The 115343-nt window shown below is 53.2% G+C and carries 88 protein-coding genes and 6 pseudogenes (1 of these 94 running past the window's edge); 72 read left to right on the top strand and 22 right to left on the bottom strand.

Annotated features, from left to right (window positions below; translation table 11 throughout):
* Positions 1-391: 391 nt before the first annotated feature.
* Entirely contained in the window at positions 392-1132 is a 741-nt protein-coding gene (locus N0M98_RS11725; RefSeq protein WP_259617960.1) for a hypothetical protein, read from the bottom strand.
* Between the two features lie 43 nt (positions 1133-1175).
* Positions 1176-1625 (bottom strand): C40 family peptidase, encoded by a 450-nt coding sequence (locus N0M98_RS11730; RefSeq protein ID WP_259617961.1) that lies wholly within the window; start codon positions 1623-1625, stop codon positions 1176-1178.
* A gap of 262 nt (positions 1626-1887) precedes the next feature.
* Here N0M98_RS11730 and N0M98_RS11735 point away from each other — a divergent pair, with 262 nt between their 5' ends.
* Positions 1888-2232: a helix-turn-helix domain-containing protein gene (locus N0M98_RS11735; protein WP_259617962.1), complete on the top strand. Its 345-nt coding sequence runs from the start codon at positions 1888-1890 to the stop codon at positions 2230-2232.
* 26 nt (positions 2233-2258) lie between these two features.
* Here the strand turns inward: N0M98_RS11735 and radC are convergent, their stop codons facing one another.
* Positions 2259-2867, bottom strand: coding sequence for a RadC family protein (gene radC / locus N0M98_RS11740; protein ID WP_259617963.1), 609 nt, complete (start codon positions 2865-2867; stop codon positions 2259-2261).
* A gap of 21 nt (positions 2868-2888) precedes the next feature.
* On the bottom strand, positions 2889-3182 hold the full coding sequence (locus tag N0M98_RS11745) for a DUF960 family protein (protein ID WP_259617964.1): 294 nt from the start codon (positions 3180-3182) through the stop codon (positions 2889-2891).
* Between the two features lie 401 nt (positions 3183-3583).
* On the opposite strand from N0M98_RS11745, the gene N0M98_RS11750 reads away from it, so the two are divergent.
* From N0M98_RS11750 to N0M98_RS11780, 7 genes and pseudogenes are all read left to right on the top strand, one after another.
* Entirely contained in the window at positions 3584-4831 is a 1248-nt protein-coding gene (locus N0M98_RS11750) for a DNA cytosine methyltransferase (protein WP_259617965.1), read from the top strand.
* Between the two features lie 118 nt (positions 4832-4949).
* Positions 4950-6244 (top strand): annotated as a pseudogene (locus tag N0M98_RS11755) (IS110 family RNA-guided transposase).
* Between the two features lie 406 nt (positions 6245-6650).
* On the top strand, positions 6651-8810 hold the full coding sequence (locus tag N0M98_RS11760) for an ATP-binding protein (protein ID WP_259617966.1): 2160 nt from the start codon (positions 6651-6653) through the stop codon (positions 8808-8810).
* 5 nt (positions 8811-8815) lie between these two features.
* Positions 8816-9448 carry a hypothetical protein gene (locus N0M98_RS11765; protein WP_259617967.1) on the top strand — a complete coding sequence of 211 codons (633 nt, stop codon included), beginning with the start codon at positions 8816-8818 and terminating at the stop codon, positions 9446-9448.
* A 16-nt stretch (positions 9449-9464) separates the two neighbouring features.
* Complete coding sequence (locus tag N0M98_RS11770) at positions 9465-10178, top strand: hypothetical protein (protein ID WP_259617968.1); 714 nt, start codon at positions 9465-9467, stop codon at positions 10176-10178.
* Positions 10179-10605: 427 nt separating this feature from the next.
* Positions 10606-11664: an ABC transporter substrate-binding protein gene (locus N0M98_RS11775; protein ID WP_259617969.1), complete on the top strand. Its 1059-nt coding sequence runs from the start codon at positions 10606-10608 to the stop codon at positions 11662-11664.
* A gap of 241 nt (positions 11665-11905) precedes the next feature.
* Positions 11906-13018, top strand: coding sequence for a GGDEF domain-containing protein (locus N0M98_RS11780; RefSeq protein ID WP_259617970.1), 1113 nt, complete (start codon positions 11906-11908; stop codon positions 13016-13018).
* 163 nt (positions 13019-13181) lie between these two features.
* Here N0M98_RS11780 and N0M98_RS11785 read toward each other — a convergent pair whose 3' ends face one another.
* From N0M98_RS11785 to N0M98_RS11815, 7 genes are all read right to left on the bottom strand, one after another.
* Complete coding sequence (locus N0M98_RS11785; protein ID WP_259617971.1) at positions 13182-13400, bottom strand: hypothetical protein; 219 nt, start codon at positions 13398-13400, stop codon at positions 13182-13184.
* Positions 13401-13583: 183 nt separating this feature from the next.
* On the bottom strand, positions 13584-15284 hold the full coding sequence (locus tag N0M98_RS11790) for a phospho-sugar mutase (RefSeq protein WP_259617972.1): 1701 nt from the start codon (positions 15282-15284) through the stop codon (positions 13584-13586).
* Positions 15285-15313: 29 nt separating this feature from the next.
* Positions 15314-17317: a glycoside hydrolase family 15 protein gene (locus N0M98_RS11795; RefSeq protein WP_259617973.1), complete on the bottom strand. Its 2004-nt coding sequence runs from the start codon at positions 17315-17317 to the stop codon at positions 15314-15316.
* A 28-nt stretch (positions 17318-17345) separates the two neighbouring features.
* Positions 17346-18464 (bottom strand): glucose-1-phosphate adenylyltransferase subunit GlgD, encoded by a 1119-nt coding sequence (glgD, locus tag N0M98_RS11800; RefSeq protein WP_375295475.1) that lies wholly within the window; start codon positions 18462-18464, stop codon positions 17346-17348.
* On the bottom strand, positions 18452-19621 hold the full coding sequence (locus N0M98_RS11805; protein ID WP_259617974.1) for a glucose-1-phosphate adenylyltransferase: 1170 nt from the start codon (positions 19619-19621) through the stop codon (positions 18452-18454). Before N0M98_RS11805 ends, glgD begins: the two co-directional genes overlap by 13 nt.
* Before the next feature lie 416 nt (positions 19622-20037).
* Complete coding sequence (locus N0M98_RS11810; protein ID WP_249861811.1) at positions 20038-20844, bottom strand: DUF6492 family protein; 807 nt, start codon at positions 20842-20844, stop codon at positions 20038-20040.
* A 20-nt stretch (positions 20845-20864) separates the two neighbouring features.
* Positions 20865-21887, bottom strand: a complete 1023-nt coding sequence (locus tag N0M98_RS11815) for a mannose-1-phosphate guanylyltransferase (protein ID WP_259617975.1) — start codon at positions 21885-21887, stop codon at positions 20865-20867.
* 97 nt (positions 21888-21984) lie between these two features.
* On the opposite strand from N0M98_RS11815, the gene N0M98_RS11820 reads away from it, so the two are divergent.
* The 13 genes and pseudogenes from N0M98_RS11820 to N0M98_RS11875 all read left to right on the top strand — a co-directional run bounded on the left by N0M98_RS11820 (position 21985) and on the right by N0M98_RS11875 (position 41832).
* Positions 21985-23394: a helix-turn-helix domain-containing protein gene (locus tag N0M98_RS11820; protein WP_259617976.1), complete on the top strand. Its 1410-nt coding sequence runs from the start codon at positions 21985-21987 to the stop codon at positions 23392-23394.
* Between the two features lie 101 nt (positions 23395-23495).
* Entirely contained in the window at positions 23496-25769 is a 2274-nt protein-coding gene (locus N0M98_RS11825; protein ID WP_259617977.1) for a beta-glucosidase, read from the top strand.
* Positions 25770-25967: 198 nt separating this feature from the next.
* Positions 25968-26429, top strand: coding sequence for a hypothetical protein (locus N0M98_RS11830; RefSeq protein WP_259617978.1), 462 nt, complete (start codon positions 25968-25970; stop codon positions 26427-26429).
* A 232-nt stretch (positions 26430-26661) separates the two neighbouring features.
* The gene (locus N0M98_RS11835; RefSeq protein WP_249861816.1) at positions 26662-28602 is read left to right on the top strand and encodes a heavy metal translocating P-type ATPase; all 1941 of its coding nucleotides are present in this window, start codon (positions 26662-26664) and stop codon (positions 28600-28602) included.
* A 365-nt stretch (positions 28603-28967) separates the two neighbouring features.
* The gene (locus tag N0M98_RS11840) at positions 28968-29135 is read left to right on the top strand and encodes a hypothetical protein (protein ID WP_249861817.1); all 168 of its coding nucleotides are present in this window, start codon (positions 28968-28970) and stop codon (positions 29133-29135) included.
* A 161-nt stretch (positions 29136-29296) separates the two neighbouring features.
* Positions 29297-31678 carry a helix-turn-helix domain-containing protein gene (locus N0M98_RS11845; RefSeq protein ID WP_249861818.1) on the top strand — a complete coding sequence of 794 codons (2382 nt, stop codon included), beginning with the start codon at positions 29297-29299 and terminating at the stop codon, positions 31676-31678.
* Between the two features lie 2 nt (positions 31679-31680).
* The gene (locus N0M98_RS11850) at positions 31681-33225 is read left to right on the top strand and encodes an extracellular solute-binding protein (RefSeq protein WP_249861819.1); all 1545 of its coding nucleotides are present in this window, start codon (positions 31681-31683) and stop codon (positions 33223-33225) included.
* A 3129-nt stretch (positions 33226-36354) separates the two neighbouring features.
* Positions 36355-37842: pseudogene (locus N0M98_RS11855) on the top strand (pectinesterase family protein); the annotation flags it as partial.
* An 18-nt stretch (positions 37843-37860) separates the two neighbouring features.
* Positions 37861-39102, top strand: a pseudogene (locus N0M98_RS11860) (pectate lyase family protein); the annotation flags it as partial.
* A gap of 51 nt (positions 39103-39153) precedes the next feature.
* Positions 39154-39666, top strand: a pseudogene (locus tag N0M98_RS33870) (fibronectin type III domain-containing protein); the annotation flags it as partial.
* A 783-nt stretch (positions 39667-40449) separates the two neighbouring features.
* Complete coding sequence (locus N0M98_RS33875) at positions 40450-41019, top strand: S-layer homology domain-containing protein (RefSeq protein WP_375295476.1); 570 nt, start codon at positions 40450-40452, stop codon at positions 41017-41019.
* Positions 41020-41207: 188 nt separating this feature from the next.
* The gene (locus N0M98_RS11870) at positions 41208-41459 is read left to right on the top strand and encodes a hypothetical protein (protein WP_259617979.1); all 252 of its coding nucleotides are present in this window, start codon (positions 41208-41210) and stop codon (positions 41457-41459) included.
* 10 nt (positions 41460-41469) lie between these two features.
* Complete coding sequence (locus tag N0M98_RS11875; RefSeq protein WP_259617980.1) at positions 41470-41832, top strand: phage holin family protein; 363 nt, start codon at positions 41470-41472, stop codon at positions 41830-41832.
* A 208-nt stretch (positions 41833-42040) separates the two neighbouring features.
* Here N0M98_RS11875 and N0M98_RS11880 read toward each other — a convergent pair whose 3' ends face one another.
* Complete coding sequence (locus N0M98_RS11880; protein WP_259617981.1) at positions 42041-43132, bottom strand: urea transporter; 1092 nt, start codon at positions 43130-43132, stop codon at positions 42041-42043.
* A 36-nt stretch (positions 43133-43168) separates the two neighbouring features.
* Here N0M98_RS11880 and N0M98_RS11885 point away from each other — a divergent pair, with 36 nt between their 5' ends.
* From N0M98_RS11885 to N0M98_RS12015, 27 genes are all read left to right on the top strand, one after another.
* Complete coding sequence (locus N0M98_RS11885) at positions 43169-43384, top strand: DUF5342 family protein (protein ID WP_249861828.1); 216 nt, start codon at positions 43169-43171, stop codon at positions 43382-43384.
* Between the two features lie 70 nt (positions 43385-43454).
* On the top strand, positions 43455-43757 hold the full coding sequence (locus tag N0M98_RS11890; protein WP_249861829.1) for an urease subunit gamma: 303 nt from the start codon (positions 43455-43457) through the stop codon (positions 43755-43757).
* 18 nt (positions 43758-43775) lie between these two features.
* Positions 43776-44099, top strand: a complete 324-nt coding sequence (locus N0M98_RS11895; protein ID WP_249861830.1) for an urease subunit beta — start codon at positions 43776-43778, stop codon at positions 44097-44099.
* Entirely contained in the window at positions 44096-45808 is a 1713-nt protein-coding gene (gene ureC / locus N0M98_RS11900) for an urease subunit alpha (protein ID WP_283942788.1), read from the top strand. The genes N0M98_RS11895 and ureC overlap by 4 nt, the downstream gene beginning before the upstream one ends.
* An 11-nt stretch (positions 45809-45819) precedes the next feature.
* Complete coding sequence (gene ureE / locus N0M98_RS11905; protein WP_249866465.1) at positions 45820-46275, top strand: urease accessory protein UreE; 456 nt, start codon at positions 45820-45822, stop codon at positions 46273-46275.
* Entirely contained in the window at positions 46268-46957 is a 690-nt protein-coding gene (locus tag N0M98_RS11910) for an urease accessory protein UreF (RefSeq protein ID WP_249861831.1), read from the top strand. The genes ureE and N0M98_RS11910 overlap by 8 nt, the downstream gene beginning before the upstream one ends.
* Positions 46958-46985: 28 nt before the next feature.
* Entirely contained in the window at positions 46986-47597 is a 612-nt protein-coding gene (gene ureG / locus N0M98_RS11915) for an urease accessory protein UreG (RefSeq protein WP_249861832.1), read from the top strand.
* Between the two features lies 1 nt (position 47598).
* Complete coding sequence (locus N0M98_RS11920; RefSeq protein ID WP_259617982.1) at positions 47599-48423, top strand: urease accessory protein UreD; 825 nt, start codon at positions 47599-47601, stop codon at positions 48421-48423.
* A gap of 240 nt (positions 48424-48663) precedes the next feature.
* On the top strand, positions 48664-49983 hold the full coding sequence (locus tag N0M98_RS11925) for an ABC transporter substrate-binding protein (RefSeq protein ID WP_259617983.1): 1320 nt from the start codon (positions 48664-48666) through the stop codon (positions 49981-49983).
* A 9-nt stretch (positions 49984-49992) separates the two neighbouring features.
* A complete protein-coding gene (locus tag N0M98_RS11930) occupies positions 49993-51699 on the top strand; it encodes a sensor histidine kinase (protein WP_259617984.1) in 1707 nt (568 codons plus the stop codon).
* A gap of 8 nt (positions 51700-51707) precedes the next feature.
* Positions 51708-53348 (top strand): response regulator, encoded by a 1641-nt coding sequence (locus N0M98_RS11935; RefSeq protein WP_259617985.1) that lies wholly within the window; start codon positions 51708-51710, stop codon positions 53346-53348.
* Between the two features lie 192 nt (positions 53349-53540).
* Positions 53541-54875 (top strand): ABC transporter substrate-binding protein, encoded by a 1335-nt coding sequence (locus N0M98_RS11940; RefSeq protein ID WP_259617986.1) that lies wholly within the window; start codon positions 53541-53543, stop codon positions 54873-54875.
* Between the two features lie 72 nt (positions 54876-54947).
* Positions 54948-55817: a carbohydrate ABC transporter permease gene (locus N0M98_RS11945; RefSeq protein WP_249861838.1), complete on the top strand. Its 870-nt coding sequence runs from the start codon at positions 54948-54950 to the stop codon at positions 55815-55817.
* 12 nt (positions 55818-55829) lie between these two features.
* On the top strand, positions 55830-56660 hold the full coding sequence (locus N0M98_RS11950; protein ID WP_249861839.1) for a carbohydrate ABC transporter permease: 831 nt from the start codon (positions 55830-55832) through the stop codon (positions 56658-56660).
* On the top strand, positions 56660-57631 hold the full coding sequence (locus N0M98_RS11955; protein ID WP_259617987.1) for a phosphoglycerate dehydrogenase: 972 nt from the start codon (positions 56660-56662) through the stop codon (positions 57629-57631). The genes N0M98_RS11950 and N0M98_RS11955 overlap by 1 nt, the downstream gene beginning before the upstream one ends.
* 18 nt (positions 57632-57649) lie before the next feature.
* Positions 57650-57772 carry a hypothetical protein gene (locus N0M98_RS11960; protein WP_259617988.1) on the top strand — a complete coding sequence of 41 codons (123 nt, stop codon included), beginning with the start codon at positions 57650-57652 and terminating at the stop codon, positions 57770-57772.
* A gap of 64 nt (positions 57773-57836) precedes the next feature.
* The gene (locus N0M98_RS11965; protein WP_249861841.1) at positions 57837-58742 is read left to right on the top strand and encodes a dihydrodipicolinate synthase family protein; all 906 of its coding nucleotides are present in this window, start codon (positions 57837-57839) and stop codon (positions 58740-58742) included.
* A 49-nt stretch (positions 58743-58791) separates the two neighbouring features.
* Entirely contained in the window at positions 58792-60585 is a 1794-nt protein-coding gene (locus tag N0M98_RS11970; RefSeq protein ID WP_259617989.1) for an L-fucose isomerase, read from the top strand.
* Positions 60586-60607: 22 nt separating this feature from the next.
* A complete protein-coding gene (locus N0M98_RS11975; protein WP_259617990.1) occupies positions 60608-62305 on the top strand; it encodes a ribulokinase in 1698 nt (565 codons plus the stop codon).
* A gap of 322 nt (positions 62306-62627) precedes the next feature.
* A complete protein-coding gene (locus N0M98_RS11980; RefSeq protein ID WP_259617991.1) occupies positions 62628-68285 on the top strand; it encodes an S-layer homology domain-containing protein in 5658 nt (1885 codons plus the stop codon).
* A gap of 206 nt (positions 68286-68491) precedes the next feature.
* On the top strand, positions 68492-70804 hold the full coding sequence (locus N0M98_RS11985; protein ID WP_259617992.1) for a helix-turn-helix domain-containing protein: 2313 nt from the start codon (positions 68492-68494) through the stop codon (positions 70802-70804).
* 179 nt (positions 70805-70983) lie between these two features.
* Entirely contained in the window at positions 70984-72612 is a 1629-nt protein-coding gene (locus tag N0M98_RS11990; protein WP_259617993.1) for a type 2 periplasmic-binding domain-containing protein, read from the top strand.
* Between the two features lie 93 nt (positions 72613-72705).
* Positions 72706-73662 (top strand): ABC transporter permease, encoded by a 957-nt coding sequence (locus N0M98_RS11995; RefSeq protein WP_249861847.1) that lies wholly within the window; start codon positions 72706-72708, stop codon positions 73660-73662.
* Positions 73663-73678: 16 nt separating this feature from the next.
* Positions 73679-74551 (top strand): carbohydrate ABC transporter permease, encoded by an 873-nt coding sequence (locus N0M98_RS12000; RefSeq protein WP_249861848.1) that lies wholly within the window; start codon positions 73679-73681, stop codon positions 74549-74551.
* A 14-nt stretch (positions 74552-74565) separates the two neighbouring features.
* The gene (locus tag N0M98_RS12005) at positions 74566-76806 is read left to right on the top strand and encodes a glycosyl hydrolase family 95 catalytic domain-containing protein (RefSeq protein WP_259617994.1); all 2241 of its coding nucleotides are present in this window, start codon (positions 74566-74568) and stop codon (positions 76804-76806) included.
* A 16-nt stretch (positions 76807-76822) separates the two neighbouring features.
* A complete protein-coding gene (locus tag N0M98_RS12010; RefSeq protein WP_259617995.1) occupies positions 76823-77461 on the top strand; it encodes an SGNH/GDSL hydrolase family protein in 639 nt (212 codons plus the stop codon).
* Positions 77462-77637: 176 nt separating this feature from the next.
* Complete coding sequence (locus N0M98_RS12015) at positions 77638-79182, top strand: FAD-dependent oxidoreductase (RefSeq protein ID WP_259617996.1); 1545 nt, start codon at positions 77638-77640, stop codon at positions 79180-79182.
* A 104-nt stretch (positions 79183-79286) separates the two neighbouring features.
* Here the strand turns inward: N0M98_RS12015 and N0M98_RS12020 are convergent, their stop codons facing one another.
* On the bottom strand, positions 79287-80627 hold the full coding sequence (locus N0M98_RS12020; protein ID WP_259617997.1) for an ABC transporter substrate-binding protein: 1341 nt from the start codon (positions 80625-80627) through the stop codon (positions 79287-79289).
* Positions 80628-81050: 423 nt separating this feature from the next.
* Between N0M98_RS12020 and N0M98_RS12025 the strand changes: the two genes are divergently transcribed.
* The 10 genes from N0M98_RS12025 (at position 81051) to N0M98_RS12070 (ending at position 95513) form a co-directional block, all read left to right on the top strand.
* On the top strand, positions 81051-82916 hold the full coding sequence (locus N0M98_RS12025) for a chondroitinase-B domain-containing protein (RefSeq protein ID WP_259617998.1): 1866 nt from the start codon (positions 81051-81053) through the stop codon (positions 82914-82916).
* A gap of 195 nt (positions 82917-83111) precedes the next feature.
* Entirely contained in the window at positions 83112-85421 is a 2310-nt protein-coding gene (locus tag N0M98_RS12030) for a glycoside hydrolase family 95 protein (RefSeq protein WP_259617999.1), read from the top strand.
* A gap of 215 nt (positions 85422-85636) precedes the next feature.
* Positions 85637-87898, top strand: coding sequence for a helix-turn-helix domain-containing protein (locus N0M98_RS12035; RefSeq protein ID WP_259618000.1), 2262 nt, complete (start codon positions 85637-85639; stop codon positions 87896-87898).
* Positions 87899-88050: 152 nt separating this feature from the next.
* A complete protein-coding gene (locus N0M98_RS12040; RefSeq protein ID WP_259618001.1) occupies positions 88051-88995 on the top strand; it encodes an ABC transporter permease in 945 nt (314 codons plus the stop codon).
* A 7-nt stretch (positions 88996-89002) separates the two neighbouring features.
* Positions 89003-89863: a carbohydrate ABC transporter permease gene (locus tag N0M98_RS12045; RefSeq protein WP_249861858.1), complete on the top strand. Its 861-nt coding sequence runs from the start codon at positions 89003-89005 to the stop codon at positions 89861-89863.
* Between the two features lie 47 nt (positions 89864-89910).
* Complete coding sequence (locus N0M98_RS12050; protein WP_259618002.1) at positions 89911-91476, top strand: extracellular solute-binding protein; 1566 nt, start codon at positions 89911-89913, stop codon at positions 91474-91476.
* 65 nt (positions 91477-91541) lie between these two features.
* Complete coding sequence (locus N0M98_RS12055) at positions 91542-92963, top strand: arylsulfatase (protein ID WP_375295477.1); 1422 nt, start codon at positions 91542-91544, stop codon at positions 92961-92963.
* A 243-nt stretch (positions 92964-93206) separates the two neighbouring features.
* Positions 93207-94880 carry a ribonuclease J gene (locus N0M98_RS12060; RefSeq protein WP_259618004.1) on the top strand — a complete coding sequence of 558 codons (1674 nt, stop codon included), beginning with the start codon at positions 93207-93209 and terminating at the stop codon, positions 94878-94880.
* Positions 94881-94973: 93 nt separating this feature from the next.
* A complete protein-coding gene (locus tag N0M98_RS12065; protein ID WP_259618005.1) occupies positions 94974-95288 on the top strand; it encodes a metal-sulfur cluster assembly factor in 315 nt (104 codons plus the stop codon).
* An 84-nt stretch (positions 95289-95372) separates the two neighbouring features.
* Positions 95373-95513, top strand: a complete 141-nt coding sequence (locus N0M98_RS12070) for a hypothetical protein (protein WP_249861862.1) — start codon at positions 95373-95375, stop codon at positions 95511-95513.
* 167 nt (positions 95514-95680) lie between these two features.
* On the opposite strand, the gene N0M98_RS12075 is transcribed toward N0M98_RS12070, so the two are convergent.
* Positions 95681-96013, bottom strand: coding sequence for a hypothetical protein (locus N0M98_RS12075; protein WP_249861863.1), 333 nt, complete (start codon positions 96011-96013; stop codon positions 95681-95683).
* Between the two features lie 135 nt (positions 96014-96148).
* A complete protein-coding gene (locus N0M98_RS12080) occupies positions 96149-96754 on the bottom strand; it encodes a pentapeptide repeat-containing protein (RefSeq protein ID WP_259618006.1) in 606 nt (201 codons plus the stop codon).
* 224 nt (positions 96755-96978) lie between these two features.
* Here N0M98_RS12080 and N0M98_RS12085 point away from each other — a divergent pair, with 224 nt between their 5' ends.
* Positions 96979-97710 (top strand): DUF1906 domain-containing protein, encoded by a 732-nt coding sequence (locus N0M98_RS12085; RefSeq protein WP_259618007.1) that lies wholly within the window; start codon positions 96979-96981, stop codon positions 97708-97710.
* Between the two features lie 165 nt (positions 97711-97875).
* Here N0M98_RS12085 and N0M98_RS12090 read toward each other — a convergent pair whose 3' ends face one another.
* Positions 97876-98076, bottom strand: a complete 201-nt coding sequence (locus tag N0M98_RS12090) for a hypothetical protein (RefSeq protein WP_249861866.1) — start codon at positions 98074-98076, stop codon at positions 97876-97878.
* A 352-nt stretch (positions 98077-98428) separates the two neighbouring features.
* Between N0M98_RS12090 and N0M98_RS12095 the strand changes: the two genes are divergently transcribed.
* Complete coding sequence (locus tag N0M98_RS12095; RefSeq protein ID WP_249861867.1) at positions 98429-99613, top strand: MFS transporter; 1185 nt, start codon at positions 98429-98431, stop codon at positions 99611-99613.
* 70 nt (positions 99614-99683) lie between these two features.
* Here N0M98_RS12095 and N0M98_RS12100 read toward each other — a convergent pair whose 3' ends face one another.
* Complete coding sequence (locus N0M98_RS12100) at positions 99684-99839, bottom strand: hypothetical protein (protein ID WP_259618008.1); 156 nt, start codon at positions 99837-99839, stop codon at positions 99684-99686.
* 79 nt (positions 99840-99918) lie between these two features.
* On the opposite strand from N0M98_RS12100, the gene N0M98_RS12105 reads away from it, so the two are divergent.
* Together N0M98_RS12105 and N0M98_RS12110 are read left to right on the top strand one after the other, a co-directional pair.
* Entirely contained in the window at positions 99919-101145 is a 1227-nt protein-coding gene (locus tag N0M98_RS12105) for an RtcB family protein (RefSeq protein ID WP_259618009.1), read from the top strand.
* A 71-nt stretch (positions 101146-101216) separates the two neighbouring features.
* Positions 101217-101570 (top strand): hypothetical protein, encoded by a 354-nt coding sequence (locus tag N0M98_RS12110; protein WP_259618010.1) that lies wholly within the window; start codon positions 101217-101219, stop codon positions 101568-101570.
* Between the two features lie 250 nt (positions 101571-101820).
* Here the strand turns inward: N0M98_RS12110 and pdxK are convergent, their stop codons facing one another.
* Positions 101821-102630, bottom strand: coding sequence for a pyridoxine/pyridoxal/pyridoxamine kinase (gene pdxK, locus N0M98_RS12115; RefSeq protein WP_259618040.1), 810 nt, complete (start codon positions 102628-102630; stop codon positions 101821-101823).
* Positions 102631-103113: 483 nt separating this feature from the next.
* On the opposite strand from pdxK, the gene N0M98_RS12120 reads away from it, so the two are divergent.
* The 3 genes from N0M98_RS12120 to N0M98_RS12130 are packed head-to-tail and all read left to right on the top strand — an operon-like array spanning position 103114 to position 105002.
* Positions 103114-103845 carry an EAL domain-containing protein gene (locus N0M98_RS12120; RefSeq protein WP_259618041.1) on the top strand — a complete coding sequence of 244 codons (732 nt, stop codon included), beginning with the start codon at positions 103114-103116 and terminating at the stop codon, positions 103843-103845.
* Positions 103846-103854: 9 nt separating this feature from the next.
* On the top strand, positions 103855-104208 hold the full coding sequence (locus N0M98_RS12125) for a hypothetical protein (protein WP_259618011.1): 354 nt from the start codon (positions 103855-103857) through the stop codon (positions 104206-104208).
* Positions 104205-105002 (top strand): GGDEF domain-containing protein, encoded by a 798-nt coding sequence (locus N0M98_RS12130; RefSeq protein ID WP_259618012.1) that lies wholly within the window; start codon positions 104205-104207, stop codon positions 105000-105002. Before N0M98_RS12125 ends, N0M98_RS12130 begins: the two co-directional genes overlap by 4 nt.
* Positions 105003-105427: 425 nt before the next feature.
* Here the strand turns inward: N0M98_RS12130 and N0M98_RS12135 are convergent, their stop codons facing one another.
* The 4 genes and pseudogenes from N0M98_RS12135 to N0M98_RS12145 all read right to left on the bottom strand — a co-directional run bounded on the left by N0M98_RS12135 (position 105428) and on the right by N0M98_RS12145 (position 108464).
* A complete protein-coding gene (locus N0M98_RS12135; RefSeq protein ID WP_259618013.1) occupies positions 105428-105619 on the bottom strand; it encodes an S-layer homology domain-containing protein in 192 nt (63 codons plus the stop codon).
* Positions 105620-105646: 27 nt separating this feature from the next.
* Positions 105647-105730 (bottom strand): annotated as a pseudogene (locus N0M98_RS33880) (hypothetical protein); the annotation flags it as partial.
* Positions 105721-106008, bottom strand: a pseudogene (locus tag N0M98_RS12140) (cadherin-like beta sandwich domain-containing protein); the annotation flags it as partial. The pseudogenes N0M98_RS12140 and N0M98_RS33880, both read right to left, overlap by 10 nt.
* Before the next feature lie 5 nt (positions 106009-106013).
* Entirely contained in the window at positions 106014-108464 is a 2451-nt protein-coding gene (locus N0M98_RS12145; RefSeq protein WP_259618014.1) for a fibronectin type III domain-containing protein, read from the bottom strand.
* 415 nt (positions 108465-108879) lie between these two features.
* On the opposite strand from N0M98_RS12145, the gene N0M98_RS12150 reads away from it, so the two are divergent.
* The 7 genes from N0M98_RS12150 to N0M98_RS12180 all read left to right on the top strand — a co-directional run.
* Entirely contained in the window at positions 108880-109128 is a 249-nt protein-coding gene (locus N0M98_RS12150) for an Lrp/AsnC ligand binding domain-containing protein (protein WP_259618015.1), read from the top strand.
* A gap of 46 nt (positions 109129-109174) precedes the next feature.
* Positions 109175-109594 (top strand): BlaI/MecI/CopY family transcriptional regulator, encoded by a 420-nt coding sequence (locus tag N0M98_RS12155; RefSeq protein WP_259618016.1) that lies wholly within the window; start codon positions 109175-109177, stop codon positions 109592-109594.
* Positions 109595-109597: 3 nt separating this feature from the next.
* Positions 109598-110446, top strand: a complete 849-nt coding sequence (locus tag N0M98_RS12160; protein ID WP_259618017.1) for a M56 family metallopeptidase — start codon at positions 109598-109600, stop codon at positions 110444-110446.
* Between the two features lie 938 nt (positions 110447-111384).
* Complete coding sequence (locus N0M98_RS12165) at positions 111385-111792, top strand: DoxX family protein (protein WP_259618018.1); 408 nt, start codon at positions 111385-111387, stop codon at positions 111790-111792.
* Between the two features lie 120 nt (positions 111793-111912).
* Positions 111913-112617: a DsbA family protein gene (locus N0M98_RS12170; protein ID WP_259618019.1), complete on the top strand. Its 705-nt coding sequence runs from the start codon at positions 111913-111915 to the stop codon at positions 112615-112617.
* 8 nt (positions 112618-112625) lie between these two features.
* Positions 112626-113054, top strand: a complete 429-nt coding sequence (locus tag N0M98_RS12175) for a disulfide oxidoreductase (RefSeq protein WP_259618043.1) — start codon at positions 112626-112628, stop codon at positions 113052-113054.
* Positions 113055-113488: 434 nt separating this feature from the next.
* On the top strand, positions 113489-115343 hold the 5' portion of the coding sequence (locus tag N0M98_RS12180) for a heavy metal translocating P-type ATPase (RefSeq protein ID WP_259618020.1). It continues 395 nt past the right edge of the window; 1855 of the gene's 2250 nt are visible here — the first part of the coding sequence; the start codon lies at positions 113489-113491; its stop codon lies beyond the right edge, outside the window.

Here is a 115343-nt window from a genome sequence, read left to right on the forward strand (position 1 = left end):
TCTCCACAGCAGGGAGATGGGACCACTTCTGCACATCTAACGAAAAACGCCGGGTGACTTCTCATCCAGCTCATACTTTGATACAATGACCATGTTGGGTAGGGGATGCATCCCGTGAGCCTGTTGCAGCAGGCCCACATACATGGGGGCATCCTTTTCCTTTTCTGTGATATGGTCATTATATTCAGCAACTCGCGGACAGGCAATCCCGTCAGCAATTGGACGTTATCTTTCAGCAGCAACACCCTATCTTCCGAACCTTATACATGAAATCGAAAAAGAATTTATACCAGAATAAAATATGCTTATAATATTGTTCACCGAGTAATTTGGGATATTGCTAATATTAAAGGAGAGCCGTGTAATACTAGCTCTCCTACCGTTTTAAACATTAAATTAGCTTGTTAGCTACCGCGGCCAGAACTTGTGTTTTCCCGCCTAATTTATTGTCATTATCAAATATACCAACCGGAACCGCGAGTATTGAAATCTTATCCCCAACCTTTAAACTGCCGCTAGGGATAGTTAATAGGAGGTCGACAGGAGTTCCATCCTCTGCTCCAATGACAATTTGGGAGAGAATGCCCATCTTTTCAAAATTACTTCCAGGCGGATAATCTTGAACAAAACCAATTTCACCACTAAATGACATAGCCTTGCCGTAATAGTTCCAAGGAGTTTTCATTACAGTTGCGGGTGAGGCTGTCTCCTTTTCGAGATTTGTTGAAATATCCTCGACAGCTTTAAGCAATTTCACAGCTAAATCAACGTTCCCGTTTTTATCTGCGTATATCTCTTTTGTATTCCATTGAGGATTCTTTGCTTTTTCTTCTTCTGCTTTTTTCTTAGCTTCTGCATCCGCCTTGGCTTTCGCTTCTTTGTCAGCTTTAGCCGCTGATTCTTGAGCGGTATTGTCGGCTTTAACATCTTCCTTTTGATTTACAGTAGCGGTTGTCGTTACGGTATCCGGAGAGTTTTCTCCTCCTGAAGACATAGCAGATAATAAAACAATGAGGGAGATGATTGCCCATGGAATTGAAAATATCTTCCCTATATTTCCCATATTCTTCCAACGTATAAAGAGCATTATGTAAGGTACGACAAGCCAACCAATAAATTTAATAAAGCCCATTTTACTTCATCCTCCGTATTCTTCTGATTGCTTACTTGTTGATTTATGATGCGTTCTTCCAATCCCATTTTCTCCAAGTGACTGAACTACCGTGTTTCTCGCGTACTAAATCTTTTAGCATCCACAAAAAATTGCATGAGTTATTAAAGTCGTCTGTGACACATCCTGCGCAAAACTGATGACAATTATCTAATATGACATTGTAATCTCTCGTTGATCCTATCTTGTCAATCGCGCGTCCTGCTGCCGATGGAAAGCTAACAGCCAAATCCATATCTGAGTAGCAGGGAACATAAATTTCATGATTAAAGGTAGTGATATGGCCTGTAAACTCATGGAGAGATACTTCCTCAATATATCCTTGCCCATTCAGATGAATGACTCGATTGTAGCCCAGATATATCCCAGAATGCTCGGCAGCCCCGAACGCTAGTTCTGTATAAATAATCGAACCAGTCTCGGGTGGTATGCTTTTTTTTGATCCCCAGAACATGTAAAAGACCTCCTAATGAACTAAGATTTTCTTGGGAAATGTGGATTGGAATCACCCCTAGGTCGAGTGTCCTTAAACAAATACCTCCTTAAATTAGTCTCGAAATAATAGGTGAGTGGTCCTATATTTTCCAAAGCACAAGAAGATTATATAAAATGCGACAAATTCAGTCAATGACTATAGTCATTATTAAAAATAACTACTATAGTGATTTGTCGATTGACTCTTTAACCTCTAAGTTTTTCATATGAGGTGAATAATAGTGAGCAAAATAGCCGAATTGGTTGGAGCGAAAATTAGAGATTTTCGATTAGAACGGGGATTTAGCCAAGAGAGATTAGCCTTTAAAGCAGGGCTTAATACATCATATATAGGACAACTAGAGAGAGGAGAAAAGAGCCCGACATTAGACTCCTTAGAAAAGGTAGCTACTGCACTGGATGTTTCATTAGAAGAACTGTTCCGCTTCTCTAATAGCGTAGAGATAGAGGCAGATTATTCGATAGCTCAAAAAATTGCTTTTCAATTGCATGGAAGGTCTGAAATGGAACAGGAAGCAGTGTATAATTTTGTAAAGCAACTACTCTGGTTTAGGGATAGAAAGTGAGTAAGGAGTAGGCATTTAGCGTCTTCTCAAATGTGTCCGTGCTCTTTTAGGCTATAGAATTGATGCCCCCCTATAATGACATGGTCAATAACCTCAATTCCGATAATTGATCCAGCTTCAACCAAACGCTTCGTTAGTTGAATGTCCTCCTGAGAGGGTGTTGGATCACCGCTCGGGTGGGGATGAGCGCAGATAATGGAAGCGCTGCAACGTTTAATGGCTGAGCGAAATACTTCGCGAGGATGGACGATAGCCGCGTTTAATGAGCCAATGGATATAACTTCTTTAAAGATTAGATGATTTTTAGTATTCAAAAATAGACATACAAAATGCTCTTTTTGGAGATGCCTAAAATCAGGAGCCAAAAGGTCAAATACATCTTTTGGACTTTTAATAATGTGAGGGGTTGGCGCGGCAGCAGAAATAGCTTTGGCAAGCCTCAACATAGCTGTGATTTGCCGAGCTTTCCCTATGCCGATGCCCTTGATTCTTGTAAGTTCCTGTTCAGTTGCGTCAACTAGCTCCGAGATCACGGGAAAGCGTGTTAAGATTTCTTCGACCATATAACTTCCTTGTTTCTCGCAAAGAGATTGAGCGAGTAAAGATTTTAATTCGGCATTGTGATAAGTTTGCATGAATTTGGCCTCCTTGTATAATTAACACATAATCATTACGCTATGACTCTGACAATCTACAGCAAGTACTTTAGCAGTTATTATTGTTGATGCTGAAATTGTATGCTCCATGAAATATGGAGGCTGTTGCTGCGAGTGAATAATTTGTTGCTTTTGTTCACCGTCTACCGTGATGCTGCTGAGTACAAATAGTTGGATTTCATCTTTTTGATTAACTTCCATGGACTCAATTAGATACCATAGTAGATTTTGAGTCCATTCAGGAATTTCGAATTGGATTCTCTGTGATACAATTTTCGGGTTAGTAAATAGCATGAGTGTGTTCACCTCCCTTGAGAAAATGTAAAATGCCAAGCACGATAGCTGTGCTTGGCATTTTTGTTTGCGATAGGGAGGATATACCTATCGCATAGGTATTCAGGATTATAATATAGAATTTGTTTTTAGATGTTTACGATTTTTGTGGAATAACTTAGGAAAAATGGAATTTGGTAACAAATATAGATTTATAATCTAAAATGAGTTTGGCTGATACATTTCACAATATTTGTGTTGAAATTTCTTATAAGTATTAGCAAAGGATTTACAAAATCTAGTTTAGATGTAAAATTAGTTTGAAGAGTATTGAGAAAACATAAAGAAAAGGATATGTGCTTTTGTTTGTCGAATAGTATAAATTTAGCCCTCATATTAATCTACACATCAAGGAGACAGTAATGAGTTTTTCAACTAAGTATAAAGTCCTAGATTTATTTTCAGGTGCAGGCGGAATGGCTGAGGGGTTCTTACAAGCTGGTTTCTCAATACCTGCCGCTACTGATTATAGTAAAGAAGCTTCTTTAACTTATATAAATAGACATAAACAGCTCGAATTGAACTTTAACTATTATCAAGGGGATATAGCAGACCTAACCAAAAAGAGCAAGCTTAATGACTTACTCGATGGTAATTCAGTTGATGTAGTAGTTGGTGGTCCTCCTTGTCAGGGGTTTAGCTTAACTGGTAAGAGACTTAGCGATGATCCAAGAAATATTCTTTTTATTAAATATCTCAAAATAATACAGATGTCCAACCCCAGATATTTTGTTATGGAGAATGTACTAGGAATTCTCTCTTTTAGAATTAATAAAATTAAAGGGGTTTCCGGCAAAGAATATAATAACGAATTGGTCACAAAAATATTAGAATCTGAAGCACTACTTTTAGGTTATAAAGTAAGATGGAAAGTATTAAACGCTAAAGATTTTGGTGTGCCACAGAATAGGCCAAGGGTAATATTTTTTGGTCACAAAATTCGAAAGAGACTCGGTAAAATATATGATTATGTTGTTCCTGCGCAATTTCCTTGCCCGATTGAAAGTAATGTTTCTGTTTATGAGGCTCTATCTGATTTGAGCTTTTTAAAAAATGGAGAAAAGTCTAATTTATATTTAAACATGTTGCCTTTGTCTGATTATCAAAAAAAGCTAAGAATTGGACAAACCCCTAATAAAAATGGAATTCCAATTACTTCTCTTGAATTACACAATCATGAGGCTTCAAAACATAATCCGAACACAATTAGACGCTTCAGTTTACTTAGCAATGGAGAAAAAATCAGTGATTTATTAAAACGCTTAAGTAAGTCTAATGTGCTTCCAGATGAATATGAAAAGATGGCTACTAAAAAGAGGTCTTGCATAAAGCTAATAAGAGAAGGGATTTCTCCGACAATATTGACTCTACCTGATGATATTATTCATTACGATCCGAAAAATCCTAGAATACTTACTGTACGCGAACTAGCAAGGCTTCAATCATTTGATGATAGTTTTATATTTTTGGGTAAACGAACTACTGGTGGAGATAGAAGGCGTGTCGAGACGCCGCAATATACTCAAGTCGGAAATGCGGTTCCTCCGTTTTTCTCAAGGTCAATTGCCTTAAAAATTAAAGAAGCTTTACTTGAGACGGATAAGAAATAAAAAAGGAGCCATTCCTGTAATGAAATAATTTGAGGTTTGAACAAAAAGAGCGCCTCCTGTATGCTGGGTCTCGAATGCGGAACACATTCATGCCCTAATTAAAAGGAGGACGCTCAACATGAAGTATAAGCTGAAGCAAAAGAAAAATCAACGAATTGAAAGAATTACCGAAGCGACCTTGGTCGTAGGTGCAGACATTGCAAAAAAGACACATGTCGCCCGCGCCATAGATTATCGAGGTATTGAGTTAGGTAGGGATTGCTGGTTTCACAACGACCGTGAGGGCTTAACGAAATTAGCAACGTGGATGAAGGAGCTGCAGCGGGTTCATCACAAAACAGATATTGTTTTAGGAATCGAACCTACCGGACACTACTGGTTTCCACTAGCCCAATTCCTTCAAGAAGTAGGCGTAAAAGTTGTCATTGTGAATCCGCATCATGTGAACAAAAGCAAAGAACTTGAAGACAATTCTCCGACGAAAAACGACTACAAGGATGCTAAGGTTATAGCTGACCTTGTTCGGAATGGCCATTACAGTGAGCCGAAATTGCCTGAGCAAGTGTATGCCGACCTGCGGATTCTAATGAATCTGCGAGAGAAAGTGATGGATGCGCTAGGGCAAGCACAGCGACGTGTTCAGAACTGGCTGGATCGCTTTTTTCCGGAGTACACGGAAGTGTTTAGAGCATGGGACGGAGCGGCTTCGCTTATTGCGCTTAGAGAGTTCCCAACACCCGAAGAGATTGTTTCCTTAGGATCGCAATGCATTGCCCAGCGCTGGAAGAAAGATATTAAACGAGCGGTCGGAGTGAAACGCGCAGCGAAGCTTGTTGCTGCGGCGAAAATATCGATTGGCTTACGCCAAGGGCTTGTCGCGGCACGAGTGGAACTGAAGACTCTACTAGAGCAGTACGACATGTATGTGCGTCAAGAAAAAGACATTATGGGGCAAGTTGCGGAGCGATTAGAGAGCATACCAGGAACCACAGAGATGCTTACGATTCCTGGCTAGGCATCGTTACTTTAGCGGGATTCCTCGCTGAAGTAGGCGATCTTTCCGGCTATGAACACAGCCAACAAATCGTTAGGCTAGCTGGCCTCAATCTAAAAGAAAATAGTTCAGGCAAACGAAAAGGACTACCCGGAATAACCAAAAGGGGACGTTCAAGATTAAGGGCACTATTGTTCCGCTGCGTCATGCCCATGGTAGCTAAAAATCAAGAATTTAAGGCGTTACATCGGCACTATACGAAACGGAATGAGAATCCGCTAAAGAAGAAGCAGTCGATCATTGCACTATGTTGCAAGCTCATACGAGTTTTACACACGCTAGGAACGAAGATAAAACCCTATAACGCAGTCGATGTACTCGGTCCTCAAATGATCGCTCAGTTACAAATGGTTGCATAACAAGTTCAACATCGTTTACTTCTTGAATGCAGCAAAGAAAGCCAAGAGACAATTGAAGCACGGAGAAGCCGTAGTTCATTCACCATAAGGGCAAACGACCCCGTAAAGGAGCAAGAAACGGCCTCCACCCCTTGAGAGGAAGAACGAAGGAATGTAAGGGCATTGACCCGGTGTGACATGGGAGGGTAATCCCCAAGGGTGATTCGTGGAGATCTAAAGTGCGATCATACTCGCACCCAAGTATTGGAAATTAACTTCCAAGCTCTGCTCCCCCACCGGCACCTCTAGGTAAATTATGGTCCATTTACATGACTTCGCCATTCCCTCAAATGTTAAAGGCTGAAATCGTGAGATTCAGTGAGCTAAACGTAGAAAATCTTATTTTATAGTGGGAGGTGCTCATTGTATGATTCAGTCTAACAGCAAAATTTCATTCAGAACAAATTCAAAGTTGGAGAAACTGATTGGACGTGAATTGATTACCAACAATACCATTGCTTTTTTTGAATTGATAAAAAATTCGTATGACGCCGGGGCCAAAAAAGTTGAGGTTCAATTTCTAAATATTACTGATTACGACATAGAGCAAAAAAGCACAGGTAGAGATAATTATTATATTAAGGGGCAGAAAGTATCAGCAGATACAATAATATCATCAAAGAACTCATACATTATTGTTTCTGATAATGGAATTGGAATGTCGTTTGATGAAGTTAATAAATATTGGATGGAGATTGGGGTAGTACATAAAGAATTGGTGAAGCAGGTTGAAGTAAAAACTTCATCTATAGATAAAATGTATAATAGAGTTTTAAATGGCGAGAAGGGGATAGGGAGGTTTAGTTCAGATAAGCTAGGAGCACGATTAAAACTAGTCACCATCGATAAAAGTGGGAAAGAGAAGACAACGGTTGAATTTGACTGGGATAGATATAATGATCATTCACTGATGCTTCAGGAGGTAAACCATGAATGTACTAGAGAAATGTTAAGCACTCCTTTGAAGTCTGGAGTGGCATTAGAAATAAGCAGTCTAAGAGATGATTGGAGTATAAAAGACGTTGAGGATATAAAGAAACAGCTTAAGAAATTTATTTCTCCATTTACCCAAGAGCAGGATAACTTTTCTATTACTTTTTCGAAAAATAACGTTAAAGAAAAAATAGTCAATGATGCTTTTGACTATTCATTAACATATATTGATGCAAAATTAGATCCTTTTGGAGATTTAACTTATACAATTGTAGATGATGTCCCTAAGGAACCTAGATCAATAAATTTACCTCCTCCAATTTTTGGTCCTGTCAAGTTAAAAGTGATCTATATGGATTCCGCGGCAAAAAGAGCCTTTACAAAAAGAACTGGCTTAAGTACTAGACAATATGGGAATATCAAGGTTTTTAGAGATAATTTTAGAATATTTCCTTATGGTGAACCAGAGAATGACTGGTTAAACATTGATAATAAACATGCTCAGGCAGTTTTTCGTTCTCTTGGGACAAGGGATATCATTGGATATGTTCAAATTTCCAACATGGATAATTATGGGCTAAAAGATGCTACAAATCGATTGGGATTAGTTGAAGATACATTGGAATTTAATCAATTTAAAGAATTTATTTGGAAATGTATTGATTTACTTCAGGAGTATATTTTCAATAAGATAAAAGAAGAAGCAGAGCAAAAAGGGCAGTTAATTGATTTTAAAGTTGAAGTAAGTAAGAAAGAAGAAGATTTGTTTAAAAGAGAAGTTATAGATGTAATTAATAATACTAATATTCCCAAAAATGATGCTGACAAAATAATCAACTTAATTGAACTGAATAGCAAGCGCTTAAAAAAAGATTTAGATGAAGTGAAGAAGGCGAATAATGAGTTATCGAAAAAAATGAAGATTTTTCAAAGAATTAGTGGAAGTGAAGGAATATTGTACGAGTTATTACATACAGTGAAGAATAAGACTGCAATTTTGGACTCCAAAATAAATAAAATATTAGTACAAGCCGAAGCAAACAACATTAACATTGAACATAGTATCGTTCAAACTATCATTAATTCGATAAATAAATTAATCGATAGTGCTTTGAGAAAGGCATCTTCATCGAGTTTAACAAAAAAATCAGAAATTTTAAGTGACATTATCCAAGAGTCTGTAGACGAGAATTTTATTTTATGTGATAGCAATAACATTTCAATTAGCTATAATTTTAATGATAATTACAAGCGAGTCTTTTGTAATAAAGAATCTATAAAAATTGTATTAGATAATTTATTTAGTAATTCAAGAAAAGCACTTGCTAATACAATTGATAGGAAGATTAATATTACAACGTCTGTGGATAATAATTTTGTAGATATAATTTTTAGTGATAGTGGGCCGGGGATTAAAGAAGAGGATGCACCCTTTATTTTTAATGTTGCATATTCGAGAACCAATGGGAACGGAATAGGACTTGCAACATCACTGGATATAGTACAGGATCATAATGGTGATATGCATTGTATAACTAATCCAGATGAAAATATTGGAGCCTCCTTTTTGATAAAACTTCCAATTAGGATGTGAAATGAATGGAACAGTATAAAATATTGGTTATTGATGATATGACTGAAATTGTGGAGTATTTCGAGGATATTAAAGAGATTCTAGCATACGAAAATATTAAAGTAGAATTCGAGTATATGCATAATGTAAACGATTTTTCTGTAGAAAAACCTTATGATATTTTAATGTTTGACTGTAATTTTAATGCTGCTAGATACGATGCTGATATAAGGAATAAAGTTGGATTTAATCTGATTAAGCAGTACAGACAAAATAATACCAGAACCAAAATAATTTTTTACTCCAGTTCCTTCAATATAGACGAACCCCACCAAATTCCGTTTAATCACAAGCACTACTTTGAAATAATAAACGAACTTAATGTTTATCGATTAGTGTACAAAAACGATTCGAGAGCTACGGTAAAAGCTATTAAAGAAGCTATTAATGATCTAGATATAATAATGATCTCACTTGAGAAGATGGCAAGTGACTATGATGAGTTAAATATGAAGTTTGAGCTTAATGACGGAGATATTACATTAAATGACCTTATATACGAAATGAGAATGGATGGAGAAAATGCGGAGAAATTCCGTAGGGATGTTGTAGATCTAATCACCAACTACATGTCTAAATTTGATTTAAATACAAACTAGAGGAGCAGGCTTAAAAATGAAAGTAGCTTTTTATCGCAGCCAAGATTCAAACATTCTAAGAAATTCAATTTTTACTGAGATGCTTTCAAGTCATTTAAATGGAGAGCATTCAGTCGATATGATTATGGACGACAATAAATCTGTTTGTTTAAGTAGGATTGCACAAGCAGATATAGTTTTTATTTTTGCTCATGGAAGTCATTGGGGTGTTTTCCACAAATTCGAGGATGCTACGGGAGAGGAAAGAGCAAAGCTTGATTGGCTTTTTAAAGCATCAGAGGAGAATGTAAAGTTGTTAAATGGTAAGAAAGTACTTGCATTCACATGCTTTTCTGCAATGCCTAATGTCGATGGCCTTGGAGAGGTTGCAGTAAAAAAACATGATTGCAAAGTATATTTCGGTTTTCAAGATAAAATTAATAGAACTTTCCCACAAGAATTTTTAGAAAATCTTCCTCCTAATGACCAAAGAGCAAAAAATTTTATATCATTAGTTTATTCTAACGTATTTGATTATTGCATCAGGGAAGCCTTTTCAAAGAATTTAACCTTTAAACAGTTTGCTCAATTGACAAAGCATTTACTAAATAAAGAAATCGTTAGAAGGATTACTCATGAATATGGCCGCACTGTTCATTTAAGTTTACATGATAAAGGGGCTAGACCTGTAAAAATTACAGCGGACTCTATACTTGTACATGGTCTTGAGAATGAAAAATTTTGTTCTTAAAGCCTGACTAAACTTTATGAAAGTTTATCAAAGGAATTAACATTTGAAATGATTTTTGAAATGATTTGAGCGATTAGGTATTCCGCGGCGCATTGAAAATAAAATGTCGTCTTTTTCATAAAAACGTTCAAACCCTTGCTACACAAGGCTTTAGACTCTAGTTTTCCCTATCGCTGAAACCGCAAAAAATTACTGAAAAATGGAGACCCACGCCCCGTTGGCCGGGTCTCTTTTTTTGCCGTTAGGGAGATACTGCGTTTTTGCAAAGGAAAAAAGCATTGTCGCTGTTCCGGGGGTGTGGAAGGGAAAGTGATTCCGTTCCGGCAAATATCGTCCAATTTAAGCATCTTTGCCTATTCCCATCGTTGCGAATCATCTTTATAATTATATGATAATGATTTTCAATATCAATGATGGAGGAGAAGCAATGTTTTACAGATTAAGAGACGCTTCGGCCGATCATGACGTACGGGGAAGGCAGTTTCGGGCTGCGGCGGGGATGATCGTTCTCCTGCTTTTCGTAATAATGACAAGCGCCTGCGGTAACAACGACAACGCGAAAGGAACGAGTACAGGCTCGGAAGCGGCAGGTTTCCCATCGGGGAACGGTTCGTCCACATCGGCGACGCAAACCATCGAGCACTTCTTCGGCAAGACGGAGGTGCCCGTGCATCCGCAGCGCGTTGCCGTGTTCGGACTGGAGGATCTCGCGCTGTCGCTTGGGGTTCCGATGGTATACGGGTACGATTTTGACGGCTATTATTTGGACGACCAGCTCAAAGCGCTTCACATCCCGCTGTCGGGCAGCGCGGATTTCAAGCCGAACCTGGAAGCGGTTCTGTCGGCGCAGCCGGATCTCATCATCGTTCAAAAAAATGCAATCGACCAAAGCGGCTACGACGAGCTGAGCAAGATCGCGCCGACGATCGCGTTCGGGCCTGAGGATTGGAAGTCGTCGATCGTCGCGATCGGCAAGGCAACCGGCTCGGAAGACAAGGCGAAGGCTGTCATCCAAAGCTACGACGACAAGCTGAAGAAGGCCAAGGACGCCATCGTCTCGGCGGCAGGCCCCGATAAAACAATTTTGTTCATGCGTCCGTCGGAAAAAGACCTTCAGGTGTTCTTTCCCAGCTTTAATCATCTGATCTACGACAATCTGGGTCTGAAGCCCGACACCAGTATCGCCGCATTTCAGAAGGCGTCGCCCGACGAATGGGGAATCAACACTTCGCTCGAGAAGCTGCCTTCGATCACCGCGGATTATGTGTTTGCCATCTACGGCGGATCGATCAGCTCGGCAAAGGATTTCGCCGAAGCGAGCGAAGCCTCGAAGGAAGTCGAGAAGCTGCAGGTTTGGAAGGCGATGCCGGCGGTCAAGCAAAATCATGTGTTCAAGGTGTCCGCCAGACACTGGATGTCCTCCGGTCCGATCGCCGAAGGCAGGGTAGTGGATGACGTAGTGGCGGCCGTTACCGGCAAGAAATAGCGGATTTGCAGCGCATGCAGCGACGCCGGGCCGTTTTCGAGGAAGCGGTCCGATATAAAATATTAATAAATGATCATAAGGGTATAACTCTAAGTTATATCCTTATTTAATTTGCTATTTTTATGGTAATTATGCTCGACCTGCAAGCAGGAAACAATTCTCTTATCCCGAATTTGAATATATAAAAACTCTGGAGGATCGTATCCCGAGACAACCAAACTACAAAAAAGGGTGAGAGTAAATGAGCTTCGTTGAAACGGTTCCTCCACTAATGGCTAATTTCGCTACTGTCACCGCTTACCTGTTATTGACAAACCGATTTTTGCTCAAGAAAAGCGCTGTTGAAACCGCATCTTCACTGTTCACCAAGTTCAAAATAGGATTTATGCACGGGATACTCGGTATCGTGCTGATGATTTTTACTGTGCATGTTCATGGAGCTACACTTGATTTTAGGCAGCTTGCGGTCATCTTATCGGGGGTGTACGGCGGACTGGCATCCTCGCTGATTACTGGAGTTATGATGTTTGCCGTAAAATTAATTGCCTTCGGTTCCTTGATCGCACCATCCGAGCCTGCCGCCATAAATATTATTTTCATCGCTGCAGGCGTCGGAATGATTTGCGAAAAGGTTAAAGGCTATTGGCCCAAATGGATATACTCGCTGCTGCTCAGTGTTCTGCTGACAGGTTTTTTTTATAGCGGTAAGCTTGTCGGCAGCAGAAATGATCTTGCCCTTATTTATTTCCCGATGATGGTGTTCGGCGGGGCCGTTACCGCCTACTTCACGGAGCTGCAAATGAAAGTGAGAACGCATGTTCATCGATTGGAACTTGAGTCCAGTGTGGATTTCCTCACGGGGCTGCATAATCATCGTATGTTCGATTCGATCTATCATCAAAAACAAAGACAAGCTGTGGAAAAAGGGGCTAGTTTGTCGATAGCTATCATTGACGTCGACTATTTCAAGAAAGTCAACGATTCATATGGTCATGCGAACGGGGATGCAGTGCTGGTGCAGTTGGGCGCGATTTTGAAAGCATCCTCCCGTTCGGACGATACGATATCAAGGCTGGGCGGAGAAGAGTTTTCCGTATTGATGTACGACACGCCGAACAAGGACGCGCTGCGCATTGCGGAGAGAATAAGAGTTACCGTCAAAAATCATTTGTTTGTGTTAAACGATGGAGAGAAGATCCATATTACGGTTTCGATCGGCGTTGCAACCTATCCGGATACAAGCCATGAGAAGTTGGCCAAGGAAGCGGATAAAGCGCTCTATCGAGCCAAAGAACAGGGTAGAGATAGGGTTTGTTCGAACCTGTCGGAGAGCGGTGAAGTAAACCATGCATAAAATTACGCATAAGCTTAGGCTTAGGCAACAGAAGGCGGATAGTTGGGAGGAGCTGTCCAGGGGATGAAGCCTGTCAGCGGGGAAGATTCATTGCGGCGGCTGCTGCGGCATAGCGGATGACATTCGGTATATCGTCGCAAGGAATGGAATGGAAGCCGGGATCTTACTGCTGCTTCGAACCGCTTACGGTTCCATTCGGCGTCATGACGACAATCGTCCCGTCGGCGACTTGAATGACTTCCCCGCCGATGTTTCCGGCAATTTGCATGGCAAGGAGATACTCCTGATAAACCTGATACACTATGACGAAGTCGACGCCCTCAACCATATGGACGCCCAGGGTGCAGGGGAGCTCAGCGGCTTTCGTGTAAACGGTTATCATACGCCACCTCCAATATTGACCTCATGTAGAAATAGAGTCATCCTTGAGCAGCGCTTAAACACATCCTACTTAAGTTATGTTCATCGGTGACACCGCAGCACGATCCCTCTGATTCTGATTCAGAGGGGGAACGAGCCTGGCGCGAATGGCCAGGCTCGTTGTTTTGAACGATTCGGAACGGGATTAATCGATTTGTTTCATCACGGCATGGGCAAGCCGGTCGACGGAAGCGGCGGCCAATGCGTCCGTCTGACCGCGAACGGCGAAATAAACTTTCAGCTTCGGTTCCGTACCCGAGGGACGAAGGCAGAACCAAGAATCGTCCTCCAATGTATATTTCAGCACATTTTCTGCAGGCAATCCGTACAGGCCTTGCGCAAAATCTTCGATCTTATCGACGCGCAGCCCGTTCAGCCTTTGCGGCGGAGCGGAACGCCAGTCGGTCATGATTCGCCGGATTTGTTCCACTCCGTCTTTCCCCTTCAAAGTACGGGATTCGAGCTTTTCAAGGAAATATCCGTGACGTTCATAAAGCTCCTGCAGCACATCATGCAGCGTTTTGCCTTGAAGCTTGTAATAAGCCGCCGCTTCGCATATGAGCATGGACGCGACAACGGCGTCCTTGTCCCGGGCATAGGTGCCGGCCAGGAACCCGTAGCTTTCCTCATACCCGAATAAAAAACGGTCGGTTCCCGAGCGTTCATATTGAGTCATTTTTTCGCCGATGTATTTGAACCCTGTCAGCGTATTGACGACCTTGATGCCGTAAGCTCCGGCGATAGCGGTGCCTAGTTCGCTCGTGACGATGGATTTGACGATAACGCCGTTGCGGGGAAGCTGCCCGCGTTCTTTTAAATTGGATAATAAATAATGGATCATGATGGCGCCGGTCTGGTTTCCGGTAAGGACGCAGTAATCGCCGTTTGCATGTTTCACTACGGCGCCCATACGATCGCAATCGGGATCGGTGCCGATGATGATATCGGCCTCTGCAGCTTCCGCTTTACGAATGGCAAGCGCAAAAGCCTCCTTTTCTTCGGGGTTCGGCGACTTGACCGTTGAGAAGTTGGCATCGGGATGTTCCTGTTCGGGAACGACCTGTACCTGCTCGAAGCCAACGGCGGAAAGGGCGGCCCGCACTAACCGATTTCCGGCGCCGTGCAGAGGGGTATAAACAATGCGGAAATCTCTGCAGGCGCTTCGGATCAGCTCGGAATGAAGGCTCACGGAGGATACTTCTTGAATATAGGCGCGATCCAGTTCCTGACCGATCCACTCCAGCAGACCGCTTTCTTCCGCATCAAGGCGCGAGCATCTATGGATATCCGAGAACGATCGGACTCCGCGAATTTCTTCAATCACTTGATCCGCTTGATCGGGGACCAGTTGGCCGCCGTCTTGTCCATAGACCTTGTAGCCGTTATATTCCGGCGGATTATGGCTCGCGGTAATCACTACGCCCGCATCGGCATTCAAATGCCGGACGGCGTACGACAGCTCCGGCGTGGGACGAAGGGAATCGAACACATAGGCTTTGATCCCGTTGCCGGCCAAGACGGATGCCGTTTCCAATGCAAACTCGGGCGATTGGTTACGCGAGTCGTAGGCGATGACGGCCGATAGCGGGGGAGTTCCGGATTTCAATAGAAACCGGGCGAGCCCTTGCGTAACGCGCGCCACAGTATAGGCATTCATCCGGTTGGTCCCCGCTCCGACGATTCCGCGAATTCCTCCGGTACCGAACTCCAAATCGCAATAAAAACGATCTTCGATTTCGCCGGGCCGTTCGGAAATAGATAGCAGCTCGGAGCGGGTTGCCGCATCCATAGCCGGATCGTTCAACCACAGCTCGAACCTTTCCCGAGCGTTTGTTGGACCGCTCATTCAAACCAGCTCCTTGTACATCGTTATTTTTATATGGCCGTTCCGCCTGAAGCGTATAATGTTTCCTGAACGTGCTGCAGCTGGCGATATTTTTCCGTATATTTGACCACGGTCATCACCAACGTGGAATGAGACCAAGTTAGGGGGGCTACCGAAAGAGGTTCTCCTGATAACGGGTGGATCTGTTCGGGGAGCACGCCGCTCTCCATCGCTTGTTGACAAACCCAAAGCAGCGTTGCTAACGGTTCCCTCAGATCGTGAAGCGACTGCGCCTTGGCGATGTTCCATTCCGCTATCCAAAGCGTGCTGATGAGCCACGGGTTGCCGGGAATTTGCTCAAGATCGTCGGAAATTTTAAAATAATAATCTCCTTCATAACGGGCATATCCGCCCACGTTTGTGCGTACACATAACTTTTGCTGAATCGCCTCCATCGTGCGGATAACTCTCGGGTCGTCGGCGGGAAGCACTCCGAAGGCGAAGAGCGAATACATGCTGCTTTCCACAGTGTAATCTTTTTCTATTTCACCGTTATTCCGTACGTATATTCCCCGCAAAAAGCGTCCGGACGCTTCGTCGTACAAATGGCGCAGCATCGCTTCCTTGATTTGATTGGCCGACGTATGATACCGCGTATAGCGCTTCTCATCTCCGAATAATTTGGCAAAATGGGCCGCCGCCTGCAACCCGGCGAATACGGCTGAACAAGTGAAGGTGAAGATGCCGCAGCGCTCTTCCCATAAATCATAGCTGGGCAAAGGCAGGTTAAGCTCGTGATGAACATATTTTTGCATGAAGCTTGCAGCCGGGCGGATCAAGGAGGCGTACAGCTCCTGGCAGTACTCGATTTGCCCGCTTTTCGTATAAAATTCCCATAACGAATATAAAACAAGGGCGGTTTCATCCTCCTGGATCGGCAGCTGCAGCTCCCCGCTGTAAATAAAAGGATGCCAGCTTGAACCCGTAGAGCCGTCCGGGTTATACTTGTGCAGCAAATACCCGTCTTTGGTTAATACGTCGCTGCAAAATTTGTAGAAGCTGGCTACGGTTCCGTCATAACCGGCCATCGACATGGCCAGAGCGACAAGAGCGCCGTCACGCGGCCACATGTAGCTGTAGTGATCGCGGTTAAACTGCAAAATATCGGTATCGTTGGCGGCGATAATGGCGCCTTGCCGGTCCATTTGCGTTTTGACGATCAGCAAGCTTTTTTTGTACAGGTCGATCACTTCCGATGGAAGATCGGCGAAATCTTGCCGCTCCTTGTTGACCCAGCCTTGCCAGTATACTTCAACCCGCTTCAATAATTGCTCCGCATCGTTCTCTACGACGTAATGGTTCAGCTTGCGTACCTCCGAATACTTCTCGCCCACGCACAGCCAGTAATACATCGTCTGCTCTTCGTCAGGCTGAAGCAGCAGCCGGAAGGAGATCGTGCTATCCACCGACCCTTGAGCAATGGCATTGCCGCCAAGCACTCCATCCTCGGCGTCTCTCCACGTTCCTTCGGCATGGTTGAACCGTTTGATGCCGATGCTGTATTGATAAATTCCTTGTTCGGGCGTTTTACCGTTCGCCAGAATGTATACGTTTCGCTTATAATGGTACACAGCGTTCAGTCTGGGATCGTACACGGCGGTGTCGCCGACTTCCGTTTCATTGATTGTAAAGTCATGATGGAAAAACAGACGGACCTCGCGAGCTTCCGAATGCCGGTTTCGGACGGACACTTTCTTTAAATAAATGTTGTCCCGCTGATGGATGCCGTCTGCGATCCGCACCTCCACCCGCAGCCTGTCGTTGTTGGCAAAAATATCGGTGACCAGAGACTCGGGGCGATAACGCAGCCGGCGCTGCCATACATCTTCGTCCAGCCAGTTAAACAACCCGCTTGCCCATACGCCCATTTTGCAAAAATGACCGCCTACATGATTGAGCTGCCCTACGAACGGGTAATAGAGGTCTCTTAAGCGCAGCTTGTCGTCAAAGTTGATCAAGATTTTTCCGTTGCCGATCACTAATGGTCTGGGCATTTCTCCACGTTCCTTTGCTATATCAAGTTTATATGATGCTCTTTTTTGAGAAAACCGTGGGCGACATCTCATCGCCTTCGAGCCGGTTCCCGCTTGTCACATGCACTTCTTTATCGAGAATGACGTGATCCAAATATGTATGAGGTTCGACGACGCATTTCTGCATCAGGATGCTGTTTTTGACAACCGCTCCTTTGGCGATTTTCACCCCCCGAAATAAAATGCTGTTTTCCACGGTTCCCTCAATGATGCATCCGTTCGCTATCAGCGAATTGGTTGCGGAAGCGTCTGCGGTATAGATGGCCGGCGGTTCGTCCTTGACTTTGGTGTAAATCAATCCCGGCTGGAGAAAAAGCGATTTCCATACTTCCGGTTTCAGCAGTTCCTTGCTGTACTTGTAATAATTTTGCACGGAATTGATAATGGCCAAATACCCTTTGTACTCGTAGCCGTAAACTTTTAACGTGTCCAGATTGCGGATGATGACATGACGCACCAGATCGTAGTAATTATGGTGAACGCTTTGTTTGACCAAATCGACGAGAAGGTCTTTTTTGATCACGATCATTCGCATATATACTTTATTGCTTCGAGCCGCCGTTTGGTTCTCCGTCATGCGTTGGACCCGGCCGTCTTCGGCCAAATCCACCGTAATCAGGTTGGTGAAATCCTCGCTGCCCTCATTCATTTCCTTGTAAATGACGGTGATGTCCGCACCGGTCCTTTGATGGCTCTCCACCGCATCGGCATAGTTGATGTTGCAGAGCATATGGCTGCTTGAGACGACGACGAATTCCTCGCTGCTGTAGGCAAAATAGTCGAGGGAGCTGTAAAAATTTTGCAAGTCGCCGTTAAAACCGGGAAATTGATTGTTGGAAGGCAAAATGAAAAGTCCCCGGTGTCTGCGATCCAAATCCCATTCTTTTCCCGAGCCGAGATGGTCGTTGATAGACCGGTAACTATTGTGGGCGAGAACGGCCACATTGCTAATTCCCGAATTCACCAGGTTCGATAACACAAAATCAATCAGTCGGTATCGGCCTCCGAACGGGACGGTCGCCGTTGCGCGCGAGTAGGTAAGCTCATGCAAGAGAGGCTGATTGATGCTTAGATTGATGACTCCTAACACATTGTTCAATTGAAACACTCCTTCCCCTGGTCTTCATAAGAGGTAACGATCATGTTCTCTCCGATTAAAGTAATAGGGGTCGAATCATCCGGGTCTCCGACATGCGCGCCGTCTTCGATGACGGTGCCCGAGCCGATGATAGATCGATGGATCGTGACATTTTCCCCGATTCGTGTATGGGGCATGATGACCGAGTCTTTGATGATGCTGCCTTTGCCGACATGAACGCCGTAAAACAGGACGGAATGATCGACATTCCCGTAAACCGTGCAGCCTTCATTGACCAAAGTGCGGGTGACTTTGGCGGCGGATGCGATATATTGCGGAGGCTGGTGCGGGTTTTGGGCGTAAATCCGCCACTTGTGATCGTGAAGCGAAAACGGAGCATTTTCCGATAAGAGATCCATATGCGCTTCCCACAGGCTGTTGACGGTTCCGACGTCTTTCCAGTATCCGTTGAACCGGTAGGCGAAAATCCGCAAACCGTCGTCCAGCATCGAAGGGATGATGTCTTTGCCGAAATCGTTATGGGAAGCGGGATTTTGCTCGTCGGAGATTAAGTACTGCTTCAGAACATCCCAGGAAAAAATATATATTCCCATGGAAGCAAGATTGCTTTTCGGCTGTTGAGGCTTTTCCTCAAACTCGGTGATCAGGCCGTTTTCGTCCACTCTCGTGATGCCGAACCGGCTTGCCTCCTTCATCGGCACTTCCAATACCGCAATGGTGGCGTCCGCTTTCGTTTCCTTGTGACGCTGCAGCATCATGGCATAATTCATTTTATAGATGTGATCGCCGGATATGACCAGCACGTACTCGGGATTATATTGCTCGAGAAAATGAATGTTTTGGTAAATGGCATGGGCCGTTCCTTTATACCAGCTGCCGCCTTTTTGCTCCATGAACGGGGGGAGCACGGTGACGCCTCCGTTTTTGCGATCCAAATCCCAGCAGCTTCCGATGCCGATATACGCATTCAGTACTGTCGGCTGATACTGCGTCAGGACTCCAACCGTATCAATCCCTGAGTTGCTGCAATTGCTTAATGAAAAATCGATAATGCGGTACTTGCCGCCGAAGGGAACGGCAGGTTTCGCCAGATTTGTGGTCAGATGACCGAGTCTTTTTCCCTCGCCGCCCGCGAGCAGCATCGCTACGCACTCTTTCTTTGGCATAGGCTCACTCCCTTAAATTTGACATTGCCGATAAGAATTGTTTTATTTATCTGAATTTTCAGTTAATTTAATCGACACTCACCTCCTTTATTGCAGACCATAGGAAATAACCGCATTTGTCAACCAAGCCAGCCGCTGCATTTCCCCTATAACGGGGGCCAAAGGATTAGGTGAAACTTGTATTGAAAACGCATTCATGTCTGTGATGTAAAAACATAATACCTTGGTTAAGCAGCACTGTCAATATTTGTATCGATTTTCAAAACTTTCGAGCCTCCGGCCGTGCAAAGCGACCGGGTACGCTCGTAATGGACGACATGCCTGCGCGGTTGCCGGTATGTAAATAACGGATTTCAATCGTATGTAAGCGAAGCAAGGACCGCTCGGGAGGAAGCGGTCCTTGTCCTGTATGCCCGTTATGAACGCCGTTTCGGCAGCCGCAGCGAATATCCCTTTCGCTTGTGAAACGAAAGCGAGCGGTAGCGGGACGCAAGCCGCCCGAGTTTGGCCTTGGAAAGGGCCGAAGGGGAAGAGGACAGGCTTTTGTTCAGCGCGGGCAGCATGCGCACGCGATTCGACTCGTTCGTATAGACGTAGTTGCCGTAGGTCTCGAATTCGGAAAAGCCAAACTGCTTGGTGCGGTCGACGGATTTTAAAATCGCTTTGTACCATGCGGTACCGTGCCTGCTCTGAATGGTATTTTTGAGCGATTGCAGCTTCACTTTATCGAACATCATATAGTGGGCTACGAACGAACGGGGGCGGGGGGCTTTCTTGCCGAGCAGCCTCCGGTAGGAAGCGAAATATTCAGGCTGGCTCCAGCCTCGGCAGTAAAATACGGACTTTCCGCCGACCCGGAACCGATGCGGCCGGATCATGACGGTATCGGCATCGATAACCAGATAGTAGCGCTGCTCCGTCACTGAACTGCTTCCGAGCTTAAGCAGCTGTTGATACAGCCAGCCGGATCTTTCCCAACGTTTGGACCGGTAGGCAATCTGATCTTTTCGCAGCGGCAGTACGCTGTTCTCATGCACGAAGCGGCAGTGTTTGCGCCGGCATACATCCTTGATTCGGGGACTGTCCGGCGAAACGACGAAGATGTTTCCGATGGGATGCTTCACATGCTTGCGGACGCTGTCGATCACATAGGGAAGCGTGGCCAGATCTTTAGGGATGGCGGGAATGACGATGTCTATTTTTATGTCACGGTTTGCGGACAAATAAATGCACTCCTTTGTGTTTATTTACGGGAGGACAACCAGCTCTTCAGCCGAGGCTCCTCGGATTTGGGACATATGAGCAACCCGCTGGAGGTAGAGGCCACGATCAGATCGTTGACCCCGATAATAAGGGCGGGCCCCCCCTCTACGTAGACGATATTGCCGGCCGAGCGGATGAGTTCGGCGTCGCCCCGGATCGCGTTACCGTCGTTGTCAAGCGCCGTATGGCGCGGCAGTGAGGTCCAGGAACCGACATCGTCCCAGCCGCATTCAACCGGAATGCAGTAGATCTTCTCCGCTCGTTCCATCACGGCGTGATCGATGGACAGCTTCGGCATGCCGGCATAAGCGGCAGCAGGATCATGCGGATGGAGGGTCAGACAGTCCCAGATTGCCGGTTCGTGCAGTTCGATGGAGCGCCTCAGCGTCGCAGGGCGAGCGACGATAATCCCGCTGTTCCAGTACACGTTCGGATCGGAGATCAATTCCCGGGCCCGTTCCGCGGAAGGCTTCTCCACAAACCGGGCGACTTGGCGCGTTTCAGCCGGAACTGCATCCGCCGCCGCTGCTGCAGAAGTGAGCAGATAGCCGTAGCTGCTATCGGGTCTGGTCGGCATGATGCCAAGCGTGACGATCGCGTCAAGCGTCATGGCGGTTTTCTCCGCCGCCGTCAATGACGTTAGCAGCGCCTCCTTGTCCCCTACATACTGGTCGGAAGGGATGAAGGCAACGGGTTCGTCGTCTCCGGCTTGTAGAAACCGGAAAGCGGCCAACGCAACGCAGGCGGCGGTATCCTTCTGCTCCGGCTCGACGATCAGCATATGCGGCGGGATGTCCGGAAGCTGCTGCCTAGCTATCGGCAAATAGCGCTGCGGCAGGGCGATAAACAGGCGGGATGAAGGCACAAAGCCGCGGAAACGATCTACGGTTTCTTGGATCAAAGACTGTTCCGACAGGAAAGGCAGAAATTGCTTGGGCAAATCATCCGCGCTGCGCGGCCAAATGCGCGTTCCTTTTCCGCCGGCCATAATGACAATTTTCAATTGAAGTGCACCCCCCGCTTACGTTTACTATCCGATACGGAAACATATGGAATCGAATTGATTTATTTATGCTATGTTATTCGCTAAGGAGAAGCGGGTGTGGACGTATCACCGGCATCATCGGCTCAATAGACATAAGCCTTTAACGAACCGCCAAGCCTCGGGCCGGGGCCGTGTACAGAACGGAGACGCTTATGTTAAAATGCGGGGGAAAGGCCATGACAACGACGGACCGAAGGTCGAGGTAAACCGAATGGAACCGCTATGGGATATGAACAAGCTTTCTAACGTTTGCAGCCTATTGAACGATAATTTCGAGTTTCCCGTTTATTATCTAAGTCCGAGCCCTCGAATCGAGCTCGCTTACGGGCAGGGACAGGCGAATCCGATGTTTCGCGGCAAGCATGAAGAGCTTCTCGGCAGCTTGACCGCCGGCGGAGGCTCGGCGGAAGCGCCTTTACTGCGGGAGACCGGGACGCTGGAGCATTATATCGAAGTCCGGTTGACGGACAAGGACGAATATGCGGGCAGCCTTATGGCCGGGCCGATTCTAACCGCTCCCGTGCCGGAGGATGTCATCAACGGATTGATGCAGGATTACGGCTGGCCGGATGCCGACTCCTTACGGCAGCATTATCGGCGGATTGCCGTGATGAGCAGAATGAAGCTGCTTCATGCGGGAGCGCTTATTTATTATTTCGTGTACGGCCGCAAGGTAGATACCGCCGACATCGTGCGGGTGAATCATGCGCTGCAAATGCGGGCGGCGCTGGCCGGGAACATCGATTTGCATGTGTCGCATCGTTTGTTCAACAGGACGTTTCATCACGACACGATTTTCGAAAAACGGATGCTGCAGTTGATTAAGGACGGCCGCACCGATGAGCTTATGGTTGAATTTTCCAGCATCTTGACCGAGGAAGGGCTCGGCATTTTGGCGAAAAAAAGCTACGTCCGAAACGAGAAAAATTTAAGCATAGCCGCGATTGCGCTTGCTACCCGGGCGGCGATGGAAGGAGGCCTTCAACCGGAGGTCGCCTATACGATGAGCGATTTGTACATTCAGCATATCGAGGAGCTGACGGGCGCCAGGGAAGTTCGGAACGCGCTGCAGGAGGCATTGCTCGATTTCGCCGCCAAAGTGAAGGAGAACCGGGAAGATCATGTCTCAAGCACGATAGCCCGATGCAAGCATTACATCTTTATGCACTTGTACGAGGGCATTTCGCTGCGGGAGCTGTCCCGGTGGGCGGATCGGAGTCCGGGTTATGTGTCGAAGCTGTTTAAACAAGAAACCGGACTGGCCGTGAGCGAATATATTCAAATGAAACGCATTGAGGAAGCCAAAAAGCTGCTGACGTTAACGGAATATTCCTTGTCCGATATTTGTGCGAGGCTCAATTTTAACGATCAGAGCTACTTTACGAAGGTGTTCAAAAAAGTGACAGGGGTTACGCCTCTGCAATTTAGAAAAGACCCGAAGGCCGCAAAAGAAGCTAAGCGATAAAAGTACCAAAAATAACGTTATTGTACAATAAAATCCCGAAACCGCTTTCTATAATGGAACTATGAAAGCGGTTATTTTTTTTGCGGGAGGAGAACGATTGTATGGAACGCGATTGGAAGGAACTTATCGCCCGGATGACGCTGGAGGAGAAAGCCGGCATGTGCTCGGGGCTTGATTTTTGGCACTTGAAGGGCGTGGAGCGCCTCGGCATCCCTTCGATTATGATTACGGACGGCCCGCACGGCCTGCGCAAGCAGCGTGAAGGGGCGGATCATCTCGGGCTGTTGGACAGCGTGCCCGCCACTTGCTTCCCGTCGGCCGCCGGTCTGGCCAGCTCCTGGGATCAAGATTTGGTTCGCCGCGTCGGCGTGGCGCTGGGCGAGGAATGTCAAGCGGAGCAGGTTGCGGTGCTGCTCGGACCCGGGGCCAATATTAAGCGTTCTCCGCTATGCGGCAGAAACTTCGAATATTTCTCCGAGGACCCGTATTTATCGTCGGAGATGGCGGCCGGCCATATTCGAGGCGTGCAGAGCCAAGGCGTCGGCACGTCGCTGAAGCATTTTGCCGTCAACAATCAGGAGCACCGGAGAATGACGACGAACGCGGTGGTCGACGAGCGGACGCTGCGCGAAATTTATTTGGCCAGCTTCGAAGGGGCCGTGAAGAAGGCGCAGCCTTGGACCGTGATGTGCTCGTACAATCAGGTGAACGGCACGTTCGCTTCGGAGAATGTCAAGCTGCTGACGGATATTTTGAAGGACGAGTGGGGGCATGAAGGCTTCGTCGTATCGGATTGGGGCGCGGTCAACCGGCGCGACGATGCGCTGGCTGCCGGTCTGGAGCTGGAAATGCCGGCCAGCAACGGCGTGGGAGAACGCAGGATCGTCGAGGCGGTCGCAAGCGGCAAGCTGTCCGAAGAAGCGCTGGATCGGGCCGTGGAGCGGCTGCTACGGATTATTTTCATGGCTGTCGATCAGCAGAAAGAGAATGCGGCTTACGATCAGGCGGCTCATCATGCCTTGGCCCGAGAAGTGGCGAGCGAGAGCATGGTGCTGCTGAAAAACGACGGGCCTCTGCTGCCGCTGTCCGCATCATCCAGTGTGGCCGTCATCGGGGCGTTCGCGCAGTCGCCGAGATATCAGGGCGGGGGAAGCTCTCACATCGTGCCGACGATGCTCGACAATCCGGTAGAGGAAATGAAGAAGCTCGCCGGTCATCCGTCGCATATATCGTATGCGCAGGGGTACCGTCTGGACAGCGATGCGCTCGACGAGGAGCTGATCGCCGAAGCGCAGCGGGCGGCAAGCGCAGCGCAGGCCGCGGTCGTGTTCGCCGGGCTGCCGGACCGGTATGAATCGGAAGCGTACGACCGCAGTCATCTGAATTTGCCGGAGAACCAGATCAGGCTGATTGAAGCCGTCGCGCAGGTGCAGAGCAATATCGTCGTCGTTCTCCTTAACGGGGCTCCCGTCGTCATGCCTTGGATCGATAAGGTTAAGGCGGTGCTGGAGGGTTATCTCGGCGGGCAAGCGGCCGGCGGCGCTATCGCGGACCTTATATACGGGGTGGCCAACCCTTCCGGCAAATTGGCCGAAACGTTCCCTGTCAAATTAAGCGACAATCCGTCTTATTTGAACTTCCCGGGCGAAGGCGACCGGGTCGAATACCGGGAAGGCATCTTCGTCGGCTACCGTTATTACGACAAAAAACAAATTCAGCCGTTATTCCCGTTCGGCTACGGGCTGAGCTACACTTCGTTCGAATACGGCGAGCTTACGCTCGGCAGCCGAGAGATGAAGGATACGGAGACGCTGGATGTCGCCGTCGCGGTTACGAATACCGGGAGCCGCCCGGGGAAAGAAATTGTGCAGCTGTATGTCCGGGATGTCGAGAGCACGGTCATTCGCCCCGACAAAGAGCTGAAGGCTTTTGCCAAGATCGAGCTGCAGCCGGGAGAACAAGGAACCGTATCGTTCACGCTGGATAAACGCGCCTTTGCCTATTACAACGTCGAGCTCGGCGATTGGCATGTGGAAAGCGGGCAGTTCATGATATTGATCGGTACATCCTCGCAAAATATCGTTCTGGAAGAGCAGCTTACGGTTCACTCGACCGTGACGCTCAAGAAGACGTATACGCTCAATTCAACCGTAGGAGACCTTATGCAAGATCCGGCAAGCTCGCAGAAGATCGGCGCGCTTCTGCAGCAATTCGGCCAAGCGAGCGGCCTGATGAGCATGGCGCAGGATGAGAGCCATTCGGAAATGCTGATGGCGATGATGAGATATATGCCGCTGAGAAGCTTGCTGGCGTTCGGCGGCGGAGCCGTCGGCGAAGAACAGCTGGAGCGGCTGCTGGCGGACATTAACGGCTGAAGCGGCAGGTGAGCGGTCCAACGTCGAATACAAGCGGGAAAAGCCTGAGCAATCGGGCTTTTTCTTGTTGGCGGCCGAAGCGAAAGCGGATGAGCAAGAGCTCCTTGAGTAACCCGATCAAAGGATCATGCGCTTGCCGGCTCTGCCGTTATCGATTGTTTTCATGAGAAGCTTCATAAAGAAAACTCGCATACGGCGATGATCGAACGTTATCCTCTTCCCAAGCAAGGAAAATTTTTGTACGATGTTGAAGGCTTTCATTTTAAAAATTATGAGGAATATGTAGCGTATAATGAGAAGCCCGAGGCGCTGCGTACGCAAATTCTTTGCTCCTTATACGATAAATTTGATTTTCCTATTACTATAGGATATGCGGGAATTAAAGACAGCCAGTTTAAACTGCTTCCTTTTTTTAATCATCTGTTAAATTTTAGTTTTACTGCGCACAGCACTTCTGAGGTTAAGCCTGTTACCGGCCTGATTAAGGGCGTCCCGAAGGAAAAAGCGAAAGATTTTCTTGTCGGTCATCGCGTACGGCAAGATGGAAAGGAACAATACGTTATTCTGACTCCCTTTTTTGGAAATGGGCAAATCAGCAATAATGACCTTAATGTCATAGCGACTTGGGTTGACTTTCTAAGTAAGAAGCTGCAACTGTAATGGAAGCGGTCTGCAGATGAACTGCCAGAACATGACAGGAGCCCATTTACTTTTTTCTCATTGTAGATTATAATAATTCTAAAGAAGAACTTTCCTTACGGCAACTTAATTGAATAAGGTCAAAACGAGAATCATTCTCGATTATACATGCTGCTCCCTAACAAGGAGCAGCATGTGGCATTTTAAGGGAAGTAATAATGGGATTCATTCTCAATGAGAAGGAGTGATAGCAATGATTTCATCCGTACAATCTGCAGAACACGCTAAAGAACAAAAGCTGCAATCACAGCAAGCCCGGCCGACCGGAGAATTAATCGCCTGGATTCAAAGATACGGGGAAGGCATGGCGGCGTTAGCCAGCGGGATTTTTATCGCGGCCGCATGGGGGATCTCGGGTACTTCACATACATGGGAGGTTATTCTTTATTTGACCGCCTTTATCGTCGGCGGCTTCGTCAAAGCGAAGGAAGGGCTGCAAACGCTGATCGAAGAGCGGGATCTCGACGTCAACCTGCTGATGATCGTAGCGGCGATCGGGGCCGCCAGCATCGGTTATTGGGCGGAGGGAGCGGTGCTTATCTTTATATTCTCCCTTAGCGGAGTGCTGGAAAGCTATACGATGGAACGGAGCCGCCGCGACATTTCATCGCTGATGGAGCTGAAGCCTGAGATGGCGGTGCTGTACCATGACGGAGAGGAACGGGCGGTTTCGATCGAGGAGCTGAAGCTCGGAGACATCGTCCTGGTCAAACCGGGGGAACGCATCCCGGCCGACGGCCTCATTACCGAAGGAGCCTCCGCCGTGAACCAAGCTGCAATTACCGGTGAATCGATTCCGGTGGATAAAGCGGCGGGAGACGAAGTGTTCGCCGGAACGCTGAACGGGGAAGGGGCGCTGTTCATTGAGGTGAGCCAGCCGAGCGAATCGACGCTGTTCGCCAAAATCATTCGCCTCGTGCAGGAAGCGCAAAGCGAAAAACCGGCCACGCAGCGGTTCATCGAACGGTTCGAGCGGATTTATGCGAGAGTGATTATTGTGCTGTCGTTTCTGCTGATCGTCGTTCCGCCGTTCCTGCTTGCCTGGACATGGCAGCAGTCGTTTTACAAAGCGATGGTGTTTCTGGTCGTCGCCTCGCCTTGCGCATTGGTCGCTTCGATCATGCCGGCTATGCTATCGGCCGTCTCGAACAGCGCCAGAAAAGGCGTATTGTTCAAAGGCGGCGCGCATTTGGAAAATCTCGCCCGCACCAAAGTCGTAGCCTTCGATAAAACCGGGACGTTGACGACCGGAACTCCGGTTGTAACGGATTTGATCCCGTTTCAAGGATATGATAAGAACGAGATGCTGCAGGCTGCCGCGTCGCTGGAAAGCTTGTCGGAGCATCCGCTGGCCAAAGCGATCGTGCTGCGCGCGCAGGAGGAAGGGCTGACGCTGCAGCGTCCGACGGAATTTACGACCCGCACCGGCTGGGGGGTTCAAGCGCAGTGGAAAGGGGATACTTGGAAGATAGGGAAACCCGCCTTCCTGGAGGAGCAGCTTGCTACGGAACAAGTAACGGAGACTATCGGACGGCTGGAACGCGAAGGCAAAACCGTCACCGTCATTCACAATTCGCGCGGCGCCGTCGGCGTCATCGCGCTGCGGGACCGGCTTCGCCCCGAGGCGGTGCTGACGATTGCCGCGCTGAAGAAGCAGGGCGTCAAGGTCGCCATGCTGACGGGCGATCAGCGGCAAACCGCCGAGACGATCGCCAAGGAAGCGGGAATCGATATCGTGTACGCCGAGCTGCTGCCCGAAGACAAGGTAGCCCGGGTCAAAGAACTTAGAGAAGCCTACGGCTTTGTCGCTATGGTCGGGGACGGAGTGAATGACGCTCCTGCATTGGCTACGGCTACTGTCGGAATCGCGATGGGAACGGCGGGTAGCGATGCGGCGCTCGAAACGGCGAATGTGGTGCTGTTGAGCGACGATATGGAGAAAATTCCGGAGGCGATTTTGCTCGGCAGACGGACGGCGTCCATCGTCAAACAAAATATGATTTTTGCGCTGTCGGTGATTCTGCTGCTGATTACGGCTAATTTTATTCAAGGGATTCCGCTTCCGCTGGGCGTGGTCGGACACGAGGGAAGCACGATTCTTGTTATTGTTAACGGATTGCGTCTATTGAGATAAATGACGAACCAGTGAACCCGGACCCTGCGCTTAAGCGACGGCGGGGTCTGATCATTGGTCCGATCGGTTCGTATAGGACATAGCCGGGCGGGCAAGAGGGCGCAAGGACATGTCTGCTGCTTTCGTCCTATTCCGGATTCTTCGATCATAGTCCATGGAGGTGAAAATGCAGAAGGCTCCGAGCCCTACGAGAAGCAAAGTGGTAACAGGAAGCAGTAAACTCATTGTCGCAACTCCTCGGTCATAATAATGAGAACAATTATCATTATTATAACCGATTTTGGCGAATGAGCAACTCTTTTTCGCAACAAACAAGGAAAGATACATATTCTACTAAAACCTAAAGAAAGCGGAGGTACGAACGTATGGATACGGTGAATCATATTTTGGAAGAGATCGATCGGAGGATCAAGGAGCTGCAAGAGATGGAGGACGAGCATCGAAGAAAGCATAATACGAACGAGCGGATTCACGCCAAGACGAGACGCGAGGAGCTGGAGAGGCTGAGGAGCGTTATTCTCGGCGAGGCATAGACTGCGGACGCCGGGCGGTTGACGCTCTCCGGCAGTCCGCTTTTTTTCGTGCCGTTTCGGTTCGGTGCCTTCCGATCGCCCGGTTTATGTTATAATGTGGGGTACGAAGCGGGAAGCCGCTTTCAAGGCTGCCTGAACAAAGGGTGAACGTAGAGAGCGCGATGAAAACACAACCGAACCGCTATTATGCCAGATGGGTATGGCTGATCTTTATTATGAGCGCGCTGCCGGTTATTTTGCTGGGCCTGTTTTCTTACGGCAAATCGTCCGGCGTCGTCCGGGAGCAGATGAACAAGGAAACGGCGTTAAGCTTGCAGCAAACGCAGATGAACGTAGAGCATTCTCTGAAGGTGGTCGATCAGGCGGCGACTCATTTTCTCGGGTCCAAAATTATTCAAACGGCGCTCAACGAGCCGCTGCGCCCGGATCAGTTCCAGATGTATGCGCAGGTGAAGACCGAGCTTAGCAGCTTGCAGCGTCTCGATACCGGGATTGACGATATTCAGGTATGGAGCAAATCGGGTAATTGGCTGATCAATAATGAAGGGCTGTACCGGCTCGACAGCTGGCTGGCCAGCCATGCGCCGGAGGAGCTGCCCGAGCCTGCCGCCCCTTCCGAATGGGATGCAGGCGCCGTGAAAGCTTCGTCAAGTCCCGCAACAGGCGAGGACCGGGCAATATGGGCCGAGCCTTCGAATGAAAGCGCTGCCTCCGGGACGGCCGACGATTTTTGCGGGATCGACGTTCGTTTGCTGAAACGGCTTCCGCTCACCGCATATCGAGGCTCCGGGGCGGCGCTGATCCGGATTCCGGCCTGCGGCTTAAGCAGGTTAATTTCCGTTAACGCCGACCATGAAGCCGTATTAATGTACGATCGGGAAGGGCGCATGCTGATCAAGAAAGGGGTGGCGCTGGACGATATGGAGCGGTCGCTGCGGCAGTCGGTATTGAAGCTTCCCCGGCAGTCGGGGCAGTACGACACGAGCATGGACCGCCGGTCGTTTACGGTTACCTACCGCCAGTCCGATTATAACGGCTGGACCTACGTATCCGTCGTTCCGCTGGATCAGCTAACGCGTTCCTCCCGCGAAATCGGCTGGTTTACTTTGTATATTTGCGCCGGATTGCTGCTGCTGTCCATTATGGCGTCTCTGCTCTGGTCGAGGCGGCTGTACCGCCCGATCGCCCAAATCTATAAAGAAGTGCTGTCGCAAATCGGCGTGGCGGCGCCCCGGAAGCCGCTGGATGAAATTCAGATGATCGGAGAGCAGGTGCATACGCTGTTCGATGCCAAGAAACGGCTGGAAAGCAGGCTGGAAGGGCAAACCGGGCTGCTGCGCACGTTTGTGATGGTCAAGCTGTTTCTCTTCGGGATGAAGGAGGGGGAGATCGCCGAACGGATGGAGAGCCTCGGGATGCGGCAAAATTTTTCCCGTTTTTGCGTGCTTGCGCTGCAGCTCGGCGCTCTGGACAACACCCGCTTCACCGGGAAGGACATCGACCTTCTGCTGTTTGCCGTAAACAACATGGCCGAGGAGCTTATTGCCGAGGAGCGCAGGCTGCAGCCGATTGTGCTCGGAAGAACGCAGGCTACGGTGCTGACCGGCAACGACGTCTCCGACGAGCGGCTGCTGTCCGACGCTTTCGCTGCGGCTCGGCTTATGCGGCAAACGGCGGCCGAGGTTCTCGGCCTGGAAGTGCATATCGGCATCAGCTTGTCGTATCGGCGACTGCCGGATGTTCCGCGCGCTTATGAAGAAGCGGTCGAGGCGGCCAAAAGACATGCCGTTTTCGGAGAGGAAGGCATCGGCTGCTTTGCGGACTTGGGGGAAAATTTGACGCTGCACTATGCGTATCCGTTCGCGCTGCAATCGGAGCTGTTCGACGCGGTAAAGCTGGCCGACCGGGAGCGGGCTCGCCCGCTTCTTGCCGAAATGCTCCGGCAAATCGAAGAAAGCAGCCCGAACGCCCACGACATGCAGTATCATGCGGTGCGGCTGCTCATGAATGTGCTCGGCCTTGCGAGCGGCGTCGCCAGGCAGGCGATTCCGATGCCGCGGCAGCAGGCGCTGCTTGACGAGCTGTTTCAGCTGAGCTTGCCCGAATCCGGGGAAGCCTGGTTTATGGAGCAGCTCATCGAGCCTGTGATCGCCGGGATCGAAGGGCAGACGGAGGTTCGGCACCGCGTTCTGGTCAAGCAGATGGTCGAGATGGTTCACGCCGAGTTCGATACCGATTTGACCATCGATACGTGCGCGGACCGCCTTCATTATAACGCCAGCTATTTGGGCACGCTGTTTCGCAAGAGCATGGACGTCGCCTTCAGCGTTTATTTGGCCCAGTACCGCCATCATATCGCGCTGGCATGGCTTAAGGAGACGGACATGCCGGTCAAAGAAATCGCCGAGCGGCTGCGCTACAACAACTCGCAAAACTTCATCCGCTCCTTCCGGAAAACGGAGGGCGTCAGCCCCGGGAAATTCCGCGAATCGGCGCGGGAGGCGGATGAACAGACCAGCAGAGAAGCGTCCATAGGGGGATAAACATGCGGAAGAACAGTCATATCGTCCGGGCGATTACGGGGCTTGGCATCGTCTGGCTGCTCGCGGCGGCGTCCGGCTGCGCGTTATCTCCGCCGGGTCAGGCGCAGAGCGGAGAGAGCGGCGAAGCGGAGCCGCCCGCGCCCGAGATCAGCATGATGCTCGTCCTGAATCAGGAGGAGCCCCCGCAGGATACGATCCTGCAACAGCTGCAAGCTATGACGAAGACGAAGCTGTCGATCGCATGGGTGCCGGACAATATTTATACCGACAAAATGGCGGCGGCCATCGCTGCGGGGACGCTGCCCAAGGCGATGCAGGTCAAGGCGGTCGACGTGAAGCATCCGTCCGTCATCAACGGAGTGCGCTCCGGCTTGTTTTGGGAAATCGGGCCGTATTTGAAGGAGTATCCGCTGATCAGCCGGTATATGAACCCGGTCATTGCCGACAATGCGGCGTATTACGGTAAAACGTACGGCATTTACTGGGAGCGCCCGCAATCGAGACAGGGCATTCAATACCGCAAGGACTGGCTGGATCGGCTCGGACTTGCGCCTCCGCGCAGCATCGACGATATATACGAGGTGCTGAAGGCGTTCACGCACCGCGATCCGGACGGCAACGGCCGGCAGGACACGTACGGCCTGATCGACCGCGGAGACCTTGTGTACGGCGCTTTTAAGAACATCGCCTCCTACTTCGGCGCTCCGAACAATTGGGGGCTGACGGACGGCGGCCTGGTCCCGGATTTCATGACGCCCGAATACGCGCAGGCGATGAAATTTATGAAGAAGCTGTACGAGGAAAAGCTGATCAACCCCGATTTTACCGTGACGAGCAAGACGCAGCAGGAAGAGCGCTTCGCTCAAGGAGAGGCAGGCATGATGATCAGCAATGTGGTAGCTTCCTCCATGCAGTACCGGATTCAGAAGCTTAATCCGGAAGCGGTCGTAGACATCGCCAACCGGATTCAAGGGCCGAAGGGCGAGCGGATTTGGGGCGGAGGCGGCTTCGGCGGGTTGTTTCTGTTCCCGAAAGCAAGCATTAAAACCGAGGCCGAGCTTCGCGGTGTGCTCGCATTTTTCAATAACCTGCTGGCCGAGGATGTCAATAATTTGCTCACCTACGGAATCGAAGGCCGCCATTATCAGCTGAACGGCGGCCGCGGAACGGTGAAAATTTTCCCGGATACCCAGACTTTGCGGGAGCGGGAGGTCGAGCCGTACGCCAATGCGCTGCGGACGTTCGATATCCGGTATTTGCAGCTTGAAGAAACCAGCGAGATGCAGAGCAAGATTCAGAGCATGATCCAGGACAACGCCGAGATCGCGGTTCAGGACCCGACGGCGGCTTTATTCTCCGAGACGCAGGCGGAGAAAGGCGCGGAGCTGCAGACGATCATATCGGACGCGACTTATATGTATATTTTAGGAAAAATCGACGAGCAGGGCTTCGCGAAGGAAGTCGAGGCTTGGCGGCGAGGCGGCGGCGACCGGATTATCGCCGAATTGAACGGCGAATATGCTCAATTGAAACAGACGAAGCGATAAAGTTAAATCGATACGATCCCCCCTGAAGGCGAAGCGCCTTAAGGGGGGATTTGTATTTTTCCGGACGGCATATCCGCGGTTGGCGGGAGACGGCGGGGGGAGCGCATCTCCGTCAGGTTGAAATCGGCATATGATCTGTAACGCACCGCGGCGTCGGATAATCATCCATGTTCCTGCGAGATGATTATAGCGGGGAAATGCGAGGGGCCGCATAATGGGAGGCGAAGCGGACAAGTCCGGCCTGTCCCCGTTCTTCTGCGAGGAAAGCGTCCAGAGCCGTTCACTTGCCCCAAATGTCATAAAAGGAGTGGGAATGCGCGAGAGGAAGTTGCTGCAGCAAAAATATCGTTATACTGAAGGAGGCACAAAGACAACATGATCAAAAGCAGAATCTTCAAATCGATGCGGGTGATGCTCTGTCTTTTACTGGCGGCATCGTATATTCCGTTATTGAACTTGCCGGAGGCGGAGGCGGCTTCTCTGCCGGTCGGCTGGAGCAGCTTAAGCTATAACGGGTCGTCGGGAACAGCCGTCTACGATAGCAAGGCGGGCGGCTTTACGGTTACGAGCACCGCGTCCGCCGGCATTACGAATCAGAATGCGGCGGCGGAGCAATTTCAATACGCCTATACTCCCGTCAGCGGAGATTTCACCCTGATCGCCAGGCTGATTTCTTTCCCTTATGTCAGCGGAGCCCAGGCGGGAATTCTCGTCCGCAGCTCGCTGGAGCAGGGCAGCTCGTTTGTGTACAACTACATGTACGGAACGGGCGGCCAGTTCCAGCCCTACGTTTCCGTAAAAGGGGCGTCGTCGTCCAATGCGGCCAGCAACTCGGGGTATAAAATCGACGGCGCCAATGCGACGTACGATACGCCTCCGAGCTACTTGCGGGTCAGCAAGCAATGGGGCGGCACGAAAGCGGACGTTTACTTCGATATCGGCACATCGGACGGAACGACCGTGACGTGGACGAGGGTCAACGGCAAGAGCATCACGGACGCGGCGGCGTCCCAACCGATGTATGTCGGCTTTGCCGTCGGGAAAGCGGCGTCCGCATCGTTCGATAGCGTCACGCTGCTGCCGTCTTATTCCAACGCCCCTACGACGGCAATAGCCGATCTGGCGGGGGCGCTTCCGGCGGGTCTTGACGCTCCTGAGCTCAGCGGCACGGCCGGAGACAATCAGGTTACGCTAAGCTGGAACGCCGTCACGGACGCGGTGTATTACAACGTAGGACGGAGCATGAACAGCGCCGGACCGTATACCCGTTTGAACGCCGCTCCGGTAACCGGACTCGGCTACACGGACTACGCGGTGGCGAAAGGTATGACGTACAATTATGTCGTAACGGCGGCCAATGCCGTTACCGAAAGCGTCTACTCGAACATGGTTTCCGTCACGTTGGCGGACCCGTCGGTGCTGGCCGCGCCGGCCGGTTTGACGGCGACCGCGGGGGACGGCAAAGTGGAGCTTGCCTGGAACGAAGTGACGGGAGCGGCGTCGTATAACGTCAAGCAAAGCGTCAAGGCGGGCGGACCGTATGCGACGATTGCTGCCGTGACCGGCGGTACCGGCTATACGAGCGCCGGCTTAACGAACGGCACGACTTATTATTACGTCGTCAGCGCCGTAGGCAGCGGCGGCGAAAGCGCCGATTCGAGCGAGGTTTCGGAGAAACCGGGCGTGTATTTGATCAACGATCATTTCGAAACGAGCCCGCTCGGAGACACTCCGGCAGGCTACGTCTCCATCGCCAATGCCGGAGATGAGGCGATTAACAACATCACGGTGATCAATAACAGCCATTTGACCAATAAATATTATTCTCCTACTGAAACGGCCCCGGCAAATAACAAGTCGGCCGCGGTTGCGGGGAATTCGACGAATGTGCTGTGGATTAACGATAATGCCAATGCGAGCCGCCGAGGAGGCTTCACGAATTCCTTCGCTCCGGTATCGGGCAAGGGCGGCTTGACGGCGGAGCTCCGCTTCATGCAGCCGAAGGTGATCGGCGATTCGTATCCGCTCGAATTGCTGGATAGTTCCGGCAAAACGGTATTGTCCTTCAGCGTATCGAATTTGAGCGTGCTGGAGACGATTAATCCTTCCGTATGGTACACCTTGAAATTTGTTGCCGATACGGGCGCAAACTCGGCGGACGTCTATGTTAACGGGGTTTATAAAGGCAATTATACATTCAGTCTGACCAATACCGACATCGCCAAAATTCAGGCGAGAACGGCGGGTTCCTCAACCGGCAGCATGTATGTCGACGATGTGCGGGTATACAGACAGAGCACGGTAACGCCGCAGCGGCTGACGGCGGCCGGGGCGAACGAAACGGTCGTCTTGAGCTGGAATGAAGCCAGCGGAGCCGACTCTTACAACGTCTACCGGAGCGCTGCCCCGGGCGGACCTTATACGCGCATTGCGAGCGAGGTAGCGCAAGCTTCCTATAAGGACACGGGCCTTATAAATAAAAAGGAATATTATTACGTGGTGACGGCGCAGAGCGAGAGCGGGGAGAGCGACGCATCCAACGAAGCGCGCGGTTATCCGAATAACGTCCCGGCTCCGGCGCAGGCTCCCGTATTCGGACAAACGGACATTCGGGACAGTCAAATCTCGCTGAACTGGAGCCCGATATCCGTAGTGGATGATACTGGCGTCAAGGTGGATTCTGCGTATACGCTGCTTCGCAGCACGCATCCGGACGGTCCGTTCGTGACGGTAGCCGAGAAGCTGGAGGATACCTCCTATTTGGACAAAAATTTGACGAACGGCACCGACTATTACTATCGTGTCACCGCCTGGAATATGGGAGGCGCGGGCCCGGATTCCGAGCTGCTCAAGGTAGCTCCGGCCGCGCCGCTGGAGGCGCCCGTGCTCATCGGCGCGGCGGCGGGCGACAACAAGGTGGATTTGAGCTGGACTTCCGTGCCGGGAGCGACCCGGTATAGCGTCAAGAGAAGCGCGGCAAACGGGGGGCCGTACACAACGGTGAAGGACGTCGACGGAGTCAGCTTCACCGATACCGGCGCAGCGAACGGCGATGCCTATTATTATGTCGTTACGGCAAGCCGGGACGCCGGAGCGGGCTTGATGCAGGAGAGCCGGATTTCCAATCAGATGAAGGCTGTTCCTTATGCCGCCGAAGCCGGAGCGCCCGCAGTGCCGGCAGGCTTGCAGGCCGTTGCCGGGGAAGGCAGCGTCAGCCTGACATGGGATGCGGCCGGCGGAGCGGAGTCTTATAAGGTGAAGCGGGCGGCGGCCAGCGGCGGTCCGTATACGGAGCTGGGTTCGACCGGCGAAGCCTCGTACCAGGATACGAGCGTGGCGAACGGCACGATCTACTATTACGTCGTATCTGCCGTGAACGCCAGCGGAGCGAGTCCGGACACCGATGAAATCGCCGTTCTTCCGGCCAAGGTGCTGACCGTGGACAAGAATGCCGCCGCAGGCGGCGAGGGTTTCGGCATCACATTATTTAACACGATTCAAGACGCCGTCAATGCGGTTCCGGCGAACAATACGGAAAGAATCGTCATCTACATTCAACCCGGCACGTACACCGAGAAGCTTCTCGTGGATCGGCCGTATGTAAGCCTTGTCGGCGCCGGAATGGACGAGACGACCATCGTCTACGGCGATTATGCCGGAACTTCGGCGACGGCCGGCCAGCCCGGCCATACGGGCAACACCTTCTTGAGTCAAACGGTGAAGGTAACGGCCGATAACTTTACGGCGGCCCATCTGACGATAGAGAACAGCGCGGCTCCGCGCTCGGCCGTGGCTCAGGCGGTCGCATTGTCGCTATACAGCGATAAGGCGTCGTTCGAATCGGTCAAGCTGAAAGGGTATCAGGATACGCTGTACGACGGGCTCAATCCGTCCAATCAGGCGCGTCATTATTTCCATAACAGCGTCATTCAGGGCGATGTCGACTTCATCTTCGGAGAAGCTCCGGCTGTCGTCATGGACAACGTCAAGCTGGTTCTTGTCAGCAATTCCGGCGGCGGCGGCCATATTACGGCCGGAGCGCAAAAAAATGTAACCGATAAAGGCTACGTCTTCCTGAATTCGCAAATCGTCGACGATGCTTCGGCGCAGGGAACCTATGATTTGGGACGCGGCTGGAAAGATTATGCGCGAGTCAGCTTCATCAATACGCTGATCGATTCCAAGAAATTCCTTGCTGAAGGATGGAGCAGTTCATGCGCAGGCAGCTGCAAAGTCAGTTATTTTTCGGAGTACAACAGCTACGGACCGGGAGCGAATCCTTCCGCAAGGACTATGGCGACGCAGCTGACGGGGCCGGAAGCCAGCCTGACGATTCCGCAGCTCTTCGACGGGTGGGACCCCTCCGTTCAGGTCATCATGCCGAAGCTGCAGTACGCGCCGACGGTTTCCGCCGCCGCTTCCTTCGATAAAAATGCGGCCAAGCAGGCGGATATTCAAGTGAACGTGCAGTATAACGGGCATGCGCTGAAAGGAATAGCCAACGGACAAACGCTCCTCGGCGCAGCGGATTACTCGGTTGCTGGCAGTGTAGTGATCATCAGCAAAACGTATCTTGCCGGCTTGCCGGAAGGCACGGCGGTGCTCAGCTTTCAATTCGATTCCGTCACGGTTCCTCTGACCGTTACCATTTCGAACTCGGACGCATCCGACATCGGCAAGCAGGTGCTCGGGGTCAACGACGGCTGGGGCTCCTTTACGACCGGAACGACGGGCGGCTCCAAAGCGTCCGCAGCGAATATTTATACGGTCGCCAAACGAAGCGAGCTCATTCGGGCGCTCGGCGGCGATAACAGCAAGAACGCTTCGAATGCGACGCCGAAAATCATTTATATCAAAGGCACTATCGATATGAATGTGGACGAGAACGACAATCCGGTCGGCATCGATTATTACCAAGATCCCGCGTACAGTCTGGAAGCTTATTTGGCCGCTTACGATCCTGCCGTGTGGGGAAGCGATTCCGTACCGTCAGGACCGCTGGAGACGGCGCGCGCGGCTTCGGAGAAAAAGCAGGGAGACGCGATCAAGATCAATGTCGGCTCCAATACGACGATCGTCGGCTTGCCGGGCTCGAACGCCAAAATTGTGGGCGGCAATCTGATGATCCAGAATGTCGACAACGTCATCGTCCGCAACATCGACTTCCAGAATGCGTTCGATTACTTCCCGCAGTGGGACCCGACCGACGGTGCTTCGGGCAATTGGAACTCGGCATTCGACAATATTACGGTGAAAGGCGCCAAGCATGTATGGATCGACCATAATACGTTCAGCGACGGCGCGAACCGCGACGATTACGGCGTCAGCTATTTCGGCCGCCAATATCAGCAGCATGACGGTTCGCTGGACATTACGAACGGTTCGGATTTGATCACGGTGTCCTATAACTATTTCCATGACCATGACAAAACGACGCTCGTCGGAGGAAGCGACAGCTATACGGATGACCGCGGCAAGGAGCGGATTACGTTCCATCACAACTATTACAAAAATATAACGCAGCGCGCACCGCGGGTTCGTTTCGGTCAAGTTCACGTGTATAACAACTATTACGAAGGAACGGCGAATGACCAGAGCTATCCTTTCCTTTACGCGATAGGCGTAGGCTTCGAGTCGCAAATCGTCGCTCAGAACAACTATTTCTCTCTGGATACGGGGACATCGGCCGCATCGTTAATTCAGGTTTCTCCGGGCGGCACGCTCTTTACGGATACGGGCTCCGTCCTTAACGGGGAAGCTGTGAACATCGCGCAAAGCAAAGGAGGCTTAAGCCCGGCGGGCTGGACGCCTACGTTGTTTACGGCGATGGACGAAACATCCGACGTTCCGAGCATCGTCACGACGCAAGCCGGCGCGGAAAATACGCTGCCGGTCATCCCGGCCGAGCGGCCGAAAGCGCCGGAAGGCTTGACGGTGACGGCAGGCAGCGGTCAAGTCAGCCTGAAGTGGAGCGAAGTCGCGGGAGCGGCATCCTACAACGTGAAGCGCAGCACGACCCAAGGCGGCGCGTACGCCACGATCGCCGAGAACGTTACGGGCACATCGTACACGGATACGGGGTTGATGAACGGAACGACGTATTACTACGTTGTGACGGCCGTCAATGACGGCGGCGAAAGCGCGAATTCGGCGGAAGCCGAAGCAACGCCGACCGAACCGGTCACCCCGGCCGGGCCACTGAAAGCGCCGGAAGGCTTGACGCTGACGGCAAGCAGCGGCCAAGTCAGCCTGAAGTGGAGCGAAGTCGCGGGAGCGGCATCCTACAACGTGAAGCGCAGCACGACCCAAGGCGGCGCGTACGCCACGATCGTCGAGAATGTTGCGGGCACATCGTACACGGATACGGGGTTGATGAACGGAACGACGTATTACTACGTGGTGACGGCCGTCAATGACGGCGGCGAAAGCGCGAATTCGGCGGAAGCCGAAGCAACGCCGTACTTCATTAAACATCGCAGCAGTTCAAGCGGCGGCAGCGGCGGCGGTTCGGCAGTCACGACGCCGGATGTAACGGCCGAGCCGCAGACAGGCGGCGTGAAGCTGGAACATTTGCCGACGGTCGGCGAAACAACGGCGGACGGCCGGCAAGCGGTCAAAGCCGTGCTGAACGACGAAGCCTTGGCTGAGGCGCTGGAGGCGCTCAAAGCGGCGGTCGGCAGTGCCGATCAGCGGATCGCAATTGCGCTGAAGGGCAATAACGAACCAATCGGCCGGCTGGAGATTGCTCCCGCCGCGCTGGCGGAGCTTGCGGCCCAAGCACCGAATGCCGTTATCTCGGTACAATACGGCGCAGCGGCTTATGATTTGCCGCTGAAAGCCGTCGATCTCGCGGCGCTCGCCAGCAAGCTGGGGGCGGCTTTCCAAGAGGTGAAGCTGATCGTTTCGATCGAAACCGTCGGAGGAGAGACGTTAGCTGAGTTGGAAGATCAAGCGAAGCGTGCCGGGCTCAAGCTCGTCGCTCCGGCCGTAGACTTTACGCTAACGGCGGAGGATCATAACGGGAAGCAGATAACCGTGAACGATTTCGGAACCATTTATGTATCCCGCACGCTGGAGTTCGCCCATGAGGTGAATCCGCAAACCGCTACGGCGATATGGTATGATCCTGCATCGGGCGCATTCCGCTTCGTTCCGGCGACGTTCGCCGTCAGCGGCGGCGTGACGAGAGCGACGATCCAACGTCCCGGCAACAGCATCTACACGGTGGTCGAGCATGCCAAGTCGTTCGACGACCTGTCGGGCCACTGGTCCCGCAGCGACGTAGAGCTGCTCGCGTCGAAGCTGGTTATCAACGGTATGACCGACAGCTCCTTCGCGCCTCAGCGGGACATTACGCGCGCTGAATTCGCGGCGCTGCTGGTACGCGCGCTCGGCCTGACGGAGACGGCCTCGGCCAAGTTCAGCGATGTGCGGCCGGGCGACTGGTTCGCCGGAGCCGTCGGCGCCGCAAGCCAAGCGGGCTTGGTCGACGGCTTCGAGAACGGCTCCTTCCAGCCGGAGGCGAGCATCACGCGCGAGCAGATGGCCGTCATGATCGCCCGGGCGATGAACGCGGCCGGGAAACGGGCGGACGGCAGCCTTGCGAGCCTGTCCCGCTTCGCGGATGCCCAATCCATTGGCAGCTGGGCCCGGGAAGCCGTTGCGCAAGCGGTCAACGCAGGCATCATTAACGGCGTGACCGCGGACGACTTCGCGCCGTCGGCCGAAGCGAGCCGCGCCGAAGCAGCCGTCATGCTGAAGCGGATGCTGCAGTACGAGCGGTTGATCGACTAACTTATTTTGATCGGATAACGAGCTCCCCTCGAAGCAGTCGGGCTAATCGATTCAGCCTGCCGCAGCGAGGGGGCTTTTTCCGTATAGCAGAGTGCAGCCGGTAGCCTTATGAACCTAAAATGATGTAACATAGGGGACAGAACCGCGTTTGCCAAGCTAAACCGGAAACAAGAGAGGAGGCGCAGCGGATGTCTTGGTCGCTGGAAAACGCAGAGGCATGTCATAGGGAAGCTCCTTACACATTTTACGTCCCGAGCCGGCAGCTGTTAGGCAGGCTTGCCGCCGGGGACCGGGTCAAGCTGATTTTCAAGCTGGAGGATGACAGCGTATTGGAATTTTTGGAGGCCGGTGTTCCGTGCGCTTACGAGAGAAGCCGGCAGTCCGGCAAATTCGAGGTCGTCCGCGATTACGATTGGGACGCATACTATTCGGAGGAGTGAGGCTTAAGCTATGAAGAATCTGCTTAATTTATTAATGACCGTCGCCGTATTCTGGATTGGCAACGAGTATTTTCACCCATATTTGTCCATCCAAGACGGCCGCACGCTGATCATCGCTTCCGTGCTGATGTTCGTCATCAGCTTCTTGTTCAGCCTCGCTATGGTGCTGTCGGTCATGCTGATTACGGTCGGCATCGGCTGCTTGACGACACCGGCGCTGATGCTGGCGTCTGTCATTCTGACCCCGATCAAGCTGTGGCTGCTCGATAAGTATTTGGACGGCTTTGCTGTTCACGGATTTTGGACGTATGTGATTTTAACGATCGTTCTCAGCATATTTACGGTGAAGGTCAAATCGGACCGCAAGGATTGAATAGCTCGCTGCGCGCAAGCCGAGGGCTTTATCGGAAGTAAATACCTTTATCACAAGCGGCGGTTTCGATCGATGAACGGCTGCCGGACCAGCGTTGATCCGGCGCTTCATCCGGATGGCGGCGCGAGGGGAATTAAGCATTTTACCGGGACCGGGACCCCTTCCACGCCGTCATCGCCATTTTTATTTCCCATGAAATGATTGTATCTTACCCGTTTTTCCAATTAACGAAAATGTTTCTGGCGCTAAGCATGAGCCAAGTGCTCAACACGAAAGGCATTGTTAAAGCAGGGAGGCCGTAAGGCAATAACCAAGTATCTACACTGGCCGTTATCGGAACCGAGAGGACGGCTCCCAAGACTCCGGTCAATACAGCCCAGCGGGTGTCTTTGCCGCAATAAGTGATAACCCCAACAATGGTCAATACGGCATTGTACCCAAAAAGTCCCATATTGAGCAGCTCCACTTCCGCACCTAACCCCCGAGCGGTAACCCAGGCCACCATGTTCCCCAAGATAGCGTAAAGGCCCATTCTCCAACTCGCCCAAAATACGGCAATTAATATAAGAACTCCGCTCCAAAAATGGTCTTGAAAATATACTTGTCCGATTCCGCGAAGCAAGCCATCCTTCCAATCGACAATATCTGTCTCGCTAAACTTCCAGGTCGCCAGATTTTGCGGGACGAGGGATGGATTCAACGTCACATTTTCCAGCTTGTAAGGAGAAAGCAGAACGAACCAGGTAAGGATGATATAGGGAAAGGTCAATACCGGTAGTCTGGAATTTCTCAGCACATCCATCGCAGCGGCCGTACAGACGGAGGCGACGGCTGAGCCAACCAGGGCGATAATCCAGCGGGGCCCGCCACTCAAATTAAGCATTAACGCAATCCCGGCGAGCACCGAATTGAAGCCGAATATTCCTTGCTTCACCTTCGTTTCATCAGCGCCGCTTGCCTTGGCGATCCAAGTTCCTATGAGGGACGATGCCAGTGTAATGAGGCCTAGTCCCAAAGACGAGATCGTGATGGCCGCCCATATGATGAATCCGGTAATAGCGTTTTCGATAAGGATGACTTGGGAAATGCCTTTGAAAGAGGACGTAATCAACGATAACCAATCGTTCTTTATTCCCGCAGCTGACTTCCCTTGATTAAGTATGGTAACACCCCTTTTCAAGCTTTTTCCTATTTTTTGTATTATTTGCGTTGGTGTTTTGGTTTTATACCTGCAAGTGATGAGGAATACTTCTAAAAGAAATTGTGGATAAATAATACGGAAATGGGTAAAGTTAGTCAAAGCTCAAAAGGGATAACTACAATAGGAGGGATTATTATGTTTGAAGAGTTTGAAGTGAAGCCGTTGTTTGAAGATCAAATTCACGAGCGATACCAGTTTTCTCTGAACCATGAAGGCAACGATTATAACGGCGTCTATCATCAAGGGGAAATTTCCTGGTTTCATCCGCTCCCGCAAAACACGCTGCACGACGAGCTTCTTGAGGAGATGGAGGCCCAGGTTCATCAAAAGATGCAGGATCACTTATCTTAGAACCCGATGCGAGCATGTTTATTCGTTCCTATTTATGGAAAATATAATCCTATTGGAAGGGGGATCGAAGATGTATTTGCAACCACGCGAGCAAGAAAAGCTGATGATTGTCGTCGCTGCGGACCTCGCCAAAAGAAGGAAAGAAAGAGGAGTGAAGCTGAATTATCCCGAATCGGTTTCGCTTATTACCTATGAGATTCTTGAAGGAGCGCGCGATGGAAAAACCGTCGCAGAGCTCATGCAATACGGTACGAAAATTTTGACTCGGGACGATGTGATGGAAGGTATAGCGGAGATTATAGATGATATTCAAGTGGAAGCCACATTCCCGGACGGAACGAAGCTGGTAACCGTTCATAATCCCATTCGATAGTACGGAAGGAAGTCGACTATGCAGCCTGGAGAGTTAATACTTAAAGACGAAGCGATTGTGTGCAATGCAGGCCGAGCAACGAAGAAAATCACGGTACTTAACACCGGCGACCGACCTGTTCAAGTGGGCTCCCATTTTCATTTTTTTGAAGTGAACGAGTCGCTTTCCTTTCAACGTCAAGATGCGTTCGGACAAAGGCTGAACATTCCTGCCGGAGCAGCCGTTCGTTTCGAACCCGGGGACGAGAAAGAAGTCGAGTTGGTTTGCTTTGCCGGAGAACGCCAAGTCTATGGACTGAATAATCTTACCGACGGTTCGGTAGAAAGAGGGTGTGCTCAGTGAGTTTTCGCATGTCGCGCAAGCAGTACGCCCAAATGTACGGGCCTACCACGGGCGATGCCATTCGCTTGGCGGATACGGATTTGTATATTGAAATTGAAAAAGACCTCACTACCTATGGCGATGAGTTGGTATTCGGCGGCGGCAAAGTAGCTCGCGACGGAATGGGACAGCATCCGCTGGTCACCCGTGGCGGCGACATTCCCGATGTTGTGATCACCAACGTGGTCATCCTCGATTACACCGGTATCTATAAAGCGGATATCGGGATCCGGGACGGGAAAATCTCGGGAATAGGCAAGAGCGGCAATCCGTTGACGATGCAGGGTGTGGATATCGTTGTCGGGGCCGCTACGGAGATCATTGCCGGAGAAGGAATGATCGTTACCGCCGGAGGAATCGATACTCACGTTCATTTTATTAATCCCGCTCAGGTCGAAACGGCGCTGACCTCCGGAATAACTACTTTAATCGGCGGAGGAACTGGGCCTACGGCCGGTTCGAGAGCGACAACCTGCACCCCCGGGGAATGGAACATTCACCGTATGCTGGAGGCTGCCGAAGGACTGCCCATCAACGTCGGCTTTACGGGAAAAGGACACGCGGCGGCTATAGAGCCGTTGGCGGAGCAAATACGGGCCGGTGCCATCGGGCTCAAAGTGCATGAAGATTGGGGAGCTACTACATCGGCTATCGATTACTCGCTGCGGGTAGCGGATCAATACGATGTTCAAGTTGCGCTCCACTCCGATACGCTCAATGAATGCGGCTTTTTGGAAAATACGGCCAAAGCGATTAAAGATCGGGTGATTCATACATATCATACCGAAGGGGCAGGCGGCGGGCACGCGCCGGACATGATTAAGATGGCCAGCTACGCCCATGTGCTTCCTTCGTCCACCAATCCAACTCTGCCCTACACGATTAACACGCTGGAAGAGCATCTGGATATGTTAATGGTATGCCATCACCTTAATCCGGCGGTTCCGGAAGATATCGCTTTTGCAGATTCTCGTATTCGCAAAGAAACGATTGCAGCGGAAGATATTTTACAGGACATGGGCGTATTCAGCATGACCAGCTCGGATGCCCAGGCTATGGGCCGAGTGGGTGAAGTTGTGCTGCGTACATGGCAAGTGGCGGATAAAATGAAGAAGCAGCGGGGGAAATTGCCGGGGGATCAAGGCATCGGCGACAATAACCGGGCTAGACGTTATATCGCCAAATATACGATCAATCCCGCAATAACTCATGGAGTCGCCGATTATATCGGTTCGGTTGAGGTAGGGAAAATCGCGGACCTTGTTCTTTGGAATCCGGCATTTTTTGGCGTGAAACCCGAGTTGATCCTCAAAAATGGCTTCATCGTAAATAGCTTGATGGGAGATGCCAATGCTTCGATTCCGACGCCACAGCCTATTATTTATCGGCCGATGTATGCATCATACGGTAAAGCATTGTCGAAGAGCTCGATCACTTTCGTATCTCAAGCAGCGGTCGACGCGTGTATCCCGGATAAGCTGAGACTGGAAAAGAAGGTATTGCCGGTTCACGGTATTCGCCATTTATCCAAGAAAGATATGAAATTAAATGGGGAAACGCCCGAGATCACGGTAGACCCGCAAACCTACGAAGTAAGAGTAAACGGCGAGTTGATTACGTGCGAGCCATCTGACTTATTGCCAATGGCCCAGCGATACTTTTTATTTTGAGGTGAATGGCAATGCTTATTGAAGAAGTGTTAAACAACATTAACGAGATGGCAGCCGAAGAGCTGCGGAATCGGCATATGGAAAAGGTATATCTCGAGAGCTCCCATCTGGTCAAACGAATTCAAAGAGTGACGACGGATCACGGCAGGGAAATCGGCATCCGCTTAAAAAACGGACGCGATCTCGTGGCGGGAGATATTCTCTACATCGATGATGACAATTTGATCGTAATCGACGTCATTGCCGACGATTTGCTCGTAATTAGTCCGCGTCACATGAAGGAAATGGGAGTGATTGCCCACCAGCTCGGCAATCGCCATCTTCCTGCTCAATTCGAAGACAACGAGATGCTTGTCCAGTACGATTATCTTGTGGAGCAAATGCTCGAGGAAATGCAAATTCCCTACAGGCGCGAGGATAAAAAAGTAAAGCATGCTTTCCGTCACATCGGACACAGTCATGACTAATCAGCAGGAGCTGGCATTGCTGCAGCTATGCGATACGAACTTTCCGACCGGGGCATTCAGTCATTCCTTCGGTCTGGAAACCTACATCCAGGAAGAAAAGATCACGAATAAAGAGAGTCTTGCGCAGTGGCTCAAAGCGTACTTACAAGAACAGCTGGTCTACGCGGACGGGCTTGCATGCCGTTTAGCCTACGAAGCTCTTGAAGCCGGCGAGCTGGACGCCGTTTGGGAACTGGACCGAAGATTGACCGTTCAAATATTGCCCCGCGAAACGAGAGAAGGCACCTATCGGATGGGGGAGCGGATGGTGGAAACCTTAAAGTCATTATACGATGACTCGAACCTTTCTGCCTACCAGCGTCGAATCGCTGCAAAAGAAGCCTTTGGCCACCCGGCCATTGCTTTTGTCATAATAGCCCACTATTTAAGGGTCAGCCGTTCGACAGCCATGCTGTATTACTTGTATTCCTCTCTCTCGAGTCTTGTTCAAAATGCCGTAAGAGGCATTCCTTTAGGCCAGACTGCGGGACAAAAATTGTTGTATGAGATCCAGCCCTTGTTGTATGAAGCTGTAAAACGCATCGAGGATTTATCCGAGGATGATTTCGGTGCTGTCGCACCGGGCATTGAAATGTCACAGTTACATCATGAGCGGCTGCATATCCGGATATTTATGTCTTGAATGATACGTTGTGAAGGAAGTGTGCGTAGTGGAACCTGTGAAAATTGGAGTCGGCGGCCCTGTCGGCGCCGGAAAAACATTGCTGATCGAGAAGCTGACCCGTCATCTCAACGATGAGATCAGCATGGCCGTAGTGACGAATGATATTTATACGAAGGAAGACGCGAAATTTCTGATCGCGAACGGCGTGCTGCCCGCCGAACGGATTATTGGTGTCGAAACCGGGGGCTGCCCGCATACCGCGATCAGGGAAGACATCTCGATGAATGCGGCGGCGATCAATGATTTGACCCGATTGCATCCGGATGTGGAGCTTATTTTCGTAGAAAGCGGCGGCGATAATCTGGCAGCTACCTTTAGCCCCGAATTGGTCGATTTCTCCATCTATATTATCGATGTCGCCCAAGGTGAAAAAATCCCGCGCAAGGGCGGCCAAGGAATGATCAAATCGGATTTATTTATCATCAATAAAACCGATTTGGCGCCGCATGTGGGAGCTAATCTGGATATCATGGAATCCGATTCCAAGGTGTTCCGCGGCGATAAGCCCTTTGTGTTTACGAATTTGAAAGAAAACGCGGGTCTTGACCGGGTTGTCGAGTGGATCAACCAGAATGCGCTGCTAACGGGCCTGGATTAATATGGACCATTGGACGGGAACATTGCGGCTAGTTACGGAGCAAAAACGAGGCCGGACTCTAGCCAAGGATGTCTATTATGACGGCGCGCTGAAGGTAACTCGCCCAACGTACCACGACGATACGGGACAAGCTTGCTATTATATCATGAATCCCGGCGGGGGATACCTAGACGGAGACCGTTACAGGATGGACATTGTGTTGGAAGAGCATGCGGATTTGCTCTTAACGACGCAAGCCGCAACGAAGGTATACAAAACGCCGAGTGAACCGGTTATCCAGGAAACGGAAATAGTATTAAAAGCAGGGAGTCTTCTCGAATACTTCCCGGACCCTCTGATCGCTTACAAGGATGCGGAATACAAGCAAAAAAATGTGATCCGTATGGAGGCGGGGGCTACCTATATCGGCGCAGATATTTTAACCCCTGGTTGGTCTCCGGACGGAACGGCCTTTAGCTATCGGCTGCTGCAGTTAAAAACAGAGATTTACATAAACAACCGATTAGCGGTGTTCGATCATCTACGGCTCGTACCCGGCCTGCAAAATCTGCGAGAGATCGGATATATGGAAGGCTTCAGCCATTTGGGCTCCATGATTGCGGTCATGGAACAGGCCGATATCGAATTTATCGACAGCCTATACCTCAAAATCGCAGATAAGGCCGAGGGATGCAGGATCGGTCTTTCCCAGCTTCCCGTTCCCGGTTTTATATTACGGGTATTCGGAACGTCTACGCAGAAGATCGAACGCATTTTTTCGGAATGTCAGACGATCCTGCGGCAACAATGGCTTGGAAAAGAGGCTGTATTTTTGCGGAAATATTAAGGAGAATTCATAACGTTGTGAAACGCAAGTCCTCTGATGCCGTCAGAGGCTTTTTCCCGTGCATGGAACTGAAGTTCCGTCAACTCTCTCACCGCGCTTCGATGCATCCGGCCGGATGTTAATTTATTACCCTTAGGCTAAAAATATTCCATTTTCATTCCGGCCGAGGAGTGTGTAAAATGAGAGTACCAAGAATTGAATGGACTACACAGAAGTCAGCTTACCGGGATGTGACAACGTATGAAGTTTACTATAATCCGCCGGTTGACCGCGCTTGTTTGCTCTGTTAGTTTGCTCGGTCTGCTTTGCGCTTGCGCGGGCGCCAATGACAGCGCTTCCCGAAACGGAGCGGGCAAGGGCGGCTTCGCGGACCGCACGCTATCGGTATTTATGGGCAGAGGGCCTGCGGCGGATGTCATTAAAGCTTCTTTGCCCGAATTCGAGTCCGAGACGGGGCTCAGGGTCGACCTGCAAATTTTCTCCAATGAGCAGTTAAGCACGAAATTGACCGTTCAGCTGGATGCCGACAGTTCAAGCCCGGATGTATTCATGCTCAGGCCCTTGGAGGAGTTAAAGCTGTTTCACAAAAACGGCTGGCTGCTGCCTTTGGACGATTACGTCCGCAGGGATGCCGATTACGGGTTCGGCGATTTCTCCCCGTCCGCCATCGATTCTACGACGGATAACGGGCAGCTTTTATCTATCCCGCTGTCCACGGAACAGCAAATTTTATACTACCGCAAAGATCTGCTGCAAAAAGCCGGGATTCCCGTACCCCGAACGTTAGACGAGCTGGAGGAGGCGGCGGCGAAGCTGCATGATCCGCAGAACGGCGTATACGGTTTTGTGGCGAGAGGGCAGAAGAACGCGCTGGTGACGCAGCTGTCTTCGTTTATTTTCTCCGAAGGCGGGGACTTTCAGACAGGCGGGCGGGCGTCGCTGAATTCCCCGGACACGGTCAAGGGCATGACCCGGTACGTTAATCTGCTCAAGCGTTACGGGCCTCCCGGCGTCATGAATATGGGGTGGCCGCAGGCCATGGGCATATTCGCTCAAGGCAAAGCCGCGTTCTATACCGATGCCAGCGCCATCTATAGCTCGGCCGCCGACCCGGACAAATCGGCGGTTGCCGATAAGGTGGGCTACGCCTTGTTTCCCGCCGGACAAGCGGGAGCGAAGCCCTTCAACATCACGGCCTGGGGCATGGCCATCAACGCCGCTTCCGCCAAGAAGGAAGCCGCTTGGACCTTCTTGCGCTGGGCGACGAGCAAGGATCTGGTCATGCGGTCGCAGCAAAAGGGAAATCCCGGCGCGCGCAGCTCCGTCTGGAACGATCCCCAGGGAGTAAGCGGCTTCCCGAAGGAATATATCGCCGTCGTTAACGAATCGATTCGATCGGGCGTAGGCCACGACCGGCCGCAGGTGATTAGCGTCGGCGATGCCCGCGATGTGGTCGGCGATATTGTGATCAAAGGGCTGCTGGGAGAAGATGTTCAAGAATCGGCGGATAAGGCCAACATCGAATTTCAGCTCATCATGGACAGAGACAACCAAAAATGAGGTACGCGTATGCGCATAAATATGAACACCTTCGGAAAAGTGATTACGCTCATTGTCAGCCTGCTTGTTCCCATCATCGTATTATACGGATACTCCCATCAAGTCAGTGTCGACGTCGTAAAGCAGACGGTGGAGGACGGAAACCGCAACCGTCTTTCTTTTTTTATGAGTCAGATGGAATCGATGATCGAGCAGCTGAGCCGGTATTCCGTCGTCGCCAGCAAAGATTACAGCATAACGGAATACTTGAACGGCCGCAGCCACAGTTCCCCGATCGTTCAGGTGCAGAGGCAGCAGCGGATTTCGGAGATGCTCAATATGCAGATCGCTACCAGCAGCTGGAACAATCAGCTGATTCTATACATGACCGATTCCCGCGAAATCATCTCGACCGACTATTCCGTGGCGTATAGCGAATCCTACCTTCGAGGCTCGGAGTTCAGGAAGTGGTCGCATCGCGCGCTGGACAACCAGACCTTCTTCTCCCGAATCAGCGAGTCGGACAAGCCGAATTTACTCGTTGAAGTTCGCTTTGCCGACGACAATATCGAAAACATGCTGAACCTGCTCAAGCAAGGGGGAGACACCGATCCTTTTCTGTACCAGAGGGGGCAGGAGCCGCTTACCAGCCGATCGGCCAATCTGCCGCTGGTCAAGGGCGTCATCGACCAATTGGAGCGGACGCCGCTGGAGAAAGCGGCCAGCCGAACGATTACTCTAAACGGCGAGCAATATGTCGTCAATTATATCCGCTCGGAGAGCTTGGGCTGGTATCTCGTCGATTACGTCCCGCTGGAGAAAATATATTCGCCTATTACAGTCAGCCGCAATTTATTTTACGTGATCGCCGGACTGCTGCTGCTGCTGAGCATTCTGGTTACGCTGCTGCTCTACCGCCATGTGCAAATCCCGATCCGGCTGCTTATACGCGGCGTGCAAAGAATTAAAGACGGTCAATATTCCGCGAGGCTGAAGAAGCAGCCGAACAATGAATTCGACTTCCTGTTCAACAGCTTTAACGAGATGGCGGAGCAGATTCAAGACTTGATTGAAAAGGTGTATAAAGAGACGCTTCGTTCCAAGGAGGCGACCTTGAAGCAGCTGCAAGCGCAAATTAATCCTCATTTTTTGTATAATTGCTTATTCTATATAAAAAGCATGGCGAATCTCGGCGAGAAGGAGGCCGTAGCCGCCATGGCTTTGAATTTAGGCGAGTATTACCGTTATGCGACCCGCACGGAGAAGCAGATGACCACGCTCAGGGAAGAGCTGAAGCTGGTCGAAAATTATTTGATCATCCAAAACCTGCGCATGGAGCGGTTCCACTATGAAATCGACATACCGGAAGCTATGCTGGATTTGACCATTCCGAGGCTCGTGCTGCAGCCTCTTGTCGAGAATGCGATCGTGCACGGAATCGAGAATAGTCCGGCGTTCGGACTGATTGCCATTTCCGGAGAGAGCCGGGACGGGCTCCACCGCATCATCGTGGACGACAACGGATCGGGGATTACCGAGGAAGGCATGTGCCGGCTGCAGAAGGAAATGACGATGCCGATGGGCGAAGATACCGGGTGCGGTCTGTGGAATATACACCAGAGGCTGTCCCAAATGTACGAAGGGCGTTCGGGCCTGAGCTTCTCCCCGTCACCAATGGACGGATTCCGTGTCGTTATGGCATGGGAGGACCGGCAAAATACGCATAAGGAAAGGTGAGAGGCGGCATGTTCCAATTATTAATCGTTGACGACGAGTCCGCGGTTGTGGACAGTCTGTCCGATACGCTGCCGTGGCAGACGGTAGGGGTGACCTCCGTGTTCAAGGCGTATTCCGGCTATGAAGCGCTGGAAATATTGAAGACCAATACGATCGATATACTGATCACCGATATTCATATGCCCGGCATGAGCGGCCTGGAGCTGCTCGCCAAGGCGCATCGCAGCTGGAAAAAAATCAAATGCATCCTGCTGTCGGGACATGCGGAGTTCGACTACGCCCGGCAGGCGATCCGCCATAATACCTATGAGTATTTGCTCAAGCCGGTCAGCGACGAAATGATCCTCGGCAAAGTGAAGGCCCTTGCGGAGCTGCTGCAAAAAGAGCGGGAGGAGCTGCTCACCTACCAGCTTGTCGCGCAGGCGTTCGAAGAAAGCCTTCCGAAGCTGAGAGGCGAGCTGTTGAACGAGCTGCTTCAAGGGCTTGAGCTTGCTCCGCGCAGTCTGCAGGAGAAGATGGAGCTGCTGAAGGTGAACATGCGCCTCGGCGCGGAATTCGCCCTCATGCTCGTACGTATGGAAGGCAAGCTGTCGGAGCTTGATTTATATAATTTATCCCTGATGGAATATGCTGTCGTCAACATGGCCGGTGAAATATTCGAGGACGGTTTCCGGCTGTGGCCTTGCAAGGATATTCACGGTTTCCTCGTGTTTCTGGTGACGTTGAAGGAAGGGAGGAAGGAGGAAGCGGCCGACTCGGAAAACGCCGACCAGCAGCTGCAGCAGCTCGCCTCCCAGCTGCAGCTGAGCGTCAATCATTACTTGAAAGGAACGGTATCGGTATTGATCGGCAAGTGGGGGCGGTTCCCGCAGGATGTTCCCAAGCTGTACCAAGACAGTCTGTACTCGCTCCGCAGGCGCATCGGCAGCCAAAGCGGCCTGCTGATCTATGTATCCGAGGCGCTGGAGCAGCAGCCCGTTCATTCGCTGCTAAGGCTCTACGAGCCGCCTTTGCTCGTTCATTTGCTCGAATCGGCCAGCTGGACGCTCGCCGAGGAGAAGCTGCAGTCCGTATTCCAGGAATTGCGCGCGAAGTGGGCCGACTCATCCGAGCATCTGGTCGAGGTCTTCTTCTCCATTTATGCATCGTTCAGTTCACTCGCCCATAAGAACGGGCGCGAATTGGCCGGTATGATCGGCCCGGGTCTATCCGACGTAGCCGGTCTCGCAGCATGCCGATCCCTCAAAGCGTTGGAGGAATGGACCTTCCAGGCGTTCCGGCTCATGAAGCAGAGCATGGAAAACGAAACGAAAAACGATCGCGAGCATACCGTCGAGAAAATCAAGCAATATATCCGCAGGCATTTGACGGAGGATGTGTCGCTGCAGGCTGTGGCCGATTACATGTATATGCATCCGGTACATATTTCCAGAATTTACAAACTGGAAACCGGCGAAAATTTGAGCGACTATATTTTGCGGTTAAAAATGGAAATGGCCGCCGTCATGCTGGCCGACCGCTCGGTCAAAAACTATGAAATCGCGCTGAAGCTGGGCTACCAGAATCCGAATTATTTTAACAAAGTATTTAAAAAATATTACTCGCTTACACCGCAGGAATATCGGTCCAAGCTTGATGAAGACGGTTGACAAGCGATCGAATCTCGCAGCTCGCCCTATAAGGCGGGCTGTATTTTTTTGGTTTTTTTGCCGGCAGCGGGCCGGAGAACTTGTTAAGATTGTATCCCTTAAGTTAAAACCTTCTCATATCAAGAGGCTCCCCGATTCCTTACAATAAATAGTGTAAGAGATAACTTGACAAGCTTCAGGGAGGTCTAACGAATGAACAAATGGGTATCGAAAACGGCGGCAATGCTGCTGCTGGCATCTGTGGCTGCCGGGTGCAGCAGCGGGGGAAGCACGAACGGGGACGCCAAGGAAAGCGGGGCATCCGGTACGAAGCCGAAGGAAACGTTAACGTTCTGGATGAAAAAACAGCTGTTCGACGATCAGAATAAGCTGATTCAAGAGCGCGCCAAGCAGTTTGGCACGGAGAATAACGTCAATGTGAATATCGAGCTGATCGCCTATGAAGATTTTTACCCGAAATGGTCGGCGGCGATCGAGTCGTCCACGACGCCGGACGTATCGTTCTTCGGTTATCAGGAAGTCGGCCAGTTTTATGCGAAAAACGTGCTGGAGGACGTAAGCGATTTAGTGAAAACCGTCGAAGGCGGCAACAGCGAAATCCAGGAGAGCATGAAGAAAGCGATCACGTTCCAGGGCAAGCAGTATGCGGTTCCGTTTTGGACGGAAACGCAGGTGCTGTACTACCGCAAAGATATGCTGCAAAAAGCCGGCTTCGATCATCCTCCCAAAACATGGGACGAGTTCAGAACGATGGCCAAGGCGCTGACCGATGCGAGCAAAGGAATATACGGAGCGGGCCTGGGCTACGGCAAAGGCAACTCGGACGCGGAGTTTCTGACGCGCGGCATCATCTGGTCCTACGGCGGATCGCTCGATACGAAGGACGGCAAGACGGTCATCGCCAATTCGCCGGAAACGGTGGAAGCGACGAAGTTTATCCGCGACCTGTTCCTGACGGACAAGAGTACGCCGCCGAGCTCGGTCGGCTGGGATGACAGCGGCAATAACAAGTCCTACCTGAGCGGTCAATCGGCCATGATCTTCAACGTCGGAAGCTTGCTCGGTACGATCAAGAACGATAATCCGGAGCTGTACGCCAATACGGGGATCGCCCCTTATCCGGCGGGACCGAAAGGAACGTTCATTCCCGGCATCAGCAATAACCTAGGCATTTTCAAAGATTCCAAGAACAAAGAACTGGCCAAAAAGTTCGTTGCTTACATGCTGGCGACCGACTGGTACAAGACCTGGATCGAAAAAGGAGCCCCGCTCACCGGGCCGGTTTACAGCAAGCTGATGAGCGAGCCGGTGTGGCAGGACGAGAAGAACAAAGCGTTCGTCGAATCGGTCAAAGGCTTCTACTTCCTCGGTTATCCCGGCGAATATAACCCGAAGGCGGGCGAAGTGTTCAACCTCCGTCTGGTCAACGACGCGTTCCAGAAGCTGCTGCTCGAATCCGGCTACACCCCGGAAGCGGCGGTCAAAGATTTGCAGGCGAAGATCGAAGAAACGTACAACAAAAAATAATAAACAGACTTCGGTGCGGCCGCAGCGGGCCGCCGGCCGTACCGAGGCTCCATAAGTAAGGCGGGATGCGGATTGAAAACGAACGAGGACAACAGGCTTGCCTACGCGCTCATGAGCCCGGTGCTGATTTATCTGCTGGCCGTCATGGTTCTTCCTTTCGGCTGGGCGGTATATTTAAGCTTCACCAACAAAACCGTCGGCGTTCCGGCGGCATTCATCGGATTGAAAAACTATACGGATCTGCTTCAGGAATCTATATTTTGGAAGGCTGTTTGGAACACTGTGGTGTTTACGGTCGTCGCTGTGATCGGCAAAACCGTATTCGGCATGGCGATGGCTTTGGTGCTGAACGAAAAGATCGTATTCCGCAACGTGTTCCGGGTTCTGCTGTTTCTGCCCTGGACGATTCCGACGATCGTGTCGGTGTTTACGTGGCAGTGGATTTATTCGGACGTAGGCGGAGTGCTTAACTTTATATTGATGAAGACCGGCTTGATCGGCGGCCCGGTGGGATGGCTCGCAGCCCCCGACCTCGCGATGTTCTCCGTCATATTGGTTAACGTATGGAGAGGAATTCCGTTTATGGGCATCGCCATTCTGGCGGGTCTGCAGACGGTATCGAAGGAAATGTACGAGGCGGCCATGCTGGACGGCGCCGGTGCGGTCAAGCGATTTATTTATATGACGCTGCCTTCGGTCAAAGAGGTTACGGTGCTGGCGGCCGTCATGACGACGATCTGGACGCTGAACGACTTTGAAATCATCTGGCTGTTGACGCGAGGCGGTCCTTCCAACGGCACGCAGGTATTGTCCACGCTCAGCTATACGATCGGTTTCTTGAATATGAACCTGGGCAAGGCCATTGCGATTGCGATCCTGACGATGCCTCCTCTCATTATGCTCATTAATATCGTCACGAAGCGCTCGCTATCGAAAGAGTAGGTGAATGGTTGCATGGAAAAGACATCCGTTAGCAAGCAGATTATTGTCTATGCCGTATTGCTCGTCCTGCTGATCTTCGCGTTATTTCCGCTCTACTGGATGCTGAATACGTCGTTTAAATCGCAGGCTGAAATTTATAATATGACGCCGTCGTTTTGGCCGAAGCATTTCGGCTGGAGCGCTTATGAGAAGCTGGTGTCCGAGAAAAACTTTCTCGCCAATGTGAAAAACAGCTTTTGGGTGTCGCTGATCGTCTCCTTGCTGTCCATCGCAGTCAGCATGCTGGCCGCTTATGCGATCTCGAAGCTGCGTTTTCGGGGGAGAGGCATCGTATCCAAAGGCATTTTGTACGCTTATTTGATGCCACGGGCGGTATTGTTTATTCCGCTGTATATGCTCGTCTCGGGGATCGGCCTCAACGATTCCATCTACGGCTTGATGCTCATTTATCCGACGATCACGATTCCGTACGCCACCTGGATGCTGATTTCGTATTTCAAATCGATTCCGGTGGAGATTGAAGAAGCGGCGATGATCGACGGCTGCACCCGGCTTCGGACGATGCTGAGCATTATTTTTCCTTTATCGGCGCCGGGGATAGCGGCTACGTTTATATTTGCCTTCACGCTGTGCTGGAGCGAATACCTGTATGCGCTGGTCGTTGTGACCAAAAGCGCCGACAAGACGATCACGCTTGGGTTATCCGATATGATCGTGGGGGACGTATTCGCCTGGGGGCCGCTGATGGGCGGTTCTATACTGGCATCGATCCCCGTAATTATTATGTACCTGTTTACATCCAAATTTATGGTCAGCGGGATGACGGTTGGAGGAGTTAAATAATGTTCACAGGAAAAAAAGTGCTCGTTACGGCAACCAATTACTCGGCGCTCTGCTCGGAAGCGAAGCAGCTGCTGGAAAGCCACGGCGTCGAAGTGATAGAAAACGACAAGGGACGCCCGTTTACCTTTGAAGAGCTGAAGGAGGTCGTGCATGAGATCGACGGCGTTGTGGCTGGCGTGGATACGTGGAATGAGGACGTATTCCGGCTCGCGCCCCGGCTGCAAGCGATAGCCCGGTTCGGCGTTGGGGTCGACAACATTGATCTGGCCGGGGCGCAGCGCTGCCGGATCAAAGTGACGAATGTGCCGGCCGGAAACGCCAACGCCGTAGCGGAGCTGACGGCAGGGCTGATTCTCTCCGTCATGAGGAATATTCCTTCGCTGCATCAGTCGGCCCGGCGCGGGTTCTGGGACCGGTTCGTCGGCGCGGAACTGATCGGCAAAACCGTCGGTCTGCTCGGTTTCGGCAATATTGCGCAGATGGTCGCCCGCAAGCTGCAAGGCTTCGACGTGCGGCTGATCGCTTACGACAAATATCCGAATGCGGATAAAGCGCGCGAGCTCGGCGTGGAGCTCGTTCACAGCGATGAAGTGCTGAGGACAAGCGATATTGTCAGCATGCATCTTCCGAGCTTGCCGGAAACGCATCATATGATGAGCGACGAGCAGTTCGCCGTGATGAAGCCCAGCGCTTACTTCATCAATACGGCGAGAGGGGCGCTTGTCGATGAAACGGCGCTGTATCGGGCCTTGTCCGGCCGCGTCATTGCGGGAGCGGCCATCGACGTATACGAGAAGGAGCCGGTATCCGCCGATAATCCGCTGTTCCAATTGGATAATCTGGTATCGACCCCGCACACGGCGGCGGAAACGTTCGAAACGTATCATAAAGTAGGCTTGGTCACGGCGCAGGCGATCCTAGATGTGTTTGCCGGCAAGGAGCCGCTTCATCTGCTGAAGGTCAAAGTCTGATAAGAAGAGGAAGATCGGATGAATCCCAAAGTCATCGTAGTAGGCAGCATCAACATGGATGTAGTCGCGCAGGTCGATGCGCTTCCGGTCGAGGGGGAGGCGCTGCTGACGCATAAGGTGTCGGAGGTGCCGGGAGAGTAGGAACTTCTATCGACCGCAGGACACGACGAAATTACCACACTTCTTAAGGAGATGGACTAATTCAATGAAACACTTGTATGGAGTTACGACAGCAATGGTTACCCCGTTCGACGAGGCGGGAGGAGTAAGGCTCGATCTGGTAGCGAATTTGACGGAATTTCTCATTTCCAAAGGGGTTCACTGCCTATACCCGCTCGGTACGACAGGGGAAATGCTCCGCTTGTCCGTCGAGGAACGGAAGGCGGTGGCCGAAACGGTCGTTAAGCAGGCTGCAGGCCGCGTGACCGTATATATCCATGCAGGTTCGATGAGCGAAGAGGATACGATCGCTTTGGCCCAGCATGCCTATGACATCGGCGCGGATGGAATCGGCGTCGTCACGCCGGTCTTCTTCGGCGCGAACGACCGCGAGCTGGAAGCTTATTACGTGAAGGTAGCGCGCAGCGTACCGGAGAGCTTCCCGGTGTATCTGTACAGCATACCGCAATGCGCCGCCAACGATATATCGCCGCAGCTTGCGCAAAGCATCGCCCGTCAATGCGGCAATGTGATCGGCCTCAAATACAGCTTCCCCGATTTTTTGCGGGTTAACGAATATTTGACGGTGAATGAGGGAGAGTTCTCGGTCGTGCCGGGAGCCGACCGTCTCTTCTTGCCGGCGCTGGCCATGGGCTGCGAGGGGGTCGTCTCCGGCGTTTCCTGCGTCTATCCGGAGCCTTTCGTTGCGGTGTACGAAGCTTTCCGGAATAACGACATCGAGAAAGCGAGAAAGCTGCAAAGGCTCGCTACCCAATACTGCGAAGCGCTCAAGAGCGGCGCCAATATGTCCTATTTCAAAGAAGCGCTTCGCATAAGAGGAATCGACGCGGGCGTGATGAAAGCCCCTCAGCTGGATATTCCGGCGGACGAAATCAACCGGCTGCGGGAAGTGTTAAGCGAGCTTGACCGGCAAGCGCAAACGCTGTTATAGAAAGCATCATTCACGATTACAAAGCAGATCATCCAGCGGGAGGACGAAGATGGAACAATCGGTTAGAGCAAATAGTTGGCAGGGCTCCTTGCCCAAGATCGGAATACGGCCTATTATCGACGGCCGCCGGGGAGGAATCCGCGAGTCGCTTGAAGAGCCGACGATGAAGATGGCGCAGGCATGCGCGCAATTGTTAAGCGGGCGTCTGCGTCATCCGAACGGCATGCCGGTGGAATGCGTCATCGCCGAAACGACGATCGGAGGCGCCGCCGAGGCGGCGAGAACGGCGGAGCATTTCCGCAGGGAAGGGGTCGGCGTGACGATTTCAGTTACCCCGTCGTGGTGCTATCCGCTGGAAACGATCGATACCGATCCGCATATGCCGAAGGCGATTTGGGGCTTCAACGGCACGGAGCGTCCGGGCGCCGTCTACCTGGCCGCGGCCTTGGCGGCCCATAACCAGAAAGGGCTGCCGGCATTCGGTATTTACGGCAAGGACGTTCAGGATATGGGAGATGGCTCCATTCCTTCCGATGTGCAGGAGAAGCTGCTGCAGTTCGCCAAAGCGGGGCTGGCTGTAGCCGCTATGCGGGGGAAATCGTATTTGTCCCTCGGCGGCGTGTCGATGGGGATCGCCAGCTGCATCGTCGATGAAGCGTTCTTCCAAAATTATTTGGGCATGCGCAATGAATATGTAGACATGACGGAGTTCGTCCGCCGTATGGAGCGGGGGATTTACGATCGGGACGAGTATGCGCGCGCGCTTGCCTGGGTGAAGGAACACTGCCGGACCGGCGAGGACGTCAACCCTCCGAGCCTGCGGCGGACGGCGGAGCAAAAGGAGAAGGATTGGGAATCGGTCGTGAAGATGGCTTTGATCGGGCGCGATCTGATGATCGGCAATCCGAAGCTGGCCGAGATGGGCTACGAAGAGGAAGCGCTCGGACATAATGCCATCGCCGCAGGCTTTCAGGGACAGCGCGCCTGGACGGATCACTTTCCGACCGGCGACTTCATGGAGGCCATTCTGTCAAGCTCCTTCGATTGGAACGGTACCCGAGAGCCGCTGATCATGGCGACGGAGAACGACAATCTGAACGCCGTAACGATGCTGCTTGGCCATTTGCTGACGAACAGCGCGCAAATTTTCGCCGACGTGCGGACGTATTGGAGCCCGGAAGCCGTGAAACGTGCGACCGGCCAAGAGCTGAGCGGCGCCGCTTCCGGCGGCGTCATCCACCTGATCAATTCCGGCCCCGCAGCGCTCGACGGCACCGGCGAGCAGACGATCGGCGGCAAGCCGGCGATGAAGCCGTTCTGGGAAATTACGGATGAGGAAGTAAGCCGCTGTCTGGCCGCGACGCAGTGGCGTCCGGCGATCGACTTTTTCCGCGGAGGGGGCTATTCGACGGACTTTACGACCCGCGGAGGAATGCCGGTAACGATGGCCAGAGTGAATCTGATCAAAGGCATCGGGCCTGTGCTGCAGCTGGCCGAAGGCTCTACGGTCGAGCTGCCGGTGGACATTCACCGGGTGCTGGACGAGCGTTCCGACCCGACCTGGCCGACCACCTGGTTCGTGCCCAGATTGACCGGCAGCGGCGCCTTCAAAGACGTGTATTCCGTCATGAATCATTGGGGCTCGAACCATTGTGCGGTCAGCTACGGTCATATCGGCAGCGAGCTGATTACGCTCGCCTCGATGCTGCGCATTCCGGTCGGCATGCATAACGTCGCCGAAGACCGGCTGCTTCGGCCGAGCGTATGGCCGGCCTTCGGCGCGAACGACCCGACCGGTGCCGATTATCGCGCCTGCCAAGCCTTCGGTCCTTTGTACCGTTAAGCCGGAAGGGGAGATGAGGCGCATGGATAAGCGATACGCGTTAGGCATTGATTTCGGAACCGAGTCGGGGCGCGCCGTTCTGGTCGACATTCATAACGGCGAAGAGCTGGCCTCCCATATTACGCCGTATCCCCATGGGGTCATGGATGAAAGGCTGCCCGGGTCGGGCAGAGCTTTGGGGGCTAACTGGGCGCTGCAGCATCCTGAAGACTACATGGCGGTGCTAAGAAAATCGGTTCCGGCTGTTGTGGAAAAATCTGGAATACACCCTGCCCGCGTCATTGGGATCGGCATTGATTTTACGGCATGCACGATGCTTCCGATCGATCGCAACGGCGTCCCTCTATGTTATCATGACGCTTTCCGCGATGAGCCGCATGCCTACGTCAAGCTATGGAAGCATCATGCCGCGCAAGAGCAGGCGAACCGCATCAATGAGACGGCTCGGCGCCGCGGCGAGCCCTTCCTATCCAGATACGGGGGGAAAAGTTCGTCCGAGTGGATGTTAGCCAAAGCCTGGCAGGTGCTAAGCGAAGCGCCTCATGTTTATGATGCGGCGGACCGCTTTATGGAAGCGGCCGATTGGGTTGTCGGCCAATTGGCGGGCAGGCCGGTGCGCAGCGGCTGCTGCGCGGGATATAAAGCGTTCTGGAGCAAAGAGGACGGCTACCCGGGGGAGGCGTTCCTCCGCGCGCTCGATCCCCGGCTGGAGCGTTTCGCTATAGATAAGCTGCGCGGCGAAGTGCTGCCGCTCGGGGAGAGAGCCGGGGAATTGACGGAGGAGCTGGCTGCCGAGCTCGGACTGGCTGCGGGGACGGCGGTCGCCGTCGGCATTATTGACGCTCATGCGGGCGTGGCCGGCGTCGGAGCGGTGCATTCCGGCCAAATGGTGATGGCGATGGGGACATCGCTATGCCATATGCTGATCAGCGATAAAAAGATTTATGCTGACGGTGTCAGCGGCGTGGTCGAGGACGGGATTATACCGGGATTATACGGTTACGAGGCGGGGCAGCCGGCGGTCGGCGACATCTTCGGATGGTTCGTGGAGCATCAGGCTCCCGCTTACGTAACCGGGCTTGCCGAAAGCGAGGGAATAGGCGTACACGATTGGCTGGAGCGGCGCGCTGCGCAGCTCAGGCCCGGTCAGCACGGTCTGCTCGCGCTCGACTGGTGGAACGGCAACCGCTCGGTGCTCGTGGACGCCGACTTAAGCGGTCTGATCGTCGGACTTACGCTTCAGACGAAACCGGAGGAAATATACCGGGCGCTGCTGGAGGCGACCGCATTCGGCACCCGCAAAATTATCGAGACGCTTGAGCGGGCGGGGGTTGAAGTGAAGGAACTGCTCGCTTGCGGAGGATTGCCGAAGCGCAACCGGCTGCTGATGCAGATTTATGCCGATGTGACCGGCCGTACGATCAAGGTAGCCGCTTCAGAGCAAACCACCGCGCTGGGAGCGGCGATGTTCGGCGCGGTCGCGGCCGGCCCCGGTCGCGGCGGCTATTCGGACATAGCCGAGGCGGCCCGTCATATGGCTCGCGTGCGCGATGAGTATTTTGTCCCGGATGCGGAGCGCGGCGAGGTATACGACAGACTGTACCGGTCCTATGTTCAGCTTCACGACTTGTTCGGCCGGGGAGGATGCGAAGTGATGAAAGAGCTTCTTGCGGTCAAGCTGGAGACGAGCCGCCGACAGCTTGCAGACGACAAAATATAAACCGATATCCGTAACCAATCTGTCCGCCTGGACCGGGTGGGGAACCGAAGCCGTTTTCGTTCCCCTGCCCGACCGGAGCGGGCTGTTTGTTGCGGATTTTTTTGCGCAAAGCCCGAAAATGATGATTCATTTTATAAATTAATGATATACAGTGAGTGAATTTCATGCCGTGTTCATGTTTTGGTGATTTCCCTCTCCCCGTTCTTCCGTTATAAATATAGGGTATAGGGACCGACTCTATTGTTGTATTGTTGCAAGCGCTTTAATCTAGTGGATAGAAGGGCTTGAAGCGCAAAAATGCAAGGGAGAGGTGACACTGAATTTGAAGGGGAAGATGAATAAGAAAGGCTTGTCCAAAGCGGTTTATATCGGGCTTACTCTGGCGCTGATGCTCGGCGGCATGCCTGCCGCACCTTCGGCGGTCCGCGCCGCAGCTGCCGGGACTCCGGGCGGCGTAGATTCTGCGGGCTTGCGGCTGTGGCTGAAAGCGGATGCGAATAGCGTCGAATTGGCGGGCGATTTCGTGAACCGATGGAAGGACAGCAGCCCGAACGGGAACGATTTCATTAATGACGGCACGGTCGACGCCCTCGCATCCCGGACTAAGCCGAAATATGTGACGGAGAACGACAACCTGAATTTTCAGCCTACCGTAAAATTTACCCGCAGCAGCAGCGGGAGTATTTTGCAGGACGTCGACGGCGTGTTCGCCGAAGGGGAGCAGGTGAACAACGCCAGCCTGTATACGGTAACCGGCGGTTCGCCGGCGATGGCGAATTCCTCCATCTTTAATCAACCGTTGGCGTCGGGCAGTCTCGGAGCGTACATCCCTCATACGACCGGAGCGGCGGCCGGCATGGGGAATGTGCTGTGGGACGTCGGAACGACCGCCACTCGTGTAAACGCATCTAATATTGTCGCTCCGAACGATTATAACGTATGGGGGCTTCATTTCGACGCCCATCCCGAGACGGTTGGCTCGAACGTCTACCAATCGATTACCCGCGACGGAAAGCAGGAGGCGACAGGGACGCAAACCCGCGCTCCGATGACCGGCAAAGGCGGCGCTGCGGCGTCAATCGGCTCTGCGGCAGGCGGAGGCTCGGGCTATGAAGGCAATATGGGCGAGCTGATTCTGTTTACGAATCCGCTTACAGCCGTGCAGAAGCGGCAGGTGGATACATACCTGGCGATCAAGTTCGGCTTGACGCTGAAGGAAGGCGATTACTTGTCCGCCGGCCCTTCTCCGCAGATCGTGTGGAACGCCGCGGCGAATGCCGGTTACGGCAATCATATTGCCGGGATAGGTGCGGACGAGGTCGGTGCGCTGCAGCAGACGCAAGGCCGCAGCAGCCAGAAGGATCAGGACCGGCAGATCCTAGTTACGGCCAAGCAGCCGCTGGCGGACAAGCAGTATTTGATGTGGGGCGATAATGACAGTCAAGACGACGGAGTTCCGTACGGAACCGATTATAAACGGCTGTCCCGCATCTGGAAAGTGCAGCAAACCGGCGGTGTAGGCACGGTTCAGGTAGCTGTCCCGGCGGACTTGATCCCACTCGGCGGCGTGCTGTTGACGAGCGGCGGCACCGATTTCGGCAGCGCTTCGGCAACGCCGATGACGGCGGCGACGATTCATGGAGCTCCTTATTATGTAGCCGATGCGGCGCTCGCCAGCGGCTCGTATTTTACCTTTGCGGAAAAGCTGCCTGACGTCCAGTTGACGAAGCTGGAGATTTGGAACGGCGCGGAGAACGCGCTTGGCGGCTTTGATCCGGGCAAGATGAACGGATATGAAGCTTTGGTTCCGGAAGGAGCGGATCAAGTTAAGATCGCTGCGCAAGCGGGCGGCGGCGTCGACCTGAAGCTGACGCTCACGAATTACTTGCAGGCTGACGCGCCGGTTGCAGACCCGGATCGCGTGCCGCTTGTGCCGGGAGTAAACAGGCTGAAGCTCACATTGTCGAGCGGTGACTCCATCAACGTCTATACGGTGGATATTATACGTAAGCTTGCGGTGGCCGAGGACGGCCGGATCGAGCTGAACGCAGGCTCGGTGACGGCGAGCTCCTATCAGCCGAACACGAATTATGTGCCCGCCAATGTGGTGGACGGCAATTGGGAGGACCCGGAGAGCCGCTGGTCGGCATCGGGGCAGGGGCAATGGCTTCAGTTCGATTTGGGGCAGCCTCAGCCGGTTACCTACGTGCAAATCGCGTTTCTGAATGCGGCGGAACGCTTATCTACCTTTGAAATCCTGGAGTCGAACGATCCTGATTTCGCTTCAAGCACCGTCCTGCTGGAGAAGCGAAAAAGCCGCTCGCTGCAAGCGACAGACAGCGTGCTGCAGCCTTATGTGCTGTCGAAGCCGTCAACCGCCCGCTATTTGCGCTTCGTCGGCTACGGCAACACCGCCTCCGGCAGCTCGGGCAACTGGAACAGCTTGACGGAGGTGGCTCTGTACACGGGGACGCCTCCCGTCATCGTAGAGCCGGAGGAGCCTACGGGACCTCCCCAAGCGGGCGATGTTCCGGAAGGACCGCCGCCTGTGCTTGACGTCATTCCCGTAAGCACGGCAGAGCAATTGCAGACGGCTCTGGATCAAGCCAGGCCGGGAATTGAAATCAGGCTGAAGAGCGGCTCTTACGAGCAAAACGGACCGTTCGTCATTAAGGACAAGCAGGGCACGGCCGCACTCCCGATCCGGATTACGGCGGAAGAGCAGGGCGGCGCCTTAATTAAAGGAAACAGCTATCTTCATGTTGAAAATTCAAGCTATGTCGAAGTATCCGGCCTTGTGTTCAACAACGGGATCGGTATGCCCGGCCTCGATTATCGTGGGATCGACAAGGATCTGGCGGCGGGGATAAAGGGAGAGGACCCGTCATCCGCTACCGTGCCGAAAGCGCAGCTTCCGCACGCGCAGGTTCATCCCGGGATTGAACTGTACAATTCAAGCAATATTTCAGTGCTGCGCAACAAATTCGCTCTCGACGAGACAGGGCAGCCTTACCGGTTCACCGCTTCCGATGAGATCGGTTCCGTATGGTGCTTGGTCAATATCGAGGGAAGCTGCCGGATCGGCGGAGATCATTATGATGCCGACAGGCCCGTGTACACCGGCGATACGCCGTTCACGAATTCTTCTCTGCAAACCGATAACGGCACGAACCGCCACTTCATTCGCGTCGAGGGGATCGGCAGCCATAACCGGATCGCCTATAACGATATCGGACCGAAGAAAGGGTTCGGCGCTACGGTTATATACGACGGGAAGGAAGGCTACAACGTTTCGCAGTACGACGTCATCGAGTACAATTACTTCCATGATATCGGTCCGCGCGTAACGAACGGGCTTGAAGCCATCCGACTCGGTTTGTCCGGCTTGTCGCTTGCGTCCGGCCATGTGACCATTCAGCATAATTTGTTCGACGGGCTGAACGGAGAAGACGAAATCGTATCGGTGAAGAGCAGCGATAACGTCATCCGCTACAACACCGTCCGCAACTCCTACGGGGGCATCGTAGCCCGTCACGGGCACCGTAACAGCTTCTACGGCAATTTTATTTTCGGCGACGGGAAAACCCCGGGCTTCAGCGGCTTCCGTATTTACGGCAACGATCACAAAATTTACAACAACTATATGGAAGGCCTGACGACCAATGTGATCCGCCTCGACGGAGGCACCGAAGATGCCGGTCCGGACGGCAGCACGAACCCGACGGTCAAATGGCTCGAAGGAACGACGGAGCAGACGGCCAAGCTACGCGATCTGCCGGCGGATAAGCAGACGGAAATTCTCCGCGGCCACTGGCGGCAGTATAATGTGGAAGTTTTCAACAATACACTGGTCAATGTAGGCAATAATACGTCCAGCTTCAGCATCGGAGGAAGAAACTATCAGCCGGTCGGCACGAAGGTTTACAATAACGTCGTCTACAGCAATGCGGGCGTCATGTTCAACGAAACCTCCGCCGCGCAGAACGCGCCGGAGAGCGAACGCCAGATCTATGTCGGCAACCTGGTAGAGGGTACGGCCAATCCGACCAATATCTCCAATGCCGCCCGGGTACCGGCGAGCGCGATTGAGAAGAAGCCGCTGCAGCTCGTGCGCAGCGCGGACGGCCTGATCCGGCTGTCGGCAAGCAGTCCGGCCATCGATGCGGCGAAGGCTCCGTACCTTCCTCAGGAGGATATGGACGGGCAAACCCGCTATAACATGCCGGATGCCGGAGCGGACGAGTACGACCGCCAGATCGCCCCTACGAACAGGCCGTTGACTCCGGCCGACGTAGGGCCTAACGCAGGCAAGACGCAAGAAGAAGGGGAAGCGGGCTTAAGCGCGCTCTCCTTCGATCCGGAGGGCGGGCTTGTTCCCGCCTTTAACGAGGACGTCACTTCTTATCAAATGACGGTTCCGGCCGAGCAAGACAGCCTGAAGGTCATTCCGACCGCAATAACCGGCGGTTCCCTGATCACGGTGAGCGCGGACGGGGCCGGACCGCTTGCGGTCGCGAGCGGCCAGCCGAGCGGCGCCATCGCCATTGCCGCGGGAGGCACGGTTCTTGTGGTGACAGTATCTCTTCCGTCGGGAAAAAGCAAATCGTACACCATTGCCGTACAGCGCGGGCAGGGGGGAGAGCCTTCTTCCCCGCCGACGGACGAACCGATCGACGGGCTGCGATTTGCCGACAATGCGTACAGCCTGAAGGTTAACGGCACCCAGTCTACGGTCGTTTACGCCGTCTATCAGGGAAGCTCCCGCTTGCTGACGGGAGCGTCCTTCCATACGGAAAACCCGCAGATCGCGGCCGTGGATTCCCAGGGGAAGCTGACCGGGGTATCGCAGGGGGAAACCGTCGTTGTCGCTACGTATAAGCAGTATAATGCGAGAGCTGCGGTGAAGGTAACCGACGATCAGACGGCCGGCGGAGAAGCGGGACTCGGCAGCTTGTCGGTTTCTCCGATCGAGGAGATGAGCCCTAGCTTCGATCCGAGCACGACCGTTTACAACGCGACGATACCGTACAATGAGAGCCTTCTTACGCTGGTGCCCGCGTCTTTGGCAAGCGGTTCGCGAATTACCGTCAGCGTGGACGGAGCAAGTCCCCAGACGGTGGCAAGCGGGCAAGCCTGCACGGTAACTGTCGGACAAGGCGGCGCGATCATTACGATTGTAGTATCGCTGCCTTCGGGAACAAGCAAGACGTATACAATCGCCGTGCATAAGGGGAGCGCTCCTCCCAGCCAACCGGGCGACAACGGATCGAACGGCGGGGATGGCGGGTCGACCGTAATCGTCCGGCACCGCTCCGGTTCATCGGCAGCGGCTCCCGCACCGGCGGAAGTAACGCCGGCCGTACCGTCTGAACCGGGAACGGCCTCTCCCGGAACGGCTGCCCCGAGCAAGCCTTCTCCGGGAACGACGGCTCCCGCAGAGCATCCGGTCTTCGCCGATACAGCCGGACATTGGGCGGAATCCGCGATCGCCAAGGTGTCCGGGCTGGGCATCGTTAACGGCTACCTGGACGGCAGCTTCAAGCCGGACGAGCCGATGACGCGGCTGCAGTTCGCCGTCATGCTGGTCCGCGCGTTGAAGGCGACGGCGAGTGACGCCAAGGCGGAATTTACCGATCAGACGGACATACCGGATTGGGCTTTGTCCGACATCGGGGCGGCGGTTCAAGCCGGCATTCTTCAAGGATACGAAGACGGTACGCTGCGTCCCGGCAGGGAGATCAACCGCGCCGAGATGATTACGATGCTGGCGCGAGCGGTCAAGCGGGACGGCCAATCGTCCGCAGCCCCGATGTCCTTTGCCGATCAGACAGACATACCGGATTGGGCCCGCTCCTCCGTCTCCTATGCGGTTTCCGCAGGTATCGTGCAGGGGAAGGAAGCCGGCCGCTTCGCCCCGGGCAGCATCGCAACAAGAGCGGAAGCGGTGACGGTGATTATACGTATGCTGGAGCTTCAATAAACGAAAGGGGCGCCCTGCGCCCTATAAGGGATGGCCACCCGCAAGGGACGGCCTTCCCTATATTGCGTAATCGGGACCTCGCAGCTATTGTCGGCCGCAGGCCGCGCCTTCAATCGGGCGATTGCATGAAGATGCTGCCCTCTTCCTCCCTTTCGTGTATAATGAAAAAAGAATGAATGCAAAAAAAGAACGCGGGGGCAACGGATATGAGTCTTGGAAAACTCCGTTTTAGTACACGAAGCGTCATCGTCAACTGGCTCATCTCCTATATCTCCGTATTGCTCGTCCCGACCGTTATCAGCGGTATCATATATGCGGCGACTTGGCATGTCGTGGAATCGGAAGTGAACCGGGCCAACGAATCGCTTCTCCGGCAGATGGAGCAGGCCATCGACAGCAACCTGGCCGGTATTGAGCGGCTAAGCGTCGAGATGGCCTTGAGCAAGCGGCTGTCCGGATTCATTACGACATCCAAGCCGCTGACGGATACCGATTACTATGACGTGGTCGGCATCGCCGCCGATTTGCGCGTATATAAAATGGCAAACGACTATATCGACCAAATCTACGTGTATTACAAAAATAGCGACACTGTCGTATCTACGCGCGATCATATCGACAGCCGCACGCTCTACGAGACGATCCGCGAGCGGGAATCCATGAGTTACGAGGAGTGGAAACGTTTTTTTGACAAAAGGTATATTCAAGAGTACGCTCCGGTCACGTTGCGCGAAGGCGGGGAATCCACGAAGGCGGTTATGTACGCCAAATCGATTATTCTCGATAACCCGGAGCAGCCTGGAGCGGTGATATTATTCGTCATCAAGGACTCCAAGCTGCTTGAAAATATCAGCTCCGCGAACAAATCTTCCATTGCCGTGCTGGATAAGGAAAATCGTCTGATCGCATCCGACAGCTTCGAACAAGCTCCCGATTTTCTCGTTCAGGAGCGTTTATCCGGCAAAAACGGATTGTTTTACAGCAAAATGAACGGGGAAGACGTCGCCGTGACTTACACGACATCCGACAGCACCGGGTGGAAATACGTATCGATGATGCCGGCCGAGCTGTTTGACGAGAAGATGCAGTACGTCAAATCGCTCATTACGATCAGTTTGATACTGAGTCTGTTCATCGGGGGAGTCGTCAGCTACTTTTTCGTAAGGAAAAATTACAATCCGATCAGCATGCTTATTCATAGCTTGTCCTCCCAATCCGGAATTTCTTTCGAGGAAGGCTCCAACGAGTACGGCTATTTGCAAGCGGCGCTGAACGATACGTTCGCCGAGAAAGAGAAGATCGGCCAGCGGCTGGAGAGGCACCGCAGCGCCATTCGCTCCCATTTCCTGCAGGGGCTGTTAAAAGGCAGGATGGAGCAGGATGTGCCGGTGCATGAATCGCTCGCAGCCCATAATATCCGGCTGGAGACGCCTTATTTCGCCGTTCTGCTGTTTTACGTCGATCATTACGGCAAATTCGACGCCTCCGGATTCGTGGACCCCCATAAGGAAAAGCTGGTGCATTTCATTATTATGAATGTTGCGGAAGAAGTGGCCGGAGGCCGTCATCAGGCGTTCACTACCGAGACCGACGATATTCAAGTGTGCATCGTCAATTTCAAGGAGGAGCGCGATCCCGCAGCGCTGAATTCCGTTGCGGAGCAGGTCAAATCGTTCATGCTCGATCATTTCCATGTGCGGCTTACGGCAGCGATCAGCGGCATTCATGAAGGGCTGGACGGGATTCAGAGCGCCTATCAGGAATCGCTTGCGGCGCTGGAATATCGGCTGGTCATGGGGAGCGGCGAAATTATTCGCTACGAAGACTTGCCCAGCGCAGGAGCCGGGAAGGAGACGGCGGGCTATTATTACCCGCTGCATATCGAGCAGCAATTGATCAACTTCGTGAAGACGGGCGATTACGAAAAGGCGAAAGCGTTAGTTGACGACATTATCGACATCAACGTATCGGATGCGCCTTTATCCGTGCCGCTGGCCAAATGTCTCATGTTCGATCTGACCAGCACGCTGCTCAAAACGATGGATGAAATCGGGGCGAGCAATAAGCGGGAATTGATGGAGCGCGTCAATCCGGTCGACCGTCTGACGGGTTGCGAGACGATCAAAGAGATGCGGGTGCAGATCGGAGAAGTGCTTCAGCAAGTATGCCGATCGATCGGGGACGACCGTAAGCAGGATCATAACCAGTTAAGCCGGCAGGTGATCGCTTTCGTGAAGGAGCATTACAGCTCGGAGAACTTGAACATCACCATGATCGGTGAAACGTTCAAGCTGACTCCCTCCTATTTGTCCAAGCAATTTAAGGCGCAGACGGGTGAGGCTCTGCTTGAATTTATTAATAAGACCCGGCTTGAGGAAGCGAAGCGGCTGCTTGGCGAGCAAACGTATTCGATTATGGAAATCGCCCGGAGGGTAGGCTATGCGGATATTAACACCTTCAACCGGGTGTTCAAAAAGTATGAAGGCATTACGCCGAGCAAATACAAGGAGATCGTATAACGCATGAAAAGCCGCCCAGCAGCGGCTTTTCGCTATTTTACACGGCGATTGTGGATAATAAGGAGAGGGATTTTCGGTTTTACAGACCGATTTCGTTTTTTAATGATTTCAAACCGGCGTTTTCCGTTCCATAATAACGCTTAGGTAACAAGTCTTACACATGAATGAGGGGGATTGGCATGAAGAAGTATTCTAAGAAGAAAACGATCGGCATCGCGGTATCCGTTGTAGTCGCTTCCGCCAGTATGCTGACAGCCTGCTCCGGCTCCAAGGAGAACGCGGGGCAAACCGGAACGGGAAATTCTATAACCACACCTGCCGCAGAAGCCGGCAAGTATCCGGTAAACACAACGGAGACGCTTACGTCTTGGGAACAAATTAATAATAATTTGCTGACTTTCGTTCCTAATCTGGCCGATTCGCCGTTCGGCAAGCAGCTGGAGAAGGATACGGGAATTAAAGTGAAGTATTCCCATCCCGCCGATGGGCAATCCAAGGAGCAGTTCAATCTGCTCATCGCCTCCAATAATTTACCGGACGTGATCGAATACGATTGGAACAACGCCTATCCGGGCGGTCCGGAGAAAGCGATTGCCGATAAGGTGATTTTGCCGCTCAATGATCTCATCGATAAACAGGCGCCGAATTTAAAAAAATTGCTGCAGCAGGATAAAGAGCTCGATAAGATGCTGAAGACAGACAGCGGCAAATATTACGTGTTCCCGATGATTCGTCCGGACAACGGGCTTGTGTTCCGCGGGCCGATGATTCGTAAGGACTGGCTCGACGAATTGAATTTGCAGGTGCCGACGACGATCGACGAATGGTATACGGTGCTGAAAGCGTTTAAGGAAAAGAAAGGCGCTACCGCTCCGTTCACCGCTCAGTACAGCAACGAATTCAATGTTCAGGACGCTTTCATCGGCGCCTATCACACCGCCAACCGCTATTATGTCGACGACCAGGGCAAAGTAAGATACGGTCCGATCGACCCGCAATTTAAGGATGCGTTGAGTCTGCTGCGCCAATGGTATGCGGAAGGCTTGATCGACAAAGACTTCGCGCTCAATACCGATTCCAAGGCGTACGACAGCAAGATGCTGAGCAATGCGTCGGGTGCAACGGTAGGTCTGCTGAGCGGAGGTATGGGCAAATGGATGGAGAGCGGTAAGAAGCAGGACCCGAAATTCCAGCTGGTTGCGGCTCCTTATCCTACGCTGAAGAAGGGTGAGCGGGCGTTTATCGGGCAGCGCGATTTCAAATTTAATCCGATCGCCAGCAAGGCGGTAACGACCGCCGCCAAAGATCCCGAGCTCGCCGTCAAATGGCTCGATTACGCATACAGCGAGAAGGGCAGCATGCTGTTCAACTTCGGTATCGAAGGGGAAAGCTACACGATGAAGGACGGCAAGCCGACCTTTACGGATAAAATCACGAAAGATCCGAAGTATAATTTGCAGCAAATGGTGACTCAATATACGAAACCGAACGGACCGTTCCTCGGCGATGCAAGAAAAAGCTTCAATACGTTCAAGGAGCAGGACGACGCTGTAGGAGTTTGGGAACAAACGGACGCAGCCAAGCACGTCCTGCCGCTGTTCATTACTCCAACTGTAGACGAGAGCAAGGAAGTCGCCAAAATCAACACGGCTATCGCAAGCTATAAAGAAGAAATGTTCGTTAAATTCGTGATGGGCAAAGAACCGCTCGATAAGTTCGACGACTACGTGAAGCGTATTAAAGAGATGGGCAGCGATAAAGTAACTAAAATTTACCAGGATGCCTACGACCGTTACAACAAGCGTTAATATCATTCGGCTCCTACGCAGAACTTGGGACGCGCGCGGCCTGGCCGGCGCGTCCTCTCTGCACAGGGCCTCAGAAGGATGGAGTGGAATTATATGACCGCAATCAATCAAGAGGCTGCATCGGTCTTTGTAGAGAAAAAGCGGACAAAAGCGGGCCTGCTGCTCGATATACGGAAGAACAAGCTGCTGTATGTCATGCTGCTTCCGGTACTGCTGTATTACGTTATATTTCATTATGCTCCGATGTACGGCGCGATCATCGCTTTCAAGGATTTTTCGCCCCGGCTCGGCATTTGGGGAAGCGATTGGGTCGGTTTCGACAATTTCCGGACGTTTTTCACCGGCGCCTACTTTTGGCGGACGATCAAAAATACGATTCTTATCAGTTTCTACGAACTGATCTTCGGGTTTCCGGCTCCGATTATTTTGGCTTTGCTGCTGAATGAAGTGAAGCATTCGATATTCAAACGCACCGTACAAACGGTGACTTATATGCCGCATTTTATATCGCTGGTCGTCATATGCGGGATTATTAAAGATTTTACGTCCAGCAACGGAGTCATTAACGACTTGATCGCCTGGATGGGCGGAGAACGGTTCACCTTCTTGCTCGAACCGGAAATGTTTCGTCCCGTCTATGTCACTTCCGGCATATGGCAAAATATCGGCTGGGGGACCATCATTTATTTGGCTGCGCTGACCGGAATCGATCCGGAACAATATGAGGCGGCGCGGATTGACGGGGCCGGGCGATGGAAGCAAATGATTCACATTACAATTCCCGGCATTATGCCGACGATCGTCATTTTGCTCATTCTGGAAATCGGGCGGATGATGAATGTAGGATTCGAAAAAATCATTCTGCTGTACAATCCGAGCACGTACGAAACGGCCGATGTCGTCTCGTCTTACGTCTATCGGGTCGGCTTGCAGGATTTCAATTACAGCTTCAGTTCGGCGGTCGGTTTGTTCAATTCGGCAGTCAATTTCACCCTGCTTATATTCTCGAACTGGCTGAGCCGCAAATTGAACGATACGAGTCTATGGTAGAAAGGGGGCAACTCAAATGAACCGGCCGACATTTTCGGAACGATGCTTTGATTTGGCCAACGGCCTGTTTTTAATACTGATGATGATCGTCACGATTTATCCGCTGATCTATGTAGCTCTAGCCTCGATCAGCGACGCTTCGCAGTTGATGGCGTTTACCGGTCTGCTGTGGAAGCCGCTCGGCTTCTCGCTCGACGCTTACGCGAACGTATTTGCCAACCCGATGATTTTGAAAGGCTACGGCAATACGCTGTTCGTGGTTGTCGTCGGCCTGGCTTTCAATATTTTGTTGACTTCGCTGGGCGCCTATTCGCTGTCCCGCAAAAGCCTGATGTACCGTAAGCCGATTTTGCTGTTTATCGTATTCACGATGTTTTTCAGCGGGGGACTGATTCCTTTTTATTTGACGGTCAAAGGGGTAGGCTTGGCCAATACGTTATGGGCGCTGATTATTCCCCAGGCGATCAACACCTTCAATCTGATTTTGATGAAAACGGCGTTCGAATCGATTCCCGACGCGTTGGAGGAATCCGCCAAAATAGACGGCGCGAACGATTTCGTCATTCTGTTTCGGATCGTGCTGCCGCTATCCATGCCCGTCATTGCCGTGATGCTGCTGTATTACGGCGTGAGCCACTGGAATTCATGGTTCCATGCGCTGATCTTTTTGCAGGACCGGTCGATGTATCCGCTGCAGCTTATTTTACGGGAAATTTTGCTTCAAGGCGAAGCCAACAGCACCGGCGCTTCCGACACGGATATGGTTATGCTGGCGGTTACTTTGAAATATGCGACGATTATTGTAGCTACGGTGCCGATTTTGTGCGTCTATCCGTTCTTGCAAAAATATTTCGTGAAGGGCGCGCTGATCGGAGCCATTAAAGGATAAGGAGAGAGACGGACATGCAGGAAAACGGTACGGAAGGCGTCAAGCTGGATTTCGACTGGGAGACGTTCCTCGCGCCGAACGATATGGAATGGGTCGTCAAGCCCGTCAGCTGGGATGAGGGCGCCTTCATCGGCAACGGCTTGATCGGGGCGATGATCTACGGCGAGGAGAACGCCAGAAAACGGCATGTACTGCGCCTCGTAACGGGAAGAACGGATGTGATGGCATCCAGAACGGACGCGACGGGATTTCCTCCCCGGGTGCCGATCGGCGAGCTGGACTTGGAGCTTGAAGGCATGATTTACCATCCTACCCGTCTGCGGCTCGACTTGTGGAACGCCGAGCTGATAGGGTCGGCGACGACGACGCGGGGAGAAGTCCGGCTGCGCGCTTTCGTCCATAGCGAAGAGAACGTGATGGCCGTCGAAACGGAAGCTTCCGAAGGGGAACGGGCGCATCGCTTCGTGTGGTACGAACGGGCAAATGTCGATCCGGTGCTGATTTACGCCGACGGCGTGAACGTGAATCAGTTTATTCCGGAAGCGGACATCGCCAGGCTGGATAAGGACGGGATCGCGGTATCCGTGCAGAGGTACAAGACGGAGGAGGGCTGCGTAACGGCCTGGAAGGAAGTCCGCTTGTCCGAAGCGAGAAGAGTATGCTACTTGTCGGTTGCGCGGGGCTGCGGCGATGCGGCCGTCCGCGAGGCGGTTCAAGCGGTCGCAAAGGCGGCCGGCGCCGATTACGGGCAATGGCTTCAGGCTCATCGCAGCTGGTGGCATCGCTATTACCGGCAAAGCTTCGTTTCGATTCCCGACGGCCGGCTGGAGAGCTTCTACTGGATTCAAATGTATAAGCTGGCTTCCGCTACCCGGGCGGATAAGCCGCTGATCGATAACCAGGGGCCGTGGCTCGCTCCGACCCCATGGGCGGGAGTATGGTTCAATATGAACGTGCAGATGAGCTATTCTCCGGTGTATACTTCCAATCGGCTGGAGATCGGCGAATCGTTAGTTCGCTCGATCGAAGAGCATCAGGAGCAGCTGATCCGCAATGTCCCCGAGGCATACCGGCACGATTCCGCCGGACTCGGCCGAAGCTGCAGCTTCGATCTCGACAGCAAAGTGGAAGATGAGGTCGGGAATTTGACATGGGTATGCCATAATCTATGGCGGCAATACCGCTACTCCATGGACGATGACATGCTGAGGCGGGTGCTGGTGCCCGTCCTGCGCAGAAGCGTCAATTATTACGCTCATCTGCTGGAAGAGGGCGAGGACGGACGCTGGCATCTGCCCCCGACCGTCTCGCCGGAATACGGCTCGTTTATGAAAACGAGAGTGCGCGACTGCCATTACGATCTGGCGCTCTTGCGCTGGGGCTGCGAAACGCTGCTTGCCGTCAGCGGCCGATTAGGCGAAAGCGATCCGCTGGAGGAGCGCTGGCGCTCCATTCTCGAACGGCTGGTTCCGCTGCCGGCGGACGATAGCGGCTTCATGGTCGGCGAGAATACGCCTCTGGCCTATGGGCATCGCCACTTCAGCCATCTGCTCGCCGTCTTTCCGCTGCATTTGATCGGCTGCGACGACGAAGCGGAGCGGGAGCTGATCGCGCGGTCGCTGGAGCATTGGATCGGGAAGGAAGGCGACCTGCGCGGCTTCAGTCTGACCGGGGCGGCGTCCATTGCCGCCGTGCTCGGCAGAGGAGGCGAGGCGCTCGGTTATCTGCAGGCGCTGCTGCATATCGTGAAGCCGAATACGATGTACAAGGAGGCCGGGCCGGTTATCGAGACGCCGCTCGCCGGAGCCGAATCGCTGCAGGATATGCTGCTGCAAAGCTGGGGCGATACGATTCGGGTATTTCCGGCTGTGCCAGACGAATGGCAAGATGCCGCATTCCACGACCTGCGGGCGGAGGGCGCATTTCTAGTCAGTGCCGTCCGCGAGGGCGGCAGGACGCGGTGGGTCCGGGTGAAGAGCCTCGCCGGAGAGCCGTGCGTGGTGAAGACGGATTGGACGGGAACTGTCATGTGCAAGCTGACCGGTACGGATCGGGAAGCTGCAGCCAACGGCCAGGAAGGCGGCTTCATCCGGCTGCAGCTTCGCCGTGGAGAAGAGGCGCTGCTGTATCCCGAGGGAGAACAACCGGACTTCGTCATCAGGCCGGTATCTGCGGGAGCGGCCGGAAGGCCGATTCGCCCGTTCGGCGGGCACAAGCCGTGGCGCTGGTTCGGATTCCCCCGGCATATCGAATAAGCAGGAGGCGTTCAATGTGGACAGCTGTATCAGGCAAGGCGATATCGTATTGTTTCAAGGGGACAGCATTACTGATTCCAGTAGAAATCGCGACGATCCTTCCGATCTCGGCAAAGGCTATGCGAGCATGATCGCCGGATTGTACGGCGCGGCATTGCCGCAGCGGCAGGCCGCTTTCCTGAACCGCGGCATCAACGGCAACCGCGTCAAGGATTTAGAGGCGCGGTGGCGGCAGGATTGCTTGGAGCTTAAGCCGGACGTCGTTTCGATCTATATCGGCATCAACGACTGCTGGAGACGGTACGACCGGAATGATCCGACCCCGGTCGAAGTATTCGAAGCGGGCTACCGGAAGCTGCTTGTCCGCACGAAGGAAGAGCTGGGGGCGCGGGTGATCCTGATGGAACCGTTCGTGCTTCCGGTTTCGGAAGACCGCAGGGCGTGGCGCGACGATCTGGACCCGAAAATTCAAGTCGTCCGGGAGCTGGCCCGCGAATTCGGCGCGCTGCTCGTCCCGCTCGACGGTCTGTTCGCGCAAGCTTCGGTCACGGCTCCGTCCGCCTTCTGGGCGCCGGACGGGGTGCATCCGTCGCCGGCAGGGCATGCGCTGATTGCGAAGGCGTGGCTGAAGACGGCCGGCGCGATGGTTTGGTAAAGCGATGTAAACGCGAATCCCCTTGCATGGTTCGGATTGAAATCCGGCCTGCAGGGGGATTTTTCATTGTTTAGGAAACAGAGCAACGCGTCACTTTTGGGGGATTTGTTGTTGTATAGAATCGGCCTGGAAAGGAAAACCTATGCAAAAAATTGAAGCTAAGGGGCAAATGCACAATGACTTTGCAAAGTGAGCCGGCTGCCGTCAGCATGCCGCAATTTCCCGATTCCTACTGGCTTCGCTCGACGCCGATTCCGCAATTTCCCAAGCTGCTCGCCAATCTTGAGACCGACGTCGTCGTCATCGGCGGCGGAATTACCGGCATAGCCACCGCTTATTTGCTTGCGAAGCAGGGCGTGAAGGTGATCGTTCTGAACGCAGGGCGCATCCTGGAAGGAACGACAGGCTCGACGACGGCCAAAGTGACGGCCCAGCACGATCTCATCTACGATGAATTCATCGCCCATTTCGGGGAAGAGAAGACTCGTTTATATTACGAAGCGAATGATGAAGCTCTTACATGGATCAAGGCGACGGCCGCCGAGCTGGGCGTCGACTGCCAATTAAGCGAAGAGGACGCGTACGTCTATACGAGCCGCGACGATTACGTTCAGAAAATCCAGAATGAGTACAAAGCCTACGAGAAGCTCGGCATCCCGGGCGCTTATACCGATACCACGCCGCTGCCTTATGAAACGAAAGCGGCCGTCATCATGAAGCGTCAGGCTCGCTTCAATCCGGTTCCGTTTCTGGCCCGGCTCGCGGAGGAGATTATTCGGCTGGGAGGGCAAATTTTCGAGCAAACGACGGTGGTAGGCTCCACCTTGGAGACGCGGCCGATCGTAAGGACGAAGCAAGGGCCGCAAATTACATGCAGCCATGTCGTCAGCGCCTCCCATTTTCCGTATCGCGATTTGAAGGGGCTTTATTTCGCCCGGCTGCATGCGGAGCGGTCGTATGTGCTCGCCGTCCGGACGAAGCAGCCGTATCCCGGCGGGATGTACATCAGCGCCGAGGAGCCGAAGCGGTCTCTGCGCCCGCTGCTTATCGACGGCGAGCCGGCGGTGCTGCTGGGCGGCGAAGGGCATAAGGCGGGACAAGGCATATGCACGTTCCAATATTACGAGCATTTGCAGCAGTTCGGCGAAGAGACGTTCGGGCTTCGTGACATATTGTACCGCTGGTCCGCCCAAGATCTGTACACGCTCGACAACATGCCGTATATCGGTCAAGCGTGGCCCGACGTTCAGAACCATCTGATCGCCACCGGCTTCCGCAAATGGGGTATGACAAGCGGCATCGCTGCGGCGATGCTGAATACGAAGCTGATTACGGGCGAGAAGAGCCCTTACGAGGAAGTATTTACTCCGCGCCGATTTCATGCCGATCCGAGCATTAAGACGTTCATCAAGCAAAATGCGGACGTGGCGATGCATTTTTTGACCGGCCAGCTGGAGACGCCGCACAAAGAACCGGAAGATTTGTCGCCGGATGAAGGCGCCCTCGTTCAGGTGAACGGCAAAAAAGCCGGAGCCTACCGGGATGCCGCCGGAAAGCTGCATGTCGTCGATACGACCTGCACGCATATGGGCTGCGAAGTGGAGTGGAACGAAGCGGAGCGGACATGGGATTGCCCTTGCCACGGCTCGCGGTATTCGTACAACGGCGATGTCATCGAAGGGCCGGCCAAGGAGGCGCTTGCGCAGGTCGAGCTGACATAGCCTGATAGTACAATTCCCCTGTTCCGGCGCAAATCGGCGCAACGCCGCCGGAGCAGGGGAACTCTTGCATGAAACGGGGACGCCGGACCCAAGATTAATGCCCGTTATTGCTGCCGTATTTTCGCCTGCACAATGGCATTAATCTGTTCATCCGCATCGCGCAGGGCCGAATTGATGTCTTTTTCCTTTCTGAGTACGCTTTCATAAGCGTCCAGAATAACTTTGTTCGTATCGCTGCCCTGATATTTGGAAATCCGCGGGACGGACGGCTTCAAGCGGGTCATGCTGCTTAAGTTGTACGTCTTGCCGGCGAATTCCGGAATGCCCTTGCCGAACGCTTCCTTCACCTTCTCGCTGGATAAGACGGACATCTTCCCGTTCTGGGCCAGCTGCAGCTGAACTTCGTCGGATAATGCGGTCTCAATGACCAGGAAGGCGGCTTGTTTGTTTTTGCTCTGGGCGGTGATCGACATATTCGGAGTATCTACGTTGGTGCTGTATCCCATGTTATCCTTGTGCTGCGGATAAGTAACGACGTCCCAGTTCATATCCGGCGCGCTCTTAAGCGCATTGACTGTGCTGCTGTATCCGGTAATCATCGCCAGCCGGCCCTCGACGAACGCCTTCTGATTTTCGCCGAAATTCATTGTATTATAAGGAGCGTCGGAGTTGCCGGGATAGTTGTAGATGCTTTCCCATAGATCGAACGCTTTTTTCCAAGGGTCCGTCGTTATGGTCGCCTTATTGTCCTTGTCCAGCTGATACAGCGTAATCTGATTGACCATCCGGTTCACGTTGTCCGGGAACAGCCCGCGATATTGGACGCCGTCGTAATTTCTCGTCATCTTCTTCCCGAGATCCCCGATTTCCTCCCAGGTCATCCCGTCCTTCGGATAAGGCACGGCGAATTTATCGAACAAGGTTTTATTGTAAAACAAACCGAATGCATTGTTGTACACGGGCAAGCCGCCCAAATCGTTGCTGCCGCCGTTGACTCTGATGTAATCGATCATCTCGGGAATAATCCGGTTCACATCGAATTTGTTCTGCTTGATCAGCGGTTCCATATTATAGAAAAGCTGCAGCTCGATCAGCGCTTTGATGGTGGACCCGTAACCGACGACGATATCCGGAATGTTGCCGGCAGCGATGATCTCGTTGAGCGAGGAGCCTTTTTCCGAGGTATTGATGTACTCCACGTTAATATTCGGGTACTTTTTGGCGACCGGATCGACTATGTACTGCTTGAATTCGGCTTCGTTAAAAATCCCTTGGCTGGTCGCCAGTTTAACGGTTACAGGCTCGTTAACGGCTGACGGAGTCTCAGCTTCCTCAACCTTGCCGGCGCCCCCGCCCCCGCCCGGATCTCCCATGCAGCCGGATAAGACGGCCGATGCGGCAATAAGGACCGCAAGCGACGGCTTCCATCCGTAATATTTCTTCAATACGCACACCCCCTGAATAATTTGTGAACGATTCCAATTTATTTATAAAGGAATCGGCTTTAGAAAGAAATCATCAAAATGTGAAATGATCATCAAAATGGAAACTGAGGATAAAAAAGGATTAGATGGCGGCTCGGGCCGCCGCGTCCGCCAGCTGCGGAATAGGGGGGATGTCTTCTTGCGGAGGCTGCTGATACCATAGGGGCCAAACTCCGATTTTTCAGGTTTTAGTTGCGATTTTTAAGTGCCATTTTATGTTTTGATGATTTATTTTTGGGAGAAAAGCCCTTATAAATGAATTGAGTGCGCACTCGAACCGATATGAAACCGCTTTATTTTTCGTCGAGAGGAGAGGGAAGCCAACAGTCCGGCAATAAAATTGTTTTGAAAAAAAACATCATTTATGTGAAGGATGTGCGGCTAATGAAAAATTGTAAAAACGCATTTGCGGCGTTCTTGTGCCTGCTTCTTGTGTTCGCTATGCTGCCCGGGATCGGGAACGCGGCCGACATCAAGCTGACGGTGCCCGCTTCCGGAGTAACCGCCAGCGCCGACGACGGCAACGTTCCGGCCAACGTCGTCGACGGAAGCTTGGCGACCCGCTGGTCGGCGAGCGGCGACGGCCAATGGATTCAGCTCGATTTGGGAGCAGCCAAACAAGTCTCGTACATTAAGATGGCTTTTCAAAGCGGATCGACGCGTACGTTTACTTTCGATATTCAAACTTCGGCGAACGGCAGCGCGTTTACGACGGCGCAGAGCGGCGTCGTCAGCAGCTTGAACGACTCGCTGCAAACGTTCGATTTTCCCGATGTCAGCGGCGTGCGCTATGTCCGCATTGTCGGCCATTGCAATTCCGTCAGTTTGTGGAATAGCTACACGGAGATCGAAATTTACGGCAGCGAACCGTCCGGCGTGGTGAACGTATCTACCTCCGCGCAGCTGCAGGATGCGATTAATCACGCGTCCGCCGGAACGACCATCGTGCTTGCGAACGGAACCTATACGCAAAGCAGCGCCTTCGTCGTCAGCGGCAAGAACGGTACCTCCGGCAGCCCGATTACAATCAAAGCGGCGAATCAAGGCCAGGCGATCATCTCGGGAGGCGCGGCTCTGCAAATTTCCAATTCGTCCTACGTAACCGTAGAGGGCCTGAAGTTTACGAACAGCGGCAAAACCGCCGTACTGCTGGACGGCTCCAATCATATCCGGATTACCCGGAACAAGTTCGCGCTGGCGGCTACGGGGGGCGATTTGATCTGGCTTCAAGTCAGCGGCGCTAACAGCAATCATAACCAAATCGACCGCAACGACTTCGGGAACAAGACCGATACCGCTCCGCTTATCGCTTATCAGGGGGACGGGAACGGCCATATATCGCAGTATGACGTCATTGAATACAACTATTTTCACGACGTAGGTCCTTGGGTCGACAACGGTAAGGAAACGATTCGCCTCGGGCTGTCGGGCATTTCCCTCTCGGACGGCTTCAACACAATTCAATACAATTTATTCGAGAACACCGACGGCGAGCCGGAGATCGTCTCCGTCAAAAGCAGCAATAATACCGTCCGGTACAATACGTTCAAAACGTCCCAAGGCGGGGTTACTTCCAGACACGGCCATTTTAACAGCTTCTACGGAAACTTCTTCCTCGGCGACGGGACGGAGCCGAAAGAAGACGGCATCCGGATTTACGGCAACGACCATAAAATTTATAACAACTATATGGAGAAGCTGACAGGGAAAGCGATTTTGCTTGACAGCGGCGATTATGACGGAGGATCGAGCGGTCACCCGTCGAATCCTTCCTCGAGCGATTTGGCGGCGCAGTGGAAAATTTACCGCGCGCAAGTAGTCAATAACACGATTGTCGACAGCGCTACGGGCATTATCGTCGGCTCCGGTAAAACGTACGCTCCCCAGGACAGCAGAGTAGCGAATAACATCGTGCGAAATTCGGGCGGAACGCTCTACAATGAGGCGGCTGCGACGAATACGGTGTTTGAAGGCAATATCGGCTACGGCAGCACGCTGAACAATAAGTCGCGGACATCGGCCGAAATTTGGAACACCAACCCGCTGTTTACGACGGTCAACGGATTGCAGAAGCTGTCTTCCAGCAGCCCGGCGATCGATTATGCGAAAGGAACGTATTCATTCGTTACGACGGATATGGACGGGGAAACTCGTTCCGTCAATGATACGGGAGCGGACGAACGCTCAAGCGCAACCACGTTCGTTAATCATCCGCTAACCGCTTCGGAGGTGGGACCGGGCGCACCGTAAGGCTAACCACGGGCATGCTGCTCTTTTGGCAGCATGCCTGTCTTGCCGTCGTAACGGCAATATGCGAGAGGGGCGGCATACGGCAGCGCCGATACGGCTCCAAATGCCATAACCGGAGGGATGCCGGGGAGAGAAACCCCGCTTTCTTACGCCGGACCCATGTAAACGAACAACGGAAGAAAATGGGGGATTACGATGTTATCTACAGAACGTAAGCAAGAAACGGTATTGCATTATCTGAAGCCGGCTGCCAAATGGCTGCAGGCTCTCCCGGTAGGGAGCGGGCGGATCGGGGCTATGGTGCACGGAGAAATCAACCGTGAAGTCATTCAGCTGAATGAAGATACCGTCTGGGCGCGGGGACCGGTAAATCGCAATAATCCGGATTCTTTGGCCGCGATGGAGGAGATCCGGCGGCTGTTGTCGGAAGGCAGGCTGGAAGAAGCTCATGACCTGGCCGATATGGGAATGATGGGCGTGTCGCGGCGTCAGCCGCCGTACCAAACGTTGGGCGAGCTGAATCTGTTTTTTCCCGGTCATCGGGGCAGCGATGCCGCGGAGTATCGCCGGGAGCTTGATTTGGAAACCGGCATCGTCAAGATCAGTTACCGTTTGGGAGACACCGTCTACACCCGGGAGATATTCGCCAGCGCGGCCGATCAGGCATTGATCGTGAGGCTGACGGCGGACCGGCCGAACCGGCTCCGCTTCGGAGCCAATTTGTCCCGCAAGTTCGACTCCGTAACGGAAATGAAAGGAACGGATACGGTTAGCCTGGACGGTCAATGCGGAGCTTGGGGCACCCGGTTTCACGTGATGCTGAAAGCGATAGCGGAGGGAGGGACCAGCCGCTCGCTGGGCGATCATCTCGTCGTGGAAGGGGCGGATGCCGCTACTTTGGTGCTGACGGTGTCCACCGATTTCCGCTATCCGGATTACCGGGAGCGCTGTCGTGAGGAGCTGATTCAAGCGGCAGGCGTTCCGTACGCTCGCTTAAGGGAGCGGCATACGGACGAATACCGTCCTTGGTTCGACCGGATGCGGCTGTCGCTTTCCGCCGGGACGGAGGCGGACGATGAGCTTCGCCGTCTTCCGACCGATGAGCGGCTCGCCCGCGTGAAAAACGGCGAGGCAGACATCGGGCTCATCGAGCTTTACTTTCATTTCGGCCGATACCTGCTGATTGCCAGCAGCCGTCCCGGCACGATTGCGGCGAATTTGCAGGGGATCTGGAACGACAGCTACGTCCCTTCCTGGGACTCGAAATATACGATTAACATCAACATTCAAATGAACTATTGGCCTGCGGAAGTATGCAATTTGGCCGAGCTGCACGTCCCGCTGTTCGACCGTTTGAATGCGATGCTGCCTAACGGGCGCGAGACGGCGCGCATCCAGTACGGCGCGCGAGGCTTTATGTGCCATCATAATACCGACTTGTGGGGAGATACCGCGCCGACCGATTTTGCGCGGGCAGGGCTATGGCAGATGGGTGCGGCCTGGCTGTGCTATCATTTGTGGGAGCATTACCAGTACAGCCAGGATCGGGCGTTTTTGGCCGAGCGGGCGTATCCATTAATGAAAGAAGCCGGGTTATTCGTATTGGATTTTCTGCTGGAGGATGACGAAGGGCGGCTGCATATCGGACCGACCGTATCGCCGGAGAACAGCTATCGGCTGCCGAACGGTCAGTTCGGAAGAATATGCATGGACCCCGCGATGGATGTCCAGATCGCCAGGGGCTTGTTCGAGCGCTGCGCCGCCGCCGCGGATATTCTTCAGGCGGACGAAGAGCTGCGGAGCGAATGGCGGGCGGCGGGCGGCAAGCTGCCGGAACCGAAGATCGGCCGCTTCGGACAATTGCAGGAATGGGACGAGGATTATGAGGAAGCCGATCCCGGCCATCGCCATGTGTCGCATCTGTTCGGCGTATTTCCGGATCATCAGCTGCTGCGCGACGAGCGGTGGTCCCGCGCGGCCAGGAGCTCTCTGGAGAGGCGGCTGGAATACGGCGGAGGCGGGACAGGCTGGAGTCTGGCGTGGATCGTCAGTCTCTGGGCGCGCTTGCTCGAAGGCGACAAGGCGAATGAGATGCTGGAGAAGCTGCTGCGCGTGAGCACCGCGGACAATTTGCTGGATTTGCATCCGCCGCAAATATTTCAAATCGACGGCAACCTGGGCGCCGTCGCAGGCATCGCGGAGCTGCTGCTGCAGTCGCATGAAGGCGCCGTCCGATTGCTTCCGGCGCTGCCCTCTTCCTGGCCGGAGGGCCATGCGAAGGGGCTGCGCGCCCGGGGCGGCTTTGAGGTTTCCTTGCAGTGGCAGGCCGGAAGTCTTAAGCAGGCGGAGATCGTATCGCAGTCGGGCTCCGTCTGCAAGCTGATCGCCCCTGCGCGGCTAGAGCTGGAGATTAGGCACGGCGGCATTGCCATAGCGTCGACCGTCTCGGGCGAAGCCGAATTTCCGACCGTGCCGGGCGCCGTTTATGAAATTAGCGTGCGCTAATCTCGGCTACGCCGGCTATAGTCTTTCACTTCATTCGGTAACCCCCGTCAATAACGTATAATCGATAACCGTCCGCCGTCCGAAACTTTTCGGGCGGTTTTTTCTGCTCGTAAGCAGGGGAGGAATCTGAATTTTACCGAAATATCCCAGGAGCGTCTGGACAATTGGTTTTAAGAGCGATACGCTAGAGGAAGACGCAAGGAGGGATTGGATGTATGAGGCTTTCAAGGGGGATCTTTCGTAAAAACGTATTTCGCAAACATCTCGCGCTGTTCCTGATTACGATTCTTGTTCCTACCTGCTTATTTCTAGGCGTATATATGTACGGTTATGCCAATAATGTTAAGGAATCGATCGTAAGCGCTTCCAACAATGACATGGACCGGGTTTCAAGAAATTTGGACATATTTTTCGAAAATACGGACCGGATCGCGCTGCAAGCCTCGCTCAACCCCTCTATCGTGGAAATGCTGAACCGTCCGTTTGAGAAATCGGCCTATGATTTTTTCGTTGTCAAGGAGCTGCTGAGGGGATGGACTTCGTACAATTCTTTATTTCAATCGGTGTATATTCACATTTTGCAAAATAACAAAGTGCTGACCACCAATGAAGGCTTGTACAGCCTAAACGATTTTTACGATGCGGCCTTTATTCATGAGATGGACCGTCTCGGGCGAAGCCGTTACGCCGTATGGACCGGAGTTCGAAGATTTCACGAGAGCACGGGGGTAAATACGGTCGATTCGGACGTTCTCACTTTCGTAAGAATCGTTCCCGTCACGGAGCAAACGCCGCTCGGCGTCCTATACATCAATTTCAACAAGGATGTTTTTTTGCAAACGATTGAGCATTTGTCGCCGGATAGCTTGGGGAATATTGTCGTCATCGACCCTCAAAACCGGCTTGCCTCGGGACCCGTAGACGGTCTGGACGCCGAAGCGGTCGCGCGCGAGCTGCAGCCCGGTCAAACGCGAACGGATGTCCTCGGACACGGCCCGAACAAATATTTCATTACGGCCAGCAAGAGCGCGGTTAACGGTTGGACGCTGCTTAATCTTACGCCCTACGAAGCGTACAGCGGGCAAATGTCGCATATTTTGCTGAAAGTCTCAGGCATCTTCGCAGCCGTGCTTGCGCTCGGAATCGGACTGGCTTATTTGTTCGCATCCATCCTCTACGGCCCTTGGAGACGGGTGGAAGAGCGGCTGCAGGGCTATGTGCTGAAAACATTCGAAGCCTCCAAAGGCGATGTGTATGCGGTCGTCGATCATGCGATTCATAATCTGATCGATACGATCCGCCATAACGAGCCGGTGCTGCGGGATCATCTGGTGCGCGATCTGTTCCACTATCCGCATCCGCAGGACGATCGGACGCTGCGGGACCGGTTCGCCGAATGGGGCGTGCCTTTCGAGCATCCGTATTTTATCGTTATTGTCATCTCCGGGGAGCTGAGGATCGCCGACAGGGAGAACGAATCCAGGTATAATCTGGTTTTGTACAGCTTGGCCGAGGAACTGCTCAATACCCGATTTCAGGCGGCGGGCAGCGTGCTCGGTAAAGTCCAATTCGCGTTTTTGCTTAACACGGAACGCAGCGAGCTTCAGGAGGAGACGATTCATGATCTGGAGGCCTGCTGTCAAGATATCGTCACGAAGGCGAGGGAGCATCTCGATGTTTCGATGCATTTTTGCATCGGAGGCGTCAGACCTCTTCATCGCGTGCACGAGGCTTACGAGCAGGCAAGGCGGGTTATGGCTTACAAAGCTTTTCTGTCGCATTCCGGCATCTTTTATGCGAATGAATGGAACGAGCCTCAGCAGTTCGAATATCCGGCTTCTTACCAGAAGCTTCTGCTCAATACGCTAATGACCGGAAACCGGGAGCAGGCGGAGGAGCTTATATCCGATTTGTTTCACCGTTACATTCATAACAGCCGGTATCCGCTTCCCAAGCTGCAGCAGATGCTCGTTATGCTGATGAGCCATATCATGAGCTCGCTTGCTCAAGAAGGGTATGACATCGGTCCGCTGGTCGACGAAGCGGGGCTGCTGAACCTGCAAACCAGCGGCAACAGTCTCGAGCTGCAGGCGTTTATCAGCAATCAGCTGAAATCGGTGATGGATTATTTGGAAGCGGTGCGCGAACAGCGTCAGATCAGCCCTTATATCCGTCAGGCTTTGACCTATATCGAAGGGAAATACAAGGAGAATATTTCGATCTCCGACATTGCGGCGGCGATCGGCATCAGCAGCGGGCATTTGAGCCGGCTCTTCAAGGCCGAGGTGGGCAAGTCTCCGCTCGAATATTTGACCGAGTACCGGCTGGAGCAGGGCAAGCAGCTGCTCGTCGATTCCGCGCAATCGCTGAATCAAATCAGCGAAGCGATCGGCTACAACGATGTCCATACGTTCATCCGCTTTTTTAAGAAATATGAAGGTACGACCCCGGGAGAATACCGGAAACAGTGGATGTAGCCTTTTTGATGCGCCATGTTGAGTTTATGATAATCCGCGATACCGCGCTATTTTCTCCATCCGGATCAAAGAGTGGACATTTACGGCAGCCCCGTGCCCCGGTGTATGATGGAGCCGTAAACACATCATCTGACGTAAAGGAGGAAATGGCTATGCATCATACCGCCGTTATGCGCGAATCGAAGCGGAACCTAACTCGTCTTCTGTTTCGCCATAACTGGAATGAGCTCCGCAAGCACAAATATTATTTCGTGCTGCTTTTGCCGGGGCTTCTTTATTTTCTGTTATTTCATTATTGGCCGATGGCCGGAGTTGCAATCGCTTTCAAGGATTTTCGGCTGCTGGACGGCATGATGGGCAGCCCTTGGGCGGGGCTGAAATGGTTTCGGATTTTGCTGGATTCTCCGGATTTTTGGATCGCGTTGAAAAATACGGCCGTTATCAGCTTGTACAAACTGCTGTTCAATTTTCCGGCGCCGGTCGTGCTCGCCCTGCTGCTGAACGAGGTATACCGGGCCGCTTTCAAGCGGGTTGTTCAGACGATCGTCTATTTCCCGCATTTTTTATCCTGGGTCATTCTCGGCGGCATTCTGGTCTCCTTATTTTCGAACAATACGGGAGTAACCGCGATGATCGGGCTGGCGACATCGCCTCTTATGGACCCGGCCAAGTTTCGCGGGCTTCTGGTTCTAACGGAAATGTGGAAGGAAATCGGTTGGGGAACGATCATTTATTTGGCGGCCATTTCCGGCATTAATCCGGAGCTCTATGAAGCGGCGCGAATGGACGGCGCAAACCGGTATCAGCTTATACGACATATTACGATCCCGTCCATTGCGAGTACGATCGTCATTATGCTTATCCTAAGAACCGGGCAAATTTTACATGTCGGCTTCGACCAAATCTACGTGCTTTACAACCCGCTTGTATTTGATGTGGCGGATGTGCTGGATACCTACGTGTATCGGGTAGGCATTACGATGGGACGCTATTCGTTCGCGACGGCGGCAGGCTTGTTCCAATCGCTGGTCGGCTTATTGCTGCTGCTGCTGACGAATTCGGCGGCCAAAAAAATGGGGGAACGCGGAATATGGTGAGATGCTTATGAAAAAAAGCGCTGCATCCAGATTATTCGATTCGGGAAATGCGGCATTCCTCTCGCTGCTTAGCGTAATTTCGATTTATCCGTTATGGCGGGAAATTTCGTTATCGCTCAGTTCACGCGATGAGGCGATGCGGGGCGGATTGTTTCTGTGGCCGCGGGAATTTACTTGGAGCGCTTATTCCCATATTATGGATTCGGGCTTTATCGGGCTTGCCTACACGAATACGATCTTTATTACAGCCGTCGGCACGGCGCTGCATTTACTCGTCACCTCGAGCGCCGCCTATGCGCTTGCCAAACGGACGCTGCCGTGGAAAAACGCCTTTCTCTTGCTAATCGTCTTCACGATGATATTTAGCGGCGGCTTGATCCCAACTTATATGGCGGTCAAACAATTGGGCCTAGTAAACTCGCTGTGGGCGATCATCGCGCTAAATCTGTCATCCGGCTTCAACCTGATCATCATGCTGAATTTTATCCGGGCGATTCCGGAGGAAATGGAAGAGTCGGCCATGATCGACGGGGCGAACCCGATCCGGATCTACGCCTCGATCATACTGCCGCTTTGCAAGCCGGTGCTGGCCACATTGGCCTTATGGGTCGCCGTTTCGCTGTGGAACAATTTCTTTCAAGCGATCATTTATTTGAACGATCAGTCGCTTACGACCTTGCCGCTCCTGCTTAGACAAATCGTCGCCGGACAGGAGATCGCTCAGCAGCTGGGCCAGCTCGACGATACGACGACGGAATCGGTCATTGCCGCGACGATCGTCGTGTCCATCCTGCCTATTGTGGCCGTCTATCCGTTTCTGCAGCGTTATTTTACGAAAGGCGTTATGCTGGGCTCGGTAAAATCGTGAAGCGTCAAGGACATTTTCAAATCGTACGATATAAGGGAGGTCTTTCGATGAAACGACAAAAACGGCTGTTGGCCGTTACCGGTATTACTGTATTGGCATTGGCGCTGGCCGCGTGCAGCGGCAAAGACGCCGCTACGGCTCCCGCCGACTCGGCCCCCGATAAGGGGGACAAACCGGTTACGCTGCAATTTTTGCGCAACGGAGGCTTTCCGGAGTTTCCGGCCGACGGCGGCGAAGCCAGGCAGGTGATTCTGGAGGCGCTGGGCAAGTCCGGAATCAAAGGGATCGACTACAAGGTGACGATCGCGGCGGGAGACGAGTATACGACCAAGCTGAACCTGCTCGCTTCTTCAGGCGAGCTGCCCGACTATTTCGATATCGATGCGAAGACGTTATCCCGGTTCATTGAGCAGGGACTCGTGAAGCCGATCGACGAGTATTTGAAACAAACGCCCAACTTGGTCAAATCGATTCCGAAGCCGTATTGGGATCAGGTGACTTACGACGGCAAAATTTACGCCGTACCGAACGGCACACGTCCGGAAGCGTTCAATACGCCGAGCGTGACCTCCATTCTCGTCCGGCAGGATTGGCTCGACAATTTGAATCTGAAGCAGCCGACGACGATCGGCGAGCTGCATGATGTCCTGAAAGCGTTCGTCACGCAGGACCCGGATAAGAACGGCAAAAACGACACGGTCGGTTTCGGAGCAACGAAGACGATCCAGACGAACCAGGCGCTTTTGACGCAGTTCCGGTCGATCTTCGGGGCATTCGGCATTGCGCCGACCCATTGGATGGAGAGCGGCGGCCAAATCAAAAAGGGCATGGTGCTGCCGGAGACGAAGCAAGCGCTTGCCGTTCTGCAACAGTGGTATAAGGAGGGGGTGATCGACCCCGACTTTCCGGTGATGGAGAGAAAGCAGCTGGAGGAGAAAATCGTCGGTTCCAAGGTAGGCGTATGGGAAGACGACGGGTATTTGGTTAACCCGCAGGCGAATCCGGTTGCCGGCTCGCTGGTTAAGGCGACGCCGTCAGCCAAGCTGTCGCTGATCGCGCCGCCCAAAGGACCGGACGGAAAGCAGGGCTTCCCGGAGACGAACGCGGCTGCGTCGGCTCCGCTTCGGGCGATGTCCGCCAAGGCGCAAAATCCGGAGAAGCTGTTCCAATTTCTTGAATGGATGGCTTCGGATACGGAGAACGGCGGTTTCAACTATGTCACTTACGGGATCGAGGGCAAAGACTTTACCTTCGACAAGGCGAGCAATACGATTACGCAAACGGTCAGCTATGCCGATCTGTACAAGCGGGGCTACTCCAATCCGATTCGGATGGTATTTATTATCGACAGGCGCTGGACGACGCCGGAGGTGCGCTCGGCGCTTGAACTGGCCGGCAAATATGTGATCCCGAACCAGCTTTGGCGAACGGTGCAGGCGGAGCTCGATTATCCGGACCTTGAAGCGAAGCTGTGGCCGGAATACCTGATCAAGATCATTACGGGCGTATGGCCGGTAGAAAAGTATGACGAGTTCGTGCAAAAGTATTATCAACAGGGCGGGCAGCAGATCGAGAAGCAGGCGAACGAAGAGTGGAAAAAGCTGAAAAAATAAACGGAGAGGGGATCGTTACATTGCAGCAGCGGCGACCTAATATTTTGCTGATAACCGTCGATCAGATGCGTTGGGACTGCCTGAGCGTTATGGGGCATCCGGTCGTGGAGACTCCGAACCTGGATAGTATGGCCCGTTCCGGTGTATTGTTTCGCAGCGCCTATTCGGCGACGCCGACCTGCGTCCCGGCCCGGGCGGCTATCTTCACCGGTATGAGTCAGCGCTCGCACGGACGGGTCGGTTATCAGGACGGCGTTCCGTGGAAATACGAGCATACGCTTCCCGGCGAGCTTGCGAAGGCCGGGTACCACACGCAATGCGTCGGCAAGATGCATGTGTATCCGACCCGCAGCTTGTGCGGCTTCCATCATGTGGCGCTTCATGACGGGTATTTTCATTACTACCGCGACAAGCATATTACGACGACGAACCGGCATTTTGACGAATGCGACGATTATTTGCGGTGGCTTCGCGAATCGGCGGGAATGGGCCGCGATATTACCGAGCTCGGCCTCGATTGCAACGCTTCTACGGTCGGCAGGCCGTGGCATCTGCCCGAGCATCTTCATCCGACGAATTGGGCGGTAACTGAGTCGATCGACTTTTTGCGGCGGAGGGACCCCGGCATGCCGTTCTTTCTATGGACATCCTTCGTACGCCCGCATTCGCCGCTCGATCCGCCGCAAGCTTACTTCGATATGTATAAAGATGCCGACATGCCGGAGCCTCCTGTAGGGGATTGGGTAAGTCCGGAAATGGAGGCGGGAGGCTCCAGCGATCCGACGACGATCTTCGGCGTCGTTTCCCGGCGCAGATTGAACCGTGCGCGCGCAGCCTACTACGGCTTGATCACGCATATTGACGATCAGATCGGGAGGCTCGTTAACGCGCTTCAGGAATACGGAGTGCTTCGCGATACGCTAATCGTGTTTACATCGGATCACGGGGACATGCTCGGCGATCATCATTTCTTCCGCAAAGCGCTTCCTTATGAGGGAAGCGCGAAAATTCCGTTTATTGTGTACGATCCGGGGGGCAGTCTGGGCCTGCGCCAAGGCGGGCAGGTCGACGAGGTGATCGAGCTGCGCGATCTGATGCCGACGATGCTGGACGCCGCCGGCGCGCCCGTTCCGCAATCCGTCGACGGGAGCAGCGTGCTGCCTCTCTGTCGCGGGGAAGCGGCGCCATGGCGGGAATACATCCATGGGGAGCATGCATTCGGGAGTTTGTCCAACCATTATGTAACGGACGGGCGCGAGAAATATATTTGGTACTCCCAGACCGGCGAGGAGCAGCTGTTCGATTTGCGCAGCGATGCGCAGGAGACCGTTAATTTGGCTGCCCGGCCTGAAGGCGAGGAGCGGGTTGGCATTTGGAGGGAACGTCTCGTCGCAGAGCTTGAGGGCCGCGAGGAAGGATACGTCGAACAAGGGAAGCTTGCTGCAGGCCGTACGCCGCGGGCTTGCTTAAGCCATATTTTGCAATAAGGCGATAGACTTGACTAAACGGGCTGCCCCCTTCGCGGGCTGCCTGTTTTTTGACCTCAGCGGAAGCCATCTCTGAACACAGCTTGGACATCTGTGAAAGGACGTCCAGCGGCGTTTTTCTCAAAGCTCACCGGGGATTTGGATTTGGCTTGGCTGCGAGCTTGGCGCGCCTTTATGCATGATAACGGCGGCGCGGACAAATAATGATACTAGACACCAATAGATATTCGAGGGGGTGTTTTCGTGAGAGGCTCAGGCCAAAAGCTATCCATTTTCGCCCTCGGAGGCGTAAATGAAATCGGTAAAAACATGTACGTCGTGCAGTACGGCAAAGATATCGTCGTAATCGATTGCGGATCGAAGTTTCCCGACGAAAGTTTATTGGGAATCGATCTCATCATTCCCGATATTTCTTATTTGATGCAAAATCGCGATAAAGTGCGGGCGTTGATCATTACCCACGGTCACGAGGATCATATCGGCGGTTTGCCTTATGTTTTGAAACAAATGAATATGCCGGTCCACGGCACGCGGCTGACTCTGGGGCTCATCGAAGCGAAATTAAGGGAGGCTCGTCTGCTTGGGCAAACGAAGCTGATTCCGATCGACTCGGATTCCCGGCTGGAGCTGGGCTCGATCACGGCTGCATTTTTCAAAACCAATCACAGCATCCCCGACTGCCTCGGCATCGCTTTCGAGACTCCGGAAGGAACGGTCGTTCATACCGGAGATTTCAAATTCGACCTGACCCCCGTCAACGAACAGTACGCGGACATTCACAAGATGGCGGATATCGGCAAAAACGGCGTGTTGGCGCTGCTGTCGGAGAGCACCAATGCCGAACGTCCCGGCTTCACGCCGTCCGAACGCAATGTCGGAGAGCATATTTTGGAGGCCTTCCGCAAGGCGCGCCAGAAAATATTTTTCTCCACCTTCGCATCGAACGTTCATCGGCTGCAGCAGGTCATCGACGCGGCCGTGGCAACCCGGCGCAAGATTGCCCTGCTCGGCAGAGGAATGGAAAACGTCGTCGCCATCGCCGCGGAGCTCGGGTATATTCGCATACCCGAAGGCATGATGGTAAAGCCGGAAGAAGTAAACGGGCTGCCTCCCGGCCGGATCGCCGTCCTGTGCACGGGAAGCCAAGGCGAGCCGATGTCCGCTTTGTCGCGGCTGGCCGGCTCCATGCACCGTCAGGTTGCGATTTTGCCCGGAGATACAGTAATTCTCTCCGCTACGCCGATCCCGGGCAATGAACGCAGCGTGGCGCGCATGGTAGATAACTTGTATCGGCTCGGAGCGGAGGTCATCTACGGTTCAGGAACGGTGACGGGTATGCACGTGTCCGGGCATGCCAGCCAGGAAGAGCTTAAGCTGATGCTTACGCTGATGAAGCCCAAATACTTTATCCCGATTCACGGCGAGTTTCGGATGCTTCACCTGCACGGCCGATTGGCCGAAACGGTAGGGGTCGACCCCGGTCATATTTTTATCGTGGGCAACGGAGATGTTGTCGACATCGAGAACGGAACCGCGATGCAAGCCCGTAAAGTTCAAGCCGGAAACACCCTGGTGGACGGCTGGGGCATTGGCGACGTCGGCAGCATCGTGCTGCGGGACCGGAAGCATTTGTCCGAAGACGGCATGCTGGTCGTGGTCGTTACACTGAGCAGGACCGAGGGGCAGATCGTATCCGGGCCGGATATTATTTCGCGCGGCTTCGTCTACGTCCGCGAATCCGAATCGCTGCTGGAAGAAGCCAACCGGCTTGTAGCCGAAACGATCGCGCGGCTGCAAGCGGAAAATGTTTATCAATGGAGCGCGCTCAAAATCGGCGTCAAAGACGTGTTAGGACGCTACCTGTATGAAAGCACCGGGCGCAAGCCCGTTATTTTACCGATTATTATGGAAATTTAACGGCGAGGAAAAGCGATACGGCAGAAGCTCCCGTTGCCATCAGGGTCGGCCCGGCAGGAAGAAGTTAGATTTATTGGAGGGAGGTGCGACAGCATGAGTTTAGAAGACCGCGTTGTAACTGCGCTGGAAGAAGTGATCGATCCTGAAATCGGCGTCAACATTGTCGATCTCGGGCTTGTCTACGATGTGTCCGTTAGCGAAGCCGGAAAGGCGTCCATCAAGATGACGTTGACCATTCCCGAATGCCCGCTCGCCGATACGATCGTCTCCGATGTGGAGAAGGCGGCGGGGCAGGTGCCCGGAGTCAATGAGGTCGACGTCAAGCTGGTTTGGGAACCCAAATGGACTCCGGCCAAGATGAACGATCAGGCGCGGGAAGAGATCCGGGCGCGTCAGACGTTGTCCTAGCCCGTGCATGATTCAATCGGACTTGTATATCCTAAGGGCGTAGAAGCTCATTCTGCAACCCGATATGTGCGGAGGTGAAACGAAATGGCAAAAGGAATGAAGAAGAACGAAGGAAACAAATACAATACCAATCCGAATTATGCGGATCAAGTATTGAAGAACCATGAAACGCAGCCCGCTCAAAACAGTCCGCGCGAAAGCGACGATACACTTCGCCATCGTTAAATCCGACATCGTCGCATGCGGCATCGGCATGTTCGACAAGGTTAAGGCAGCTTATTCATTCGGCTGCCTTAACCTTTTATTCGTAGGAGCGCCCGCCTTCACATATAGAAAAAAAGACCGCTTCGGGCGCGCTCCATGCGCCAAAAGCGATCCGGTTAGCGAAGCGGTTATTGATACATTCTGCCGCTTGGATACGCCGGCATGCCGGACGGATTGTATTCGGAATATCCGCCTAAGGCCATTTGCTGACTTTCCAGCTGTCTGCAAATTTGCGCTACTTGCTGCAGCTGCTGCATGGCGAGCTGATGCCCGTGCAGAGCGGTCTGGATCATATGGACGGCCTGCCGCTCCCGCTGCGCCAATTGCTCCAGATGGAGCGCGTTTTGCTGCTCTTGCTGCAAGAGCTGCTGATACATCTGGCTCGCTTGCTGGGTTTGGCTCATCAACTGCTGGATCATTTGCTCGCATTGGTTAATCTGATTGGACATCGCTGTGTGCATGTACGATAGGCTCCTTTATATCCATGGTTTGCAGTGCGCCTTTATTGTGGGTTAAACCGCACGGCAATATTCATTATCCTGAATAAGGAAACCCGCTTGATTCAGATTGTTCAGGGCGATGACTGACATGGACTGCTATTCGACCTTGGCGCCGAACGAGCGTAAAAACGCGATCGCCTGTCCCGCATCCATCCGCGCTCCCTTGACATCAAGCGATTTGAAGTCGACCCCGTCCATAACGGCGCCGCGCAAATCAGCCCCCTGGATACGCGCTTTGCCCAGCTGGGCCCGCGTCAAGTCGGCCGACCGGAGATCGGATTTCTCCAGACTGCATTCATATAAATCCGCCTCGACAAAACGGATTTCGCGCAAATCCTGCTTACCGAGACGAGCATGGCGCAAATTCGTATAAGACCAGTCCCCGCGAACGATCGTAATGCCGTCCATCGTGCATTCCGAAAAATCGGAGCCGACCATTTTGCATTCCTCCAGCTTGGCCGCAAACAGGTTCGCGCCGCGAAATCGGCAATTGGTGAAGGCGGTGCCTTTGTGGACCGAGCCGTTCAACTGAGCGCCGCTAAAATCGCAGTCGATGAATTGGCATCCTGTCGTCCATATTTCCTCCAAATAAGTCCCGCGAAACCGGCAGCGCTGAAACAGGCAATGGCTTAATTCGCCGCCGCGCAAATCTTTTTGACTGAAATCTACCTCGTCGTACTGCTGATCTATGTAAGAAAACATAGGAACTCTCCTTTATTTTGACTGTATTCCTTTCTCATTATGCGCGCTGGTCAAAGCCGGTTGCAAGGACGAATTCATTTCGGGGCGGCTTGAAGCTTCGACCTAGCTGGTTAAACGCCTGTTTAAATTGAGCAGGGCTATAATCACTAACTATGAAGCTTTTTTTGCATAACTTATAGTAATAGCGTGCTGCTGCGGCAGACGACAAAAGGGAGAGATGCAACATGGCCAAAGGATTTGACTGCGCAACACCGCTTACGGCGAACACAGCTGCGGCGTTTGAGCGGGACGGGTACGTTTTTGTCGCCCGCTACCTCGTTCCGAGCAGTTGGAAAGCTTTGACCCGGCAAGAGGTCGATACGATCAGCAATGCCGGATTGCAGATCGTCTCCGTCTATGAAACGACGGCGGACCGGGCCTTGGGCGCAAGAGCGGCGGGATTGTACGACGGCGCGTCGGCGCTGGCCTTGGCGGGGCAAATGGGGCAGCCGCCGGGAAGCACGATCTATTTCGCGGTCGACTTCGATGCCTCGTCCGCTCAGATGAGCTCGGTCATCAGCTATATTCGCGCAGCAAGCGAAGCGACGCCCGGGTACAATACCGGGGTATACGGATCTTATTCCGTAGTTGAAGCGGTAATGGCGGCAGGAGCCTGTTCGCGCGCATGGCAAACGTATGCTTGGAGCGGCGGCAAAAAATCGGCGAGAGCGAACATCTATCAATACCAAAACGATATTACGGTAAACGGCATCGCCGTCGATCTGAACGAATCTTATGGACAAGAGGGCTGGTGGAACACAGCCGGGGCCAATGTTTCTCTCAGCGTAAGCGACGCGAATAAGCTGATCGAATTTATGAAGGCCGGGTATTTCGCGGCGAACGACGAGGCCGGCAAGGAGGAGTTTCACCGTCTGGCCAACGAACTGCGCAAAGCCTCGGGACAGCCGGAGGAGTAAGCGCGAGTCTGTCCCGCCGGGTACGCCGAATATGCCCCGTCCGCTCAAGGAGAGCAGGCGGGGCTGTTATAAGATCGCCGTCGCCATACGGCGGCGCTTGGACGCGGCTTCATCGCGGAAGGACACGGCGTTCGATGGCGTTGACGATGGCCAATAAAATACCGGTCAAAAAGGCGGCTTGCGGTAGCGGCCGCTTCCTTCCGAACGCACCTGCTTCTTCCCGACGAACGCCATCACCGTCACGGAGAAGGCGATAAGCAGAACGGATTCGAATACCGAGATATGGCCGTCGTTAGCCCACATCAAGGTGAGAAAGAGCAAGATCCACATGTTGACGTAAATATATTCATACAATAATCTCGGCATGCATCCACCCTCATTTCATTGTCTTTTCCATAGGCTCCGATGAGTGGGTTGAATTAATACTGCTATAATTTTATAAAAATCCGGAGCAAATTTCAAAGGAAAAAGCAGCAATTTGTCGTATGCTGCGGCGACAGTTCTCCAGCCTTTTATATTATATGACCCGATTGCAAACGTTGGAACTCTCTGTAGAAAAATAGGACAGCCCGCCCGAGTAAGGTCGGTTGAGAGGGTTTACAGATAGAAGCCGGGATGTTACGATGAATCTGTTAATAAATTGTTAAGACAATTATTGAAATGAAAACAATGTCTTGCTATTTTAATCGGGAGTCGTTTATACGGTGCGGAGGTTGTCATGGAGATTTGGAAACGAAATTTATGGCTCCTATGGGTAGGATGCTTTATTACATCGGCAAGCTTTTCCATGGTTATCCCCTTTTTGCCGTTGTTCTTATTACATATCGGAGTAAGCGAGAATATCGAAATGTGGTCGGGACTGTTGTTCAGCTCGGCCTTTTTTGCCGGCGCTATTTCTTCGCCTTACTGGGGCGCGCTGGGAGATAAATACGGGCGCAAGCCGATGATTATTCGCGCGGGCTTCGTCCTGTGCGTCATTTACTTGCTGACGAGCATGGTAACGAGCCCGTATCAGCTGCTTATCCTTCGTTTATTACAAGGGCTGCTCAGCGGATTTATTCCGGGTTCGATCGCGCTTGTCGGCACGAATACGCCGGAGAAGCATGTGGGTTACGCGCTGTCCATGATGTCCACCTCCACGGCGACGGGGAGTATTATGGGCCCGCTCATGGGCGGCTTGATTTCGAAAATTTTTGACAGCCGCGTCGCCTTCGCCAGCGCGGGAGTGTTCGTGCTGTGCAGTACGCTGCTCGTGCTGTTCTGGGTGAACGAGGAGAAGTTCGTCCCGAGCAAGGACCGGTCGTCGATCATCGCCTCGATGAAAATGGCCGTCAAAAATAAACCGTTCGTGACCGTGCTCGGCTTGACGTTATTGACCCAATTTTCCGTAATGACGATCGAGCCGGTGCTGCCGCTGTACATCGTGCAGATCGGCGGCTCGGCCAAGGACGCCTCGCTCATGGCGGGAATCATCTTCTCGCTGGTCGGGATCGCCAGCATTTTGTTCGCCCCGCGGTGGGGCAAGCTGGCCGATAAGATCGGTTTTCATAAAATTCTCGTTATCGGCCTTTTCGTCGGCGGCCTCGGCAATCTGGCGCAAATTATGTTCCACGGCATTTGGGGCTTCTCGATCGTCCGCTTTATTTACGGGGCTTTCTTCTGCGCGGTTTTCCCGGCCTTGAACGGACTGGTCGTCAGAACGACGCCGGCCGACTTCCGCGGACGCGCCTTCGGCTTGAACCAGACCGCCAGCCAGCTGGGAGGCATGCTGGGGCCGCTCGTCGGCGGAGCGATCAGCGGCGTGTTCTCGATCCACAGCGTCTTCCTCGTCACCGGATTGCTGCTGCTGCTGGCGATGGGCGCCGCTTATTGGTCGAAGGATAAGGAAATGCAGCCTTCTTAGCATGAGGCTTGCCCGGCACATCTACAATTTCATATCCCGATCGATGAACCCGCGGGACGCGCTGAATAGGTTATGTGAGGCGCATCCCCGGGTTTTTGTTGTTGCCAAGCGGATTGCCGAAACGAGGCGCGGGATCAATTTCAACGGCCAAGCTGCGCGCCGCTTTTTGGGGGATCGGCTGGCGCCCGGTTGCTGGATTGAGCGCTTGTCGTAATACTTTCGCCATGTACGGCACTGTCTTTATCGGGGAAAATGGAACTATCGTCGCGAGAGCGATTATAGAAAGACGAGGAGTTGAATGATTCATGGCATATGAAGTGATAGACGGAGTGCGGGTGTGGGGAAAGCCGGATGAAGGGGCGCTTGCCCAAGCGCGGATATGCGCGTCTCACGGCAATGTGATACAAGCGCTGCTGATGGCGGATCATCATAAAGGCTACAGCCAGCCTATCGGCGGCGTCGTCGCCTATGACGGTCAGATCTCGCCATCGGGCGTCGGCTACGATATCGGCTGCGGGAATAAAGCGGTTCGCACGAATGTGCAGGCGGCGGATATCATGCCGCGCATCGGGCCGGTGATGGATCTGATCGCCAAGCGGGTTTCCTTCGGGATCGGGCGCTCCAACAGCGAGAAGGTCGATCATGAGCTGTTCGACGACCCGGATTGGTCGGTCTACTTAGCGGTCGGCCGTCAGGAGCATGATAAATTGAAAGCTTTGGCTCGCGATCAGCTCGGCACGGTCGGCAGCGGCAACCATTACGTCGATCTGTTCGAAGAGACCGGAACCGGGAGACTGTGGATCGGCAACCATTTCGGCAGCCGCGGGTTCGGCCATAAGACGGCGAGCGGATTTCTGAACTTGGCCGCAGGCCGCGAATTTCTGGGGCGCGCTCCGGGGGAGAGCATGGATCAGCCGCCGGTGCTGCTCGATATGGACAGCGAGCTCGGCGATATGTATTACCGGGCGATGAAGCTGGCCGGCAGGTACGCTTACGCGGGAAGAGATTATGTCATCTCCCAGGTGCTGTCCCTGCTCGGGGCTGAGGCCGAGCTGGAGGTGCACAATCATCATAATTACGCCTGGAAAGAGCGGCATCACGGTCGCGAGGCGATTGTCGTCCGCAAGGGAGCGACGCCTTCGGCTCCGGGCCAGCTCGGCTTTATCGGAGGGAGCATGGGCGATATTTCGGTCATCGTGCGCGGCAAGGAGACGGAGGAGAACCGGGATGCCTTTTACAGCACGGTTCACGGCGCGGGCAGAATTATGAGCCGCACGCAGGCTGCGGGCAAAATGAACTGGAAAACCCGCAGCCGTTCGGGCGGCCAGATCTCGCCGGAGCAGATGCAAGCGGCGGTCCGCAGCTTCGGCGTCGAGCTGCGCGGAGCCGGAACCGACGAGAGCCCTTTCGTCTATCGCAGGCTGCAGGAAGTGCTGGATGCCCATGCCGATACGATCGACGTCCTGCATGTGCTCAAGCCGATCGGCGTCTGCATGGCCGGAGCCGATGAGTTCGATCCGTATAAGGATTGAGGTTCTATAATTGTTGAAAGATCGTAATTTTCAAAAGCGGTTTTCATTATGATAGGGAGAGCATGCATAGGATGAGCGAATTTACGGTAGGAACGCTTTTTCGGACAAGCGAGTGTGTCGATAAAACATTTAGCGAGATGCTAGCCGATAAGGACAGAATCGAGAAATTAAACGACATATGGTCGGTTATCCTGATGGAGGATCAATATTTGAGCCATCCGGCTACAGTCGAAAAATTAGCTGAGCTGTCCCGAAAAAAGCCGCTGCTTTATTTTTACAATGCCGAGGATCACGGATGGGGATGGATGAGGAAAGATACCCCGGTGAAACACCGCATGCTTTGTCCAGAGAACGGACGGAGGAGATTTTTGAGGAAGTTAAGCAATTGCCGGAATTTCTCAAGATCATCTGGAGTCCATCCATAGTCTGGTACATGAATTTAAAGCTATTATGGGGTTCAAGGAAATGACATGGGTGAATTACGATATGGATCTTTCTAATCGCTAAACGATGGCCTCACCTTCGATACCCGGCACGATAAAGCCCCGGCATCGGGTACCCTCCATTCGAGGAGGAATCCGAAGCCGGGGCTTTTTTGGCTGTCCAGCGCAACTAGCCACGCCTTGAAACGCTGCGGCTATTCAGCGGCCGTGCTGCGTTTGCGTTTGTGAGTGGTTATTGGAACTTTCTGTAAGCCGAATGCATTGTAGGGCCGACGAAGGAATTGATCGGGAAGCCGTGCTTGATCGCGCTCATAATAAACGCTTTGGCCGTAGATACCGCTTGCTTCACATCGCTTCCCTTGGCCAGCTCCGCGGTGATGGCGGCGGAATACGTGCAGCCGGCTCCGTGCGTGCAGGTCGTAGCGATTTTCTCCGATTCGTAGAGCTCGAAGCTCGTACCGTCGTAGAGCAGATCGACAGCCGTCGGATGATCGAGCTTCGCTCCGCCTTTGATCAGAACATATTTGGCGCCGGACTCGCGGATCGTTTGCGCGGCTTCCTTCATGTCGTCGAGCGTCTTGATCGGAGCGCGGCCCGCGAGCTGGGCGGCCTCGAACAAATTCGGCGTCACGACATCGGCCAGAGGCACAAGCAGCTCTCTAAGCGCTACGGTCGATTCCGGATGAAGCGCTTCGTCATTGCCTTTGCATACCATCACCGGGTCGATGACGATGCGGCTTAAGCCCTTCTTCTTAATCGTTTCGCTGACCAGCTCGATAATTTCTACGGAGCCGAGCATCCCGGTCTTCAGCGCATCGACGCCGATGCCGCCGAGTACGGTTTGCAGCTGCGCTTCAATCGTCGGCAGTGCCACGGGATGGACGCCGTGATGCCAGTTATTGTCCGGGTCCATCGTCACGATCGTCGTCAGAACGGTCATTCCGTAGACGTCTCTTTCTTGGAAGGTTTTCAAATCGGCTTGAATTCCGGCGCCCCCGCTCGTATCCGAACCGGCAATCGTCAAAGCTTTGTGCATACTCATCATGCTTCTCTCCTTATAGCTGTCTTTCGTTACAAAGCCGTCGGCGGCGTCAGCTCCCGCGGGAGCCCGCCGAACCAAAGGCTGGTATTCTTTATCCTATCACTTTACACGGAATTTTCAATGGAAAAACGCGAATATTCATATTTGTAACGAGAAACAGCGGCACTCCGGGGGCTAGCAGTCAAGCTCTGCGATGCCGCTGTTTATGCCGTCCCGCGTTCAGTCCGACGGCGAACCCGTCGCGGCGCGGCTGATCGGATTGACGGCGCTCAGGAAAATAGGCTTTGAGAACTAGTTGATAGAAAGAAGATTTTGTCTTTTTTGGGACGGGCGACCTGGGAAGTGTAAAATATTTGTCGATATATGTAAGGGATTGCTGGATTTGATAAGCAAATTCATTTAATATTAGTATGATGCTAGCAAATTATAGAAATCGATTGTGCCATCATCAGCCCTTTAATTAGGAAGAAAGGAATATTGACAATGCCTTATGAAAAAGCGGGTTGCTCTTTCTCGCATGTATATCAACCGATCGTCTACATGGAAAATAGAGAGATACTAGGATTTGAGGCTCTGATCAGAAGCAATGCAGGACATCCGGAGCAGCTGTTTGAGACGGCCCGCCGAGAAGACCGCCTGTTCGATTTGGATACGCAATCCGTCCTTCAGGCTGTCGGTCAATGCAGTCAAGTCATACCGGGGCAAAAAAATCAGCTGTTCGTTAATATATATCCGTCTACGCTGCTTCACCATGAATTTCATGCATTCCTGAATGAGCTGGTCCTGCGGAGAGCCGGAACCGGCCTGGACATCGTATTTGAAATTAACGAAGCGATCGAGGAATTCGACCGGTGGACGGAACTGCTGGACAGAGGCATTGTGAATTTATTACATAAAAAAGCGATTTTGATCGCATTCGACGACGTCGGGGAAGGCGCCATATCCCTGAAGCAGCTGGTCGATTTCGAACCCGATTACATTAAGCTGTCCAAATATTTTACGTACGGTCTGGAACACTCCAAGGGCAAGCAGCGGATGATTCGGATGCTGACGGAATTTTGCAGCGGAGGCTCCTCCGAGCTGATCGTCGAAGGGATTGAAAATGAGCGGCAGTATGAAATATTGGAGCAGATGGGGGTCGTATACGGTCAAGGTTATTTGTTTGCAAAGCCCCAGCCTCTGGAAGAACTCATGTTCGTTAACCCTATATTGTAAAGGATGTTTATGATGAGTCAAGTGAACTATTCTCGCAGAGCGAGCTTGTCCATGAAAATGACGGAATTTGAGATGCCGCCGATGCAGGATTTGCTGATTATCGGGAAAAGAGCGCCGATCGGACCTGAGGCGGTAAGAAGAATGGCGGAAGCGCTGTCTCCCGAGCAGTTCTCGATATTGAAGTTCGATCATCCCAAGGTCGAAGGGGTGTTAATTCGCAATTCACTGCTCGAAATGCTCGATAAAAATCTGCTGCTCGAAATTATATTGGAGGAAGCGGACAAGCTGATCAATGAATCGATGGTATTAAGAGCCGAATTGAAAATAACGGTTTCAATTCAACGAGAGGTGGAGCTTCAGTGAAGGTCGGACAGGTCATGTCGGAAAAAGTATGCAGCATCACTTCCGGAAGGAGCGTTAGATATGCTGCAGATCTGATGAATGAGCTGGGAATCGGTTCGCTGATCGTAATCGACGAAGGGGAAGTCAAAGGGATCATTACTTCGAAGGACATTCGTTCTGCTCATCCGAATCGAATCGTCGCCGACGCGATGACGGCCAATCCGGTAGGCGTATCCCAATCGGTGTTCATCGGCAGCGCGCTGCTGACGATGGAACAGCATAACGTGGAGCGGCTGATCGTCCAAGACGGCCAGCAAGTGAAAGGCATCGTCACGCGCGAAACGTTAAAAAGCACCATCGGCAATTATATCGATCCGTTGACGAATCTGTACCGCTCCAATTACATAGAGTACATCCACGAATATTTAGTAGAAGAGGGTACGCCGTTCTATTTGCTGTTCATCGATTTGAACGATTTCGGCAAAGTGAATAAAACGTACGGGCACGCGGTCGGCGACGATCTGCTGATCCACTTCTCCGGCATGCTGAAGCAGGCCGTACAGGATCGGGATTATTTATGCCGATACGGCGGAGATGAATTTGTCATTATTACGAACCGAAGCCGAGAAGAGATCGGCTTCCTGACGGAACGGCTGTCCACGCCGGTTACGTTCCATTCGTTCACGATTTCCGCGGCGGTCGGCGTCGTAGCCGGTTATGCCGATAACGGGCAAGCGCGTACGTACCGCGATTGTATTAGCTCCGCGAGTCTGCTTTCCACCAGTGCCAAGCAAAAAAGGCAGAATGCGCTGTAAGGCGCCGCTTGCATGCTGATGAGAATCTGCTTGGAGCGCGGCCGCTCGTCGATGAAACGATGCCGGTTAACGCCGCTCGCAAATTCCTCGTTATCCGGCGCTCTCTTCGTGTATGAGAAGCCGGCGAAGAAATCGTTGAGAAATAAAAGAAGGGTACTAGGATAACTTTGATATAAAGTGTAGTAAATACATAGGGATAGTCGGTTTTATCGTCCGCCGGAACAAGCGCAGACCTCTACTCTTCTTTTATTGAGGGGAAGTGCGCGTCTCCTAAAAAAGAACCTTCCGTTTCCGCGGTGTTCGCGGAACGGAAGGCTTTTGCCGTTTATCGCTAGGCTTAGCGATGGAAGATCAAATGGGCACCGCAGCGGACTTGTTCACCAAGCTTTTAAGTACAAGCCGTAAATTAGCTTGATCGCTTGAGCTCAGGTGCTGTAGTCGTCCGGAGCGAAGCGGCCTTCGGGCATTCCGTCCATGATCCCGGCCTGCTGCAGCTTTTCAATCGCTTCGGCGGCATAGCTTTGAATATCGCTGTGATCGCTGAACGCTCTGCCCGGAACGGCCGGAGCCAGCTGAATTTGCGCCAGCCTGGATGCCCGGTAAGCGAGCGCGGCCATTTCCTGGCGGGTTATTTGCCGGCCGATGCCGAAGGAGCCGTTCTCGTAGCCTTGAGTAATGCCGAGCTTCTGAGCGCAGGCAGAGCGGCGCGATGGACCGTTACGCCGCAGCTTTCGGCCGAGCTTCCGTCAGCCGCCGTCACGCCGATTGCAAACAGGCTGTCGCCTTCCGGGAGAGGGACGCCGCTTGTACGGTATACCGCATCGCTGACCGTATAGGCGACATCGGTGACGGTATCGCCGCGTTTGACGGTGATGCCGCTGAGCGAAGCGCGGGCGGCGGTCGTCGCCGCCTGCAGCGTAACGCTGCTCATGGCGTGAGGGGTGCGGTACACATAAGCTTTCGTCTGCGGATCGAATCCGGCCAAAGGCTCGTCATTGACGGCAATTCCTTTTAGCGTCGCATCGCTGTCAGGCCGACCTTAAGCGAATAAACGGCCGTTCTTCCTTTATAGGTGGCGCTGATGACGGTATCGCCCGCGCGAAGCGCAGTCAGCAGTCCGTCCGCTGCTACGGACGCGACCGCAGGATCGCTGCTGGTAAACGAAGAATTCGCGGTCACATCGCTCGACCCCTGTTTGCCCAAATTATAGTGCACCTTCAACGGGAAGGTCTGCCCTTCGGTTAGCGCCGCCGCAGGGCCGTCGATCGCAATGTGATCGTACAGCTCCCATGCCTTCAGATCGACGATCTGCAGCCGGTCGAGCGGATAGTTGATTTCGGGACGATAGATGTTGGCGCCCGATTCGTACATAATGTACAGCTTGCCGTCCAGCTCGAAATTTCCTTCCGCCGAAGGAGGCATATTCAGCGAGTCCTCTATATTCAGCCCGTCAAGGAACCAGACCGGCACCGTCGTATCCCCGATCGTTACGCTAGTATGCGGCGGCTCCTGCACGCTTGCTTTATATTTCAAAATATTGCTGTTCGGATTCCCGTTCGTTTGGCTTAGCATGACCTCGTCCGCCGTGATCGTGGCGCCTTGAATGCGGTCCGTCACCGAGAAAATATAGTTCGGGATCACCATACCGTCGCTTGTCAGCTTGGAATCCGCAGGAAGCAGGTCCGTCTGCGCATCGAGCTTATAGCCGACGATCCAGGCGTTGTACACCTTGTTATCGCGCGTCGTCATTTTCTGAATCGGCGTAGTCAAGTAGTTCGGCGAGCTGTAATAATCGCCAACCCATAGAATACCGTCGGAATATGTGGCAAAAGAGGCCCGCGTATTGGTCAGGAAGCTGCCCTCGAACGACAGATTGGCGTTATCCGGACAGTTGACCACATCGTCCAGCTTCAGCCGGAGCAGTTCCTTGCCGTAGGCAACCCATACGTATTTATCGCTGACGGCGACTCCGCCCGCATGTCCGGTGAACGGCTGTCCGTTCTTATATAAATGAATCGTTTTGATATGCTTGCCGGTCGTTAAATCGATGATCGTCAGCGTGCTGGCGCGCCGGTCGTCACGGTAGCTGGAGAGGACGGCCCAGTTTTTGTCGCGAATGATATGCATCCCCTGCGGAACGAGTCCCTGCAGCAGTCCGGGCACGATCGGTCCCGGCTCGCTCACGTCGAGGAACCGCTGATAAGGCGTAATGTCTCCGACAATCGGAGCGCCCGTCTCGACCTGCGTCAGCGGCTCATGCGGCAGTGTTACGGTCAGCGGCGGCGACTTCTCGGATTCGTTGGCCGACGAATCGACGGCCGACACCTGAAGCTTGTACTCGAAGCCGCCGGATAAGGAGGCAATATCGGCGGTATACGTTGACGACGATACGGTGGCTGCCAGCGAGCCGTTCCGGTATATGTTATACGATGCGATATCCGGCTCGGTATTCGGCGCCCAACTCAGCTTCACCTCAGCGACGCCGGTTTGCGATGCCGCAAGTCCGGCCGGAGCGTCGGGCGGGATCGAATCGATGACCTCCGGCTGCGGCTCAGCCTTGACAGGCTCCGAAGGTATGGACATCTGGAAATCGCCGTTCACCGCGACGACCGAGAAACGGTATTCGGTGAAGTTGGTCAATCCCGTCACTTCGTACGAGGGTTCGGACGCCGTATCGTTTTCCATCACTCCGTTGACGATGACGCGGTAGCCGGTTACGTTCGGATCGGCGCTCGCCGTCCAGTTCAGCCGCACCGAGCGGTCCCCCCGCACGGCGAACAAGCCGGCGGGCGGCACGGGTGCCGAAGTGTCCGGAGCTTGGCCGGCAACGATGCTGCCAGGCGTCGGCGTCTGCTGATTGGCCGTCTTGCGCATGACGATCGTCTGATCGGTCGGGTAGCTGTAGATGACGCTTTTATTCAGCACCACGTCGTCGTTTTCGCCGGTTCCGTCCGAATACGAAACGCTGCACAGCTGGAAGCCGTCGCTGTCTACAAGAATAAGCGTACGGGAACCGCTGTTGGACAAGCCTTGGCCGGATATCGGGTAAAACTGGTCTTCCCGGATATGGGAACTGAAGTTGGCGTTGAACGCCTCTACGCTGCCGGATAAGCCCGGCGACTGCACCCACAGAATCATCGTGTCATGCGGCTGGATCGCCATATCTTTATCAAGATTCCACGTGGAAGTCGTATTATAAATAATTTTGTATCCCTTCAGCGGGATCGGGGTACTGCTGTTGTTATACAGCTCGATATACTCGAAGCCGTCGACCGAAGAGCCGGAGGCGTTGACCGCGTTGGTCGTATCCTGAACCATCTCGGTAATCGTCAGGGGAGGGATCGGCACGGAGACCGCTGCGGCTTGCGCCGTAGGCAGCCCGTGAAGGCCGGCAAGCGGAGGGAGGGCAAGGAAGAGCGCGAGCCCTGCCGTAAAACGTCGTTTCCATTTATGGGTTATCATTTGAACACTCCTTTAGAAAGGCTTATGCTGTGTGCTGCCGATTGCAGCGATTTTTGGGCAACGCCAAAAAGACGAGATCCACCTCCCCGTACAAATCGTCTCCTTCTCGCCCGTATTGCGGCCAGAAAGGGAAAATGTTGTAGGATCAGGGTTTTCTCATCGTCTCCACCCATAGTCCTTATAAATAAAGCGCATTCAAATCGAGAAAAGTATATCATAAGCCTTAGTCTCTGTATAGTTAATAATCCGTTAAGCTCTATGAAAAACAAGAGCCGTTTTCCGGCTTGCGGTGAGCGGATGAGGGGGGACCGGTTCGCCTTTTTTGTTCGCCGGGCCGCATGGCCAATCGGTAAAACGATTGGGGAGAAGGCTCTCATACTGCTGCATCGGCGCCATCATGAGCCGGTTGCGAAGTTTGAGATTGCCGACGGTTAGCGGGATATCGAGGGTCATCGATGTCGTGCTGTTCAAAACGGGCAACTGTGCGGAGTTCCAACGCTTCTGCACGGAATCGCCGGACGTCATCGGATTGTACCGTATTAGCGGGAAGTTCAATTTCACGTTGAAAGCGACCGCCGAATCGCCGGAAACGCTGACCGCATTTCTCGATTCCAGCAGCCCTAACGGCTTCCCCTCGAAGCCCTGTATCCCGGCTCCGCCTTGACTTTTCCGGGCACGGTCACTACAATTTGTAGTGAGAGGTGTGGCAATTGAAAATTCATCATTTCAAAACGAATGAAAGCGGTTTGAACCGGTTCTTCGGCGCGTTGGAAGCCAAGATCATGGACATTCTGTGGGACGGCGCGGAGAAATCGATCAAGGACGTGCAGCAGAAGCTCGAGCGCGATCAGAAGAAGCTCGTGAACTTCAACACCGTCATGACGGTAATGAACCGTCTGGTAGAGAAGGGCGTGCTGAATAAGCGGCTGGAAGGCAGGTCTTTTGCTTATAGTCCCGTTCTGTCCAAGGAACAGTTCATCGACACGCAGTCCAAAGAATTGACGCATGAGCTGATTGAAGAATTCGGCCCGCTTGTCGTGAGCCATATGCTCGACGCCTTGGAAGAGGCGGACACGGAACTGATGGAAAAGCTGGAACAAAAAATAAAACAGCTGAAAAAGGAAACGTAATCGATGTGGGAAACTCGATCGAAGCTGATTTTTGGTTCGTGTATGCTGATTGCGGGGCTGATGTTTTTCCAGATGGGCATGTATACGATGCATGCGCTGGCCGGCTGGGAAGTGAAATATAATGTCATCCAGTTTTGCCATACGGCGATCCGGTCGCTGGGCGTCACATGGGCCGGTTATATGCTGAACGCTATCGTATTTCATACGCTGCTGCTCGCGGTTTGGAGCGCGGGCAAGCAGCTGTATTTATCCCGAGCCTTTCACGGGAAGCTGCGGCTATACCGGCACGAGGCGCTGACCCGGCAGATTTGCGAGCAGTACGGCGGCGGGAGCGCGCCGCTAACCGTCATTCGCGGCTCTGCGCCGATGGCCTTTGCGGCGGGGGTATGGAAGCCGCAAATCGTCTTGTCGACGGGCTTGCTGGAGCTGCTTGATCCGAGCGAGCTGGCGGCGGTCATCCACCACGAGACGTTCCACCGCAAGCACGGCGATCCGCTGAAAATATTTTTGCTGTCGCTCCTCGCCTCCGTGATGTGGTATATGCCGATATTGAAATCCTTTCATCATAATTATAAAATCGTCAGGGAAATCCTGGCCGATAATTACGCGATAGATAAGCTGGGAGGCTCGGCGGATCTTGGGGGAGCGCTTCTCAAGCTGCTGAAGGGACAAGCTCCCGTGAACTTGCCGATCCCGCATGTATCCTTTACGGACACGTCGATCAACTTCCGCATCCGGAAGCTGCTGGAGCCGCACGGCGAGCTTCCGCTCAAATGGCCTTTCACGCCTGCCATGATCTCGGTTCAGGCGATGCTCGCTTTATGCTCGATGTTTATTGTTGCGATGCATTAACGCAATCGCGGCGAAAAAGCGGCTGCAGCCGCCTGTAGGAGGCGGAACGGTGCAAGCTGCGTCCTGTTGGCCGGATTTCCGCCGGTTCATGAGGGTACGATTCATGAAACCGGGGGAAGACGGTGAGCGGAATCGGGTTTTCCCCGTCCGCTGCGCTGCTCATTTGATCTTCCCATCGCCGCCGTTGAAACCGGATTTTGGGATTGTTTACGGAGAAAATCCGTTTTTCTTAGGCGAACGCTGGCGCTTTTCCAGATTCCTTCCAAGGAAAGCTAACGCTAACGGACACCGGCGACCTTAAACCGTCCTAATCCGCCGGGTTCAAACGGTAACGGTCAACACGGCGCTTATTGGCCCCGGTTCGCCTCGGAAGAGAGCTACTTCAGGCAAAAAGCTGCGCCCTTGTCCGTTAGAAATCCGAAAGGCCGGTTTAAGCGCAAATAGCTGCGTCTGTGTCCGTTATCGTTTTCGTTGACGATTCAGTTGCAAGGGCGCTCGTTTTGGAGAAGACGTCGATAGACGTTGTTCTCACCTGTTCTCACCGCATCGGCATAGTGCAGTTATCGAAATCGTTATCGTAATAATAACCCCTCGGTATCGGCTGTGGAAACCTCTTGAACGCGATCAAGCAAGCTTTGAACACGGACATGCAGGCATCTGTATGTTGTTAGGAGAGCGATGGACGTTTTCGCATGCACAGCGACACTACGGGTTGTAGTTTGTGGCTTTTACCGGCAGATGCTTTCCCGATACGAGCTTCTTCTCTTACGCCGGCATCGCCCGGACGTTCATAGAGTCAAGCGGCACGCCGCGCCTTTCCGGCAGAAGCCGCCGTCTTTGCAGAGTATCCTTGACCCGCCTCGCCCGCTGCATAGCACCGCTTATGTTGCCTACCGCAGCTTGGGCCAGTTATATTATAAGGAAGGAGGAAGTCGGCGATGCCGCATGTAAAAGAAGGGCTCGGCGCTTTTATATTAAGAGTGGCGCTCGGATTTACTTTTTTCATACACGGTTGTTTGAAGTTTCAGGGGGGAATCGAGAATACCGCGGCATTCTTTGAAACGCTGGGCTTGCCGGGCATATTGGCCGATGCCGTAGGCGTGGTCGAGCTTGTCGGCGGCGTGTGCGTTATGCTGGGCATCGGCGCTCGCACCGTTTCCGCGGCTTTTGCGCTGATTTTGCTCGGTGCGATCTTTACGGCCAAGCGATCCGCGGGATTTGCGGGAGGCTGCGAGCTGGAAGTGGCTCTGCTCGCCATGTCGGTACATACGATGCTGAGCCCCAATCCGATCTTCGCCGTCGGCAATTTGCTGACGAGGGCGGAGGCTACGGGCCGGGAAGGCTGAATAGGGCCGCGGACCACCGGCTTCCCGTTCGGAACCGCACCCGGGGGAGCAGCGAAGCCGGTGAAACGATATGACGATTGTGGTAATATAAACAATGATAGAAAGAAGAGGGGTATTTCCTTGAAAGCTACAACGAAAAAAGCGACTTATAAAGAGCAGAAGAAGCTGGAGAAGCAAAAAGAACAAGCGCGCATGCGGAATATTATGTGGATTACGGCGGCCTGCGTCGTCGCGCTCATCGCTATTATCATTATCGTAATGCCGAAGCCGCAGCCGGTGCAAATGCCGTATGAATCGATGCCGACGCTCGGCAAGAGCGACGCGCCTGTCAAAATCGTCGAATTGGGCGATTACAAATGTCCTTCCTGCAAAGTGTTCAGCCAGCAAATCGAACCGCAGCTGCAAAAAGATTTCATCGATACGGGGATCGCATCGCTTCATTTTATGAACTATACGATCATCGGCCCGGATTCCAACACGGCGGCGCTGGCGGCCCAATCGATTTTCCACCAGAATAACGACGCGTATTGGAAATTTTACGACGCGATTTACAAAGCTCAAGGGGATGAGAAGCTGCCTTGGGCGACGCCGGAGTTTTTGACGGAGCTGGCCCGCAAAGAAAACCTGCCGATAGACTACGACAAGCTGACGGCGGATATTGCGGGGAAAACGTACCAAAGCGAAATCGACGCGCATAACGCGTTCGCCCGCAACAATCAAGTTGGCGGCACGCCGACATTGTTCATTAACGGCAAAAAGTTCGACGACGTATTCGATTACAACAAGATCAAAGCTGCGATCCAAGAAGCGCAAAAGGGTGAGTAAACGACGTGATCCGATCGATATGCAAGCAATACGGGTTGTATATGGCCTGGGCGGTGTCCTTGGTCGCGGTAGCGGGCAGCTTGTTTCTGAGCGAGGTGCTGGGCTTCGAGCCGTGCAAGCTGTGCTGGTTCCAGCGCATCTTTATGTACCCGCTCGTCATTGTGCTGGGCATGGCGTGCTATAAAAACGACCGCAGGCTAATCCCTTACGTGCTGCCGCTCAGCGTGATCGGCGGGCTCATCTCGCTCTATCATTACGCGGAGCAAAAAATTCCCGGATTGGCCAAGCTGCTTCCGTGTACGGTCGGGGTTCCGTGCAATCAGGATTATATCGACTGGTTCGGCATTATTACGATTCCTTTAATGGCGCTTACGGCATTTATTTTCATTACGGTGTTCCTGCTGCAGGCCCGCCGTTCCGGCGGCGAAGAGGAGTAATCCGGCATTCGGCCCGGGTTGCGGCAAGGACGGCTTCATAAGCGATACCGCTTTTTACGCAGAATGCGAAAGAGGCGCGATGCTTATGGAGCCGTTTTTTTTGTTGTGAAGGAAACGATGCGCGGACATAACCGGGAGCTTCTCCCGATGGGGGATGAGGCGTTCGCACCGATTCGGCCGACATATAGCGGCCGTTCGGGCGCGGGTCCGCAGACAAGCGGCGCAGCAAAGCTGTCTAAGGCCGGCGGAGCCGAGTGCGCGATTCTGTTGCGGCGCCCCGGCCTCTCCCGGAGCAGGATGTTTTGCATCGCAAGCTGTCATGATTGAGCGGGCCGGTCCATATATTGGTACAAGCGGGAAACTCTCGTTGCAGAGGTTACAGCGAGTTCATCGATGCCTGTTGTCAACTATTGACGGAGATGGAGTGAGGAAGTATGAACGGCACAATGCCTACGGCTGTAAGGCAGGTCGTATTGAACATTTCGGGAATGACATGCGCGGCGTGCGCCGCACGAATCGAGAGAGTCGTCGGCCGCATGGATGGGGTCGAGCAGGTTAACGTCAATCTGGCGATGCACCGGGCGTCGCTGTCGCTGCTGCCGGAGCGGGTGGACGTACATCAGGTCGCGGACAAAATCCGGATGCTCGGCTTTGCGGCGCAGGAGTATGCGCCCGATGAGAAGAATGTCGAGACAGCCGACCCGTTCGACATTGCCAAAACCGGAATAATCTTCTTCCTCTCGCTTTTGTTTATGCTGCCGTTTATTTGGGCGATGGCCGGACATCACCGGCTCACCTCCTCGCTATGGGTTCCCGAGCTGATCGTCAATCCGTGGTTTCAGCTGGCATTGGCGACGCCGGTGCAGTTCGCGATCGGCCTTCCGTTCTACATCCGGGCGTTTCATGCTTTGAAGAGCGGAGGGGCCAATATGGACGTGCTGGTAGTTATAGGGACGTCCGCCGCTTACGGCTACAGCCATTATTTGATGTTTCACGGAGCCGCCGCTGCCGGTCACGGCATGGCCGCAGGGCATCACAGCCCGCTGTACTTCGACGCCAGCGTCATGATTATGACAATCGTCTGGTTCGGCAAATGGCTGGAGGCACTGTCCAAGAGACGGACGGTGAACAGCCTGCGCGAGCTTCATCGGCTGCGTCCGGATATGGCCCGTGTCATCAGGGATAACAAGGAGCAGCGCGTGCCCTTCGAAGAGGTCGCCTCCGGCGATTTGCTGCTGGTCAAGCCCGGCGATAAGATTGCGGTCGACGGCATCGTCGTGGACGGACAGGCCTCGGTGAACGAATCGATGATCAGCGGGGAGAGCCTTCCCGTGGATAAGCAGCCGGGAGACCGCGTGATGAGCGGCACGGTAAGCCATAACGGGATGCTCGTGTTCAAGGCGACGCAGGTCGGCAACCAGACGACGCTGGCCAAGCTGATCCGTCTGATGGAGGAGGCGCAGTCGTCCAAGGCGCCGATTCAGCGGATGGCGGATAAGCTGTCGGGCATTTTCGTTCCGATTATTATCGCTATCGCCGCGCTGACGTTCGCCGCCTGGTATTTCCTGTTGGAGCCGGGAATCACCGGCGGAGCGCTGGAGAAGGCGATCGCCGTGCTGCTCATCGCCTGCCCCTGCGCGCTCGGATTGGCGACGCCGACCTCGATTCTGGTCGGGTCCGGGCGGGCGGCGCAGCTCGGCATTCTGTTCAAGGAAGGGAAGCATCTGGAGACGCTTCCGCAGGTTAACGTCGTGCTGCTGGACAAAACCGGCACGATTACTGCCGGCAGGCCGCAGCTAACGGACGTGCTGGCGGTTCGCCGCCCGCCTGAGGCGCTGCTGCGGCTTGTCGCAGCGGCCGAGCGGCCGTCGGAGCACCCGCTCGCGCGCGCCATCGTCGAGGCAGCCGAGCGGCCGCACGGCGGCCCTGCGCAGGAGCCGGCGCCCGCCTGCGAGGCGTTCGAAGCGCATGCGGGCCGCGGCATCCGCGCCGTCGTTGAGGGCCGCGAGGTGCTCGCGGGCACGCGCCTCTGGCTGCAGGAGCGGGGCGCCGCCCCTGCGCTGCAGTCCGCTCGCATCGAGCGCTGGGAGCGCGAAGGCTGCAGCATCATTTACGCGGCGGTCGACGGGGAATGGGCCGGAGCGATCGCGCTGAGCGACAAGATCAAGCCGACCTCGCGCCAAGCGATCCGGCAGCTGCAGGCGATGGGCGCGGAAGTGATGATGGTTACCGGCGATCATCCGTCTACCGCCCGGTCGATAGCGAGGCAGACCGGCATCCGCCATGTCT

Origin of the sequence: Paenibacillus doosanensis, from assembly GCF_025060755.1 — a bacterium.
Lineage (GTDB): Bacteria > Bacillota > Bacilli > Paenibacillales > NBRC-103111 > Paenibacillus_S > Paenibacillus_S doosanensis.

Bases quoted from the DNA above. Each gene is read 5' to 3' on its own strand.
- N0M98_RS11940 (WP_259617986.1), top strand. From the start codon at position 53,541: ATGAACAAATGGGTATCGAAAACGGCGGCAATGCTGCTGCTGGCATCT.
- N0M98_RS12145 (WP_259618014.1), bottom strand. From the start codon at position 108,464: ATGATAACCCATAAATGGAAACGACGTTTTACGGCAGGGCTCGCGCTC.
- N0M98_RS12085 (WP_259618007.1), top strand. From the start codon at position 96,979: ATGGCCAAAGGATTTGACTGCGCAACACCGCTTACGGCGAACACAGCT.
- N0M98_RS11910 (WP_249861831.1), top strand. From the start codon at position 46,268: ATGACTAATCAGCAGGAGCTGGCATTGCTGCAGCTATGCGATACGAAC.
- N0M98_RS11975 (WP_259617990.1), top strand. From the start codon at position 60,608: ATGGATAAGCGATACGCGTTAGGCATTGATTTCGGAACCGAGTCGGGG.
- N0M98_RS11955 (WP_259617987.1), top strand. From the start codon at position 56,660: ATGTTCACAGGAAAAAAAGTGCTCGTTACGGCAACCAATTACTCGGCG.
- N0M98_RS12120 (WP_259618041.1), top strand. From the start codon at position 103,114: ATGCCTTATGAAAAAGCGGGTTGCTCTTTCTCGCATGTATATCAACCG.
- N0M98_RS12035 (WP_259618000.1), top strand. From the start codon at position 85,637: ATGAGGCTTTCAAGGGGGATCTTTCGTAAAAACGTATTTCGCAAACAT.
- N0M98_RS12015 (WP_259617996.1), top strand. From the start codon at position 77,638: ATGACTTTGCAAAGTGAGCCGGCTGCCGTCAGCATGCCGCAATTTCCC.
- N0M98_RS12005 (WP_259617994.1), top strand. From the start codon at position 74,566: ATGCAGGAAAACGGTACGGAAGGCGTCAAGCTGGATTTCGACTGGGAG.
- N0M98_RS11765 (WP_259617967.1), top strand. From the start codon at position 8,816: ATGGAACAGTATAAAATATTGGTTATTGATGATATGACTGAAATTGTG.
- N0M98_RS12095 (WP_249861867.1), top strand. From the start codon at position 98,429: ATGGAGATTTGGAAACGAAATTTATGGCTCCTATGGGTAGGATGCTTT.
- N0M98_RS12040 (WP_259618001.1), top strand. From the start codon at position 88,051: ATGCATCATACCGCCGTTATGCGCGAATCGAAGCGGAACCTAACTCGT.
- N0M98_RS11850 (WP_249861819.1), top strand. From the start codon at position 31,681: ATGCGGAAGAACAGTCATATCGTCCGGGCGATTACGGGGCTTGGCATC.
- N0M98_RS11920 (WP_259617982.1), top strand. From the start codon at position 47,599: ATGGACCATTGGACGGGAACATTGCGGCTAGTTACGGAGCAAAAACGA.
- N0M98_RS11960 (WP_259617988.1), top strand. From the start codon at position 57,650: ATGAATCCCAAAGTCATCGTAGTAGGCAGCATCAACATGGATGTAGTC.
- N0M98_RS11770 (WP_259617968.1), top strand. From the start codon at position 9,465: ATGAAAGTAGCTTTTTATCGCAGCCAAGATTCAAACATTCTAAGAAAT.
- N0M98_RS12065 (WP_259618005.1), top strand. From the start codon at position 94,974: ATGAGTTTAGAAGACCGCGTTGTAACTGCGCTGGAAGAAGTGATCGAT.
- N0M98_RS11965 (WP_249861841.1), top strand. From the start codon at position 57,837: ATGAAACACTTGTATGGAGTTACGACAGCAATGGTTACCCCGTTCGAC.
- N0M98_RS11930 (WP_259617984.1), top strand. From the start codon at position 49,993: ATGCGCATAAATATGAACACCTTCGGAAAAGTGATTACGCTCATTGTC.
- N0M98_RS11995 (WP_249861847.1), top strand. From the start codon at position 72,706: ATGACCGCAATCAATCAAGAGGCTGCATCGGTCTTTGTAGAGAAAAAG.
- N0M98_RS11795 (WP_259617973.1), bottom strand. From the start codon at position 17,317: ATGCCCAGACCATTAGTGATCGGCAACGGAAAAATCTTGATCAACTTT.
- N0M98_RS12070 (WP_249861862.1), top strand. From the start codon at position 95,373: ATGGCAAAAGGAATGAAGAAGAACGAAGGAAACAAATACAATACCAAT.
- N0M98_RS12030 (WP_259617999.1), top strand. From the start codon at position 83,112: ATGTTATCTACAGAACGTAAGCAAGAAACGGTATTGCATTATCTGAAG.
- N0M98_RS12050 (WP_259618002.1), top strand. From the start codon at position 89,911: ATGAAACGACAAAAACGGCTGTTGGCCGTTACCGGTATTACTGTATTG.
- N0M98_RS11745 (WP_259617964.1), bottom strand. From the start codon at position 3,182: ATGCTATTTACTAACCCGAAAATTGTATCACAGAGAATCCAATTCGAA.
- N0M98_RS11780 (WP_259617970.1), top strand. From the start codon at position 11,906: ATGAGCTTCGTTGAAACGGTTCCTCCACTAATGGCTAATTTCGCTACT.
- N0M98_RS11970 (WP_259617989.1), top strand. From the start codon at position 58,792: ATGGAACAATCGGTTAGAGCAAATAGTTGGCAGGGCTCCTTGCCCAAG.
- radC (WP_259617963.1), bottom strand. From the start codon at position 2,867: ATGCAAACTTATCACAATGCCGAATTAAAATCTTTACTCGCTCAATCT.
- N0M98_RS12055 (WP_375295477.1), top strand. From the start codon at position 91,542: ATGCGTTGGGACTGCCTGAGCGTTATGGGGCATCCGGTCGTGGAGACT.
- N0M98_RS11835 (WP_249861816.1), top strand. From the start codon at position 26,662: ATGATTTCATCCGTACAATCTGCAGAACACGCTAAAGAACAAAAGCTG.
- N0M98_RS11950 (WP_249861839.1), top strand. From the start codon at position 55,830: ATGGAAAAGACATCCGTTAGCAAGCAGATTATTGTCTATGCCGTATTG.
- N0M98_RS11750 (WP_259617965.1), top strand. From the start codon at position 3,584: ATGAGTTTTTCAACTAAGTATAAAGTCCTAGATTTATTTTCAGGTGCA.
- N0M98_RS12045 (WP_249861858.1), top strand. From the start codon at position 89,003: ATGAAAAAAAGCGCTGCATCCAGATTATTCGATTCGGGAAATGCGGCA.
- N0M98_RS11805 (WP_259617974.1), bottom strand. From the start codon at position 19,621: ATGCCAAAGAAAGAGTGCGTAGCGATGCTGCTCGCGGGCGGCGAGGGA.
- N0M98_RS11890 (WP_249861829.1), top strand. From the start codon at position 43,455: ATGTATTTGCAACCACGCGAGCAAGAAAAGCTGATGATTGTCGTCGCT.
- N0M98_RS11885 (WP_249861828.1), top strand. From the start codon at position 43,169: ATGTTTGAAGAGTTTGAAGTGAAGCCGTTGTTTGAAGATCAAATTCAC.
- N0M98_RS11840 (WP_249861817.1), top strand. From the start codon at position 28,968: ATGGATACGGTGAATCATATTTTGGAAGAGATCGATCGGAGGATCAAG.
- pdxK (WP_259618040.1), bottom strand. From the start codon at position 102,630: ATGAGTATGCACAAAGCTTTGACGATTGCCGGTTCGGATACGAGCGGG.
- N0M98_RS11760 (WP_259617966.1), top strand. From the start codon at position 6,651: ATGATTCAGTCTAACAGCAAAATTTCATTCAGAACAAATTCAAAGTTG.
- N0M98_RS12080 (WP_259618006.1), bottom strand. From the start codon at position 96,754: ATGTTTTCTTACATAGATCAGCAGTACGACGAGGTAGATTTCAGTCAA.
- N0M98_RS11990 (WP_259617993.1), top strand. From the start codon at position 70,984: ATGAAGAAGTATTCTAAGAAGAAAACGATCGGCATCGCGGTATCCGTT.
- N0M98_RS12075 (WP_249861863.1), bottom strand. From the start codon at position 96,013: ATGCACACAGCGATGTCCAATCAGATTAACCAATGCGAGCAAATGATC.
- N0M98_RS11870 (WP_259617979.1), top strand. From the start codon at position 41,208: ATGTCTTGGTCGCTGGAAAACGCAGAGGCATGTCATAGGGAAGCTCCT.
- N0M98_RS11790 (WP_259617972.1), bottom strand. From the start codon at position 15,284: ATGAGCGGTCCAACAAACGCTCGGGAAAGGTTCGAGCTGTGGTTGAAC.
- ureE (WP_249866465.1), top strand. From the start codon at position 45,820: ATGCTTATTGAAGAAGTGTTAAACAACATTAACGAGATGGCAGCCGAA.
- N0M98_RS11730 (WP_259617961.1), bottom strand. From the start codon at position 1,625: ATGTTCTGGGGATCAAAAAAAAGCATACCACCCGAGACTGGTTCGATT.
- N0M98_RS11985 (WP_259617992.1), top strand. From the start codon at position 68,492: ATGAGTCTTGGAAAACTCCGTTTTAGTACACGAAGCGTCATCGTCAAC.
- N0M98_RS12135 (WP_259618013.1), bottom strand. From the start codon at position 105,619: ATGGCCGCGCTCGCTTACCGGGCATCCAGGCTGGCGCAAATTCAGCTG.
- N0M98_RS12125 (WP_259618011.1), top strand. From the start codon at position 103,855: ATGATGAGTCAAGTGAACTATTCTCGCAGAGCGAGCTTGTCCATGAAA.
- N0M98_RS11895 (WP_249861830.1), top strand. From the start codon at position 43,776: ATGCAGCCTGGAGAGTTAATACTTAAAGACGAAGCGATTGTGTGCAAT.
- N0M98_RS12160 (WP_259618017.1), top strand. From the start codon at position 109,598: ATGTGGGAAACTCGATCGAAGCTGATTTTTGGTTCGTGTATGCTGATT.
- N0M98_RS11725 (WP_259617960.1), bottom strand. From the start codon at position 1,132: ATGGGCTTTATTAAATTTATTGGTTGGCTTGTCGTACCTTACATAATG.
- N0M98_RS12105 (WP_259618009.1), top strand. From the start codon at position 99,919: ATGGCATATGAAGTGATAGACGGAGTGCGGGTGTGGGGAAAGCCGGAT.
- N0M98_RS11925 (WP_259617983.1), top strand. From the start codon at position 48,664: ATGAAGTTTACTATAATCCGCCGGTTGACCGCGCTTGTTTGCTCTGTT.
- N0M98_RS11875 (WP_259617980.1), top strand. From the start codon at position 41,470: ATGAAGAATCTGCTTAATTTATTAATGACCGTCGCCGTATTCTGGATT.
- N0M98_RS11785 (WP_259617971.1), bottom strand. From the start codon at position 13,400: ATGATAACCGTTTACACGAAAGCCGCTGAGCTCCCCTGCACCCTGGGC.
- N0M98_RS11825 (WP_259617977.1), top strand. From the start codon at position 23,496: ATGGAACGCGATTGGAAGGAACTTATCGCCCGGATGACGCTGGAGGAG.
- N0M98_RS11845 (WP_249861818.1), top strand. From the start codon at position 29,297: ATGAAAACACAACCGAACCGCTATTATGCCAGATGGGTATGGCTGATC.
- N0M98_RS12000 (WP_249861848.1), top strand. From the start codon at position 73,679: ATGAACCGGCCGACATTTTCGGAACGATGCTTTGATTTGGCCAACGGC.
- N0M98_RS12090 (WP_249861866.1), bottom strand. From the start codon at position 98,076: ATGCCGAGATTATTGTATGAATATATTTACGTCAACATGTGGATCTTG.
- N0M98_RS11935 (WP_259617985.1), top strand. From the start codon at position 51,708: ATGTTCCAATTATTAATCGTTGACGACGAGTCCGCGGTTGTGGACAGT.
- N0M98_RS12025 (WP_259617998.1), top strand. From the start codon at position 81,051: ATGAAAAATTGTAAAAACGCATTTGCGGCGTTCTTGTGCCTGCTTCTT.
- N0M98_RS11830 (WP_259617978.1), top strand. From the start codon at position 25,968: ATGATCGAACGTTATCCTCTTCCCAAGCAAGGAAAATTTTTGTACGAT.
- N0M98_RS12100 (WP_259618008.1), bottom strand. From the start codon at position 99,839: ATGGCGAAAGTATTACGACAAGCGCTCAATCCAGCAACCGGGCGCCAG.
- N0M98_RS11775 (WP_259617969.1), top strand. From the start codon at position 10,606: ATGTTTTACAGATTAAGAGACGCTTCGGCCGATCATGACGTACGGGGA.
- N0M98_RS12110 (WP_259618010.1), top strand. From the start codon at position 101,217: ATGAGCGAATTTACGGTAGGAACGCTTTTTCGGACAAGCGAGTGTGTC.
- N0M98_RS12165 (WP_259618018.1), top strand. From the start codon at position 111,385: ATGCCGCATGTAAAAGAAGGGCTCGGCGCTTTTATATTAAGAGTGGCG.